Annotated in this window: 87 protein-coding genes, 2 tRNA genes and 3 rRNA genes; 44 read left to right on the forward strand and 48 right to left on the reverse strand. The window is 70.5% G+C overall.

Annotation, left to right across the window (positions count from 1 at the left end):
* From FFT10_RS23785 to pobA, 4 genes are all read right to left on the reverse strand, one after another.
* The coding region (locus FFT10_RS23785) for a magnesium chelatase subunit D (protein ID WP_228027279.1) at window positions 1-1,652 on the reverse strand (1,652 nt) is incomplete at its 3' end.
* A gap of 70 nt (window positions 1,653-1,722) precedes the next feature.
* Window positions 1,723-2,751: a magnesium chelatase ATPase subunit I gene (gene bchI / locus FFT10_RS23790; protein ID WP_137735382.1), complete on the reverse strand. Its 1,029-nt coding sequence runs from the start codon at window positions 2,749-2,751 to the stop codon at window positions 1,723-1,725.
* A gap of 36 nt (window positions 2,752-2,787) precedes the next feature.
* The gene (locus FFT10_RS23795; RefSeq protein ID WP_137735383.1) at window positions 2,788-4,143 is read right to left on the reverse strand and encodes a DUF3422 family protein; all 1,356 of its coding nucleotides are present in this window, start codon (window positions 4,141-4,143) and stop codon (window positions 2,788-2,790) included.
* A gap of 93 nt (window positions 4,144-4,236) precedes the next feature.
* The gene (gene pobA / locus FFT10_RS23800; protein WP_137735384.1) at window positions 4,237-5,412 is read right to left on the reverse strand and encodes a 4-hydroxybenzoate 3-monooxygenase; all 1,176 of its coding nucleotides are present in this window, start codon (window positions 5,410-5,412) and stop codon (window positions 4,237-4,239) included.
* Window positions 5,413-5,510: 98 nt separating this feature from the next.
* Here pobA and FFT10_RS23805 point away from each other — a divergent pair, with 98 nt between their 5' ends.
* The 13 genes from FFT10_RS23805 (at window position 5,511) to FFT10_RS23865 (ending at window position 18,823) form a co-directional block, all read left to right on the forward strand.
* On the forward strand, window positions 5,511-6,452 hold the full coding sequence (locus tag FFT10_RS23805) for a helix-turn-helix domain-containing protein (protein ID WP_137735385.1): 942 nt from the start codon (window positions 5,511-5,513) through the stop codon (window positions 6,450-6,452).
* Window positions 6,453-6,590: 138 nt separating this feature from the next.
* Complete coding sequence (locus FFT10_RS23810) at window positions 6,591-7,943, forward strand: cyclic di-GMP phosphodiesterase (RefSeq protein WP_137735386.1); 1,353 nt, start codon at window positions 6,591-6,593, stop codon at window positions 7,941-7,943.
* Between the two features lie 70 nt (window positions 7,944-8,013).
* A complete protein-coding gene (locus tag FFT10_RS23815; protein WP_228027280.1) occupies window positions 8,014-10,134 on the forward strand; it encodes a putative bifunctional diguanylate cyclase/phosphodiesterase in 2,121 nt (706 codons plus the stop codon).
* A 70-nt stretch (window positions 10,135-10,204) separates the two neighbouring features.
* Complete coding sequence (locus FFT10_RS23820) at window positions 10,205-10,528, forward strand: DUF1840 domain-containing protein (RefSeq protein ID WP_137735388.1); 324 nt, start codon at window positions 10,205-10,207, stop codon at window positions 10,526-10,528.
* Between the two features lie 21 nt (window positions 10,529-10,549).
* Entirely contained in the window at window positions 10,550-11,179 is a 630-nt protein-coding gene (locus FFT10_RS23825; protein WP_137735389.1) for a YbhB/YbcL family Raf kinase inhibitor-like protein, read from the forward strand.
* Window positions 11,176-11,817 (forward strand): histidine phosphatase family protein, encoded by a 642-nt coding sequence (locus FFT10_RS23830; RefSeq protein WP_137735390.1) that lies wholly within the window; start codon window positions 11,176-11,178, stop codon window positions 11,815-11,817. The genes FFT10_RS23825 and FFT10_RS23830 overlap by 4 nt, the downstream gene beginning before the upstream one ends.
* A gap of 148 nt (window positions 11,818-11,965) precedes the next feature.
* On the forward strand, window positions 11,966-12,502 hold the full coding sequence (locus FFT10_RS23835) for a GspH/FimT family pseudopilin (RefSeq protein WP_137735456.1): 537 nt from the start codon (window positions 11,966-11,968) through the stop codon (window positions 12,500-12,502).
* Complete coding sequence (pilV, locus tag FFT10_RS23840; protein ID WP_137735391.1) at window positions 12,499-13,017, forward strand: type IV pilus modification protein PilV; 519 nt, start codon at window positions 12,499-12,501, stop codon at window positions 13,015-13,017. The genes FFT10_RS23835 and pilV overlap by 4 nt, the downstream gene beginning before the upstream one ends.
* A complete protein-coding gene (locus FFT10_RS23845) occupies window positions 13,014-14,093 on the forward strand; it encodes a PilW family protein (RefSeq protein ID WP_137735392.1) in 1,080 nt (359 codons plus the stop codon). The genes pilV and FFT10_RS23845 overlap by 4 nt, the downstream gene beginning before the upstream one ends.
* The gene (locus FFT10_RS23850; RefSeq protein WP_137735393.1) at window positions 14,090-14,677 is read left to right on the forward strand and encodes a pilus assembly PilX family protein; all 588 of its coding nucleotides are present in this window, start codon (window positions 14,090-14,092) and stop codon (window positions 14,675-14,677) included. The genes FFT10_RS23845 and FFT10_RS23850 overlap by 4 nt, the downstream gene beginning before the upstream one ends.
* An 8-nt stretch (window positions 14,678-14,685) precedes the next feature.
* Entirely contained in the window at window positions 14,686-17,988 is a 3,303-nt protein-coding gene (locus FFT10_RS23855; protein ID WP_162520906.1) for a pilus assembly protein, read from the forward strand.
* A complete protein-coding gene (locus FFT10_RS23860; protein ID WP_137735395.1) occupies window positions 17,985-18,398 on the forward strand; it encodes a hypothetical protein in 414 nt (137 codons plus the stop codon). Before FFT10_RS23855 ends, FFT10_RS23860 begins: the two co-directional genes overlap by 4 nt.
* 2 nt (window positions 18,399-18,400) lie before the next feature.
* Window positions 18,401-18,823 carry a type IV pilin protein gene (locus FFT10_RS23865; RefSeq protein ID WP_137735396.1) on the forward strand — a complete coding sequence of 141 codons (423 nt, stop codon included), beginning with the start codon at window positions 18,401-18,403 and terminating at the stop codon, window positions 18,821-18,823.
* Between the two features lie 16 nt (window positions 18,824-18,839).
* Here the strand turns inward: FFT10_RS23865 and ruvB are convergent, their stop codons facing one another.
* From ruvB to FFT10_RS28670, 4 genes are read right to left on the reverse strand one after another with little or no spacing between them, the layout of a single operon-like run.
* On the reverse strand, window positions 18,840-19,907 hold the full coding sequence (ruvB, locus tag FFT10_RS23870) for a Holliday junction branch migration DNA helicase RuvB (RefSeq protein WP_137735397.1): 1,068 nt from the start codon (window positions 19,905-19,907) through the stop codon (window positions 18,840-18,842).
* A gap of 47 nt (window positions 19,908-19,954) precedes the next feature.
* Window positions 19,955-20,530, reverse strand: coding sequence for a Holliday junction branch migration protein RuvA (ruvA, locus tag FFT10_RS23875; RefSeq protein WP_137735398.1), 576 nt, complete (start codon window positions 20,528-20,530; stop codon window positions 19,955-19,957).
* A 16-nt stretch (window positions 20,531-20,546) separates the two neighbouring features.
* Window positions 20,547-21,194: a response regulator gene (locus FFT10_RS23880; protein ID WP_137735399.1), complete on the reverse strand. Its 648-nt coding sequence runs from the start codon at window positions 21,192-21,194 to the stop codon at window positions 20,547-20,549.
* 55 nt (window positions 21,195-21,249) lie between these two features.
* Window positions 21,250-23,133 carry a sensor histidine kinase gene (locus tag FFT10_RS28670; RefSeq protein ID WP_137735400.1) on the reverse strand — a complete coding sequence of 628 codons (1,884 nt, stop codon included), beginning with the start codon at window positions 23,131-23,133 and terminating at the stop codon, window positions 21,250-21,252.
* A 92-nt stretch (window positions 23,134-23,225) separates the two neighbouring features.
* On the opposite strand from FFT10_RS28670, the gene FFT10_RS23890 reads away from it, so the two are divergent.
* Entirely contained in the window at window positions 23,226-24,215 is a 990-nt protein-coding gene (locus FFT10_RS23890; protein ID WP_137735401.1) for a PhoH family protein, read from the forward strand.
* On the forward strand, window positions 24,215-24,658 hold the full coding sequence (ybeY, locus tag FFT10_RS23895) for an rRNA maturation RNase YbeY (RefSeq protein WP_137735457.1): 444 nt from the start codon (window positions 24,215-24,217) through the stop codon (window positions 24,656-24,658). Before FFT10_RS23890 ends, ybeY begins: the two co-directional genes overlap by 1 nt.
* Here ybeY and hemB read toward each other — a convergent pair whose 3' ends face one another.
* Entirely contained in the window at window positions 24,659-25,669 is a 1,011-nt protein-coding gene (gene hemB, locus FFT10_RS23900; protein WP_137735402.1) for a porphobilinogen synthase, read from the reverse strand.
* Between the two features lie 317 nt (window positions 25,670-25,986).
* Here hemB and FFT10_RS23905 point away from each other — a divergent pair, with 317 nt between their 5' ends.
* The 9 genes from FFT10_RS23905 to lipA all read left to right on the forward strand — a co-directional run bounded on the left by FFT10_RS23905 (window position 25,987) and on the right by lipA (window position 32,734).
* A complete protein-coding gene (locus tag FFT10_RS23905) occupies window positions 25,987-26,427 on the forward strand; it encodes a CopD family protein (RefSeq protein ID WP_137735403.1) in 441 nt (146 codons plus the stop codon).
* Between the two features lie 37 nt (window positions 26,428-26,464).
* Window positions 26,465-27,562, forward strand: coding sequence for a VanZ family protein (locus FFT10_RS23910; protein ID WP_228027281.1), 1,098 nt, complete (start codon window positions 26,465-26,467; stop codon window positions 27,560-27,562).
* 53 nt (window positions 27,563-27,615) lie between these two features.
* Window positions 27,616-27,942: a (2Fe-2S) ferredoxin domain-containing protein gene (locus FFT10_RS23915; RefSeq protein ID WP_137735405.1), complete on the forward strand. Its 327-nt coding sequence runs from the start codon at window positions 27,616-27,618 to the stop codon at window positions 27,940-27,942.
* 13 nt (window positions 27,943-27,955) lie between these two features.
* The gene (locus FFT10_RS23920; protein ID WP_137735406.1) at window positions 27,956-28,603 is read left to right on the forward strand and encodes an alpha/beta hydrolase; all 648 of its coding nucleotides are present in this window, start codon (window positions 27,956-27,958) and stop codon (window positions 28,601-28,603) included.
* Entirely contained in the window at window positions 28,603-29,766 is a 1,164-nt protein-coding gene (locus FFT10_RS23925; protein ID WP_137735407.1) for a D-alanyl-D-alanine carboxypeptidase family protein, read from the forward strand. Before FFT10_RS23920 ends, FFT10_RS23925 begins: the two co-directional genes overlap by 1 nt.
* 66 nt (window positions 29,767-29,832) lie before the next feature.
* Window positions 29,833-30,714 (forward strand): D-amino acid aminotransferase, encoded by an 882-nt coding sequence (locus FFT10_RS23930; protein WP_137735408.1) that lies wholly within the window; start codon window positions 29,833-29,835, stop codon window positions 30,712-30,714.
* A gap of 17 nt (window positions 30,715-30,731) precedes the next feature.
* A complete protein-coding gene (locus FFT10_RS23935; RefSeq protein WP_228027282.1) occupies window positions 30,732-31,019 on the forward strand; it encodes a DUF493 family protein in 288 nt (95 codons plus the stop codon).
* A gap of 23 nt (window positions 31,020-31,042) precedes the next feature.
* Window positions 31,043-31,711, forward strand: a complete 669-nt coding sequence (gene lipB, locus FFT10_RS23940; RefSeq protein WP_137735409.1) for a lipoyl(octanoyl) transferase LipB — start codon at window positions 31,043-31,045, stop codon at window positions 31,709-31,711.
* Between the two features lie 30 nt (window positions 31,712-31,741).
* The gene (lipA, locus tag FFT10_RS23945; RefSeq protein WP_137735410.1) at window positions 31,742-32,734 is read left to right on the forward strand and encodes a lipoyl synthase; all 993 of its coding nucleotides are present in this window, start codon (window positions 31,742-31,744) and stop codon (window positions 32,732-32,734) included.
* A gap of 22 nt (window positions 32,735-32,756) precedes the next feature.
* Here lipA and FFT10_RS23950 read toward each other — a convergent pair whose 3' ends face one another.
* Window positions 32,757-33,272: a TlpA disulfide reductase family protein gene (locus FFT10_RS23950; RefSeq protein ID WP_137735411.1), complete on the reverse strand. Its 516-nt coding sequence runs from the start codon at window positions 33,270-33,272 to the stop codon at window positions 32,757-32,759.
* A 13-nt stretch (window positions 33,273-33,285) separates the two neighbouring features.
* Between FFT10_RS23950 and FFT10_RS23955 the strand changes: the two genes are divergently transcribed.
* The gene (locus FFT10_RS23955; protein ID WP_137735412.1) at window positions 33,286-33,963 is read left to right on the forward strand and encodes a DUF4197 domain-containing protein; all 678 of its coding nucleotides are present in this window, start codon (window positions 33,286-33,288) and stop codon (window positions 33,961-33,963) included.
* A 6-nt stretch (window positions 33,964-33,969) separates the two neighbouring features.
* Here FFT10_RS23955 and FFT10_RS23960 read toward each other — a convergent pair whose 3' ends face one another.
* Window positions 33,970-35,097 carry a hypothetical protein gene (locus FFT10_RS23960; RefSeq protein WP_154694101.1) on the reverse strand — a complete coding sequence of 376 codons (1,128 nt, stop codon included), beginning with the start codon at window positions 35,095-35,097 and terminating at the stop codon, window positions 33,970-33,972.
* A 246-nt stretch (window positions 35,098-35,343) separates the two neighbouring features.
* Here FFT10_RS23960 and FFT10_RS23970 point away from each other — a divergent pair, with 246 nt between their 5' ends.
* From FFT10_RS23970 to rrf, 10 genes are all read left to right on the forward strand, one after another.
* Window positions 35,344-35,850 (forward strand): hypothetical protein, encoded by a 507-nt coding sequence (locus tag FFT10_RS23970; protein WP_137735415.1) that lies wholly within the window; start codon window positions 35,344-35,346, stop codon window positions 35,848-35,850.
* On the forward strand, window positions 35,847-37,097 hold the full coding sequence (locus tag FFT10_RS23975) for an MFS transporter (RefSeq protein WP_137735416.1): 1,251 nt from the start codon (window positions 35,847-35,849) through the stop codon (window positions 37,095-37,097). The genes FFT10_RS23970 and FFT10_RS23975 overlap by 4 nt, the downstream gene beginning before the upstream one ends.
* 28 nt (window positions 37,098-37,125) lie before the next feature.
* Entirely contained in the window at window positions 37,126-37,575 is a 450-nt protein-coding gene (locus tag FFT10_RS23980) for a PTS sugar transporter subunit IIA (RefSeq protein ID WP_137735417.1), read from the forward strand.
* Window positions 37,544-37,813, forward strand: coding sequence for an HPr family phosphocarrier protein (locus FFT10_RS23985; protein WP_137735418.1), 270 nt, complete (start codon window positions 37,544-37,546; stop codon window positions 37,811-37,813). The genes FFT10_RS23980 and FFT10_RS23985 overlap by 32 nt, the downstream gene beginning before the upstream one ends.
* Before the next feature lie 108 nt (window positions 37,814-37,921).
* Window positions 37,922-39,697, forward strand: a complete 1,776-nt coding sequence (ptsP, locus tag FFT10_RS23990; RefSeq protein WP_137735419.1) for a phosphoenolpyruvate--protein phosphotransferase — start codon at window positions 37,922-37,924, stop codon at window positions 39,695-39,697.
* Between the two features lie 557 nt (window positions 39,698-40,254).
* Window positions 40,255-41,783: ribosomal RNA gene (locus FFT10_RS23995) — 16S ribosomal RNA — on the forward strand.
* A gap of 159 nt (window positions 41,784-41,942) precedes the next feature.
* Window positions 41,943-42,019, forward strand: a tRNA-Ile gene (locus tag FFT10_RS24000).
* Window positions 42,020-42,040: 21 nt separating this feature from the next.
* Window positions 42,041-42,116 (forward strand) — tRNA-Ala (locus FFT10_RS24005).
* A 307-nt stretch (window positions 42,117-42,423) separates the two neighbouring features.
* Window positions 42,424-45,297 (forward strand): 23S ribosomal RNA (locus FFT10_RS24010).
* Between the two features lie 139 nt (window positions 45,298-45,436).
* Window positions 45,437-45,549, forward strand: a 5S ribosomal RNA gene (gene rrf, locus FFT10_RS24015).
* Together the 16S, 23S and 5S rRNA genes with 2 tRNA genes alongside form the textbook arrangement of a ribosomal RNA operon.
* 80 nt (window positions 45,550-45,629) lie before the next feature.
* On the opposite strand, the gene FFT10_RS24020 is transcribed toward rrf, so the two are convergent.
* Together FFT10_RS24020 and FFT10_RS24025 are read right to left on the reverse strand one after the other, a co-directional pair.
* Window positions 45,630-46,760 (reverse strand): anhydro-N-acetylmuramic acid kinase, encoded by a 1,131-nt coding sequence (locus FFT10_RS24020; RefSeq protein ID WP_137735420.1) that lies wholly within the window; start codon window positions 46,758-46,760, stop codon window positions 45,630-45,632.
* 49 nt (window positions 46,761-46,809) lie between these two features.
* Window positions 46,810-48,105 (reverse strand): peptidoglycan DD-metalloendopeptidase family protein, encoded by a 1,296-nt coding sequence (locus tag FFT10_RS24025; RefSeq protein ID WP_228027283.1) that lies wholly within the window; start codon window positions 48,103-48,105, stop codon window positions 46,810-46,812.
* Window positions 48,106-48,437: 332 nt separating this feature from the next.
* Here FFT10_RS24025 and tyrS point away from each other — a divergent pair, with 332 nt between their 5' ends.
* From tyrS to dtd, 3 genes are read left to right on the forward strand one after another with little or no spacing between them, the layout of a single operon-like run.
* Complete coding sequence (tyrS, locus tag FFT10_RS24030) at window positions 48,438-49,694, forward strand: tyrosine--tRNA ligase (protein WP_137735421.1); 1,257 nt, start codon at window positions 48,438-48,440, stop codon at window positions 49,692-49,694.
* Complete coding sequence (locus FFT10_RS24035) at window positions 49,694-50,584, forward strand: cation diffusion facilitator family transporter (protein ID WP_137735422.1); 891 nt, start codon at window positions 49,694-49,696, stop codon at window positions 50,582-50,584. The genes tyrS and FFT10_RS24035 overlap by 1 nt, the downstream gene beginning before the upstream one ends.
* A complete protein-coding gene (gene dtd, locus FFT10_RS24040) occupies window positions 50,581-51,021 on the forward strand; it encodes a D-aminoacyl-tRNA deacylase (protein ID WP_137735423.1) in 441 nt (146 codons plus the stop codon). Before FFT10_RS24035 ends, dtd begins: the two co-directional genes overlap by 4 nt.
* 60 nt (window positions 51,022-51,081) lie before the next feature.
* Here dtd and FFT10_RS24045 read toward each other — a convergent pair whose 3' ends face one another.
* From FFT10_RS24045 to FFT10_RS24085, 9 genes are all read right to left on the reverse strand, one after another.
* The gene (locus FFT10_RS24045; protein WP_137735424.1) at window positions 51,082-52,050 is read right to left on the reverse strand and encodes a tripartite tricarboxylate transporter substrate-binding protein; all 969 of its coding nucleotides are present in this window, start codon (window positions 52,048-52,050) and stop codon (window positions 51,082-51,084) included.
* Window positions 52,051-52,138: 88 nt separating this feature from the next.
* Window positions 52,139-53,401, reverse strand: coding sequence for a phenylacetate--CoA ligase family protein (locus FFT10_RS24050; RefSeq protein WP_137735425.1), 1,263 nt, complete (start codon window positions 53,399-53,401; stop codon window positions 52,139-52,141).
* A complete protein-coding gene (locus FFT10_RS24055; protein WP_137735426.1) occupies window positions 53,394-53,693 on the reverse strand; it encodes a hypothetical protein in 300 nt (99 codons plus the stop codon). The genes FFT10_RS24050 and FFT10_RS24055 overlap by 8 nt, the downstream gene beginning before the upstream one ends.
* 24 nt (window positions 53,694-53,717) lie before the next feature.
* Entirely contained in the window at window positions 53,718-54,524 is an 807-nt protein-coding gene (locus tag FFT10_RS24060; protein WP_137735427.1) for an ABC transporter ATP-binding protein, read from the reverse strand.
* Between the two features lie 188 nt (window positions 54,525-54,712).
* Complete coding sequence (locus FFT10_RS24065) at window positions 54,713-56,041, reverse strand: ABC transporter substrate-binding protein (RefSeq protein WP_137735428.1); 1,329 nt, start codon at window positions 56,039-56,041, stop codon at window positions 54,713-54,715.
* Window positions 56,042-56,164: 123 nt separating this feature from the next.
* Complete coding sequence (locus FFT10_RS24070) at window positions 56,165-57,229, reverse strand: branched-chain amino acid ABC transporter permease (RefSeq protein ID WP_137735429.1); 1,065 nt, start codon at window positions 57,227-57,229, stop codon at window positions 56,165-56,167.
* Window positions 57,230-57,250: 21 nt separating this feature from the next.
* Window positions 57,251-58,180 carry a branched-chain amino acid ABC transporter permease gene (locus FFT10_RS24075; protein ID WP_137735430.1) on the reverse strand — a complete coding sequence of 310 codons (930 nt, stop codon included), beginning with the start codon at window positions 58,178-58,180 and terminating at the stop codon, window positions 57,251-57,253.
* Between the two features lie 20 nt (window positions 58,181-58,200).
* Window positions 58,201-58,998 (reverse strand): ABC transporter ATP-binding protein, encoded by a 798-nt coding sequence (locus FFT10_RS24080; protein ID WP_137735431.1) that lies wholly within the window; start codon window positions 58,996-58,998, stop codon window positions 58,201-58,203.
* A gap of 1 nt (window position 58,999) precedes the next feature.
* Window positions 59,000-60,946, reverse strand: a complete 1,947-nt coding sequence (locus FFT10_RS24085; RefSeq protein WP_137735432.1) for an AMP-dependent synthetase/ligase — start codon at window positions 60,944-60,946, stop codon at window positions 59,000-59,002.
* 170 nt (window positions 60,947-61,116) lie between these two features.
* Here FFT10_RS24085 and FFT10_RS24090 point away from each other — a divergent pair, with 170 nt between their 5' ends.
* A complete protein-coding gene (locus FFT10_RS24090) occupies window positions 61,117-61,833 on the forward strand; it encodes a Crp/Fnr family transcriptional regulator (RefSeq protein ID WP_137735433.1) in 717 nt (238 codons plus the stop codon).
* 3 nt (window positions 61,834-61,836) lie between these two features.
* Here FFT10_RS24090 and FFT10_RS24095 read toward each other — a convergent pair whose 3' ends face one another.
* The 4 genes from FFT10_RS24095 to FFT10_RS24110 form a co-directional block, all read right to left on the reverse strand.
* The gene (locus FFT10_RS24095; RefSeq protein WP_137735434.1) at window positions 61,837-62,364 is read right to left on the reverse strand and encodes a PEP-CTERM sorting domain-containing protein; all 528 of its coding nucleotides are present in this window, start codon (window positions 62,362-62,364) and stop codon (window positions 61,837-61,839) included.
* 32 nt (window positions 62,365-62,396) lie between these two features.
* Window positions 62,397-64,721, reverse strand: a complete 2,325-nt coding sequence (locus tag FFT10_RS24100) for an ExeM/NucH family extracellular endonuclease (RefSeq protein WP_137735435.1) — start codon at window positions 64,719-64,721, stop codon at window positions 62,397-62,399.
* A gap of 25 nt (window positions 64,722-64,746) precedes the next feature.
* The gene (locus FFT10_RS24105) at window positions 64,747-65,472 is read right to left on the reverse strand and encodes a PEP-CTERM sorting domain-containing protein (RefSeq protein WP_228027284.1); all 726 of its coding nucleotides are present in this window, start codon (window positions 65,470-65,472) and stop codon (window positions 64,747-64,749) included.
* 131 nt (window positions 65,473-65,603) lie between these two features.
* On the reverse strand, window positions 65,604-66,536 hold the full coding sequence (locus tag FFT10_RS24110) for a 5'-nucleotidase (protein ID WP_137735436.1): 933 nt from the start codon (window positions 66,534-66,536) through the stop codon (window positions 65,604-65,606).
* A gap of 105 nt (window positions 66,537-66,641) precedes the next feature.
* Between FFT10_RS24110 and FFT10_RS24115 the strand changes: the two genes are divergently transcribed.
* Entirely contained in the window at window positions 66,642-68,402 is a 1,761-nt protein-coding gene (locus FFT10_RS24115; RefSeq protein WP_137735437.1) for a diguanylate cyclase, read from the forward strand.
* On the opposite strand, the gene FFT10_RS24120 is transcribed toward FFT10_RS24115, so the two are convergent.
* Window positions 68,392-69,411 carry an AAA family ATPase gene (locus tag FFT10_RS24120; RefSeq protein ID WP_174246145.1) on the reverse strand — a complete coding sequence of 340 codons (1,020 nt, stop codon included), beginning with the start codon at window positions 69,409-69,411 and terminating at the stop codon, window positions 68,392-68,394. The genes FFT10_RS24115 and FFT10_RS24120 overlap by 11 nt on opposite strands.
* A 277-nt stretch (window positions 69,412-69,688) precedes the next feature.
* Here FFT10_RS24120 and FFT10_RS24125 point away from each other — a divergent pair, with 277 nt between their 5' ends.
* Both FFT10_RS24125 and FFT10_RS24130 read left to right on the forward strand, forming a co-directional pair.
* The gene (locus FFT10_RS24125; protein ID WP_137735438.1) at window positions 69,689-70,489 is read left to right on the forward strand and encodes a head GIN domain-containing protein; all 801 of its coding nucleotides are present in this window, start codon (window positions 69,689-69,691) and stop codon (window positions 70,487-70,489) included.
* Between the two features lie 46 nt (window positions 70,490-70,535).
* Entirely contained in the window at window positions 70,536-72,155 is a 1,620-nt protein-coding gene (locus tag FFT10_RS24130; RefSeq protein ID WP_137735439.1) for an FAD/NAD(P)-binding protein, read from the forward strand.
* Here FFT10_RS24130 and gspF read toward each other — a convergent pair.
* The 11 genes from gspF to gspG all read right to left on the reverse strand — a co-directional run bounded on the left by gspF (window position 72,148) and on the right by gspG (window position 82,687).
* Window positions 72,148-73,362 (reverse strand): type II secretion system inner membrane protein GspF, encoded by a 1,215-nt coding sequence (gspF, locus tag FFT10_RS24135; RefSeq protein ID WP_137735440.1) that lies wholly within the window; start codon window positions 73,360-73,362, stop codon window positions 72,148-72,150. The genes FFT10_RS24130 and gspF overlap by 8 nt on opposite strands.
* A gap of 10 nt (window positions 73,363-73,372) precedes the next feature.
* Entirely contained in the window at window positions 73,373-74,803 is a 1,431-nt protein-coding gene (gene gspE / locus FFT10_RS24140) for a type II secretion system ATPase GspE (RefSeq protein ID WP_137735441.1), read from the reverse strand.
* Window positions 74,804-74,813: 10 nt separating this feature from the next.
* A complete protein-coding gene (gene gspD, locus FFT10_RS24145) occupies window positions 74,814-76,958 on the reverse strand; it encodes a type II secretion system secretin GspD (RefSeq protein WP_228027285.1) in 2,145 nt (714 codons plus the stop codon).
* Between the two features lie 5 nt (window positions 76,959-76,963).
* The gene (gene gspN / locus FFT10_RS24150; RefSeq protein ID WP_137735442.1) at window positions 76,964-77,851 is read right to left on the reverse strand and encodes a type II secretion system protein N; all 888 of its coding nucleotides are present in this window, start codon (window positions 77,849-77,851) and stop codon (window positions 76,964-76,966) included.
* Window positions 77,848-78,348: a type II secretion system protein GspM gene (gene gspM, locus FFT10_RS24155; RefSeq protein WP_137735443.1), complete on the reverse strand. Its 501-nt coding sequence runs from the start codon at window positions 78,346-78,348 to the stop codon at window positions 77,848-77,850. The genes gspN and gspM overlap by 4 nt, the downstream gene beginning before the upstream one ends.
* Window positions 78,345-79,625, reverse strand: coding sequence for a type II secretion system protein GspL (gene gspL / locus FFT10_RS24160; protein ID WP_137735444.1), 1,281 nt, complete (start codon window positions 79,623-79,625; stop codon window positions 78,345-78,347). The genes gspM and gspL overlap by 4 nt, the downstream gene beginning before the upstream one ends.
* Window positions 79,626-79,704: 79 nt before the next feature.
* The gene (gene gspK / locus FFT10_RS24165) at window positions 79,705-80,646 is read right to left on the reverse strand and encodes a type II secretion system minor pseudopilin GspK (protein WP_137735445.1); all 942 of its coding nucleotides are present in this window, start codon (window positions 80,644-80,646) and stop codon (window positions 79,705-79,707) included.
* Window positions 80,643-81,350, reverse strand: a complete 708-nt coding sequence (locus tag FFT10_RS24170; RefSeq protein ID WP_137735446.1) for a PulJ/GspJ family protein — start codon at window positions 81,348-81,350, stop codon at window positions 80,643-80,645. Before FFT10_RS24170 ends, gspK begins: the two co-directional genes overlap by 4 nt.
* The gene (gene gspI / locus FFT10_RS24175; protein WP_137735447.1) at window positions 81,350-81,709 is read right to left on the reverse strand and encodes a type II secretion system minor pseudopilin GspI; all 360 of its coding nucleotides are present in this window, start codon (window positions 81,707-81,709) and stop codon (window positions 81,350-81,352) included. Before gspI ends, FFT10_RS24170 begins: the two co-directional genes overlap by 1 nt.
* A complete protein-coding gene (locus tag FFT10_RS24180) occupies window positions 81,706-82,197 on the reverse strand; it encodes a prepilin-type N-terminal cleavage/methylation domain-containing protein (protein WP_228027286.1) in 492 nt (163 codons plus the stop codon). Before FFT10_RS24180 ends, gspI begins: the two co-directional genes overlap by 4 nt.
* A 31-nt stretch (window positions 82,198-82,228) precedes the next feature.
* On the reverse strand, window positions 82,229-82,687 hold the full coding sequence (gene gspG, locus FFT10_RS24185; protein WP_137735448.1) for a type II secretion system major pseudopilin GspG: 459 nt from the start codon (window positions 82,685-82,687) through the stop codon (window positions 82,229-82,231).
* A gap of 56 nt (window positions 82,688-82,743) precedes the next feature.
* Here gspG and FFT10_RS28045 point away from each other — a divergent pair, with 56 nt between their 5' ends.
* Window positions 82,744-83,418, forward strand: coding sequence for a hypothetical protein (locus FFT10_RS28045; protein WP_194150910.1), 675 nt, complete (start codon window positions 82,744-82,746; stop codon window positions 83,416-83,418).
* 23 nt (window positions 83,419-83,441) lie between these two features.
* On the opposite strand, the gene FFT10_RS24195 is transcribed toward FFT10_RS28045, so the two are convergent.
* Together FFT10_RS24195 and FFT10_RS24200 are read right to left on the reverse strand one after the other, a co-directional pair.
* Window positions 83,442-84,401 (reverse strand): MBL fold metallo-hydrolase, encoded by a 960-nt coding sequence (locus tag FFT10_RS24195; RefSeq protein WP_137735449.1) that lies wholly within the window; start codon window positions 84,399-84,401, stop codon window positions 83,442-83,444.
* A gap of 79 nt (window positions 84,402-84,480) precedes the next feature.
* A complete protein-coding gene (locus FFT10_RS24200; protein WP_194150911.1) occupies window positions 84,481-85,218 on the reverse strand; it encodes a DUF8198 family protein in 738 nt (245 codons plus the stop codon).
* Between the two features lie 71 nt (window positions 85,219-85,289).
* Here FFT10_RS24200 and FFT10_RS24205 point away from each other — a divergent pair, with 71 nt between their 5' ends.
* Complete coding sequence (locus FFT10_RS24205) at window positions 85,290-86,204, forward strand: esterase/lipase family protein (protein WP_137735450.1); 915 nt, start codon at window positions 85,290-85,292, stop codon at window positions 86,202-86,204.
* 9 nt (window positions 86,205-86,213) lie between these two features.
* Here FFT10_RS24205 and FFT10_RS24210 read toward each other — a convergent pair whose 3' ends face one another.
* The 8 genes from FFT10_RS24210 to FFT10_RS24240 all read right to left on the reverse strand — a co-directional run.
* Complete coding sequence (locus tag FFT10_RS24210) at window positions 86,214-87,098, reverse strand: HDOD domain-containing protein (protein WP_137735451.1); 885 nt, start codon at window positions 87,096-87,098, stop codon at window positions 86,214-86,216.
* 118 nt (window positions 87,099-87,216) lie between these two features.
* A complete protein-coding gene (locus FFT10_RS24215) occupies window positions 87,217-87,483 on the reverse strand; it encodes a hypothetical protein (RefSeq protein WP_228027287.1) in 267 nt (88 codons plus the stop codon).
* Between the two features lie 57 nt (window positions 87,484-87,540).
* Window positions 87,541-87,702 (reverse strand): hypothetical protein, encoded by a 162-nt coding sequence (locus tag FFT10_RS27970; protein WP_162854871.1) that lies wholly within the window; start codon window positions 87,700-87,702, stop codon window positions 87,541-87,543.
* Window positions 87,703-88,154: 452 nt separating this feature from the next.
* Window positions 88,155-88,763, reverse strand: coding sequence for a hypothetical protein (locus tag FFT10_RS24220; RefSeq protein ID WP_228027288.1), 609 nt, complete (start codon window positions 88,761-88,763; stop codon window positions 88,155-88,157).
* Between the two features lie 54 nt (window positions 88,764-88,817).
* Window positions 88,818-89,933 (reverse strand): alpha-hydroxy acid oxidase, encoded by a 1,116-nt coding sequence (locus tag FFT10_RS24225; protein WP_137735452.1) that lies wholly within the window; start codon window positions 89,931-89,933, stop codon window positions 88,818-88,820.
* Window positions 89,927-90,610 (reverse strand): Fe2+-dependent dioxygenase, encoded by a 684-nt coding sequence (locus FFT10_RS24230; protein ID WP_137735453.1) that lies wholly within the window; start codon window positions 90,608-90,610, stop codon window positions 89,927-89,929. The genes FFT10_RS24225 and FFT10_RS24230 overlap by 7 nt, the downstream gene beginning before the upstream one ends.
* Window positions 90,611-90,629: 19 nt before the next feature.
* A complete protein-coding gene (locus FFT10_RS24235) occupies window positions 90,630-92,945 on the reverse strand; it encodes a TonB-dependent receptor (RefSeq protein ID WP_137735454.1) in 2,316 nt (771 codons plus the stop codon).
* A gap of 123 nt (window positions 92,946-93,068) precedes the next feature.
* A partial coding sequence (locus FFT10_RS24240; protein WP_137735455.1) for an energy transducer TonB occupies window positions 93,069-93,265 on the reverse strand: 197 nt, incomplete at its 5' end.

The following is a 93,265-nucleotide window of genomic DNA, read 5'->3' on the forward strand; positions in this document are numbered from 1 at the left end:
AGGGTGGCGGCCAGCGCGGCGGCGGCGTCCAACGCCAGCGCCAGCGGCGTGCCGCCGCCGCCGGGCAGGCCGGCCAGCGCCCGCTTGGCCCGCACCAGCGAACGGGTGGGCGGCAGCACCAGCTCGGCACTGCTGCCGCGGAAGGCCAGCAGCGCCACCCGGTCGCGCCGCACATAGCAGTCGGCCAGCAGCAGCTCGACCGCGCCTTTGGCCTCGGCCAGCCGGTGCAGCGCCGCCGAGCCCGAGGCATCGACGACGAACAGCGTGGTGGTCTCGCGCCGCTGGGCGCGGCGGCTGATGTGGAAATCCTCCGGTTGCACCAGCACCCGGCGCGGCGGTGCGGCGGCATCGCTGCGCTGCAGCGCGCGCTGGCGCAGCCGCTGCCAGGGCGCGGCGGCACGCAGCGTGGCGATCAGGTCGAGCCGGGCGCCGGCGCGCAGCTCGCCGCGGCGCGCACCCAGCGGCCGGCCGCGCGGCCCGCCGGGCTGCAGCGCGCCCACCTTGCCGGCTGATTGCGCCGGGCTGCGCTGCGGCACACCGGCCTTCAGCTGGGCCAGCAGACCGGCGGGCATGGTGGCCAGCGCGGCTTCCAGCACCACCTCGTCCAGCGCATGGTCCAGGTCGGGCGGCGGGGTGTCGTCGGTGGGCGGGTCGGGCGGCGGCTCGGCGGTGGCATCGGCCTCGGGCGGCGGGGCCGGCGGCTCCGCGGGCGGATCGGCCGCAGGGTCGGCGGGCGGTGGCTCGGGTGGGGCCTGCTCCGGCGCCTCGGCCTCGGGCGGTGCGGGGAAGCGGGTGGCCCGCGGCCCCAGCACCAGGCGGGCGGCCAGCGCCGCATCGTCGGGCTCGACCGTGTCGTGGCCTTGCAGCGCGGCGGCGGCGCAGGCGGCACGCAGGGCCAGCCAGGGTGCGCGCAACGAATCGATGCCCAGCGCCGCGGCGGCGCGGCACAGCGCGGTGGCGGTGCCGGCGCCGCTGGCCACCTGGGGCAGGCGGGCGCGGGCGGCGGCCACCTCGGCGGCGCTGACGGCGAGCAGGGCATCCAGGCTGTCGGCGTCATGGTCGGCCGGCGCGGCGCTGCGCGGGCCGGGGCCGTGGCCGGGCAGGCCGTCGAGCACCAGGTGGAAGGCCAGCCGGTCGGCCAGCGCGGGCGAGGCGCATTCGTCGTCGTCCACGCCCTCGTCCAGCGCCACCAGGCCCAGCCGGGCGGGCTGCTGCAGCGTCAGGCCGTCGCGCTCCATGCGCACCTGGCCGGTGTCCAGCGCGGCGGCCAGGCGGGCCACGGTGCCGGCGCTCAGGCGCTCGGCCATCGCCAGTTCCAGCAAGCCGCCGTGTGCCTCGGCCAGCACGCCACGCTGGGCCACCGGGCGGCCGGCCTGCAGCGTGGCGGCCAGGTCCAGCCCGCCGAGCAGGCGGTCGTCGGCAATGCCCAGGGGCACGCGGCGCACCGGCACGCCGGGCGGCAGGCTGTGGCGCAGCGCCGCCAGCCACAGCGCGCGCTGCGGGCCGGCGCGGGCGCGCAGCAGGGCGCCGCCAAGGCCGACCGGATCCACTGCCAGCAGTGCGGCGGCGGTCAGGGCGTCGGCCCAGCGCAGGTCGGTGTCTGCCTCGGTGTGGGCCTCGGCCTCCGGGCCGGTGGCGGGGGCCACGGTCACGGGTGCACCCTGGGGCCTGCGGCCCGTCCCGCCGAGCGGGATGGAGCCCCTTCGGGCGGCCGGGCGGGGCTCATGCCGCGGGCAGATCCGCCAGCGCCCTCTCGACGCGCACGCTGGAGCCCGCATCGTCCAGCGGGTCGCGCCGCAGCCGGTGGCGCAGCGCCGGCGGGCCGACGCGCTTCACATGCGCCAGCGTCACCGCGTCATCGCCCTCGAACGCGGCCAGCGCGCGGGCGGCGCGCATCACCGTCAGCTCACCGCGCAGACCGTCGGTGCCCAGGGCCATGCACAGGCGGGCGGTGTGTTCCAGCACCGCGTCGCTGACCACCACGCGCGGCAGCAGGGCGCGGCCGGCGACGATGCGCTTGCGGATCTTGGCGTCTTCCTTGGCCCAGGCGGCGGTGAAGGCCACCGGATCGCGCTCGAAGGCATCCCGGCGCTTGACCACCTCGATGCGCGCCGGCAGGTCCTTCGGTGTGCTGACCTCCACGCTCAGGCCGAAGCGGTCGAGCAGCTGCGGCCGCAGCTCGCCTTCTTCCGGGTTGCCGCTGCCCACCAGCACGAAGCGGGCAGGGTGGCGCACGCTCAGGCCTTCACGCTCCACCACGTTCTCGCCCGAGGCGGCCACGTCGATCAGCAGGTCGACCAGGTGGTCTTCCAGCAGGTTGACCTCGTCGATGTAGAGAAAGCCGCGGTGGGCCCGGGCCAGCAGGCCGGGCTCGAAGGCCTTGACGCCATCGGCCAGCGCACGCTGCAGGTCGAGCGCGCCGACGACGCGGTCTTCGGTGGCGCCCAGCGGCAGGTCGACCACCGGCACCGGCACGCTGTGGCTCTTGACGGTGGCCTTGCCCGCCTTGAGCGTGGCGCACTGGTCGCAGGCGCCGGGCGCGGCGGCCGGGTCGCAGTTGTAGCGGCAGCCCACGGTGGCCTTCATCGGCGGCAGCATGGCGGCCAGGGCGCGCACCGCGGTGCTCTTGCCGGTGCCGCGGTCACCGAAGACCAGCACGCCGCCGATGCCGGGGTCGACCGCGGCCACCAGGATGGCGAGCTTCATCTCGTCCTGTCCGACGATGGCTGAGAAGGGAAAGGCGATCGCCATGCGGGGAAACTCCGGGAACGGATGCGGGAAAGCGGGTCAGTGGAAGCTGCGGCTGGCTTCGCCGTCGTCGGCCGCGATGCGGCGGTGCGCCCGCTGCAGCGCCAGCCAGGCGCCCAGCGCCAGCACCGGCACCGCGACGCCGGTGACCAGGTCGGGCGAGATGGGCAGGCCGGCGGCCTTCAGCGCCTTGGCGCCGTAGCCCACCAGGCCGGCCAGGTAGTAGACGATGGCGGCGACCGACAGGCCCTCCACCGTCTGCTGCAGCCGCAGCTGCATCTTGGCGCGGCGCGCGGTGGCGGCCAGCAGGGCCTGGTTCTGGCGCTCGCGGGCGATGTCGACCCGGGTGCTCAGCAGGTTGCTGGCCTGGGCCACACGCTCGCTCAGGTCATGCAGCCGCTGGCTGGCGGTGGCGCAGGTGGCCATGGCCGGGCTGAGGCGCCGGGTCATGAACTCGTCGATGGTCTGCAGGCCCCGGATGCGCACCTCGCGCAGCTCGCCGATGCGGGTGGTGACCAGCGCGTGGTAGGCCCGGCTGGCGCCGAAGCGGGCCTGGCTGGCCGACAGCGCGCTCTCGATCTCGGCCGCCAGGGCCATCAGGTCCTGCAGCAGCTGTTCATCCTGGCCGGGGCCGGCATTGGCGCCGGCGGCGATGCGCTCGGTCAGCGCGGCCAGGGTGCGCTCGATGGCCAGCAGCCGCGGCCACAGGCCGCGCGCCACCGGCAGCGCCAGCAGGGCCATCATGCGGTAGGCCTCGATCTCGAACAGCCGCTGCAGCATGCGGCCGGCCTGGCGCTCGGTCATCTCGCGGTCGAGCAGCAGGAAGCGGGCAAAGCCGTCGGCGTGGATGCTGAAGTCGGTGAAGGCCAGGCCGGCGCCGTCGCCGATGCCCGCGCCCACCACCACGTTGGCGCCGAAGTGCGCGGCCAGCTGGGCCGCCGACGGCGTGCCGCCCGGTCCGTCGCACAGCATGTCGGCCAGGGCCAGCTTGGCATGGGCGGCGAACACTGTCTGCCCCGGCACGCCGGCCAGCCAGCCCGGCGGCAGCAGGCCCACCACCGGCTCGGCAAACGGCTGGCCGCTCAGGCCGGCGGTGAAGAAGGTGTAGCTGGAGAACTCGCCGTGGCGCTCCCACTTAAAGCGCACCGGGCCGCGGTCGGTCGGCAGGTGGCCGGCCCACTGGGTGACGCCGGCGGCCGGCGGTGCCACGCCGCTGCGGCGGCACAGCGCCACGATGTGGTCCATCTCGGCGGCGCGGGCCTCGCCGTCGATGCGCACCGCCACGTAGGTGGCGCGGCTGGGCGCCTGCAGCGGCTCCGGCGGGCGGGCATGCACCTCGGCCGCCAGGATCGCGCGGTCGGGGTGGTCGGGGGGCAGCAGGGGGGTGTCGGGCATCGGCGGGGTGCCGGCAGGGCAGCACGGGCCAGCAGGCGGGAGCTTAAGCCACCACCCGGCCCGGCGCCGTCGCCGGATACCCCGAGTGTCGCGTCAGGTTGACACCAAGGGAAGCCCCACGTAGTTCTCGGCCAGCGCCGTCATCGCCGCCCGGCTGCTGAACAGGTACTCCATCTCGGCGATCTGCATCTTGTGGCCGAACGTGCCGTTCTCGGGGAAGCGGTGCATCAGCGAGGTCATCCACCAGCTGAAGCGCTCGGCCTTCCAGATGCGGGCCAGCGCGCGCTGGCTGTAGTGGTCGATCTCGCCGGCGCGGCCGGCGTAGAAGCCCTGCAGCGCCTGCCACAGGTAGCCCACGTCGCTGGCGGCCAGGTTCAGGCCCTTGGCGCCGGTGGGCGGCACGATGTGGCCGGCATCGCCCACCAGCATCAGCCGGCCGAAGCGCAGCGGCTCGGCCACGAAGCTGCGCAGCGGCGCGATGCTCTTCTCGATCGACGGGCCGGTGACCAGGTTGGCAGCGGTGTCGGCCGGCAGGCGGGCGCGCAACTCGTTCCAGAAGGCGTCGTCGGACCAGTGTTCGACCTTGTCGTCCAGGCTGCACTGCACGTAGTAGCGGCTGCGCACCTTGCTGCGCTGGCTGCACAGCGCGAAGCCGCGGTCGTGGTGCACGTAGATCAGCTCGTCGCTGACCGGCGGCACGTCGGCCAGCACGCCCAGCCAGCCGAAGGGATAGACCTTCTCATGCTGGGTGATGGCACCGGCCGGCACGCTGGCGCGGCAGACGCCGTGGAAGCCGTCGCAGCCGGCGATGAAGTCGGCCTGCACCTCGTGGCGCACGCCGTCCTTGAGGTAGGTGACGCTGGGGTGGGCGCTGTCGAAGCCGTGCACCGCCACCTCGTCCGCCTCGTAGACCGTGGGCAGGCCGGCGGCAGTGCGGGCGGCCATCAGGTCGCGGGTGACCTCGGTCTGGCCGTAGACCATCACCTGCTTGCCGGTGAGGCCGTGCAGGTCGATGCGGTGGCGCTGGCCGCCGAAGCACAACTCCACGCCATCGTGCGGCAGGCCTTCGGCATCCATGCGGCTGGCCACGCCGGCCTCGCGCAGCAGGTCCACCGTGGTCTGCTCCAGCACGCCGGCGCGGATGCGGCCCAGCACGTAGTCACCGCTGCGCTGCTCGATCACGATGTTGGCGATGCCCGACTTGGCGAGCAGCTGGCCGAGCAGCAGGCCCGAGGGGCCGGCGCCGACGATGGCGACCTGGGTTTTCATGCGGAGTCTCCGGGGAGGGTCTTGATGGGCATCAAGCTTAGGGCGGCGTGCACGCCGGCTCAAGGCACGCAGCGATCAAACACTTGCACAATTCGAACATGCGCGTTTCCACCAAGACGGCCGCTGCCATGCCTGCCGCCAGCCCGCTGCCCACGTCACTGCCCACCTATGCGCTGTACGGCGAGGCCGGTCGCACCCAGGCCACCGATTGGCTGCACTGCGAGCGCATCGCCGAGCGCAGCCAGCGCCATGACTGGGAGATCCGCCCACACCGGCATGCGGCGCTGCTTCAAATTCTGCACATCCACCGCGGCACCGCGCAGGCCTGGCTGGACGGCCGCACCCAGCCGCTGGCCGGCCCCTGCGTGCTGCTGCTGCCGGCCCTGGTGCCACATGGCTTCGTCTTCGCGCCCGACATCGACGGCACGGTGGTGACGGTGCTGGAGCAGCACCTGGCCCGCCTGCTGGCCGGCACGCCGGCGCTGGCGGCGCAGCTGGGCCAGGCGCGGCTGTGCCAGCTGGACGACAGCGCACCCGAGGCGGCGGCGCTGCAGGCCGCGGTGGCGCAGCTGCGCGGCGAATTCGGCGCCACCGGCGCCTGGCGCGAGCTGGCGCTGGACGCCGCCCTGCTGCAGCTGGTGGTGCAGCTGGGCCGCCTGCTGCCCGCCCAGGACGGCGATGGCGCCGATGCCGCGCCGACCCGCGCCGGCGCCCGCGCGCTGGACCATGTGCGCCGGTTGCGCACGCTGGTGGAGGCGCGCTTCCGCCAGCAGCCTGGTCTGGCGGCGCTGGCGGCGCAGCTGGGCATCACGCCCACCCAGCTCAACCGGGTGTGCCACCAGGTGCTGGGCCACTCGGCGCTGGGCGTGCTGCACGGCCGCTTGGTGCTGGAGGCCCAGCGCGACCTGGCCTACACCACGCTGTCGGTCAAGCAGATCGCGCTGGGCCTGGGCTTTGCCGATGCCGGCTACTTCAGCCGCTTCTTCCTGCGGCAGACCGGGCACACGCCCAGCGCCTGGCGGGCACTGGCCGCGCGCTAGCCCTGCGGGTGCCGCCGGCGCGTGCGGTCCGTCACGGACTGCGGCCACGGTTCAAGTTCCGGCCGCGGGCTGCCGAAAGTCCAGCCATGCGGGCAGCAGTCCGCCCCCATTGGATCCCTTGCCGGAAGACCACAGGCCATGTCGCAGACGGTTGTCATCGAAGAGTTGCAAGTCGGGATGTTCGTGCACCTCGATCTGGGCTGGTGGGCGCACCCGTTTGCGCTGTCGAGCTTCTTGATCACCAGCCCGGACCAGATCACCACCATCCGCGGCCTGGGCTTGAAGAAGCTGCGCTGGAGCCCCGAGAAGAGCCGCCTGGCCGCCGCGCCGCAGCCGCCGGGTGCGCCTGGCGATGCCGATGCCATCGTGGTGGTGCCGGCGCCGGTGGCCGTGGACGACGGCGCGCCGCCTGTGGCCGCCGATGCGGCACCCGCCGCGGCCGAGGCCACCGCGCCCGCGGCCGTGCCGGGCCCGCGGGCGTGGGCGCTGGATGCGCTGGCGGCGCAGACCGCAGCGCGCGAGCTGTGCGAGAAGCAGTACGGCGAGGCCGGCCGGGCCTGGCACGAGGCCCAGCGCCTGGTGCCGCGTGCACCCGACCAGGCGCGTGAGGTGACCGAGGGCCTGACCCGGTCATTGCTCGACAAGATGATGGTCGACCGCGAGATGTGCGTGCGGGTGATCAGCGACGCCGCCGGCGACCGCGTCTCCGGCCATGCGCTGAACGTGGCGGTGATCGCGCTGCTGATGGGCCGGGTGTTCGGCTTCTCCGAGGACGAGATGCTGGACCTGGGCGTGGGCGCGCTGCTGCATGACGTGGGCAAGCTGGAGCTGCCCGACCGCGTGCGCCATGGCGACCTGCCGCTGAACCCGCGCGAGCAGCAGGCCTACCGCGAGCATGTGACCCTGGGCGTGGCCCTGGGTCTGCGCATGGGCCTGCGCGACGGTGCGCTGCATGTGCTGGCACAGCACCATGAGATGGCCGACGGCAGCGGCTTCCCGGCGCGGCTGAACCTCGACCGCATGGCCATCGGCGCGCGCATCGTCTCGCTGATCAACCGCTACGACAACCTCTGCAACCCGGCCCAGGTGGCCGCGGCGCTGACACCGCACGAGGCGCTGTCGCAGATCTTCGCGCAGAGCCGCACCAAGTACGACGCGACCATGCTCAATGCCTTCATCCGCATGATGGGGGTGTACCCGCCGGGCTCGCTGGTGCAGCTGACCGACGACCGCTACGCCACCGTGGTGAGCTGCAACTCCAGCCGGCCGCTGAAGCCGCGGGTGCTGGTCTGCGACACCAAGGTGCCGGTGGAGGAGGCGCTGCTGCTGAACCTGGACGGCTGTGTCGACCTGGGCATCCGCCGCAGCCTGAAGGCCACCCAGCTGCCGGCCGCGGCCCGCGACTACCTGTCGCCGCGCCAGCGCATGGTGTATTTCTTCGAACCGGTGCTGGCCGATGCTGCCGACACCGTCGAGGCGATGGCCGCGTGAGCCCCGCCCGACCGCTCGAAGGGGCTCACTCCCGCTCGGCGGGACGGGCCGCAGGCCCCAGGGTGCATCAGTGAGCCTGCCCGCCGTCCAAGACGCCCTGACCGGCTGGCGCGCCCTGCTCGATGCGCTGGGCGAGCCGGCCTGGCTGGTCGACGCCCTCAGCCTGCAGGTGCTGGCCGTCAACGCCGAGGCCCTGGCCCTGCTGGGTCTTCCTGCGCCGGCGGTGCTGGGGCAGGGCGCCGACGGCCTGATCGGCACGCCCGAGGACCTGGCCTACTGGGACGAGGCCCGCGCCGCCGCCGCGCAGCCGGCCAGTGCCGGCCCCGGGCCGCTGCTGTCGGACACCGCGCTGGTCGATGCCGCCGGCCGCCTGGTGCAGGTGACCCGGCGCATCCGCGCGCTTGGGCCGGCCGACGGTGCGCCGCAGGCCTACCTGGTGGTGGTGCATGACCGCAGTGCCGCCCAGCGCGAGGCCGACGAGCGCGAGCTGCTGCTGTCGGAACTGCAGGCCACGCTGGAATCCACCGCCGACGGCATCCTGGTCACCGACCTGGCCGGCCGCATCCGCGCCTTCAACCGCCGCTTCGCGCAGATCTGGGGCCTGCCCGAGAGCCTGCTCACCGAGCGCCAGGACGATGCGGTCTACGACTGGATGCGCCGCAGCGTCGTCGATCCCGAGGCCTACACCCGCCGGCTGGCGCAGATCCACGAGGCCACGCTGCTGCAGGCCAGCGAGCGCATCACCCTGCACTCGGGCCAGGTGCTCGAGCGGGTGACCCAGCCGCAGCACAGCCGGGGCCGGCCCTGTGGCCGGGTGTGGTCGTTCCGCGACCACACCGACCTGGTCAGCGCCGGCCAGCGCATCGAGGCGCTGTCGAGCACCGACGCGCTGACCGGGCTGTTCAACCGGCGGCAGATGACCCTGGCCGTCAGCGACGCCATCCGCCAGGCACGGCGCAGCGCCGGCACCCTGGCCCTGCTGCTGCTGGACCTGGACCGCTTCAAGCAGATCAACGACAGCCTGGGCCACGAGGTGGGCGACCGGGTGCTGCTGGACTGCGCCGACCGGCTGAAGACCTGCCTGCGCCAGGGCGACGTGGTGGCCCGCGTCGGCGGCGACCAGTTCGCGCTGCTGGTGCACGAGGCCGACAGCCGCGGCGCCGAAGCCACCGCCCGCCGGGTGCTGGACGCGGTCTCGCATCCCTGCACGGTGGAGAGCCTGACCTTCACGCTGACCTGCAGCGTGGGCGTGGCGCTGTTCCCGGCCGACGGCAGCGATGCCGACATGCTGGTGCGCCACGCCGAATCGGCGATGCAGCGGGCCAAGCAGGGCGGCCGGGCCTGCTTCCGTTTTCACCAGGCCCACCAGGATGCCGACATGCGCCAGCGCATGCGGCTCGACCATGCCATGCGGCAGGCGCTGGCCAGCCAGCGCTTCCGCCTGCACTACCAGCCGCAGCTCGACCTGAAGACCGGTCAGGTGGTCGGTGCCGAGGCGCTGATCCGCTGGCGCGACCCGGAGCTGGGCGAGGTCTCGCCCGGCCAGTTCATCCCGGTGGCCGAGGAGAGCGGCTTCATCATCGCCATCGGCGACTGGGTGCTGGAGCAGGCGGTGCGCCAGGCTGCCCGCTGGCGCGATGCCGGCATGCCGATGCCGGTGTCGGTCAATGTCTCGGCGCTGCAGTTCCAGCAGGCCGACTTCAACGACCGCGTGGCCGCCGTGCTGGGCGAGCACCAGCTGGCCGGCGCGCTGCTGGAGCTGGAGCTGACCGAATCCATCCTGGTGCACGATGCCGACGAGGCGCTGGCCCGGCTGAGCCAGCTGTCGCAGCTGGGCGTGCGCCTGGCCATCGACGACTTCGGCACCGGCTATTCCAGCCTGTCTTACCTGAAGCGCTTCCCGATCGACCGGCTGAAGATCGACCGCAGCTTCGTCAAGGGCCTGCCGGCCGACGAGAGCGACGGCGCCATCGTGCGGGCCATCGTGCAGCTGGCCCAGGCCCTGGCGATGAAGGTGATCGCCGAGGGCGTGGAGACCGAGCCGCAGCGCGCCATGCTGCTGGCCATGGGCTGCGACGAGTTCCAGGGCTTCCTGTACGCGCCGGCGCTGGATGCCTTGAGCTTCGAGGAGCGGGTGCGGCCGCCGCGCAGCCGCCGCCACCGCGCGCGGCTGAGCCTGGTCGTCCGCTGAGTGCTGCCCCCTGGCGGGTGCTGGGTGCACAATCGCCGCTTGCCCTGGCCCGTCCGGGGACGAGGCAGCGATGATCTACAAGTTCAAGAGCAAGGCCAGCGGCGACATCATCATGATGGGCCCCACCGGTGATGCGCTGATGCGTGCCATCGGCCGGGCGCCGGCCCCCAAGGGCATCCTCGAGCCGGCCGACATGCCGGCGGCCATGCTGGCCATCGAGCAGGCGGTGCTGGCCGACGAGGCTGCCCGCGCCGAGGCCGAGCGCGAGGCCGCTGCCCGCGGCGAGCGCCTGGCCCCGCGCGAGGGCGTGGCCCTGCGCCAGCGCCTGTGGCCGATGCTGGACATGCTCAAGCGCGCCGCCGCTGCCGGCGAGCCGGTGGTCTGGGGCGTGTAGTTCCCCTGTTGGAAGTCCCTGATGAAACTCTGGAGCGATGCCTGGAGCAACGGCGAGTCCATCCCGCCGCGGTTCGCCGCCGGTTGCCTGACCGACACCGGCGTGGCCTTTTCGCAGAACCTCAGCCCGCCGCTGGCCTGGAGCGACCTGCCCGCCGGCACCCGCTCGCTGGTGCTGGTGTGCCATGACTTCGACGTGCCCAGCCGCGCCGACGACGTCAACCAGCCCGACCGGGAGGTGCCGGTCGACCTGCCGCGGGTGGACTTCTTCCACTGGCTGCTGGTCGACCTGCCGCCCACCGTCAGCGGCTTTGCCGAAGGCCAGTGGAGCCGCGGTTTCACCGCGCGTGGCAAGCCCGGCCCGGCCACCGACGGCCCTGCGCGCCAGGGCCTGAACGACTACACCGGCTGGTTTGCCGGCGACGCCGCGCACGCCGGCCGTTACTTCGGCTACGACGGCCCGTTCCCGCCGTTCAATGACTCGCTGGTGCACCACTACCTGTTCGCGCTGTATGCGCTCGACGTGCCGCGCCTGGCGGTGGAGGGCGACTTCACCGGCGCCCAGGTGCGCGAGGCGCTGGCCGGCCATGTGCTGGGCGCGGCCACGCTGTCGGGCACGTACACCCTGAACCGACGGCTGCGCACGCCTTGAGTGCGCTGACCCGGCTGGTCGTCATCCGCCACGGCGAGACGGCCTGGAATGCGGCGGGCCGCATGCAGGGCCACCAGGACATCCCGCTCAATGCGCTGGGCCTGCGCCAGGCCGCCGCGTTGGCCGGCGCCCTGGCCGGCGAGGGCCTGCACCGGGTGGTGGCCAGCGACCTGCAGCGCGCCTGGCAGACCGCGCAGGCCCTGGCCGGCCCACTCGGCCTGCCGCTGCAGGCCGAGCCCGGCCTGCGCGAGCGCTGCTTCGGCCTGCTGGAAGGCCACACCCATGCCGAGATCGAGGCGCGCTGGCCGGTGCAGGCGCGGCGCTGGCGCGAGCGCGACCCGCACTTCGCGCCCGAGGGCGGCGAGAGCCTGGTCAGCTTCCAGGCCCGCTGCCTGGCCGCGGTGGACCGGCTGGCCGCGGCCCATGCGGGTGAAACCATCGCCCTGGTCTGCCATGGCGGCGTGCTCGACGGCCTGTACCGCGCCGCCACCCATGTGGCGCTGGACCACCCGCGCAGCTGGCCGTTGGGCAATGCCAGCATCAACCGGCTGCTGCACACGGCGCAGGGCCTGGCCCTGGTGGGCTGGAACGACAGCGCCCACCTCGACGGCGTGGCCGCCGACGACAGCACGGCCTGAGCCCGCCCCGGCGGCGGGCGCCGCCGGAACTTGAGCGCCGCGCCGGCCCACCGGTGTGCAACTGCGCACAGTTGACGCAACCCGTTACCACGATGCGCCCTTGGGTTGCCTGGCGGACCTGCCGATAACAACGTTGTCGAGGTCCCCCATGCGCCACCTGAACCTGCTCCGTTCCCTGCCTGCCTTGCGGCGGCGTGGCTTCACGCTGGTCGAGCTGATGATCAGCCTCGCCGTCCTGGTGGTGGTGCTGGCGGTGGCCGTGCCGTCGATGCAGGAGTTCACCGCCAACAACCAGCTGGCGGCCACCAAGTCCAGCTTTGCGTCGGCGTTGGCGCTGGCGCGCACCGAGGCGGCCAAGCGCGGCCGCGTGGTGGTGCTGCAGGCGCTGGGCAGCGGGTCCACCGGCAACGAGTTCGCCAACGGCTGGGAGATCGCGGTCGACGACGACGGCAACGGCGACGTGGCCACCAGCGAGACCCGGGTGCGCAAGAGCGCCGTCACGCTGGAGAAGGTCAAGCTGGGCGGCGCGCCGGTGGTGTCGTTCCGCGCCACCGGTGCCCTGGTGGGCACCACCGCCCAGGTCTACACGCTGTGCCGGGCCAGCGGCGGCACGCGTGGCTTCACCGTCACCGTCACGCCCAGCGGCGCCACCGACGTGGTCGGCATCAACACCTGCACGCCATGATGCCGCGCCCGCCCGTGCCCGCCGCCCGCCCGCGCCGTTTCCGGCCGCGCGGCATCGCGCTGATGGAGGCGATGATCGCCATCCTGCTGCTGTCCATCGGCGCGCTGGGCTATGCGGCGCTGCAGATGAAGGGCTTGTCGGCCTCCAGCAGCGCCATGTGGCGCAGCAAGGCCAGCCACCTGGCCTACGAGATGGCCGACCGCATGCGGGCCAACCGGGCCGGCGTGGTGGCCGGCGCCTACAACGCGCTGGGCGCACCGGAGACGGTGACCGACTGCGGCGCCGCGGCCGACTGCTCCCCGGTGCGCATGGCCGTGCTGGACCATGGCCAGTGGAACGCCTCCCTGGCCAACGAGCTGCCCGGCGGCAGCGGCGTGGTCTGCCGCGATGCCACACCCGACGACGGCAGCGCCGAGGGCAGTGCCTGCGACGGCGGCGGCACCATGCTGGCGGTCAAGGTCTTCTGGACCGAGCGGGGCGTGACCTCGCGCCTGGTGCTGGCGGTGCGGCCATGATGCGGCGTGGCGCCGTGCGCGGCATGACCCTGGTCGAGCTGATGGTCGGCCTGGCCATCGGCCTGTTCCTGGTGACGGTGGTCAGCACCATGTACCTGGGCAGCCGCAACACCTTCGTCGCGCAGGAATCGGGTTCGCGGCTGCAGGAGAACGGCCGCTTCGCGATGGACACCATCGCCAACGACCTGCGCATGTCGGGCTTCCGCGGCTGCATGCCGGTGGTCCCCACCGGCAACAGCGCGGCACCGCTGGCCGTCGGGCCGATGGACAACACCCTGGTGACGCCGAACGCGCTGCTCTACAACTTCGGCGAGCCGATCTGGGGCTCGCGCAATGGCGGTGGCGGCTGGGCCCCGGCGCTGACCGCCCCGGCCACCAGCCTGGGCGCACTGGCCAGCGGCGACCTGCTGGTGGTGCGCCGTCCCACCGGCGTGGCCTGGTCCCTGGTGGCCGAGATGACCAACCGTGCCGCGGCGCTGACGATCACGCCCACCGCCAACTTCCTGCGTGGTGACCTGCTGATGGTGGCCGACTGTGCCGGCGCATCGATGCTGCAGGCCACCAACGTGGGGCCGGGCGCGGCTGGCTCGATCCAGCATGTGGCCGGCGCCGCCGGCGTGGTGCCCGGCGTGGCCACCAACAGCCTGGCCCGCACGTACTCGAACGACGCCCGCGTCTGGCGCATGCAGACGCGCATCTACTACCTGGCCGACAGTGCGCGCCGCAGCGGCGAGACGGCGCTGTGGCTGTACGTCAGCCCCACCTACGACGGCGAGCCGCAGACCAGCGAGCTGGTGTCGGGCGTGGAGCGCATGGCCGTGACCTACGGTGTCGACAACGACGGCCTGGACGGCGCCGGCAACCTGTCGGCCAACCGCTTCTTCAACGCCAGCCAGGTGACCGACTGGGGCCAGGTGGTCAGCGCCCGGGTGGAACTGGTGCTGGTGGGCGCCAGCGAGAGCCCGTCGACCGCACCGCAGCCCTATGTCTTCGCCGGGGTGACCATGACGCCGACCGACCGCAAGCTGCGCACCGTGGTCTCCACCCTGGTCTCGCTGCGCAACACCGTGCCATGAGCCGCCCCGTCCGCACCCCCCTCGGCAACGGCCCGGCGCAGGGTTTCTCGCTGATCGCCATCCTGCTGATGATGGTGGCGCTGGCCATGCTGGCGCTGGGCTCGATGAACAGCAGCATCCTGCAGGAGCGCATGGTGGGCAACGCACGCGACCGCCAGGTGGCGTTGCAGGCGGCCGAGGCCGCCATCCGCGACGCCGAGATCGACATCGAGCTGAACCTGAATGCCGCTGTCGGCTTTGCCGTGGGCTGCAACAACGGCCTGTGCATCTCGCCATCGGACACCGCCGACAGTCCGCTGTCCAAGCCCTTGTGGCAGGACATCGACTGGAAGACCACGCGCAGCTACGGCAGCCGCACCGGCGCGCCGGCGCTGCTGGGCCCGAACAACGAGGCACTGTCGGCGCAGCCGCGCTACTTCGTCGAGAACCTGCCCGTGCTGCCGCCCATGCCGGGCGAGAGCGCGGCCATCGGCGGCGGGGCCACCCCCGCGCCTCGTGCCCGGGCCTACCGCATCACGGTGCGGGCCTCCGGGATCCGGCCCACCACGGTCGTGATGCTTCAATCGGTCTACGTCAAGCAATGAAACAAGCCATGTCCAAGGTGGCGCTGCACGGCGCCCTGGTTGCCGCCGCCGGCGCCGCTGCGCTGCTGGCTTCACCGCCGGTGCTGGCCCAGGCGCTGAACTTTGCCCAGGCGCCGCTGTTCCTGGGCACCACGGTCAAGCCCAACGTGCTGGTGGTCTACGACAACTCGCAGTCGATGGACGGCACCATGGCCGGCCGGCTGATCGCCGGGGACGATGCCAACACCCGGGGCAACATCGCCCGCTCGGTGTTGCGCGACACCATCACCGCCTACCGCAGTGCGTTCCAGTGGGGGCTGTCCAGCTTCGCGCTGCGCAGCTCGGGGGTGTACACCACCTATGCCTACTACTTCGGCAGCGATGCTGAGGTGCGCTTCACCAACGACTGCGTCGGCGGCATCTCGGCCAGCAATGCCGGCCTGCGCTGCGTGGCCAACCCGCAGCCGGACAACGGCTTCAACTTCATCACCTACCGCCACAGCGGTGACGACCCGTCGATCAACGATGTGCTCTACACCGGCAACTGGGGCAACCAGCTGTACGGCATCGGCATCAACGGCAGCACCAGCTACCGGGTCTGGTCCAACCACCTGGCCGGCAGCGGCTGGACCAACGTCGACTTCAACAGCGGACCGAACGGCGCCACCTGGAGCTTCACGCCCACCGATGCCGGCTTCCTGCCGGCCACCCCGCCCAACAGCCGCATGTTCTGGCTGCGGCGGGCCTGGGGCTACTACGGCGACATCACCGGCGCCGGCGTGATCAACGAGCCGGTGGCGGCCGATTCCACCACCCACCACAACGCGATGATGGCCCTGTTGGCCACCGAGACCAACAACAACGCCACCACCGAGCTGAAGAACGCCGCCGTCTTCACGCCGCTGGCCGGCGCACTGGGCACGGCGCGCGACTACTTCGCCGGCGCCATCAGCGGCCGCCCGTCGCCGATCAGCCAGAGCTGCCAGAAGAACTTCGTGCTGCTGGCCACCGACGGCAACCCCACCGGACGCACCAACGGCAGCATGTACACGCTGGGCGAGATGGCCAACACCTTCAACGCGGCCACCGGCACCTGGACCTTCGGCACCGCGTCCAACGATGTGTTCACCCGCGTCAGCGCGCTCCGCAGCACCATGCTGGGTGCCACCAAGTACGACGTGCAGAGCTATGTCATCGGCCTGGGCGATTCGGTGGCCAATGCCAGCTCGGTGGCCACGCTCAACCGCATGGCCGAACTCGGCGGCACCAGCACCGCCTACCTGGCCAGCGACCGGGATGCCCTGGCCGAGGCCTTCCGCAAGATCAGCATCGACATCATCTCGCGCACCGCGGCGGCGTCGTCGGTGTCGCTGAATTCGGGGTCGCTGAGCAGTGGCACCAAGGTGTTCCAGGGCCGCTTCAGCAGCGCCGACTGGGCTGGCCAGCTGCTGGCCTTTCCGGTGGGTGGCAGCGGCGAGCCCGGTGACACCCCCGATTGGGACGCGGCCCAGAAGCTGAACGGGCAGCACTGGAGCACCGGCCGCCAGATCCTGACCTACAAGCCATCGGCCGGCCTGGGCAGCCGCGGCGTGCCCTTCCGCTGGCCGGCCAACCCGGCCGCGCCTGCCGCTGGCGAAATCGACGCCGGCATGGTCACTGCGCTGAACAAGAACGGCGCGGGCACGGTCGACAACTTCGGCGCGCAGCGGCTGGAGTTCCTGCGCGGCAACAGCGACCGCGAGGCGCGCAACTGCGCCGCCTGCAGCGCGCCGGTGTTCCGCAACCGTGCGGTGTCGGTGCTGGGCGACATCGTCAACTCGGCACCGGTCTATGTGGGCGGGCCCACCGGCGAGTACCGCGACACGATGGAGTCCACCCGCTACTCCAGCTACGCCAGCGGCCGCTCGGCGCTGACGCCGGTGATCTACGTCGGCGCCAACGACGGCATGCTCCACGCCTTCGACGCCAGCAGCGGCAACGAGCTCTTCGCCTACGTGCCCTGGGCGGTGCGCAACCGGCTGTCGGCGCTGACCACCAACCCCTATGTGCACCTGTTCACCGTCGACGGCTCGCCGTCGGTCGGTGATGTGCACGTGGGCGGCGGCTGGAAGACCATGCTGGTGGCCGGCATGAACGCCGGCGCGCCGGGCCTGTATGCGCTGGACATCTCCAACCCGTCGAACTTCACCGAGGCCAAGGCCAGCCAGGTGGTGCGCTGGGAGATCGGCAGCGAAGACGCCGACGTGGGCCACATCTTCGGCAAGCCCATCCTGGCCAAGATGCGCGATGGCCGCTGGCGTGCCATCGTCGGCAACGGCTACAACAGCAGCAACGGCCGCGCCGTGCTGTTGCTGGTGGACCTGGAGACCGGCGCGGTCAGCCGCATCGACACCAAGGCCGGCACCACCGCCGCTCCCAATGGCCTGTCGGCCGTGACCGTGGTGTCGACCAACGACAACGGCGTGGCCGATGTCATCTACGCCGGCGACCTGGCCGGCAACCTGTGGAAGTTCGACGTCGGCGACACCAGCCCCACCGCCTGGAAGGTGGCCTACGGCACTGTCGCGGCCCCGAAGCCGCTGTTCGCCTCCGCCAGCGGCCAGGCCATCACCGCGCGCCCCGATGTCACCCGCCACCCCAAGGGCGGCTTCATGGTGACGGTGGGCAGCGGCCGCTATGTCGACGTGAACGACAACGCCGCCGGCAGCACCCAGGCCATGTACGGCATCTGGGACAACGGCAGCGAGGTCGCCCTGTCCGACCTGCAGGTGCAGACCGTGGCGCGCACCGCCACCGCCACCAACGGCAAGACCTACCGGCTCAGCACCCACGCCGTGGGCAAGCCGGCCGACACCCTGCTGACCGGCGACGACGCCATCACCCTGTCCGCCTACTACGCCGGCAAGAAGGGCTGGCGCCTGGCGCTGCCCACCAGCGGCGAGCGGGTGGTGACCGAGGCCACGGTGCGCAACGGCCGGCTGGTCATCTCCACGCTGATCCCCAGCACGGCGGCCTGCTCCTTCGGCGGCGACGGCTGGATCATGGAGGTGCAGATCTTCACCGGCAACCGCGCCGCAGCGCTGGACCTGAACGACGACAACGTGGTCGACAGCGCCGACCTGCTGGAGGGCACCGTGCCCTCGGGCGTGCAGGTGGGCGCGGTGCCGGCGGCAGCCACCATCGTGCGCAAGCCGCCGCCGCCACCGGGCGCGGCTGCCGCGCCCTGTGCCGAGTACAAGCTGATCAACACCTCCGAAGGCAAGATCGTGCGGGTGGGCGGCTCCTGCGCCCGCGTGCCGTCGCGCCGCGCATCCTGGGAGCAACTGCAATGACCCCCCTCCATTGCGCGGCATGGGCCGCCGGCGCGCTGCTGGCGGCGCTGGCCGGCACGGCCCAGGCCGTGGTGGTGGCCGGCCCCGGCGGCACCGCCGAGCAGGGCCGCCGCCTCGTCGTGGCCGAGCCGGCGCCCGGCGCCGTGGCGCCGACCCTCGATCTGGTGAGCGCGCGGCTGGATGCGGTGGACCTGGCGGCCGGCAGCGTCACCGTGCGCGGCCAGCGGGTGCCGCTGCATGCCGAGCAGCTGCGCGTGCTGGGCAGCGGCGGCCAGAACCTGGGCCCGCGCGGCCTGCGTGCCGGCCAGGCCGTGCGCCTGGCGCTGGAACCGGCCATGCCGGCCGCCGCCGCATCGGCCGGCAGCCCGGCGCCGGCCCGGCGCATCGTGCTGATCTACATCGACGGCTGACCATGACCCGCCTGCACATCCGCAACCGTGGCTTCACCCTGGTGGAGCTGATGATCGCCCTGGCCGTGGTGGGCCTGCTCTCGGCCATCGCCTACCCCAGCTACCAGCAGCAGGTGGCCAAGGGCCGCCGCACCGACGCCAAGCAGTCGCTGCTGGAGCTGGCGCAGAAGATGGAGCGCTTCTACACCGAGCGCGGCACCTACGCCGGCGCCACGCTGGGCGGCACCGGCCTGTACCCCAACGTGAGCAGCGGCGGCTACTACAGCCTGACGATCGTGACGCAGACGGCCGACGGCTTCAGCGTGCAGGCCACGCCGCGCGGCACCCAGGTGGGCGATGCCTGCGCCAGCTTCCTCTACAACCAGGTCGGTGACCAGACCGTCAGCAGCGACGCCACGCTCAGCGCGGTGAAGTGCTGGCAGTGATGGCAGTGACGGCCGCTCAATCTTCGAACAGGCCGCCCGCTGCCTGCGGAGGTGCCACGCCCAGGTGGCGGTAGGCCGCCAGCGTGGCGATGCGCCCGCGCGGCGTGCGCTGCAGGAAGCCCTGCATGATCAGGTAGGGCTCGATCACGTCCTCGATGGTGCCGGCCTCCTCGCCGATGGCGGCGGCCACGTTGTCCAGCCCCACCGGGCCGCCGTCGAAGCGGTGCACCACGGCTTCCAGCAGCTTGCGGTCCATCAGATCGAAGCCCTCGGGGTCGACATCCAGCATCTGCAGCGCCAGGTCGGCGATGCGGCGGGTGATGACGCCATCTCCCTTGACCTCGGCATAGTCGCGCACCCGGCGCAGCAGGCGGTTGGCGATGCGGGGCGTGCCGCGGCTGCGGCGGGCGATCTCGAAGGCGCCCTCGGCCTGGATCGGCACATTCAGCAGCCCGGCCGAGCGGTACACGATGGTGCCCAGTTCGGCCGGCGTGTAGAACTCCAGCCGCGCCACGATGCCGAAGCGGTCGCGCAGCGGGTTGGTCAGCATGCCGGCGCGGGTGGTGGCGCCCACCAGGGTGAAGGGCTGCAGGTCGAGCTTGATGCTGCGCGCCGCCGGCCCTTCGCCGATCATGATGTCGATCTGGTAGTCCTCCAGCGCCGGGTACAGGATTTCCTCGACGATGGGGCTCAGGCGGTGGATCTCGTCGATGAACAGCACATCGTTCTTCTCGAGATTGGTCAGCAGCGCGGCCAGGTCCTTGGGCTTCTCCAGCACCGGGCCGCTGGTCTGGCGCAGGTTCACGCCCAGCTCGGCGGCGATGATGTGCGACAGCGTGGTCTTGCCCAGCCCCGGCGGGCCGAACAGCAGCACATGGTCCAGCGCCTCCTCGCGCTTGCGCGCCGCGCCGATGAAGATCTCCAGCTGCTCACGCGCCTTGGCCTGGCCGATGTAGTCGGCCAGCAGCTTGGGCCGCAGCGCGCGCTCCAGCGCCTCTTCCTGGGGTGATTGGCGGGCCGCGCTGACCACGCGCGGGCCGGTGGACCCGGGTGGGGCGGCGAAGTCGTCGGTCTGGATGCCCATCCAGTGATTGTGGCGCAGTTCGGCTCAGGCCGGCCTGCCGCCAGGGCTCACTTCGACAGCGCCTTCATCGCCAGCTTGATGCCGTCGGACACGCCCACCTCGGGCGGCAGCAGCTTCAGCGCGGCGGCGGCGTCCTTCTCGCTGTAGCCCAGCGCGATCAGCGCCTGCACGATGTCGGCCTGGGCGTCGCTGGTGATGGTGGCCCCGCCCAGCCCCAGGTCGGGGGCGAGCTTGCCCTTCAGTTCCAGCAGCAGGCGCTCGGCCGTCTTCTTGCCGATGCCCGGCACCTTGACCAGGCGCGCCGCCTGCTGCTGGGCCACGGCCTGCGTCAGCTCTTGCACCGACAGGCCCGACAGCACGCCCAGCGCCATGCGCGGCCCGATGCCGGAGATCTTGATCAGCTGGCGGAAGGTGTTGCGCTCGGCCGCGGTGAGGAAGCCGAACAGCTGCTGCGCGTCCTCGCGCACCACGAAGTGGGTCAGCAGCGTCACCCGCTCGCCCAGCGCGGGCAGGTTGTAGAAGCTGCTCATCGGCACGTCGACCTCGTAGCCGACGCCCTGCACATCGATGAGCACCTGGGGCGGAGTCTTCTCCGCGAGCACGCCTGTCAGCCGTCCGATCATGGACGGCGATTGTCCGCTACCGGCGGAACAGCCCCAGCCGCTGTGCTTCCAGCGCGGCCTCGGCGCGCGAGCTCACGTTGAGCTTGCGGTAGATCTGCTTCACGTAGTCGGCGATGGTGTGCCGGCTCAGGCCCAGCTGCACGCCGATCTCGGGCAGGGTGAAGCCCTTGGCCACGCGCAGCAGCACTTCGCTTTCGCGCTCGGTCAGCGACACGGCGGGCATCGCATTGGTCTGCGGCAGGTTCTGGCTGGCGAAGTACTTGATCACCTTGCGGGCGATCGACGGCGACAGCGGTGGTTCACCCTGGCTGATGCGCTGCAGCTGCTCGGTGATCAGCTCGCGCGACTGCTCCTTCAGGATGTAGCCGTAGGCGCCGGCCTGCAGCGCGGGGAACAGGTGCTCGTCGTCGTCGTGGATGGTGACCACCACGCTCTGCGCCTCGGGCTGCACATCGCGCAGCTTGGCCACCACGTCGGTGCCGCTGCCGTCGGGCAGGCCCAGGTCGCACAGGGCCAGGTCGAAGCGCAGGCTCTGCACCTGCAGCAGCGCATCCTGCACCCGCGAGCACTCGGTGATGCGGGCATGCGGGAAGACCTGCAGCACCAGGCTCTTGAGCCAGGCGCGGATCTCGGGCAGGTCTTCGAGCAGCAGGATGTTGTTCATGGCAAACCAGTCGATCGCGGCACGCAAGCCGCACCCGATCGATGCTAGCAGCGGGCTAGCGCGCCGTGGTGTGCTGTTCCAGCGGCAACGTGAGGCGTATCACGGTTCCATAGCCCGGGCCCGATTCGACCAGGCACTGGCCCTGCAGCTGCTTGGCGCGGCCCTTCATGCTGGCCATGCCGTGGCCCTTGTCCAGCCGGCCGTCCAGCTCGGTGGGGATGCCCTTGCCGTTGTCCTGCACCACCAGCTGGAAGTCGCCGTTGTCGATGGTGCACCGCACGCTGCACTGCGAGGCGCCGCTGTGCTTGATGATGTTGCTCACCGCCTCGCGCAGGATGCGGGTGGTCTGCACATAGGCGCGCGAGGACAGCGTCTGCGGCACCTCGTCGTCCGACGGCGCGCTCCACTCGCCCTGCACGCCTGACTGCTGCAGCCGCATCACCACCTCGGCGCGCCAGTCGCCCAGCGCGTCCAGCAGCTTCACCGGCTTGCCGGTGAGGCCGCGCACCGACAGCCGCATCTCCTCCAGCGCCTCGCGCGCGAGCGTGCTGATGCGCTCGTTGTCGCTGGTGTGCACGATGGTCAGCAGCTTGGCGCCGAGGTCGTCGTGCAGGTCGGCGGCAATGCGCTTGCGCTCGCGGTCGGTCACCTGCTCGACCTTCAGCTCCGACAGCTGGGCGAAGTTGCGCTCGATCTGCGCGGTGGCCTCGCGGATGCGCACTTCCAGCTCGGCGCGGGTCTGTTCGGCGGTCTGGAAGGCGCGGCCGTACTGCTGCACCAGGCGCAGGCCCAGCGCCAGGAAGCCCAGCGCGGGCAGCAACTGCGCCACATGCACCACCCGGTTGTCCAGCCGCCAGCCCAGCGCGATCAGCTCCACCAGCAGCGACACCGCCACCACGCCCAGCAGCGCGGCCATCGGCCACACCAGGCGGCTGCGCTGGCGCCTTGCCTGCACCAGGTAGAACACGGCTGCCGCCAGCGCCTGGGCCGACAGCGCCACGTACCAGACGCCCGAGGCCATGTGCAGCCGCTGCGGCCCCAGCGCCAGCAGCGTGGCCGGCATGAGCAGGCACTGCGCCGGCAGGGCCACGTCCAGCCAGCGCAGGCGGTGGCCGGCATAGCGCATCAGGAACTGTACCGTGGCCAGGGTGATGAAGGCCATCAGCGCGGCCAGCGCCAGCTCGGCCGTGCCGTTGGCCACCGGCAGGTCGCTGGCCCACAGCCGCGCCAGCAGCAGCGACCAGCCCACCATCAGCGCGCCGAAGTAGGCCAGGTAGCTCTGCGTCCGGTTGAACCAGCCCATCACGAACATGAAGCTGCCCATCAGCACCAGGGCGCCGCTCAGCACCTCGGGCAGGCGGATCGCGAACAGCAGCTGCCGCGCATGCCAGGCGGCCACGGTGTCGTAGGCGCCGAAGGCCACCGCCGACAGCCCGCCCGCCCGCTGGCGCGAGCTGACCTCGGCCAGCGGGTAGCCGCGGATGCGCAGCTCCAGCACATTGCCCTGCGGCTGCAGCAGGGCGGCCGGCACGGCCACCATCTGCGGCCGGTGGCACTGGCGGGACACCGGCTCGTCGAAGCGGCCGCCCTCGTGGATCATCTGGCCGTTCAGCCACACCGCCAGCACGCTGCAGGCCCGCTCGACCGCCAGGCCGTAGAGCTGCGCGCTGCCGCCCGCCGGCGCCGGCAGGTCCAGCCGGTAGGCCACCACGCCGTGGGCGGCCGGCCGGCTGGTGGCCCAGTCGTCGGGCAGCTGCACCGGCTGGGCCAGCTGCCAGTCGGGCGTGCCGGCAGTCAGCGGCAGCATGCGGGCCTGGGTCAGCCACTGCACCGGCGCCGCGCCGGCGGTGCCGGCCAGCAGCAACGCCAGGCCGATGGCCCACAGCATGGGCCGCAGCAGGGTCCAGGGCCGGCAGACGGGCAGGGAGGTCACGGGCATGGCGGACGATTGTGCGGGATGCACCGGCGGGCCAATCGGCGGAGAATCCGCGGCCCAGCCCTCCACACCCGCGCCTGCCGGCGGCCACCACCGTGATCCTGCGCCATGTCTTCGAACCCACCGACAACACCCGCCTGGCGCATCTGAGCGGCGCCTTCGATGCGCACCTGCGCAGCATCGAGGCGGCGCTGGCGGTGCGCATCAGCCGGCGCGAGTCGGCCTTCCGGGTCGAAGGCGGCCGCGCCGAGGCCACGCGGGCCCTGGCCCTGCTGCAGAGCCTGTACGAGCGGGCGGCCCGGCCGATCGCGCCCGAGACCCTGCAGCTGGCGCTGGTGGAGGCGCGCAGCGCGCTGGCCGCATCGCCCGCCGCAGCCGGTGCAGATGGCCCGCCGCTGCCGCCCGGCGCCGAGGCGATCAGCCTGCACACCCGGCGCACCGACCTGCGCGGCCGCACGCCCAACCAGGTGCAGTACCTGCACCACATCCTCAGCCACGACATCACCTTCGGCATCGGCCCGGCCGGCACCGGCAAGACCTACCTGGCGGTGGCCTGCGCGGTGGATGCGCTGGAGCGCAGCGGCGTGCAGCGCATCATCCTCACCCGCCCGGCGGTGGAGGCCGGCGAGCGGCTGGGCTTCCTGCCCGGCGACCTGTCGCAGAAGGTCGACCCCTACCTGCGGCCGCTGTACGACGCGCTCTATGACCTGATGGGCTTCGACCGGGTGCAGGCCGCCTTCGAGAAGGGCCTGCTGGAGATCGCGCCGCTGGCCTTCATGCGCGGGCGCACGCTCAACCATGCCTTCGTCATCCTCGACGAGGCGCAGAACACCACGCCGGAGCAGATGAAGATGTTCCTCACCCGCATCGGCTTCGGCAGCCGGGCGGTGGTGACGGGCGACGTGAGCCAGGTCGACCTGCCCAAGGGCAGCGCCAGCGGGCTGATCGACGCGGCAGCGGTGCTGCGGGGCGTGCGGGGCATCGCCTTCAGCCACTTCAGCTCGGCCGACGTGGTGCGCCACCCGCTGGTGGCGCGCATCGTCGAGGCCTATGACGCGGCGGGTGGTGCGGGGAAAAAGCCGTGATCCGCCGCGCCGATCTTCAACTGTCGTTGCAGTTTGCCGACCCCACGCTGCGCCCGCTGCTGCCGCGGCACAGCGTGCAGCGCTGGCTGTGCGCCGCGCTGGACGCGCCGGCCGAGATCACCGTGCGCTTCGTCGCCGACGAGGAAGGCCGGCAGCTGAACCACGACTTCCGTGCCAAGGACCACGCCACCAACGTGCTCACCTTCGACTACCAGCATGCGCCGGTGGTGGTGGCCGACCTGGTGCTGGCCACCGGCGTGCTGCAGCGCGAGGCGGCCGAGCTGGGCCTGCCCGTGGCCGACCATGCCGCCCACCTGCTGGTGCATGGCGCCCTGCATGCGCAGGGGTTGGACCATGAAGACGATGCCGAGGCCGAAGCGATGGAAGCCCGCGAGACCGCGATCTTGCTGGGCCTCGGACTGCACGACCCTTACGCCCGCTGATCAGCCCTGCTTGAGCTTGCGCGCTGCATCCAGCGCGAAGTAGGTCAGCACGCCGTCGGCGCCGGCGCGCTTGAAGGCCAGCAGGCTCTCCATCATCACCGCGTCGCCGTCCAGCCAGCCGTTGGCGGCGGCGGCCTTCAGCATCGCGTACTCGCCGCTCACCTGGTAAGCGAAGGTCGGCACGCGGAATTCATCCTTCACCCGGCGCACGATGTCCAGGTACGGCATGCCGGGCTTGACCATCACCATGTCGGCGCCTTCGGCGATGTCCAGGCCCACTTCGCGCAGTGCCTCGTCGCTGTTGCCGGGGTCCATCTGGTAGGCCTTCTTGTCGCTCTTGCCCAGGTTGGCGGCCGAGCCCACCGCATCGCGGAAGGGGCCGTAGAAGGCGCTGGCGTACTTGGCGCTGTAGGCCATGATGCGGGTGTGGATGTGGCCCGCGCCTTCCAGCGCGCCGCGGATGGCGCCGATGCGGCCGTCCATCATGTCGCTGGGCGCCACGATGTCCACGCCGGCATCGGCCTGCACCAGGGCCTGCTTGGTCAGCACCGCCACGGTGGCGTCGTTCAGGATGTAGCCGGTCTCGTCCAGCAGGCCGTCCTGGCCGTGGCTGGTGAATGGGTCGAGTGCCACGTCGCACAGCACGCCCAGTTGCGGGAAGTTGGCCTTCAGCGCGCGCACCGTGCGCGGCACCAGGCCGTCGGGGTTGGTGGCCTCGCGGCCGTCGGGTGTCTTCAGCGCGGAGTCGATCACCGGGAACAGCGCGATCACCGGCACGCCCAATTGCACGCACTGCTCGGCCAGGCCCATCAGGCGGTCGATCGACAGGCGCTGCACGCCGGGCATGCTGGGCACGTCCTGCACGCGGTCGTGGCCGTCGTGCACGAACACCGGCAGGATCAGGTCGCTGGCATGCAGGTGGTGCTCGCGCACCAGGGCGCGGGTGAAGGCGTCGCGGCGCAGGCGGCGCGGGCGGCTGGCCGGAAAGGCGGGCAGGGGGGGCAGGGCCATGGCGTCAACGCTCCTGTGACAGTGTCGGTTGTGTCATTCTCGGCTGACACGCGGGGGCAGCCGTCGCCAGCATGACACGCGGCGGGAGCGCAGCGCCGGTCCTGCTTGGCGCAGGAGGCCGATCTGCTAATATCGCTACGGGCGGTCGCCGCGAGGTGGCTGCTCCCTGCTTTTCCTCCCTGAGCAGGTGCCTTGGCGTGATGACAGCGACAAGGCTTGCCGCCCCAGCCCTCGTGGCTGGGGTTCTTTTTTGTCCTGCCGCTCAACGAGGCCGTTGGGTGGTCCGGGCCGGCGGCGGCCATCGTGATAATGCACGCATGAGCTCCGCCTACCTGTGGATCCAGGCCTTCCACATCGTCTTCGTCTCCAGCTGGTTCGCCGGGCTGTTCTACCTGCCGCGCATCCTGGTCAACCTGGCGATGGTGCCGCCCGACAGCCATGCCGAGCGGGAGCGCCTGCTGCTGATGGGCCGCAAGCTGTACCGGTTCGCGAACATCCTGATGCTGGTGGCGCTGGCCCTGGGCGCCTGGCTGTGGCTGGGCTACGGCGCCGGGCGCTTCGCCGGCAGCGGCTGGCTGCATGCCAAGCTGGCCCTGGTGGTGGTGGTGATCGGCTACCAGCATGTCTGCCGCGCCCACCTGCGCCGCTTCGAGCAATCGGCCAACCAGCGCAGCCACCGCTGGTTCCGGGTGTTCAACGAGGTGTCGGTGCTGCTGTTCATCGGCATCGTGGTGCTCGCTGTCGTCAAGCCGTTCTAGCGCGGAGCGCCCAGCATTGCGGGCCGCGTCATCCAGCGTGCGCAGTTCGGCCGTGCCGCTGGCCTGGGCCTGGGCCGGGCTGATCGTCTACGCCAGCCTGTTCCCGTTCGAGGGCTGGCGCTGGCCGCCGGGCATGCCGGTCTGGCAGCTGCCGCGCCTGCCCTGGCCGCAGTACTTCATCCCCTTCGACATCACCGGCAACCTGCTGGCCTACGCGCCGCTGGGCGCGCTGGGCACGCTGGCGCCGCTGCGCCACGGCCGCGGGCCGCTGGCGGCGCTGGCCCTGGGCGTGCTGCTGGGCGCCGGACTGTCGTATGCGATGGAGGTCACCCAGCAGATGCTGCCGCCGCGGGTGCCGTCGCTGCTGGACTGGGTGCTGAACACCGCCGGCGCCACGCTGGGCGCGCTGCTGGCCTGGGCCGCGCAGGCGCTGGGCGGGCTGCGGCGCTGGCAGGCCGCGCGCGACCGCTGGCTGGAGCACGGCAATGCCGGCGCGCTGGCGCTGCTGGTGCTGTGGCCAGTGGCGCTGCTGTTCCCCACCCCGGTGCCGCTGGGCCTGGGCCAGGTGGGTGAGGTGCTCCGCGATGGCCTGGCCGGCCTGCTGGCCGATGTGCCCTGGGCCCAGCCAGTGGCCGACTGGCTGGTGCCTTCGCTGGCCGCGCAGCCGGCGCTGTCGCCCCAGGCCGAGGCCATGGCGGTGATGCTGGGCCTGCTGTCGCCCTGCCTGCTGGCCTTTGCCGCGGCGCGGCCGGGCTGGCGGCGGCTGGGCCTGGCCCTGGGCGCGGCGGTGATGGCGGTGGGCGCCACGACGCTGTCGACGGTGCTGAACTTCGGCCCCGACCATGCGCTGGCCTGGCGCACCCCCGGCACGCTGGCGGCCATGGGCGTGGCGCTGATGCTGGCGCTGGCCGGCCTGTGGCTGCGGCCGCGCACGGCCGGCGCGCTGGCCCTGGTGGCGCTCAGCGGCCTGGTGGTGCTGGTGCATGGCGCACCCACCGATCCGTACTTTGCCGACAGCCTGCAGGGCTGGGAACAGGGCCGCTTCGTGCGCTTCCACGGCGTGGCGCAGTGGCTGGGCTGGCTGTGGCCGTATGCGGCCATGGTCTGGCTGCTGGCCCGCGCCGGGCGGCGCTGACCGGCCCCCGCCGGCCCAGGGTTTCCCCGCCCGCTCTCTACAATCCTGCTCCCATGAGCTATTACAAGCACCACATCTTCTTCTGCCTGAACCAGCGCAGCAAGGGCGACGCCTGCTGCGCCGACCATGCGGCGCAGGCCGGCTTCGACCACTGCAAGCAGACGGTCAAGGCCGCCGGGCTGGCCGGGGTGGGTGGGGTGCGGGTGAACAAGGCCGGTTGCCTGGACCGCTGTGCCGGCGGCCCGGTGGCCGTGGTCTACCCCGACGAGACCTGGTACACCTTCGTCGACAACACCGACATCGACGAGATCGTCGAATCCCACCTGAAGCAGGGCAAGCCGGTCGAGCGCCTGCGCCTGCCGCCCGACGTGGGCCGATGAGCGCACTGCCGGCATGAAGCAGGACACCGAGCGCAGCAGCATCGCCGGCCCCGCCGGCGCGCTGGAATGCGCCACCGATGGGCCCGCCGGCGCGCCGCGCGGCACGGTGGTGCTGTGCCATCCGCACCCGCAGTTCGGCGGCACGCTGGACAACAAGGTGGTGCAGACGCTGGCGCGCGCCTTCCTGCAACTGGGCTACCGCGCGGTGCGCTTCAACTTCCGCGGCGTCGGCGGCTCGGCCGGCGACTGGGACGAAGGCCGTGGCGAGATCGACGATGCGCTGGCCGTCATCGCCGCCGAGCGGGCCGCACATCCCGGCCTGCCGCTGGCCCTGGGCGGTTTCTCCTTCGGCGGCTTTGTCGCCGCCCAGGCGGCCGACCGCCTGCAGGCTGCCGGCACGCCGGTCGAGCGCCTGGTGCTGATCGCTCCGGCCACCAGCCGCTTTCCGATGCCGGCCGCGGTGGCGCCGGACACCGTGCTGGTGCACGGCGAGTCCGACGACGTGGTGCCGCTCGCGTCCACGCTGGACTGGGCCCGCCCGCAGGTGCTGCCGGTGGTGGTGCTGCCCGGCGTCGGCCATTTCTTCCACGGCCAACTGCCACTGCTGAAACAGCAGATCGTGCAGGCCTGGCACGCTCCCTCTCTCTCTTCCGGATCCTGATGAACCGACTGCTGCCGAAGTTGCTGGCCCTGTTGCTGGCCTGTGCCCCCTTGCTGCCCGCGCTGGCCCAGGCCCCCGTGCCGCCCGAGGTGGCCGCCAAGGCCTACCTGCTGCTGGATGTGCAGAGCGACCAGGTGCTGGCCGAGCGCCAGGCCGATGTGCAGGCCGACCCGGCCTCGCTGACCAAGCTGATGACCGCCTGGCTGGTGTTCGATGCGCTCAAGGCCAAGAAGCTGACGCTGGAGCAGACGCTGCCGGTGTCGGTGCGCGCCTGGTCCGAGCGCAAGGGCGGCGGCTCGCTGATGTTCATCGACCCGAAGATGACGCCGAAGGTGGATGAGCTGCTGCGCGGCATGATCGCCGTCTCCGGCAATGATGCGGCGGTGGCCCTGGCCGAGGGCGTGGGCGGCAGCCTGGACGGCTTCGTCGGCATGATGAACCGCCAGGCCCAGGCCTGGGGCCTGAAGAACACCCAGTTCAAGAACGTGACCGGCCTGACCGAGCCCGGCCACTACAGCAGCGCCCGGGATCTGGCGGTGATCGCCGCGCGCATCGTGCGTGACTTCCCCGAGTACTACGCCAGCTACTACGCGCTGCGCAACTACAGCTTCAACAGCATCAAGCAGGACAACCGCAACATGCTGCTGGGGCGCGATCCGGCCGTCGACGGCATGAAGACCGGCTACACCGAGGCCGCCGGGTACTGCCTGGTGGCCAGTGCGCAGCGCGAGTTTCCCAACGGCAAGCGCCGCCTGATCAGCGTGGTGATGGGCACCGCCTCGCGCGAGGCCCGCGCCGGCGAGAGCCAGAAGCTGCTGAACTGGGGCTACACCGCCTGGGACGCGGTGCGCCTGTTCGACGGCGGCAAGCCGGTGGCCAGCGTGCCGGTGTGGAAGGGCCAGGCGCCCACCGCCGCACTCGGTGCCCAGGCACCGCTGCTGGTCACCGTGCCGAAGGGCGAGGGCGACAAGCTCAAGACGGCGGTGGCCCGCACCGATCCGCTGGTGGCCCCGCTCACCCAGGGCCAGAAGGTCGGCACCATCGACGTGACCACCGCCACCGGCACCAAGCTGGCCAGCGTGCCGCTGGTGGTGCTGCAGGCGGTGCCCGAGGCCGGCCTGCTGGGCCGCGCCTGGGATTCGATCCGCCTGTGGATCAAGTGATCTGCATCGAGGCGGTCGCGGGCCGTTCCGCTAAGCTGGCAACGCCCGCATCCTGAAAGGCCCGCCATGCCCGCCCCCGTGCTGCCCGACGCCCTGTGCCACCTCAATGGCGAGCTGCTGCCGCTGCGCGAGGCCAAGATCTCGGTGCTGGACCGGGGCTTCATCTTCGGTGACGGCCTCTACGAGGTGATCCCGGTCTACGGCCGGCGCTGCTTCCGCTTCGCCGAGCACATGGCCCGGCTGGAGCGCGGCCTGGCCAAGCTGCGCATCCCCAACCCGCACAGCCGCGACGGCTGGCTGGCCCTGGCGCGTGAGCTGGTGGCCACCCAGCCGGCCGATGACCAGCTGGTCTACATCGAGATCACCCGCGGCGTGGCGCCGCGCGACCATGTCATGCCCGAGGGCCTGACGCCCACGGTCTTCGTCATGACCAACCCGATGAAGCCGCCGTCGGCCGAGCAGCGCCACCACGGCGTGGCCTGCGTCACCGCGCGGGATTTCCGCTGGGAGCGCGGCGACATCAAGAGCGTGTCGCTGCTGGGCAACGTGCTGGCGCGGCAGATCTCGGCCGACCAGGGCGCGGTGGAGACGGTGCTGTTCCGCGACGGCTGGCTGACCGAGGCCTCCAGCAGCAATGTCTGGGTGGTGCATGAAGGCGCGCTGTTGGGCACGCCCAAGAGCGGCCATGTGCTGGAGGGCATCCGCTACGACCTGCTGGCCGAGCTGTGCGCCGAGGTCGGCATCGCCTACAACCTGCGCCCCATCGCCGAGAGCGACGTGCGTGCGGCCGACGAGCTGATCCTCACCTCGGCCACCAAGGAGGTGCTGCCGATCACCCGGCTGGATGGCGAGCCGGTGGGCCACGGCGCACTGCGCGGCAAGCCCGGCCCGGTGTACGCGCGGTTGTACGAGGCCTACCAGCGCGCCAAGCTTGAACAGTCGGTCTGAGCCCCCAACTCTCCACCATGGCCACTGACCTGCCTCCCGTCCCGCCCGAGCAATCGCTGATCACCTACCCCAGCGCCTTCCCGATCAAGGTGATGGGCGCCCAGGTGCCCGGCTACCTGGAGGCGATGGTGGCGGTGGCCCGCCAGTTCGACCCGGGCTTCGACGCCGGCACGGTGGAGCAACGCCCCAGCAGCAGCGGCAAGTACCTGGGGCTGACGCTGACCGTCACCGCCACCAGCCGGGAGATGCTGGACGAGCTGTACCGCACGCTCAGCACCCACCCGATGGTCAAGGTGGTGCTGTAGCGCCACCACCAGCAGTCGGCGGCATGCTGATCCGCAACCTGGGCCGCCAGCCCTACGCGCCCACGGTGGACGCGATGCGCGCCTTCACCGAGGCACGCACCGACGCCACGCCCGACGAGCTGTGGCTGGTCGAACACGATCCGGTCTACACCCAGGGCCTGGCCGGCAAGGCCGAGCACCTGCTGGACGCCGGCGCCATTCCGGTGGTGCCCACCAACCGCGGCGGCCAGGTCACCTACCACGGCCCCGGCCAGGTGGTGGCCTACCCGCTGGTCGACCTGAAGCGGCTGGGCATCTACGTCAAGGAATACGTCTACCGGCTGGAGAATGCGGTGATCAAGGTGCTGGAAGCGCACCAGGTCACCGGCCACCGGGTGGCCGGCGCGCCCGGCATCTATGTGCGGCTGGCCGACCCCGGCAGCCACGCCCGGCTCACCGGCCCGGCGCCCGGCGGCGACGCTTTTGCCGGACTGGGCAAGGTGGCCGCGCTGGGCATCAAGGTCAGCCGGCACTGCACCTACCACGGTGTGGCGCTGAATGTCGACATGGATCTGACGCCCTTCGGCGGAATCAATCCGTGTGGTTACGCAGGGCTGCAGACAGTCGACCTCGCTAGACTCGGGGTTTCCACCGACTGGGCGACGGTGGCGCAGCAGCTGGGCAGCCGCCTGGCCGCGCAGCTCACGCCCTGACGCATCCAACGCCTGCGGGCCCGCATTGCCATGTCGACCGACAACACCACCCGCGAGGCCCAGCCCGCCGCCAGCTACGACGCCACCGCCAAGCAGAAGGCGCAGGCCAAGACCGCGCGCATCCCCATCAAGGTGGTGGCCGCCGAGACGCTGAAGAAGCCCGACTGGATCCGCGTCAAGGCCGGCAGCCCCAGCACCCGCTTCTACGAGATCAAGCAGATCCTGCGCGAGCACAAGCTGCACACCGTGTGCGAGGAAGCCAGCTGCCCGAACATCGGCGAATGCTTCGGCCACGGCACCGCCACCTTCATGATCATGGGTGACAAGTGCACCCGGCGCTGCCCGTTCTGCGACGTGGGCCACGGCCGGCCCGACCCGCTGGACGTGAACGAGCCGGCCAACCTGGCCAAGACCATCGCTGCGCTGAAGCTCAAGTACGTGGTCATCACCAGCGTCGACCGCGACGACCTGCGCGACGGCGGCGCCGGCCACTTCGTCGAATGCATCCGCCAGGTGCGTGAACAGTCGCCCGCCACCCGCATCGAGATCCTGGTGCCCGATTTCCGCGGCCGCGACGACCGCGCACTCGAGATCCTGAAGGCCGCGCCGCCCGATGTGATGAACCACAACCTGGAGACCGCGCCGCGCCTGTACAAGGAAGCGCGCCCCGGCAGCGACTACGCCTTCAGCCTGAACCTGCTGAAGAAGTTCAAGGCGCTGTTCCCGCACATCCCCACCAAGAGCGGCATCATGGTCGGCCTGGGCGAGACGGATGAGGAGATCCTGCAGGTGATGCGCGACATGCGTGCGCATGACATCGACATGCTCACCATCGGCCAGTACCTGGCCCCCAGCGGCCACCACCTGCCGGTGCGCCGCTACGTGCACCCCGACACCTTCAAGATGTTCGAGGCCGAGGCGCAGAAGATGGGCTTCAGCCACGCCGCCGTGGGCGCGATGGTGCGCAGCAGCTACCACGCCGACCAGCAGGCCGCCGGCGCGGGCGTGGCCGCCAGCGTGTGAGCGCCGGGCCGGCAGCAGCCGGTCAGGCCTTCTCGGCCAGCAGCTTTTCCACCAGCGTGTGCAGCGCCTCGAAATCCGGCGTGCCCACGTAACGCTTGACGATCTCGCCGCGCTTGTTGATCAGGAAGGTGGTGGGCGTCAGCTTGATGTCGCCGAAGCCCTTGGCGATGTCGCCGGTGTTGTCGATGGCCACGCCGAACGGCAGCTTGCGGGTCTGTGCGAAGTTCGACACATAGGCCGGCGGGTCGTAGGCCATGGCCACGGCCACCGTCTGGTAGCCCCGGCTCTTGTACTTCTCGTGGGTGGCCATGATCTCGGGCATCTCGGCCACGCAGGTGGTGCAGCTGGTGGCCCAGAAGTTCACCAGCACCACCTGGCCCTTGAGCGTGTCGGTGCTGAGCTTCTGGCCGTCCAGCAAGGTGTAGTTCACCTGCGGCGCCGGCTCGTGGGTGGCGCTGCGGCCGAAGGCGAGCCAGCCGGCGGCTGCGGCCGCGGCCAGCATCGCGGCAGTGGCAAGATGGCGGCGTGACAGGGACATGAGGGGACCTTCAATGCAACGCAGAGAGTTTACGTCCGGGGTGTTCTTCACCGGCGTGGTGTTGGTGGACCCGATCCGGGCCGCCGGGTTCAATGAATCCGATGCCGCGCTGGGCGTGCGCAGCGCGCTGGAGCGCGGGGCGAATGCCGCGGTCGATCTGCTCGGCCGCAGCGACGGCTTCCTCGGCAACCCCAAGGTGCGCATCCCGCTGCCCGGCTTCCTCAACGATGCCGCCAAGCTGCTGAAGGCCACCGGCGGCCAGAAGAAGGTCGACGAACTCGTCACCGCGATGAACCGCGCCGCCGAGGCAGCGGTGCCGCAGGCCCGCACCCTGCTGGTGAACACCGCCAAGTCGATGTCGGTGGACGACGCAGTGAAGATCGTGCGCGGCGGCGACACCTCGGTCACCGATTTCTTCGCCCGCAAGACACGCGCGCCGCTCGGTGAGCAGTTCCTGCCCATCGTCACCCGTGCCACCGAGAAGGTGGCGCTGGCCGAGAAGTTCAATGCCGTGGCAGGCAAGGCGGCCAAGCTGGGCCTGCTCAAGGGCGACGACGCCAACATCCAGCGCTATGTCACCGGCAAGAGCCTGGACGGCCTCTACCTGATCATCGGCGAAGAGGAACGCAAGATCCGCAAGGATCCGGTGGGCACCGGCAGCGCGATCCTCCGCAAGGTGTTCGGCGGCTGATCGGCCTCAGGCCGTGCCGCCGCGGCCCATCTCCAGCAACAGCACCGGCACCAGCATGTTGCGCAGGGCATCGATGCCCAGCCGGGTGACCGGGTTGGTGCCGGCTGCGCTCATCTCGCAGTCCTGTCCCTCGGGCAGCACTTCCACCAGCACCACGCTGGGCGCGTTGCGGCCCAGATCGGCCAGCAGCGCCGACAGGCCCTCGCCCTGGAAGGCGGATTCATAGAGCAGCGCATGCGGCGCGCCGTCCTGGCAGTACTGCGCGGCGTCGGCCACGGTGGAGACATGGTCGATCAGCAGGTCCTGGCCCTGCACGGCCTCGCGCAGGCGCTGGCGCGTCGGCCGCTGCGACGCCAGCACCAGCAGCTGGCAGCCGGCGATCGACGTGGCGCCGCTGTCAGCCGACGCCACCAGGTCCACGGCGGCCGCGCCTTCCATCGTGCCATTGACGGTGTTCAGGAACTCCAGCGTCAGCTGGGTGTGGCTGGGGCCGTCCTGCCGCTGCACCAGCACGCCGGCCAGGTGCGCGGTGTAGCGCATCAGCAGCCAGTCCAGCGTGTCCAGCGACAGGTCGGGCTCACCGGTGGGCGCCTGGCCGCTGACGTTGTCGGCCGGGCGGTGGGCAAAGCGGCACAGCACGCGCGCCCGCACCGGCCACGGCTTCACGTCGATGCGCCAGTCCACCTGGTTGCAGGCCAGGGCGCTGCTCCAGCTGGCAGCCGCGTCCAGCAGCGTGTGCAGCAGGCTGGCGTCGCACAGCACCTCGGCGCGGGTGGGCGCTGGCGGCACGGCGATGGCATCGCCGTTGCCGTGCAACGACTGGCCGGCCAGCACGCCGCGCAGGCTCTGCGCCAGGTCCAGACGTTCCACGCTCTGTCGCACCTCACCACCGGCCAGGCGCGCGATCTGCTGGCCGCGCAGGCCGACGCGGCGGGCGCCGTCGATCTCGGTGCGCAGCGCCTGCAGGCCGTGGCGGTCGATGCGGCCGGTGCTGGCCAGCGCGACCACCCGCTCCAGGGCCGTGGTCAGCGGTGCCGACACCTCGGCGCCGATGCGGGCGACCACCTCGCCAAGCGTGGGGGCGGCCGATGCCGGGGCAGCCGGCCGGGGCAGCGGAGATGGCGGGGTGGGCATGGTGATCCGTGTGTCCAGCAACATGGTGGGCGCGGCGCCGGTTGGCGGCGGTGGCGCGTGCCAGCATGTTGCCGTGCGCAATCCCCGCAACAAGCGGTCTGCGGACGGTCAGTTCGCCGCATGTGACAAGCATCACGGCACCCTTGCACGGTTCCGGCCGGGATAATTGCAGCGATGTCTCAAGTTCTCATGGGCTGCGGCCGAGGGAGGGTGCGCCAGGCCGGCGTGCGGTGGTGTGGCCGGCGCTTGGCCGGGTTGCTGGCCCTGGCGCTGCTGGGCGGCTGTTCGGCCGCGCTGGACTGGCGCCAGCTCCAGCCCGAAGGCTGGTCGTTGTCGGCGGCGCTGCCCTGCAAGCCCGCCAGCCAGCAGCGGCGGGTGTCGCTGGCCGGCCAGGCCCTGGTGCTGACCATGCTCGCCTGCACCACCGACGGCCACACCTTCGCGCTGGCCTCCGCCGACCTCGGTGACCCGGCTGCCGTGGGGGCGGTGCTGCAGGCACTGGGGCGCGCGGCGCAGGCCAACGTACAGGGCCAGGTGCTGGCCGAGCAGGCTGCGGCCGTGCCGGGCATGACGCCGAACCCCGGTGCCCGACGCTGGCGCCTGCAGGGCCGGCTGCCCGATGGCCAGGCAGTGGCCGAGCAGGTGCAGGTGTTTGCCCACGGCACCCGGGTCTTCCAGGCGGCGGTGATCGGGCCGCAGGCGGACGAGGCCCGGGCCGGCCCGTTCTTCGATGGCCTGAAGGTCTTGCCATGACCGGTGCGCCCGCGGGCCTGCGCCGCGCGCTGGCCATCTTCGGTGCCTTCGCGGTGGTGTACTTCTTCTCGGCGCTGCTGCGGGCGGTCACCGCCACGCTGGCGCCGGTGTTCAGCGCCGAACTCGGCCTGGCAGCCGGCCAGCTGGGCCTGCTGGCCGGTGCTTACTTCCTGGGCTTCGCGTTGATGCAGCTGCCGCTGGGCAGCGCGCTCGACCGCTGGGGGCCGCGCAGGGTGCTGCTGGCCTTTCTGGCCGTGGCGGTGTTGGGCTGTGCGGCCTTTGCGGCGGCCGGCACGTTGCCGCAGTTGCTGCTGGCCCGGCTGCTGATCGGCGTCGGCGTGTCGGCCTGCCTGATGGCGCCGCTGACCTGCTTTCGCCACCACTTTTCGGCCGGGGCGCAGTTGCGCGCCAATTCCTGGATGCTGATGACCGGCTCGCTGGGCATGCTGGCATCCACCGTTCCGGTGCAGTGGCTGCTGCCGGTGCTGGGCTGGCGCGGCCTGTTCGTTGCCGTGGCCATCTGCCTGGCGGTGGCCATGGCCGGCGTGGCGCTGCTGGTGCCACGCGATGCCCCGGCAGCCCAGGCCGCGGGCGGCGCGGGGCAGGCTGGAGGCTACCGCCAGGTGTTCAGCCACCCTGCCTTCCTGCGGGTGGCGCCGCTGGGCTTCTTCGCCTACGGCGGGCTGATCGCGCTGCAGTCGCTGTGGATCGGGCCCTGGCTCACCCAGGTGGGGGGCCGCACACCGGCCCAGGCGGCGCAGGGGCTGTTCCTGGTCAATCTGGCGATGCTGGCCGCCTTCTTCTGCTGGGGCCTGGTGATGCCCCGGCTCATCCGCGCCGGCTGGGCCGGCGAGCGGCTGATCGCCCGGGTGTGGCCGGTGGGCGTGCTGCTGCTGGGCGGCATCGTCTGGCTGGGCCCGCAGGCCGGTGCCGTGGCCTGGGCGCTGTGGTGCGTGTGCACCAGCGTGGTCTCGCTGTCGCAGCCGGCCGTGGCGCAGGTGTTCCCGGCGGCGCTGGCCGGCCGCGCGCTGTCGGCCTTCAACCTGGTGATCTTCAGCGGCGTGTTCGTGCTGCAGTGGGGCATTGGCCTGGGCATCGACGCGCTGCGGGCCGCCGGCTGGGGCGTGGTGCCGGCCTACCAGGCGGCGTTTGCCGGCTTCGCGGTGGCATGCCTGTTGTCGTTCCTGTGGCTGCACGCCTGCCGGCGGCGCCAGGCCGATGCGCCGGCCTGGCAGGCCGCACGCTGATAATGGCCCGCGCCATGCCCACCCTGCCATGACCGGCCTCTTCATCATCGCCCACGCACCGCTGGCCAGCGCGCTGCGCGCCGCCGCGCTGCACACCTTTCCCGAGGCGGCGCAGGCATTGGCTGTCTACGACGTGCCGCCGGCGGCCACAGCCGAGGACGCGCTGGCCGAAGCCACGCAGCGCCTGGCTGCCATGGGCGCCGCCGAAACCCTGATCCTCACCGACGTGTTCGGCGCCACGCCCTGCAACATCGCCCGCCAGTTGGCGGAGCAGCCCGGCGTGCGGGTGGTGGCCGGCGTCAACGTGCCGATGCTGTGGCGTGCGCTCAACTACCGCCAGAAGCCGCTGGACGACATGGTGGCCCTGGCGCTGGCCGGTGCCACCCAGGGCGTGATGCCGGTGGCTGTCACCCGACCCCAGAACCAGGCCCAGAAGCCCGCCAGCCATGATCCGAACGACCGTCACCATCAGCAATAAGCTGGGCCTGCATGCCCGCGCGTCGGCCAAGCTCACCAAGCTGGCCGGCAGTTTTGCCTGCGAGGTGCACATGGCCCGCAACGGCCGCCGCATCAACGCCAAGAGCATCATGGGCGTGATGATGCTGGCCGCCGGGCTGGGCAGCGAGGTCGAGCTGGAGACCGACGGCGCTGACGAGCAGGCGGCGATGGACGCCTTGCTGGCCTTGATCAACGACAAGTTCGGCGAGGGGCAGTAGCCCGTGACCCGCCACGTGCGGCCCGTCTGGCGGCAGTGGCATCAGGGTCTTCACGCCCCCTCGGGTTCGCACTGCGCGGCCGTGCAGGGGCACTGCTAAAGTCGCCGCATGAGCATCCAGATGTTCGGCCAACCGGTGTCGCGCGGTGTCGCCATCGGCCGTGCCGTGCTGGTGGCCTCCAGCCGGGTGGATGTGGCGCACTACTTCATCGACGCGGCCCATGCGCCCGCCGAGGTGGCGCGGCTGCGCCATGCACGCGACACCGTGGTGCAGGAGATCACCACGCTGAAGGCCGACCTGCCGCCCGAAGCGCCGCCCGAGCTGGCTGCGCTGCTGGACGTGCATCTGATGCTGCTCAACGATCCGATGCTGACCGATGCCACCCGGCACTGGATCGAGGTGCGCCACTACAACGCCGAGTGGGCCATGACCGCCCAGACCGATGTGCTGGTGCGGCAGTTCGATGAAATGGACGACGACTACCTGCGCGAGCGCAAGGCCGACATCGAGCAGGTGGCCGAGCGCGTGTTGCGGGCCCTGGCCAAGGAAGAGTCGCTGTTGCCGCAGGTCAGCCACAGCCGCGACCAGGACGGCGGCGACCCACTGGTGCTGGTGGCCAACGACATCGCGCCGGCCGACATGTTGCAGTTCAAGGGCAGCGTGTTCAAGGGCTTCGTCACCGATGTGGGTGGCCGCACCTCGCACACCGCCATCGTTGCCCGCAGCATGGACATCCCTGCGGTCGTGGGCGCCCGCGAAGCCAGCCGCCTGGTGCGCCAGGACGACTGGCTGATCATCGATGGCGATGCCGGCGTGGTCGTCGTCAACCCCACGCCCATCGTGCTGGAGGAGTACCGCTTCCGCCAGCGCCAGAGCGAACTGGAGCGTGCACGCCTGCACCGCCTGCGGCACATGCCCTCGGTCACGCTCGACGGCCAGCCCGTGGAATTGCTGGCCAACATCGAGCTGCCCGGTGATGCCGCAAACGCGTTGGAGGCCGGCGCTGTCGGCGTGGGGCTGTTTCGCAGCGAGTTCCTGTTCATGAACCGCAACGGCGAACTGCCAGACGAAGACGAACAGTTCGAGGCCTACCGCGCCGCGGTGCTGGCCATGTCGGGCCTGCCAGTGACGATCCGCACGGTGGACATCGGCGCCGACAAGCCGCTCGACCGCATGGCGGTGCATGAACTGCGGCACGAACACGCGCTGAATCCCGCATTGGGGTTGCGCGCCATTCGCTGGAGCTTGTCGGAGCCGGCGATGTTCCGGCAGCAGCTGCGCGCGATCCTGCGTGCCAGCGCCTACGGCAAGGTACGGGTGCTGATCCCGATGGTCGCCCACCGCAGCGAGATCCTGGCGACGCTGGATGCGCTGGAGCGCGCCCGCCAGCAGCTGCAGGATGCCGGCATCCCGTTCACCGATGTCGAGCTGGGCGCGATGATCGAGATCCCGGCCGCGGCGATGACCATGCCGCTGCTGCTGCAGCACTTCGACTTCGTCTCCATCGGCACCAACGATCTGATCCAGTACACGTTGGCCATCGACCGCGCAGACGAGGCTGTGGCCCACCTGTACGACCCGTGGCACCCGGCCGTGCTGCAGCTGATCGCCAATGTCATTGCCATGGCCAATGGTGCTGGCAAGTCCGTCAGCGTCTGCGGCGAGATGGCGGGTGACGTCGCCTTCACCGATCTCCTGCTCGGCATGGGGTTGCGCAGCCTGTCCATGCATCCAAGCCAGCTCTCCTCCGTCAAGCAGCGGGTGTTGCGCGCCGACACTGCACGGCTGGCCAAGGAGGTGGGTCCGGCGCTGGCGAGCGCCGACCCCGCCGCCACCTGGCTGGCCATGAACGAGCGCTGGGCTCAGCGCAGCCGAAGCGCCTGACCGGACGACTGCGGCTGGCGACTGCCTGACAGCCAGGCTGGCCGCCGCGCAGCAAGCGAGGCGGAGTGACCAGCGTGCTCCGGCATGGTGTGTGACAAGATCAACAACAGCGCAGCAGACAGCGATTGTTTCTGTGCTAAAAACGCGGGCTTCGCTGAACAGGCGCCGACGCGGGCCGCAAGATGGCAGATGAAGTCAACGTCGAGCGGGGGTTTACACGGTCAACAAGACGTGCCAGAATCGCAGGCTGCGCTGCAAACAGCCAAGCCAACTGGCAGACGCGACGAGCAGCAAGAGAGAAGCAAAAAGCAGTTGACAAGATCTTCGGATCGAATCAGAATTCCGCTTCTTTGTCGGCAACGCGAAAGCAAAGCAGACAAGTTCTTTAAAAATCAACAGCCGATAAGCGTGGGCGTTGGAAGGCGAGTGCCAAGACGAGTTGGGTACGCAGAGATGTGTGCTTGATGAGTCGAGGTCCTAGTGACTTTAAACGCTCACTGAATTGAATTTTCATGCAAGTGAAGTTCACTTCAATTCTTTGAGTAAATATCAAGATCGAACTGAAGAGTTTGATCCTGGCTCAGATTGAACGCTGGCGGCATGCCTTACACATGCAAGTCGAACGGTAACGCGGGGCAACCTGGCGACGAGTGGCGAACGGGTGAGTAATATATCGGAACGTGCCCAGTAGTGGGGGATAGCCCGGCGAAAGCCGGATTAATACCGCATGAGACCTGAGGGTGAAAGCGGGGGATCGCAAGACCTCGCGCTATTGGAGCGGCCGATATCAGATTAGGTAGTTGGTGGGGTAAAAGCCTACCAAGCCGACGATCTGTAGCTGGTCTGAGAGGACGACCAGCCACACTGGGACTGAGACACGGCCCAGACTCCTACGGGAGGCAGCAGTGGGGAATTTTGGACAATGGGCGCAAGCCTGATCCAGCCATGCCGCGTGCGGGAAGAAGGCCTTCGGGTTGTAAACCGCTTTTGTCAGGGAAGAAATCTTCTGGGTTAATACCTCGGGAGGATGACGGTACCTGAAGAATAAGCACCGGCTAACTACGTGCCAGCAGCCGCGGTAATACGTAGGGTGCGAGCGTTAATCGGAATTACTGGGCGTAAAGCGTGCGCAGGCGGTCTTGCAAGACAGGTGTGAAATCCCCGGGCTTAACCTGGGAACTGCACTTGTGACTGCAAGGCTGGAGTACGGCAGAGGGGGATGGAATTCCGCGTGTAGCAGTGAAATGCGTAGATATGCGGAGGAACACCGATGGCGAAGGCAATCCCCTGGGCCTGTACTGACGCTCATGCACGAAAGCGTGGGGAGCAAACAGGATTAGATACCCTGGTAGTCCACGCCCTAAACGATGTCAACTGGTTGTTGGACGGCTTGCTGTTCAGTAACGAAGCTAACGCGTGAAGTTGACCGCCTGGGGAGTACGGCCGCAAGGTTGAAACTCAAAGGAATTGACGGGGACCCGCACAAGCGGTGGATGATGTGGTTTAATTCGATGCAACGCGAAAAACCTTACCTACCCTTGACATGTCTGGAATCCTGAAGAGATTTGGGAGTGCTCGAAAGAGAGCCAGAACACAGGTGCTGCATGGCCGTCGTCAGCTCGTGTCGTGAGATGTTGGGTTAAGTCCCGCAACGAGCGCAACCCTTGTCATTAGTTGCTACGAAAGGGCACTCTAATGAGACTGCCGGTGACAAACCGGAGGAAGGTGGGGATGACGTCAGGTCCTCATGGCCCTTATGGGTAGGGCTACACACGTCATACAATGGCCGGTACAGAGGGCTGCCAACCCGCGAGGGGGAGCCAATCCCAGAAAACCGGTCGTAGTCCGGATCGCAGTCTGCAACTCGACTGCGTGAAGTCGGAATCGCTAGTAATCGCGGATCAGCTTGCCGCGGTGAATACGTTCCCGGGTCTTGTACACACCGCCCGTCACACCATGGGAGCGGGTTCTGCCAGAAGTAGTTAGCCTAACCGCAAGGAGGGCGATTACCACGGCAGGGTTCGTGACTGGGGTGAAGTCGTAACAAGGTAGCCGTATCGGAAGGTGCGGCTGGATCACCTCCTTTCTGGAAAATAGCACTCAAGTTTCTGCGCCCACACTTATCGGCTGTTGTTGACAACAGAAAAATTGCAGTGGAGCGTGAGCTTGGTGAGCGTCGGCGAACGATGGCGGAGCCAGCGTGCGCAAATGACGATCGGGCCTGGCGCTTCCATGACGAATGCGCGGGTCTGTAGCTCAGTCGGTTAGAGCACCGTCTTGATAAGGCGGGGGTCGTTGGTTCGAATCCAACCAGACCCACCAACCATTCGATGTCAGATCGTTGGGGGATTAGCTCAGCTGGGAGAGCACCTGCTTTGCAAGCAGGGGGTCGTCGGTTCGATCCCGTCATCCTCCACCACCACTTCAATTCTTTGTGATGCTGACCCAAGCGCCTGTCCAGGTGTTTGGGTCAGCCTTCGCGAGTTGGCTGTTGTTCTTTAACAATTCATAGAGTCGAAAATCAGCGTTGTCGACGGAAAGCGTGCAGTTCGTAAAGGGGCTGTGCGCACCGTGCCGTCGACAACATTTTGATTGCGTCAACAGATATTCAACTCGTTGCTGATGCGAATCAGCATTGAGCTTGAAGACGGCATAACGTAGATACTCAAAGACAGTCCTTGATGGATGTTTTGGTCGTGAACGCGGCCAAGACGTCAAAGTTATAGGGTCAAGTGACTAAGTGCATGTGGTGGATGCCTTGGCGATTACAGGCGATGAAGGACGTGATAGCCTGCGATAAGCTTCGGGGAGCTGGCAAATAAGCTTTGATCCGGAGATTTCCGAATGGGGAAACCCACCCGCAAGGGTATTGCACACTGAATACATAGGTGTGCAAGGCGAACCAGGGGAACTGAAACATCTCAGTACCTTGAGGAAAAGACATCAACCGAGATTCCGAAAGTAGTGGCGAGCGAAATCGGAACAGCCTGCGCATGATAGCCATCGACTTATCAGAACGGAATGGAAAGTCCGACCAAAGAGGGTGATAGTCCCGTATGGAAAAAGTCGGTGGTGGTACTAGGTGCGGAACAAGTAGGGCGGGGCACGTGAAACCTTGTCTGAATATGGGGGGACCATCCTCCAAGGCTAAATACTCGTAATCGACCGATAGTGAACAAGTACCGTGAGGGAAAGGCGAAAAGAACCCCGGGAGGGGAGTGAAATAGATCCTGAAACCGCATGCATACAAAAAGTCGGAGCCGCAAGGTGACGGCGTACCTTTTGTATAATGGGTCAGCGACTTACATTCAGTGGCAAGCTTAACCGAATAGGGAAGGCGCAGGGAAACCGAGTCCGAATAGGGCGTTCAGTCGCTGGGTGTAGACCCGAAACCAGGTGATCTATCCATGGCCAGGATGAAGGTGCGGTAACACGCACTGGAGGTCCGAACCGACTAGTGTTGCAAAACTAGCGGATGAGCTGTGGATAGGGGTGAAAGGCTAAACAAACCTGGAGATAGCTGGTTCTCTCCGAAAACTATTTAGGTAGTGCCTCAAGTATTACCATCGGGGGTAGAGCACTGTTATGGCTAGGGGGTCATGGCGACTTACCAAACCATTGCAAACTCCGAATACCGATGAGTACAGCTTGGGAGACAGTGCACCGGGTGCTAACGTCCGGACACAAGAGGGAAACAACCCAGACCGCCAGCTAAGGTCCCTAATATTGGCTAAGTGGGAAACGAAGTGGGAAGGCTAAAACAGTCAGGATGTTGGCTTAGAAGCAGCCATCATTTAAAGAAAGCGTAATAGCTCACTGATCGAGTCGTCCTGCGCGGAAGATGTAACGGGGCTAAGCCAGTAACCGAAGCTGCGGATTCACACGCAAGTGTGAGTGGTAGGAGAGCGTTCTGTACGCCTGTGAAGGTGGATCGTGAGGTCTGCTGGAGGTATCAGAAGTGCGAATGCTGACATGAGTAGCGTTAAAGGGGGTGAAAAGCCCCCTCGCCGTAAGCGCAAGGTTTCCTACGCAACGTTCATCGGCGTAGGGTGAGTCGGCCCCTAAGGCGAGGCAGAGATGCGTAGCTGATGGGAAACAGGTCAATATTCCTGTACCGATGTGTAGTGCGATGTGGGGACGGAGATGGTTAACTCAGCCGGGTGTTGGATGTCCCGGTTCAAGCCTGTAGTCGTGCCTGGTAGGCAAATCCGCCGGGCTTAGATGAGGGGTGATAACGAGGCGGCTTGCCGCCGAAGTGAGTGATACCCTGCTTCCAGGAAAAGCCACTAAGCTTCAGCTACACACGACCGTACCGCAAACCGACACTGGTGCGCGAGATGAGTATTCTAAGGCGCTTGAGAGAACTCTGGAGAAGGAACTCGGCAAATTGACACCGTAACTTCGGAAGAAGGTGTGCCTTTAGTAGGTGAACCAGTACATGGGGAGCCCAATGAGGCCGCAGAGAATCGGTGGCTGCAACTGTTTAATAAAAACACAGCACTCTGCAAAGACGAAAGTCGACGTATAGGGTGTGACGCCTGCCCGGTGCTGGAAGATTAAATGATGGGGTGCAAGCTCTTGATTGAAGTCCCAGTAAACGGCGGCCGTAACTATAACGGTCCTAAGGTAGCGAAATTCCTTGTCGGGTAAGTTCCGACCTGCACGAATGGCGTAATGATGGCCACACTGTCTCCTCCAGAGACTCAGCGAAGTTGAAATGTTTGTGATGATGCAATCTCCCCGCGGAAAGACGGAAAGACCCCATGAACCTTTACTGTAGCTTTACATTGGACTTTGAACAGATCTGTGTAGGATAGGTGGGAGGCTTTGAAGCGGTGCCGCTAGGTGTCGTGGAGCCAACGTTGAAATACCACCCTGGTGTGTTTGAGGTTCTAACCTTGGCCCGTGATCCGGGTTGGGGACAGTGTATGGTGGGCAGTTTGACTGGGGCGGTCTCCTCCCAAAGTGTAACGGAGGAGTTCGAAGGTACGCTAAATACGGTCGGAAATCGTGTTGATAGTGCATTGGCATAAGCGTGCTTGACTGCGAGACTGACAAGTCGAGCAGGTACGAAAGTAGGACAAAGTGATCCGGTGGTTCTGTATGGAAGGGCCATCGCTCAACGGATAAAAGGTACTCTGGGGATAACAGGCTGATACCGCCCAAGAGTTCATATCGACGGCGGTGTTTGGCACCTCGATGTCGGCTCATCTCATCCTGGGGCTGTAGCCGGTCCCAAGGGTATGGCTGTTCGCCATTTAAAGAGGTACGTGAGCTGGGTTTAAAACGTCGTGAGACAGTTTGGTCCCTATCTTCCGTGGGCGCTGCAAGATTGAGAGAGCCTGCTCCTAGTACGAGAGGACCGGAGTGGACGCACCTCTGGTGTATCGGTTGTCACGCCAGTGGCATTGCCGAGTAGCTAAGTGCGGAAGAGATAACCGCTGAAAGCATCTAAGCGGGAAACTCGTCTCAAGATGAGTCTTGCCGGGGCCTTGAGCCCCCTGAAGGGTCGTTCGAGACCAGGACGTTGATAGGCTGGGTGTGGAAGCGCAGTAATGCGTTAAGCTAACCAGTACTAATTGCCCGTGAGGCTTGACCCTATAATTTTGACGTGTCTCGATATTCAAGTTATACCGTCATCTGTAGACGCAATCAAAAAAGCTGATTGAATTCGACTCTGTGAATTGGTCGCCCTGACCTTGGATCCCAATGATCCAGTCCCGGCGGCAACAAGTTAAGCCTGATGACCATAGCGAGGTGGTCCCACTCCTTCCCATCCCGAACAGGACAGTGAAACGCCTCTGCGCCAATGATAGTGCGGGTTCCCGTGTGAAAGTAGGACATCGTCAGGCTAATATACGCAAAGGGCCCTCGATCATTCGAGGGCCCTTTTCCTTTTTGCGTGCACTGTCCGGGTTGCGTCCGGCCTCCATCAGGCCGGGTAGCTCGCCCCGAGTATCCGGGGGCCTCTGGCGCCCGTGACATCGATGCAGTTTCCGGCCTGGCCTGCATGGAACTGTCGAGCCAGCCATGCAAACGCAGCCGCTTCCACGTGGAAAGGGTCCATCCGGTAGACCGATTGGATCGGTGCCACCTCGACGCCACGGAGCCCCTGCTGCAGCGCTTGCATCAAGGCTGCGTTGCAGGCGCCGCCTCCACAGACGAGAACGCGGTTGGCGTCGGGCATTTCACGTCGCAAATCGGCGACGATGGACTGCGCGGTGAACTGTACGAGGGTTGCCTGCACATCCACGGGCCGCAACCCACCCATGCCGCCGGGTAGTGAAGCGAGCTCGGCATCCAGCCAGGATCCATGGAACAGATCGCGCCCGGTGCTTTTGGGCGGACGGCGGCTCAGGAACGGCTCCTGCATCAGGTGTTGCAGCAGCGCGCTGGACGGATGGCCCTGCATCGACCAACACCCATCCGCGTCATAAGTGCGGCCGGTGTGCCGATGGCACCAGAGGTCCAGCAACACATTGCCTGGTCCACAGTCATGGCCGGCCGTGCGGCCGTCGGCATGCAGCAGGGACAGGTTGGCGATGCCGCCAATGTTCAACACGGCCGTGGCCTGCCCTCTGACGCCAAACACCGCGCGGTGGAATGCCGGCACCAGCGGGGCGCCTTGACCGCCCGCCGCAACATCACGGCTTCGGAAGTCGCAAATGACGTTGATGCCGGAGAGCTCTGCCAGCAACGCCCCGTTCAACAACTGGCAGGTGTAGCCCCAGCGATCAAACTCACCTGGGCGGTGCCGCACGGTCTGGCCGTGGGCGCCAATGGCCGTGATCTGCTGTGCATCCACGCAGTGGCCATCGAGCAAGGCCCGCACCACCTCGGCGTAGGCCAACGCGATGCCGTTGCCGGCCAGCGCGGCCGCGTGCAGTTCGTCCGGGCCGCTGCTGTTCAACTGGAACAGGCTGTCGCGCAAAGCCGGTTCGAAAGGCCGGTGCACATGGCCCAGCACTTCGCAGGTGCCTGTGGCTGGCAACTCGACCAGCACGCCATCGATGCCGTCCATCGACGTGCCGGACATCAGGCCGATGAACAGGCCGCGGCTCATGCGGTTGTGACCCGACGCGCCTGCACTGGCGCACAGACCACGCGCTTGCTCACTCGGCGTTGCCGCGGAAGCCGATCATGGTTTCGGCGGCGTCCAACTGCTTCATCGCGACCTGCGCCAGCTGCTCGAAACGCGGCTTTGCGGCGGCGTCGATCTGGATGGTCTCGCTGGCGCGGGCGATGGTCAGTGGATCCTGGAATTGGCCGTTGACGCGGAATTCGAAGTGCAGATGCGGACCTGTGGCCCAGCCGGTGGCGCCCACCGCGCCGATCGACTGGCCTTGCTCGACCCGCTGGCCCTGCCGGACATCGATGCGGCTCAGGTGCGCGTACAGGGTGCTGCGGCCATTGGCATGCTGGACCTGCACCACGTTGCCGTAGCCGTTTTGCCGGCCCGCCAGATCGACGATGCCGTCACCCACCACCCGCACGGGCGTGCCCGTGGGGGCGCTGTAGTCGACGCCGTTGTGGGCGCGCCAGCTCTGCAGGATCGGATGGAACCGCTGGGCGAAGCCCGAGGTGATGCGCGAAAAGGCCAGCGGGCTGGCAAGGAAGGCGCGCTGCAGGCTTTTGCCATCCGGCGCGAAGTACGCGCCCTTGCCCTTGGCGGCGTCGTGGAACCAGACGGCCTGCAGTTCGCGGCCGTGGTTGACGAATTCGGCCGCCACGATGCGGCCGGTTGCGTCGTTCCAGGTGATGGGCTGGTCGTCGGCCGTCAGGGCTTCGAAGACCACGCTGAAGGTGTCGCCCCGGCGCAGCTCGCGATGGAAGTCGACATCACCACTGAAGATCTCGATCAGCTGGCTGGCAATCGCGTCGGGCAGTTGGGCGTCGTCCGCCGCGGCCCAGAGCGAGCTGCGGATCGTGCCGCTGCCCAGCCGGGTCTGCGGCATCAGCGGCGCGGTTTCCAGCAGTGTGCGGAAACCCGCGTCACTGCGGCTGATCGTCAGCCGGGTGAAGTGGGTCTTGGCGCGTTGGCTGTCCAACGCCGGGAAGCGCGCCACCAGTTCGATCAGGCTGCCATCCGCATCGGTGCGGGCCTGCACCATTTTGTTGCCCTGGCCGTCGATGATCCGCCGGGCATCGCGGTCGCGGCGCAGGTGGCTGGCCGCCAACGGATCGAGCACGCCGAGGCGGCGCAGCAGGCTGTCGGCGGTGTCGCCGGCGCGGGTCACGTCATGCCGGTCGAGCTGCAGGGGGTGCTGGGCCAGGGCATCCAGCTGCTCGGTGAGCCCTGCCACCTCGAGCTGCTCGACCACCACGCGCTTGGGCAGCGTGGCGGCATCCGGCGCCAGTGGGGCAATGCCGAAGGCGGTGACGGCGAAGCCGCCCAGGCTCAGCAACACAGCCGCTGTGATGCGCTTGGGGTGCCGCCGGGCGGCTGTCTGGGCTTGGACAAGCCAGTGCTGCAGGGGTTGGAGACGGGGTTGCAAGATCAGGGTTCCTCGCGCGGGGCGGCATGGCCTGGTGGGCCAGGTGCCCTGCGTGCAAGCAGGATGCCAACGGCATGGCACCGCTCGATATCGACAAGTCTTGCAGGCGGCGACAGCCTAGAATCCAAGGCTTTTCACCCGGGCGGGCGTGAATAAATCACACCCTCCGCACCCGCAAACAAAGGGTTGGAGTATACCCAGTGCATGGGCCTCCCCCACACAGGGCAAGTCCCGAGCTGCCGACCATGTCACACCCCGCGCCCACCACGCCGCCGGCCGCCGCGGCTGACCATCCCGTCACCGACCGGGTGCTGGAGGCGATGGCCGTCTCCCGCCGCCACTGCGATGAGCTGCTGCCAGAAGCCGACTGGCTGAAGAAGCTGGCCCGCTCCGAGGCCACCGGCCAGCCGCTGCGCATCAAGCTGGGCCTGGACCCGACCGCGCCCGACCTGCACCTGGGCCACACCGTGGTGCTCAACAAGATGCGCCAGCTGCAGGACCTGGGTCACCAGGTGATCTTCCTGGTGGGCGACTTCACCTCGATGATCGGCGACCCGTCGGGCCGCAACACCACCCGGCCGCCGTTGACGCGTGAGCAGATCGAGGCCAATGCCAAGACCTACTACGCCCAGGCCAGCCTGGTGCTGGATCCGGCCAAGACCGAGATCCGCTACAACAGCGAGTGGAGTGATCCGCTGGGCGCGCGCGGCATGATCCAGCTGGCCAGCCGCTACACCGTGGCGCGCATGATGGAGCGCAACGACTTCCATGCCCGCTTCCAGGCCGGCACGCCGATCAGCGTGCACGAGTTCCTGTACCCGCTGATGCAGGGCTATGACTCGGTGGCGCTGAAGAGCGACCTGGAGCTGGGCGGCACCGACCAGAAGTTCAACCTGCTGGTCGGCCGCCAGCTGCAGCAGGAATACGGCCAGGAGCCCCAGTGCATCCTGACCATGCCGCTGCTCGAAGGGCTGGACGGCATCGAGAAGATGTCCAAGAGCAAGGGCAACTACATCGGGATCACCGAGGACGCCAACAGCATGTTCGCCAAGACGCTGTCGATCAGCGATGTGCTGATGTGGCGCTGGTTCGACCTGCTGAGCTTCCGCCCCGCGGCGGAGGTGGCCGCGCTGAAGGCGGAGGTGGCTGGCGGTCGCAACCCCAAGGACGCCAAGGTGCAACTGGCGCGCGAGATCGTCACCCGCTTCCACAGCGCCGCGGCGGCCGATGCGGCCGAGGCCGACTTCAACAACCGCGCCCGCGGCGGCATCCCGGACGACATCCCCGATGTCGCCCTGGCTGGCGCGCCATTGGCCATCGGCGCACTGCTGAAGCAGGCGGGCCTGGTGCCGTCGACCAGCGAGGCGTTGCGCCTGGTCGAGCAGGGCGGCGTGCGCATCGATGGCGCAGTGGTCAGCGACAAGGGGCTGAAGCTGCCGGCTGGCACGGTGGTGGTGCAGGTGGGCAAGCGCAAGTTCGCGCGGGTCACGCTCGCGGCCTGATGCAGGTCAGCGCCTACCTGAAGCTGTCGGTCGCGGTGGCGCTCGCCACCATCGCGCTGAAGACCGGTGCCTGGTGGCTGACCGACTCGGTGGGCCTGCTGTCGGATGCGCTGGAGTCGCTGGTCAACCTGGCGGGCGCCATCTTCGCGCTGATGATGGTGACGGTGGCCGCCCAGCCGCCCGATGCCGACCATCCCTACGGCCACCACAAGGCCGAGTACTTCTCCAGCGGCTTCGAGGGCGTGCTGATCCTGGTGGCCGCGCTGGCCATCATGGCGGCAGCGGTGCACCGCTTCTTCAACCCGCAGCCGCTGGAACAGCTGGGTCTGGGCCTGGCGCTGTCGGTGATCAGCTCGGCGATGAACGGCGCGCTGGCCGTGGCCATGCTGCGCAAGGCGCGTGAGCACCGCTCGATGGCGCTGGAGGGCGATGCCCGCCACCTCTTCACCGATGTCTGGACCTCGGCTGGCGTGGTGGCCGGCCTGCTGGCGGTGCAGGCCACCGGCTGGCTGTGGCTGGACCCAGTGATCGCCATCGCGCTGGCCGCCAACATCGCGCGGGAAGGCGTGCTGCTGGTCTGGAAATCGGCCGACGGCCTGATGGACCAGGCGCTGGAGCCGGCGGTGCGCGCCCAGATCGATGCCACGCTGGCCGAGTTCGCGCTGCACACCATCCGCTTCGACCATGTGGTGACCCGCCGTGCCGGTGCGCGCCGATTCGTCGATCTGCACATGCACATGCCGGCCGGCTGGACGCTGGGCCGCGCCGCCGCGGTGCGCACGTCGGTCGAGCAGGCGCTGATGGCGGCCGTGCCCGGCCTGCGCGCCAGCATCCAGTTGCTGCCGATGGATGTGGAAGCGCACTTCGACGACCAGAAGGACCCGCTGTGATCGGCCTGCTGCAACGGGTGCGCGAGGCCAGTGTCACCGTGGACGGGGCGGTGGTCGGTGCCATCGGCCCGGGCCTGCTGCTGCTGGTGTGCGCCGAGCCGGCCGACACCGAGGCCACCGCCGCGCGGCTGGTGGAGAAGCTGCTGAAGCTGCGCATCTTCAGCGACGATGCCGGCAAGATGAACCGCAGCCTGGTCGACGTGGGCGGCGGCTTGCTGGTGGTCAGCCAGTTCACGCTGGCGGCCGATGTGCGCGGCGGCAACCGGCCCAGCTTCACCGGGGCCGCCGGGCCCGAGCAGGGCCGCACCCTCTACGAGGCGGTGCTGCGCCTCGCGCGGGATCGGCATCCGGTGGTGCAGGCCGGCATCTTCGGCGCCGACATGAAGGTGGCCCTGGTCAACGACGGCCCGGTGACGATCCCTCTGCGCATCGTCTGAATGACAAACGGCCCCGCTTGGGGCCGTTGCAGCACGGTCAGGCGCCCCTGGCGCCAAGACTCAATCAGCGTACTGGCCGGCGGCCTTGATGGCGGGGCCCCACTTGGCGATCTCGGCCTCGACGAACTTCTTGTGCTCGGCGCCACCGGTGCGCGCATCGGTCACCACCACCGCACCCAGGGCCTCCTGGCGCTTGATGAACTCCGGGTCTTTCATCGCCGTGCGCAGGGCGGCGTTCAGCTTGTCGACCACGGCCTTGGGCGTGGCCTTGGGGGCGTACATGCCATGCCAGATCGACACGTTGAAGCCCTTGAGGCCACTCTCGTCCAGCGTGGGCAGCTTGGCCAGTGCGGGCGACGTCAGCCGCTTGGGCGTGGTCACCGCGTAGGCCTTGATCTTGCCGCCCTCGATCTGCTGGGTGGTGTTGGTGGTCTGGTCGCACATCAGGTCGACCTGGCCGCCGAGCAGGTCGGTCATGGCCGGCGCGGTGCCCTTGTACGGCACGGTGGTCATGTCCACCTTCACCGCCTGCTGGAACAGCAGGCCGCACAGGTGCGATGCAGCACCCAGGCCGGCATTGGCCAGGTTGATCTTGCCCTTGTTGGCATCGATCCACTTCATCAGCTCGGGCATGGTGTTGGCCGGCAGCGTGCTGCGGCCCACCAGGGTCATCGGCACCTCGTTGACCATGCCGACGTATTCGAAATCGTTCAGCGTGTCGTAGGGCAGCTTGCGGTACAGCGCCGGCGAGGTGGCCATGCCGATGTGGTGCAGCAGCACGGTGTAGCCATCGGGGGCAGCCTTGGCCACCTTGGCCGCGCCCAGCGTGCCGCCGGCGCCGCCCACGTTCTCGATGATCACCGGCTGGTTCAGCTGCTTGCGCAGCACATCGCCGAGATCACGCGCCACCTTGTCGGTGGGACCGCCGGCCGCGAACGGCACGACGATGGTGACCGGCTTCTCGGGGTATTCGGCCAGTGCGGCACCGGCGACGGCGGCCAGCAGGGAGGTGATCAGAACCTGTTTCATGCGGTGTCTCCTGGTCGGAACTTGGGATGCGGGCATCCTAGATCCCGCCAGGGGCACGGAAGTTTCGGGAACTACCTAGGCGGGCTGTTCAGTTGTAGCTGCGTGCGTCTTCGATCACCTTGCCGTCGTTCGGCAGGCTGCCCGGCGCGGCCAGCTGCACGTCGGCGCGCAATTTGGTCACGTCGCGCACGCTGGCGGCCACCGCGGCGGCCAGGCCATCGGGGGCGCCGGCCACCTCCACCTTCAGTGTCATGCGGTCATTGGCCATCTCGCCTTCGACCACCAGCCGGGCACGCCCCAGCTCGGGGTGGCGTCGGGCGACCTCGGCCACCTGGCTGGGGTGCACGAACATGCCGCGCACCTTGGTGGTCTGGTCGGCGCGGCCGAGCCAGCCGCGGATGCGGGTGTTGCTGCGGCCTGTGGGGCACGGGCCGGGCAGCACCGCCGACAAGTCGCCAGTGCCGAAGCGCACCAGCGGGTAGCCCGGGTTCAGCACGGTGACGACCACCTCGCCCACCTCGCCGTCGGGCAGCACGTCGCCGGTGCCCGGCCGCACGATCTCGAGCAGGATGTGCTCGTCCAGCACCAGGCCCTCGCGGGCTGGGGTCTCGTAGGCGATGAGGCCGGCATCGGCGGTGGCATAGCTCTGGTAGGCGGCGATGCCACGGGCGGCCAGCCAGTCGCGCAGGCTGGGCGGAAAGGCTTCGCCGCCGACCATGGCCTTGGTGATGCTGCCGATCGGCGTGCCGGTGTCGGCCGCCTTCTCGACCAGGATCTTCAGGAAGCTGGGCGTGCCGATGTAGCCATGCGGTCGCAGCTCGGCCACGGCCTGCAGCTGCAGCTCGGTGTTGCCCACGCCGCCGGCAAAGGTGGTGCAGCCCACCGCATGGGCGCCGCTTTCCATCATCGACCCGGCGGGTGTCAGGTGGTAGCTGAAGCTGCAGTGCGCCAGGTCGCCGGCCCGGAAGCCGGCGGCGAAGATGGCGCGGGCCATGCGCCAGTAGTCCGGCCCATCGCCCTCGGGCTCGTAGATCGGGCCGGGCGACTGGAACACCCGCTTCGCGCCGCTGCCGGCACGCAGGCCGCGCCAGCCGATGGCCGCGTAGCCGCCGAACGGATCCTGCGCACGCAGGGCCTTCTGGCGTTCCAGCAGCGCGCTCTTGCGCAGCACAGGCAACTGCGCCAGCGCGTTGCGGCTGGTGATGGCGGCCGCATCCACGCCGGCCAGGGATTCGGCAAAGGCGCTGGTGGCCTGTTGGGCGCGGGCGATGTGGCCGGGCAGGGCCGCGAGCAGGGCCGCTTCGCGGGCCGCGGGGTCGCGGGCTTCCAGCGCGTCGTAGAAATCAGTCATCGCTGTCGCTCCAGAGCGCGAGTTGTTTCTTCAGGTCGGCCACGAAACTGCGCACGTCGGCGCTGTTCTTCAGTGGCTTGTCCAGCCATTCGGGGCTGTTGCGCGACGGGCGCTTCACCCGGGCCGCGCGCAGCACGGCGCCGTCCACCGCGGCCCGCGCGATGGCCGTGCCGCGCCGCTCGAACCGGCCGGCGCGTTCGGTCAGGCCCAGCGCACGCAGCTCACGCTGCAGGGTCAGCAATGCCTCATCGGGCTTGAACGGCGGCAAGGCAAAGCCGAAGTCATCCGACATGTCGCGCTCCTGCTGGCACCAGGCCTAGGCCAGCCACCGCTTGCGGCGCTTGTAGCTTTTCACGTCCTTGAAGCTCTTGCGGTCGCCGCCGCCCATGCCGAGGTAGAACTCCTTGACGTCCTCGTTCTCGCGCAGGGCCTTGGCTTCGCCGTCCATCACGATGCGGCCGTTCTCCAGGATGTAGCCGTAGTCGGCATAGCGCAGCGCGATGTTGGTGTTCTGCTCGGCCAGCAGGAAGGTGACCTGCTCCTTGGTGTTCAAGTCCTTCACGATCTCGAACACCTCTTCCACGATCTGCGGCGCCAGGCCCATGCTGGGTTCGTCGAGCAGCACCATCTTCGGGTTGGCCATCAGCGCGCGGCCGATGGCGCACATCTGCTGCTCGCCGCCCGAGGTGTAGGCCGCCAGGCTGGTGCGCCTTGTCTTGAGCCGGGGAAAGTAGTTGTAGACCTTCTCCAGCGTGGCATCGACCGCGGCCTTGCCATCCTTGCGGGTGTAGGCCCCGGTCATCAGGTTCTCTTCGATGGTGAGGTGGGCGAAGCAATGCCGCCCCTCCATCACCTGGATCACGCCGCGGTTGACCATGTCGGACGTGCTCAGCTGCTCGATGCGTTCGCCGCGCAGCGTGATCGAGCCTTTGGTCACCTCGCCCCGCTCGCCGGCCAGCAGGTTGCTGACCGCGCGCAGCGTGGTCGTCTTGCCCGCGCCATTGCCGCCCAGCAGGGCCACCACGCGACCCTCGGGCACCTCGAGCGAGACGCCCTTGAGCACCAGGATCACATGGTTGTAGATGACCTCGATGCCGTTGACTTGAAGAAGAGCATTCGACATGTGCAAGTCTCATTCGAACCCAGCGCACGCCGCGGAACCGGCTTGGCCGGGCCGCTGGCGTGGCCCCCTGGAGGGGGCGGCCGTCAGGCCGTAGGGGGTGGGGCCAGGACCCGCCGCGGATCCGGCTTGGCCGGGCCGCTGGCGTGGCCCCCTTGAGGGGGAGCGGCGCAGCCGCTTCGGGGGTGGGCTTAACTGGTGCAGTCCGCGTTGTCGCGCTTGGCCAGCTTCTTCTCGGCCAGGTACTTCTCGGCCGATTGCTTGACCAGCGGCTTCAGGATGGCGTCGTCGGCCTGGTACCAGTCGGAGCTGAAGCCCCACTTGGCGCCGTCCCAGGTGTGCAGGCGGGCCCAGCTGGAGCCCATGTGGTCGGCACACGAGGTGGACACCGGCCGCATCACGCCGGCGAAGCCCAGTGCGTCGAGCTTCTTCTGGTCGAGGTTCAGGTTCTCCAGGCCCCAGCGCACCTGCTCGCCGGTCATCACCTTGCCCTTGCCGTACTTCTCCTGCGCGCGCTTCACGCCTTCCACGGCCATCATCATCGAGATCAGCCCGCGCATGTACAGCACCTGGCCCACTTCATCCTTCGGGCCGGTGCCCTGGTTCTTGGCGTGCACTTCCTTCAGGATGTCCTGCACGATCTTCGCGTTCGGCTCGGCCCCGTGCTGCATCGCCAGGGCGTTGTAGCCCTTGGCGTTGGCGCCCACGTCCTTCACATCCGGCTCGGCGCCCGACCACCACACGCCGTACATCTTCTCGCGCGGGTAGCCGGTGGCCACGGCTTCCTTCAGGGCGGCCGAGTTCATCACGCCCCAGCCCCACAGCAGCAGGAAGTCGGGCCGGCTCTGGCGCACCTGCAGCCAGGTGGCCTTCTGCTCCACGCCCGGGTGGGCCACCGGCAGCAGCTGCAGGTCGAAGCCGTGCAGCTTGCTGCGCTCCTGCAGCAGGGCGATGGGCTCCTTGCCGAACGGGCTGTCGTGGTAGACCAGCGCGATCTTCTTGCCCTTGAGCTTGTCGAAGCCGCCTTCCTTCTTGGCCAGGTGCTGGATCAGGATGTCGGCCGCTGTCCAGTAGGTGCCCAGCAGCGGGAAGTTCCACTTGAACGACAGGCCGTCGACCGAGTCGGCCCGGCCGTAGCCGGCGGTGATCAGCGGGATCTTGTCGCCCGGGGCCTTGTCGGTCAGCGCGAAGGTGATGCCGGTGGACAGCGGCTGGAACACCGTGGCGCCCTTGCCCTTCAGGCGCTCGTAGCACTCCACGCCCTTGTCGGTGGCGTAGCCGGTCTCGCATTCCTCGAACGCCGCCTTGACGCCGTTGATGCCGCCCTTGGCGTTGATGTACTTCAGGTAGTCCTGCATGCCGTTGGCGAACGGCACGCCGTTGGGGGCGTAGGCGCCGGTGCGGTAGACCAGCAGCGGGAAGAACTGCTCCTTGGCCTGCGCCAGGGCCGGGGTGCTGACGGCCGCGCTGAGGGCGGCAGCCACGCACGCGGCGGTGAGAGCGATGGATTTGAATGTCATGTCTGCCTCCAGGGATGGGTGGGTGGTATCAAAGAGCAAGCGGACGCCGTGGAACCGGCTTTGCCGGGCCACTGGCGGCGCCCCCTTGAGGGGGAGCGCCGCAGGCGCTTCGGGGGTGGGACATCAGTGCGGGAAGGGCCACAGGCGCAGCTTTTCCTTGCCCACCGACCACAGCCGCGCCAGGCCGTGCGGCTCGACGATCAGGAAGAACACGATCAGCGAGCCGAAGATCATGAAGGTGAGGTGCGAGGCCAGCGCGGTGTCGATCGGCATGCCCAGCATGCGCGGCACGTTGTCCAGGAAGATCGGCAGCATCACGATGAACGCGGCGCCGAAGAAGCTGCCCATGATCGAGCCCAGCCCGCCGATGATCACCATGAACAGCAGATCGAACGAGCGGTTGATGTTGAAGGCCGCCGGCTCCCAGGAGCCCAGGTAGACGAAGGCCCACAGCGCCCCGGCCACGCCGACGATGAAGCTGCTGACCGCGAACGCGGTGAGCTTGGCGTACACCGGGCGGATGCCGATCACCGAGGCGGCCACGTCCATGTCGCGGATGGCCATCCACTCACGGCCGATGTGGCTGCGCACCAGGTTCTTGGCCAGCAGCGCGAACACCACCAGGAAGCCCAGGCAAAACAGGTACTTCTCGGCCGGGGAATCGATCTTCCAGCCCAGCACGTTCAGGCCCGCCACGCTGACCGAGCCCGACGAGGAGTCGTTGGTCAGCCACTTGATGCGCAGGAAGGCCCAGTCGCAGAAGAACTGCGCGGCCAGTGTGGCCACCGCCAGGTACATGCCCTTGATGCGCAGGCTGGGGATGCCGAACAGCACCCCGATGCCCATCGAGAACACGCCGCCCAGCAGGATGGCCACGATCAGCGGCATGCCATCGATGCGCACCAGCAGGTTGTAGGCCGCATACGCGCCCACCGCCATGAAGCCGCCGGTGCCCAGCGAGATCTGGCCGCAGTAGCCCACCAGGATGTTCAGCCCCAGCGCCGCCAGCGACAGGATCAGGAACGGGATCAGGATGGCGCGGAAGAAGTACTCGCTGGCCAGGAAGGGCACGGCGATGAAGGCGAAGGCCAGCAGGGCCAGGATCAGCACCCGGTCCTGGGTGATCGGGAAGATCTGCTGGTCGGCCCGGTAGCTGGTCTTGAACTGGCCGTTCTCACGGTAAAGCATGGTGGGTCCTCGTGCAGAAGGTCAGACGCGGTCGATGATCTTTTCGCCGAACAGCCCTTGCGGCCGCACCAGCAGGAACAGCAGCGCCAGCGCGTAGGCAAACCAGATCTCGATGCCGCCGCCCAGCATCGGGCCGATGAACACCTCGCTGAGCTTCTCGCCCACGCCGATGATCAGGCCGCCGATGATGGCGCCCGGCACGCTGGTCAGCCCGCCCAGGATCACCACCGGCAGCGCCTTCAGCGCCACCTGGGAGAGCGAGAACTGCACGCCCAGCTTGCTGCCCCAGATGATGCCGGCCACCAGCGCGACGAAGCCCGCCACGCTCCAGACGATCACCCAGATGCGCTTGAGCGGGATGCCGATGGACTGCGCCGCCTGGTGGTCATCGGCCACCGCGCGCAGCGCCCGGCCGGTGCTGGTGTACTGGAAGAACGCGGCCAGCACGGCCACCAGGCCGGCCGCCACCACCGCGGCCACCAGGTCTTCCTGGCCGACCAGGATGCCGCCTTCGAAGACCGTCTCGAACAGGAAGATCGGGTCCTTGGGCATGCCCACGTCGATCTTGTAGATGTCCGAGCCGAAGATGGTCTGGCCGAAGCCGTCGAGGAAATAGGTGATGCCCAGCGTGGCCATCAGCAGGGTGATGCCCTCCTGGTTGACCAGCTTGCCCAGCACCAGGCGCTCGATCAGCCAGGCGCTGGCGATCATCACGCCCATGGCGCCGATGAAGGCCAGCACGTTGACCAGCACCTTGTTGTCCAGGCCGGTCAGCTGCGGGATCCACTCCGCGAAGCGGGCCATCGCCAATGCGGCGAACAGCACCATCGCGCCCTGGGCGAAGTTGAACACCCCGCTGGCCTTGAAGATGAGCACGAAGCCCAGCGCCACCAGCGCATACAGCATGCCCGACATCAGGCCGCCGATCGTCGCTTCGATGAAGAATCCCATGGTGTGTCGCTCCGCTGTGCTCAGTGGCTGGTGCCGAGGTAGGCGCTGATCACGTCCTCGTTGGCACGCACCTCGTCGGGCGTGCCGTCGCCGATCTTCTTGCCGTAGTCCAGCACCACCACGCGGTCGCTGATGTCCATCACCACGCCCATGTCGTGCTCGATCAGCACGATGGTGGTGGCGAACTCCTCGTTGACATCCAGCACGAAGCGGCACATGTCCTGCTTCTCTTCCACGTTCATGCCGGCCATGGGCTCGTCCAGCAGCAGCACCTGCGGCTCCATGGCCAGCGCGCGGCCCAGGTCCACCCGCTTCTGCAGTCCGTAGGGCAGACGGCCCACCGGGGTCTTGCGGTAGGCCTGGATCTCGAGGAAGTCGATGATGTGCTCGACGAAGGCGCGGTGCTCCTCCTCCTCGCGCTGGGCGGCGCCCAGCCGGAACGCCTGCTGGAAGATGTTGGTCTTCATCTTCAGGTTGCGCCCGGTCATGATGTTGTCGATGACATTCATGCCCTTGAACAGCGCCAGGTTCTGGAAAGTGCGCGCCACGCCCATCTCGGCCACCTGGCGGCGGCTCATGTGGCTGAAGGTCTGGCCGCGGAAGGTGATGCTGCCCTGCTGCGGCTGGTAGACGCCGTTGATGCAGTTGAGCATGCTGCTCTTGCCGGCGCCGTTGGGGCCGATGATGGCGCGGATCTCGTGCTCGCGCACATCGAAGCTGATGTCGGTCAGCGCCTTCACCCCGCCGAAGGCCAGGCTGATGTTCTTGACCTCGAGGATCACGTCGCCGTGCTGGCGAGCGGTGTCGGTTGCAGCCATGTCAGGCAGCCTTCTTCATGGCGGGAAAGGTCTTGGCGTCGGCGATCTTCAGCGTGGCCGAGACACTGCCGCTGCGTCCGTCCTCGAAGGTGACGACGGTCTCGATGTACTGCTCGGTCTTGCCGCCGTAGAGCGCATCGACCAGCACGCCGTACTTGCCGGCGATGGCGCCGCGCTTGACCTTGCGGGTGCGCGTCATCTCGCCGTCGTCGGCGTCCAGCTCCTTGTGCAGGATCAGGAAGCGCGTCACCTGGCTGCCGGCCAGCAGCGCATCGTGCGCCAGGTCGGCATTGACCTTCTCCACGCAGTCGCGGATCAGGTCGTAGACCTCGGGCTTCTGGGCGATGTCGGCATAGCCGGCGTAGCCCAGGTTGCGGCGCTCGGCCCAGTTGCCCACGGCTTCCATGTCGATGTTGATGAAGGCGCAGACCCGGTCGCGCCGGTCGCCGAAGGCCACCGCCTCCTTGATGAACGGGAAGAACTTCAGCTTGTTCTCCACGTACTTGGGCGCAAACATGGCGCCGTCGTGGGCGCCACCCTGGAGCCGGCCCACGTCCTTGTGGCGGTCGATGATCTTCAGGTGGCCGCTGTCGTCGATGAAGCCGGCGTCGCCGGTGTGGTACCAGCCATCGGCCGTCAGCACCTCGGCCGTGGCTGCCGGGTTCTTGTAGTACTCCTTGAGCAGGCCCGGGCTCTTGACCATGATCTCGCCGTTGTCGGCGAGCTTGATCTCCACGCCTTGCACCGGCACGCCCACGGTGTCGGCGCGGGCTTCATGGTCGGGCTGCAGGCAGACGAACACGGCCGTCTCGGTGCTGCCGTACAGCTGCTTCAGGTTCACGCCGATGCTGCGGTAGAAGGTGAACAGGTCGGGCCCGATGGCCTCGCCGGCGGTGTAGGCCACCCGCACCCGGCTCAGGCCCAGGCTGTTGCGCAGCGGGCCGTAGATGGCCCAGTCGCCCAGCCTCCACTTCAGCTTGTCCATGGCCGACACCGGCTGGCCGTCCAGCAGCGCCGGGCCCACCCGCCGGGCCACCGCCATGCAGGCGTCGAACAGCTTGCGCTTGAGCGGGCTGGCGTCCTCCATGCGGATCATCACGCTGGTCAGCAGGCCCTCGAACACCCGCGGCGGCGCGAAGTAGTAGGTCGGGCCCACTTCCTTCAGGTCGATGGTGACAGTGGCGGCCGATTCAGGGCAGTTGACGATGTAGCCGCAGCACAGCCACTGGGCGTAGCTGAAGATGTTCTGGCCGATCCAGGCCGGCGGCATGTAGGCCAGCACTTCTTCCCGGTTCGTCAGCTTGTCGAAGGCCTGGCCAGCGGCGGCGCGGTCGAGCAGGCTGAAGTGGGTGTGCACCACGCCCTTGGGGTTGCCGGTGGTGCCACTGGTGAAGAACATCGCCGCCACGTCGTGCGGCTGGCAGCGCGCCACGGCGGCGTCGAAGAAGCCGGTGTCGCGCTGGTGGCGGGCGGCGCCGGCTTCGGCCAGCATGTCCAGCGCGGCGAGACCGGGTTCGTCGTACTTGCGCAGGCCGCGCGGGTCGTCGTACCAGATGCAGGCCAGCTGCGGGCACTGGGTGCGGATCTCCAGCAGCTTGTCCACCTGTTCCTGGTTCTCGACCACCGCGAAGCGCACCTCGGCGTTGTTGATCGGGAACACGAACTCCAGGCTGGCCGCATCCTGGTACAGCGGCACCGGCACGCCGCCCAGGGCCTGCACCGCCAGCATGCTGGCGTACAGCCGCGGCCGGTTGTCGCCCACCACCACCACATGGTCGCCGCGTTGCAGGCCGGCCTCGGCCAGGCCGCAGGCCAGCTGGCGCACCAGCGCGGCCAGTTGCGACCAGCTGGTCGTCTGCCAGATGCCAAAGCTCTTCTCGCGCAGGGCCGGCGCATCGGGCCGGGCCTGGGCATGGTCGAGCATCAATCGGGGAAAGGTCGTCTGCACCAGCCACTCCTTGCACTGCGGGCGGCGGCAGGGCCGCACCATCAGCGTTGGAGGCGGATGCTAGGGACTGGTTTGACGTCAGCTTGTCGGTCCAACGACAATCTCCGGGACATCCCCGGGGCGGACTTTCCCCAGGTGCCGGTGTCAGTCACCAGCAAGACAAGCGGCCTATGACACTTGCACCCACCCCCAGCCTGCGCCAGCGTGCGCGGCCGGCCACCGCCGACGAGCTGGCCGGCATTCCCTGGCTGGCCCTGCTGGGCGACGACGACCGGCGGGCTGCGGTCGATGCGCTGCAGGTGGGCGAGGCAGAACCGGGTGACCGGGTGTGCCGGCATGGCGCGCCCAGCACCTACTGGTTCGGCGTGGTCGACGGCCTGCTGAAGATGAGCAACGTCGGCGCCGACGGCCAGCCCATCACCTACACCGGCCTGCCGCCGGGCGCCTGGTTCGGCGAGGGCACGCTGCTCAAGCGCGAGGTCTACCGCTACAACATCGAGGCGCTGCGCAAGAGCACCGTCGCCGGCCTGCCGATCGCCATGTTCTGGCGCCTGCTGGAGCGCAGCATCCCGTTCAACCGCTTCGTGATGAACCAGCTCAACGAGCGGCTGGGCCAGTTCATCGCGGCGCGCGAGATCGACCGCACCAACCAGCCCGATGCGCGGGTGGCCCGCAGCCTGGCGTCGCTGTTCCACCCGGTGCTCTACCCCGGCGTGGGCCAGCTGCTGCGCATCACCCAGCAGGAGCTGGCCTGGCTGGTGGGCCTGTCGCGCCAGCGGGTCAACCAGGCGCTGGTCGCGCTGCAGGCTGCCGGCCTGATCCGCATCGAATACGGCGGCGTGCGGGTGATCGACCTCGACCGCCTGCGCAGCGCCCGGCTGGGCTGAGCCTCAGCGGCTGCGGCGGCCCGCCACGCCCACCAGGGCCAGGCCGCCCAGCAGCAGGGCCCACTGGCCCGGCTCGGGCACGGCGCTGATGCTGTAGCTGCCGAAGCCGCCCAGCCCGTCCGCGCCCTGGTAGGCCAGGTAGGCGTCCGCGAACTGGCCGGTCAGGCTGGGCACCAGCGACAGCCAGGGCCGCAGGCCGGCATCGGCGCTGTCGGCATCGGTGTAGTCCAGGCCGATGAACTGGCCGGCCTCGAACATCGCTGTGGCCGGTGCATCGGCGCTGGCCAGGTCGTAGGTCTGGCCGGCGAACTGCAGCTGGAAGGCCTGCAGCGCCACGCTGCCACTGAAGTCGCCGACGACCGGGCTGGCATCGTAGGCAAAGCTGCCACTGAACACGGTGCCGGCCAGGGGGCCGCTGTCGGTGCTGCCGGTCAGCTGGAACGGGCTGCTGGCCGCCTGGGCCAGGCCGCTGCCGAGCAGGGCGGCCAGGGCCAGGCCGGCGTAGATGGTGCGGGTGGACTGGGGGCGCATGGGGGGCCTTTGGCGGTCGGTTGGGCTGCGCATCACAGGCGCAGGTTGTCGGGCGTGGTCAGCGCGCTGCAGGCCACGCTGCGCAGCAGGGCCACCGGGCGGCTGCGCTGCGCGCCGGCGCTGCCGTCGGGGTCGACCGACACCAATGCGTCGCCCCCCTGGTTGCTGCACGCCAGGTGGCCGGTGGCCAGCGGCTGGGCGGGTGCCGACAGGCTGCGCAGCAGGCTGGTCAGCACCAGGCTGTCGCGACCTGGGCGGAAGCCCACGATGGTGTCGCCACCATCGAGCACGCTCTGGAAGATGAACTGGTTGCGGCCGCTGCCGGCATGCAGCACATCGCGGCCGGGGCCGCCGATCAGCACGGTGTCGGCTGCGCCGGCCACCAGCTGGTCGGCGCCGGCCGTGCCGCGCAGCAGCACCGGCGGCGTCAGCGCCAGCGCCACCACCGCCGGGTCGTGGTCGGAATTCCGGAACTCGTCGGCCGCAAAGAGGCTGGCCACCTGGCCGGCGCTCTTGAAATTGACGTTGTAGTCCAGCACGCTGGGCTCGTCGGCATTGATGTGCCAGTGCGCCGCGCCTGCCACCTGGCCCAGCGCCAGCGTGGGCGTGGCCAGCGCATGGTCCAGGTAGCCCCACTGGCCGTTGAACACATAGCCGTAGGCGGGGGCACCGCCGTGGTCCTGCATCAGGTCGCGCCAGCCTGCATTGGTGAAGGTGGTGACCGCGTCTTCCCGGGCATAGGCGTTCAGGTCGCCCAGGATCAGCACATCGGGCTCGGCCGTGCCGGTGGGGTCGCTGGCCAGCCAGGCGCGCAGCTGCAGCGCGGCCTGCAGGCGCACCGCGCTGCAGTTGCCCTGGCCGTCGCCGGCATCGGGCTGGTCGCAGGCGCTGCCCTTGCTCTTGAGGTGGTTGATCACCGTGATGAAGCGGGCCCCGTCGGGCTGCTCCCAAGCCTGGGCCAGGGCGGGCCGGCTGCGCGGGCTGCCATCGCCGCCGTTGACGAAGGCCAGGCTGTTGAGCACTGCGGTGCGACCCACCGGACGCAGCCGCTGCGGCTGGTGGATGAAGGCCACCTTGATCGCGTCGCTGCCCAGCGCGTTGGTCTGGCCGGTGCGGGCGTCGGCGTCGATCAGGGCATAGCGGCCGGGTGCCGTGGCGGTGTTCAGCGCGTCGACCAGGGCCTGCAGTGCGCTGCCGGGGCCGTGGCCGTCGTTCTCGATCTCCACCAGGCCCACCACGGCGGCATCCAGCTTCAGCAGGGCGGCCACGGTCTTGGCCAGCTGCCGCGGGTACTCCACCGCGAACTGCGCTGCCTGGTTGGCCGCGCCGTTGATGTCGGAGCCGGCGCCGCGGCAATCTGTGGCCGGCGCGCCCACGCCGCCGGTGCAGCCGGCCACGTTGTTGAAGAAGTTCAGCACATTGAAGCCGGCCACGCGCAGCGCGGCACCGGGCAGCGGCGCCTGTGCGGGCCGCGGGTTGGCAGCCTCGAAGGCCGGCACCGTGCCGCCCAGCGCGCCCAGCGGCCGCACCCGCCAGGCATTGCCGCTGGCGGCATTGCCGGCCCAGGTGAAGGTCATCACGCCGACGATGCCGCGGGTGGTGTCGCCGCCGCGCAGGGTGTTGCTGGCCGACAGCGGCTGGCCGCCGCGGCCCCAGACGATCGGATCCGGGTTCTGCGACTGCAGGCTGTCGTCCAGGATGATGCGGCCGCGCTGGTTGGCGGCCTCCAGCGCCACGGCCGCCGGGCCAGGCGGCAGCAGGTGGGTGGGCTGCACCTGGCGGCCGTTGACCGACAGCACCACCTGGCCGAAGCGGCCGAGCTGGAAGTGCTCGGTCACCGACAGCGTCTGCGGCAGCCGCACCAGCATGCCTTCGTAGCGCTCTGCCGCGGCGGTGTCGGCAAAGGGCAGCAGCACATCGGTGGGCGCCACGCTGCCATTGCCGCAGGCCACGATGGTGGCGGTGCTGGTCGGCGTGATCTGCGTCTGGCCCTGGAACTCGCTGACCAGGCCGGTCACCCGCACCACCTGGCCCACCGACACGCTGTTGTTGCTGCCGTTGAAGACGAACACGCCTTCGGACGTGGCCGGGTCGCCATCGTCCAGCTGGCTCTGCAGGTAGAAGCCGCGCAGCGCCGGGCTGGCGCCTTCAAAGTCACCCACCACCACGCCCTGCACGGTGACGGTGCTGCCGGCCAGCGGCGAGGTGTCGCCGGTGCCCTGCACCTGGCCGATGGCCGTGGCGGGCTGGCTGCAGGCGGCGGGCAGGGTCTGGGCCTGGGCCTGGGCTGGCCACTGCAGCAGCAGCAGGGTGGCAGCGGCCAGGGCGGTGGCGCGGATCGGCGGGCGTGGGGTCATCGTGCTTCCGGCGGTGGAGGGGGCGTCAGGCCTGGCGGCGGCGGGCCAGCATGCCGACGGCGGCCAGACCGGCCAGCATCAGCGCATAGGTCTCGGGCTCGGGCACGGCGGTGACGCTGAAGGCGGTGGTGTCGGGCAGCACCGAGGTGCCGTTGCCGCCCACATTGATGGCCCAGTTGCCGGGCGCGTTCACCAACGGCGCGTAGGCGGCGAACGTGGCTTCACCAGCGCGGGTGCCGGTGTAGCCGGCGAAGTCGGTGCTGCTCGTCAGCTTGATGGCGTTGACGCCGGCAGTCAGGCCGACGGTGGTCAGCGCGTTGGTGTTCGACTCGGTCGACACCGCTGTCAGCATGGTGGTGACCGATGTGGCGCTGCTGCCGAGAAAGGCGTAGATGGTTTCTGCGGTGGCACTCAAGCCCAGGTTGCCACTGTTGACCACCGCCAGGCTGCCGGCCGACGCGGCGCGCCCGTCCGCATCGATGGCCGAGAAGCGCACCACCGTGCCGGCTGCGATCACGTTGGCGCCAGTGTTCCAGCTGAACGACGACTCCGTCGTGCCGATGGTGGTCGCACTGCTGGCGGTGCCATCGGAGAAGAACACCTGCGTGCCGGCCGCGATGTCGACGAAGGTCACCAGCGACCAGCCGTCTTCGTCGGCGTTGAAGGCGGTGAAGGCGAGATCGCCGGTGGTCAGGGCATGGGCGGGGGCCACGGCGGCGGCGATGGCGGCCAGGGCGAACAGCGTCTTCATGGGGCAGCTCCAGGGTCTGTGAACAATTGCACGGACCGACCGGTCCGGCGCTGCCCACGACCATAGAAGCCGAAGATGAATCTGCCGTGACGGTGGCGCCGCATCTCGGCCCATGCGGCCTGGCGGCCGGTTCAGCGGTTGTTCACGCCGTGCGGCACATGGCCGGCCGGCGCATGGCCGGCTGCACCGGCGACATGGCGCGGGTGGTCGTCGAAGAAGAAGTCGGGTTGGAAGGCCCGCAGGAAGCCGCCCTTGGGCAGGCCGCCCAGGAACATCGCCTCGTCGACCTCGATCTCCCAGTCGATCAGCGTGCGGATCGCCCGCTCATGGGCGGGGGCGCTGCGTGCCGTCACCAGCGCGGTGCGCACCCGCATGCCCGAGGCGCCGCCGGCCCGGTGCAGCTGCTGCAGCGCCGACAGCAGGGGTTTGAACGGCCCCGCCCCCAGCGGCGTGCCGGCCTGGGCCTGCTCATGCCGCTGGAAGGCGGCCAGGCCGTCGCGCTGGTAGACCTGCTCGGCTTCGTCGGAGAACAGCACTGCATCACCGTCGAAGGCGATGCGCAGTTCCTGCGGATGGCCCTGCTCGGCCAGCGGCGGCTGCGGCACCACCCGTGCCGCCGGCACGCCGGCGGCCAGCGCGGCGCGCACGTCGGTCTCGTTGGCTGACAGGAACAACTGCGCGCCCAGCGCCGGCAGGTAGCGCCAGGGCGGTGCACCGCGGGTGAACACGCCACGCTCCACCGCCAGGCCGTAGTGCTTGCAGGAGCGGAACACCCGCAGGCCGGAGGCCGGATCGTTGCGCGACAGGATCACCACCTCCACCCGGGGTGGCGCTCCGGCCGCCGCACCGGCATTGAAGGCCAGCAGCTTGCGCGCCAGGCCGAAGGCCACGCCCGGCTGTGCCGGCGTCTCCAGCCGCTCCAGCTGCAGCTGCATGTAGGCATGGTCGTCGCCGGCCTCGAAGACCTGGTTCTCGGCCTCGAAATCAAACAGCGCGCGGGAGGCCAGCGCCACCACCAGTGGCGCGGCGTGCTCCGTTGCCGCGGCGGCGGGGCTGCTGTGCATGCGGCCGATGATAGGCGCGGCCCACCTGGCGGCGCAGGGCTTCAGTCGGCGCGCCGGCGGCCGATATGGCGGTGACTGCCGGCTCCCTGCTGGCCGGTCCACGCCATGCACCACCTGCTCCACACCCTGCTGCGTTGTCTGCTCGCGCTGACGCTCGTCGCCATGGTGGGCCAGGCGCGTGCCGATGCACCGGCGCCGCTGCTGCTGGACAGCGCCGACGGCGAGGTCGACGCCTGGCCGGCAGTGCGCCTGCTGTCCGACCCCGGTGGCGCGCTGCAGCTGGAGGCGGTGCGCCAGCAACTGGACCGCTTCACGCCGCCCGCCGGGCCGCATGCCAACCTGGGCCCGCGGCGCGATGTGGTGTGGCTGCACCTGCCGCTGCAGGCCACCGGCGGCGATGGCCGCTGGGTGCTGGACATCGCCTACCCGGTGCTCAACCAGGCCGATGTCTATCTGCTGCGCGGCGGCGAGGTGGTGCAGCAGGCGCGGCTGGGCGCGCTGCTGCCGTTCGCGCAGCGGCCGCTGCCGTCGCGCACCCACACCCTGGGGCTGGCGCTGGCGCCGGGCGAGCGCCATGACCTGCTGCTGCGGGTGCGCACCGAGAGCGCCATGGTGCTGCCGATCAGCCTGCGCCAACCCCAGGTGCAGCAGGCGCTGGAGGGCCGCCAGCTGGTGGTCCAGGGCCTGATGATGGGCGTGGCGCTGGCGCTGCTGGCCTACAGCCTGGCGCACTGGCTGAGCCTGCGCGATCCGCTGTTCCTGATGTACGCATTGATGGTGCTGGGCACCAGCACCTTCCTGGTCGACTTCACCGGCCTGGGCCAGCAGCTGCTGTGGTCCGAGCGCACCGGCCTGCTGGCCAAGATCTCGCCGATGTCGGTGCTGCTGGCGCTGGCCGCCGGCTCGCGCTTCGTCGCCTTGTCGCTGCAGACACAGCAGCACAGTCCGCGGGTGCACCGGGGGCTGATCCTGGTGGGCAACCTGGCGGCGCTGGGCCTGGCGCTCTCGCTGGTCGGCGTGCTGGACTACCGCGGCAGCCAGCTGGTGGCGGTGGTGCTGGGTCCGATGGCGCCGATGCTGGCCATCCCTGCGGCCTGGCAGCTGGCGCGCCAGGGCCACCGGGCCGCCCGCTACATGCTGGTGGGCTGGTGCACCTACACGCTGGGCGCCGTCAACATGGCCTGCGTGCTGCGCGGCTGGCTGCCGGCCAACGGATGGACGCTGCACTTCTTCCAGTGGACCTCGCTGGTGGAGATGCTGGTGTGGCTGCGGGTGCTGGGCCTGCACATCGAGGCGGTGCGCCGCCATGCCGAGCGCACCGAGCTGGAGCGGGCCGCCCTGGTCTCGCTGGCCCACACCGACGCGCTGACCGGCCTGCCCAACCGCCGCGGCCTGCAGCAGGCGCTGCAGGCGGCGCTGCCGTCGTGCACCGGTGGCCGCGCGCTGGCCGTCTTCCTGCTCGACCTGGACGGCTTCAAGCCGGTGAACGACCGCCTGGGCCACGATGCCGGTGACGACCTGCTGGTGCAGGTGGGCCAGCGGCTGCGCGCCCAGGTGCGCGGCGGCGACGTGGTGGCCCGGCTGGGCGGCGACGAGTTCGTCATCATGGCCCCCGGCATCCCCGGCGAGGCCGAGGCCCTGGTGCTGGGCCGCAAGCTGCTGGATGCCTTCAACCAGCCGTTCGAGGTGTCGGGCCAGGTCTGCCGGGTGGGCCTGACCATCGGTTTTGCACTGGCCCCGCACGACGGCATCCATGCCGACGACCTGCTCAAGCGCGCCGATGCCGCGATGTACGCCGGCAAGCAGGCCGGCCGCCACACGGTGCGCCGCGGCGGCGCGTCGCCGGGGCTGACCTTCAGTTCATGAAGCCCAGCGGGCCGCGCTTGCCGCCGTGGCCGGCGGCGGGCAGGTCGGCCAGGGCGATGCTGCCGCGGTCGTCGAGCCGGGCATTGCCGAAGGCCGTCATCCAGGCGCGGCGCATCTCGCGCGGGGCGAGGTCGGCCATGCGGTCGAGCACGTCGTCACCGGGATCGGGGTCGAAGCGCTGGCCCCAGTCATGCTGGCTGCGGATGCTGGCATACAGCCGCCGCGCGATGGTGCGCGCCGCATCGCGGTCGGGCATGTCGACCTGGTAGACATTCACCCGGTTCAGGATCGGCTCGGGGATGCAGCGCTCGTCGTTGGCGGTGGCCACCCAGATCAGCTGGCTGGCATCGACCGCCACCTCGGCGAACTCATCGACGAAGGCGCCGGCGGTGTCGTGCTCCAGCAGGCTGTACAGCGCGCCCAGCGGGTCGTAGGCATGCTCGCCGCGGGCCTTGTCGATCTCGTCGACCACCATCACCGGGTTGGCGTACTGGCCGTCGACCAGGGTCTCGAACACCTTGCCCGGCCGCGCACCCTTCCACTGGCTGCTGGCGCCCGACAGCACCCAGCCGGCCGTCAGCGAGCTCATCGAGATGAAGCCCATGCCGGTGCCCAGCAGCTTGGCCACCTCGCGGGCGAAGTGGGTCTTGCCCACGCCCGGCGGGCCCAGCAACAGCATCGGCGTGATTTCCAGCGCGTCGCGGCTGTCGTGGCACAGCGCCAGCTGCCGGCGGATGTCGTCGAGCACGGCATGGAAGTTCGGCAGCTCGTCGTACAGGTGCTCCATCGCCGGCAGCCCGCTGGGCTTGACCTGGAACCGCTCCGGCCCCTTCTCCAGCATGCGCTCGTAGGTGCCGCGCAGGTGCTCGTGCTCCTTGGGCGGCAGCTTCTGCAGCCGCCGTTCCACTTCGTCACAGCGGTAGACGCTGCGCATCTGGGCCACCGAGAACGCGCTGCCGCGTCGGGCGGCGGGCGCCATGGCCACCAGGTCGGTTGACGGACTGCTCATCCACGCACCTCCGAAGGAACTTGCACCACCATTGAAGCGCCGCTGGCAGCGGACGACGGGCAGAACAGCCGGACCATCACCCGCTTGTTGGCGGCGTCCAAATCCTAGCAAGAGCCAGGCCGTTGCGCTGCGGCCGGGTGTCCCCCTGCGTCGCGGGGATGCGGCGCATCGCCCGGCACCGCAGTTCAAGCCTGCCGGACGGCACTTCATCGCAGCCGGGCTGCCGGCGACCGCGCCGGCGGGCAGGATGGCGACATCGCTGCCAGGATCCGCCACCATGCAAGCCACCACCGCCCCAGCCACCCGCCGCCCCATCCACCGCCTGGCCGCGCGCCTGCTGCGCTGGCTGGACCCGGTCTTCGCCGTGACCCTGACCGCCGCCCTGGCGATGGTGATGCTGACCGCCTGGCCCGGCCTGGCCCAGGGCGCCGAGACCGTCAGCGAGGCCCGCAGCGTCGGCAGCTTCGATGCGGTGCAGACCCTGGGCCCGACCGTGAAGGTGCGCCAGGGTGCCAGCGCCGGCGTCACCGTGGCGGCCGAGCGCGATCTGCTGCCGCGGCTGGAGACGGTGGTGGAAGACACCCGCCTGGGCAAGACCCTGGTGGTGCGCTGGAAGCGCGGCCACGCCACCGTCAACTTCTGGACCAAGGGCAGCGAGCCGGTGGTCACCATCACCACGCCGCGGCTGACCGGGTTGCTGGTCAGCGGCTCGGGCGACATCCAGGCCGACGGCCTGAGCGTGCCCGCGCTGTCGGCCCAGGTGGAAGGCTCGGGCGACATCCGCCTGACCGGCCTGGCCACCGACGCGCTGACGCTGGCAGTGGCCGGCTCGGGCGACATCAGCGCCAGCGGCCGCAGCGCGCGGCTGCAGGTCAGCGTGGCGGGCAGCGGCGACATCCGTGCCGACAGCCTGGCCGCCGACACGGTGGATGTCAGCATCGCCGGCAGCGGCGATGTGAAGGTGCAGGCCGACAAGACCCTGGCCGTCAACATCGCCGGCTCGGGCGACGTGGTCTACAGCGGCAACGCCGTGGTGCGCAAGTCCATCATCGGCAGCGGCGCGGTCACCCGGCGCTGACGCTGGCGCTGCGCACAATCGCCCCCGGGTGCAACACGGGGGCGGCATGGCAACACAGACAGACACAGCGGCGGGGCCGGCGCACCTGGCCATCGTCGGCTGCGGCTTCACCGGCACCTCGGCCCTGCTGCAACTGGTCGACCGCTGCCCGGTGCAGCGCATCACCGTGTTCGAGGCCAGCGGCGACTTCGGCCCCGGCTTCCCCTACCGGCGCGACGACAGCCCCGCCTACCTGCTGAACAACACCACCGACACCCTGTGCCTGCTGCCGCACAACCGGCAGGCCTTCATCGCCTGGCTGCGCGGCCAGGGCGAGGCGGTGGAGCCCAAGGGCCACCTGCCGCGCCGGCGCTATGGCGACTTCCTGGCCGATGCGGTGGCCGCGGTGGCCACGCTGGCCGCCGCCAAGGGCATCACGCTGGAACGCATCCCCGCCGAGGTGACGGCGCTGGACGAGCCCGCCGAGGCCGACGGCGGCGGCGTGCGCCTGCACTGGGCCGGCGGCACGCTGCGGGCCGATGCGGTGCTGCTGGCCACCGGCCGCTGCCCGGGGCGCGACCCGATCGGCCCGCCGCCGGCCGGCAGCGGCGCGCTGCTGGTGGCCGACCCTGTGCGCGACCGCACGCTGGATGCGCTGCCGCCGGACGCCACGGTGCATGTGCTGGGCGCCTCGCTGTCGGCCTACGACGTGGTCAACCGGCTGTTTGCGCCCGGGACGGGCTGTCGTTTCGAGCGTGGCGCCGACGGTGCGCTGCAGTTCATTCCCGGCCCGAACCGGCGGCGGGTGCTGCTGTGCTCGCGCAGCGGCCGCCTCAAGCACCTGCAGAGCCGCCAGCCCATGGCGCTGCAGCGGCGCCACTTCACGCGGCCGGCACTGCAGGCCCTGGCCGCCGATGGCGCGCTGACGCTGGCGGCGCTGCGCCGCCTGGTCGATGCCGAGGCCCGGGCGCATGGCGTGGCGCTGGACTGGCCGGCGCTGCTGCAGCCCCATGCCGGTTGCGCCGATGCGGCCGCAGTGAACGCGCGCGCCGCCGCGCTGCTGGACGCGGCCATCGCCGACTGCGTGCAGGGCCGCAACTTCCTGGTCGACCTGGGCGGCGACCTGCAGACCCTGCTGTGGGACCTGTTCGCCCAGCGCCTGCTGCCCCCGGACGAAGAGCGGCGTTACCGCCAGTCGGTCGAGTCGGCGGTGCTCGGCTGGACGGCACCCTGCCCGCTGCCCACCGCCGAGCGGCTGCGCGCGCTGATGCGGGCCGGCGCACTGCAGGTGCGCCACGGCGTGCACGGCGTGCAGTGGTCGGATGCCGACGCCGGCTGGCGCATCGCCTGCGCCTTCGGGGACGAGGTGGCGCGGGTGCTGGTCAACACCACCGGCGCGCTCGACCGCCGCGTCGACAGCCCGGCGCAGCCGCCGCTGGTGCGCAACCTGGCTGCGCAGGGCCTGCTGCAGGCCTACCGCTGCGGCGGCGCCGTGGCCGATGGCGCCGCGGTCGACCTGGCCACCGGCCGCGCCACCGGCAGCCGCCATGTGTACCTGGCCGGCATGTGGCTGTGGGGGCCGGGCTTCTTCACCAGCTCGGCCTTCATGATGGCCCGGGCGGTGCAGACCGTGCTGGCCGGGCTGTACCCCGGCCAGGTGCAGCCGCCTGCCACGCCCGCTACTTGACCCAGGTGTTGAGCTGGATGATCGGCAGCAGCACCGCCAGCACGATCAGCATCACCACGCCGCCCATCGCCACGATCAGCAGCGGCTCCAGGATGGTGGCCAGCGCCATCGCCCGGCGCTGCACCTCGCCGGTGAGCTGGCGGGCGGCGCGGTCCAGCATCTGGGGCAGCTGGCCGGTCTGCTCGCCCAGGCGGGCGAACATCGCCAGCAGGCCGGGGAAGCGCTTCTTGGCCGCCAGCGCGGCGGCCAGCGGCGCGCCTTCGCGCACCTGCACCAGGGCGTCCAGCGCATCGGCGCGCAGGGCGCGGTTGTTCAGCGTCTCGGCCGCGGCCTGCAGCGCCTTCAGGATGGGCACGCCGGCATTGGCCAGCATGGCCAGCGTGCCGGCGAAGCGCGCCGCGTTGTAGCCGCGCGCCACCCGGCCGATCAGCGGCAGGGTGAGGAAGCCGGCATCGAAGCGCTGGCGGAAGGCCTCGCCGCGCAGCGCCAGGCCCAGCAGCACGCCGCCGACCGCAGCGGCCAGCAGCACCGCCCAGCCCCAGCTGCGCACGAAGGCGCTGAGCCCCAGCATCGCGGTGGTCAGCCAGGGCAGCGCCCGCTGGTTGCTGGTGAACACGCTGGCCACCTGCGGCACCACATAGGTGACCAGGAAGACCACGATCAGGAAGGCGATGGCTGAGACGATGGCCGGGTACAGCGCCGCACCCAGCAGCTTGCTGCGCAGGGCCTGGCGTTCCTCCAGGTCGTCGGCCAGGCGTTCGAGCACGCCGCCCAGCGCGCCGCTCTGCTCGCCGGCGGCCACCACCGCGCGGTAGACGTCGTCAAACTCGCGCGGCGCGCTGGCCAGCGCGCGGGCGAAGGGCGAGCCGGCATTCACCTCGGCGCGCAGGTGGGCCACCAGGTCGCGCTGGGCGGGCTGGTCGGCCTCGTCGGCCAGGGCGGTCAGCGCCCGCTCCAGCGGCAGGCCGGCGCCCACCAGGCCGGCCAGCTGGCGTGTCCACACCGCCAGGCCGGTGCTGCCGAACACCCGCCGGCGCCAGCGCGCCGCGCCGGCGCTCTGCACGCTGGCAGCCAGCGCGGCCACGCTCAGCGGCACCAGGCCTTGCGTGCGTAGTTGGCTGCGGGCGGCCTTGGCGTTCTCGGCCTCCACCACGCCGGTGCGTGGCTTGCCGGCGTCGTCGAGGGCTTCGTAGGTGTAGGCCGGCATGCTCAGTCGCTCAGTCGCGCGTCACCCGCAGCACTTCTTCCAGGGCGGTGATGCCCTCGGCCACCAGGCGCTCGCCGTCCTCGCGCATCGGCACGAAGCCGTGTGCCCGGGCGGCGGTCAGCAGTTCGCTTTCGGCGGCGCGGTTGTGGATCAGCGCGCGCAGGTCGTCGTTGACCACCATCAGCTCGTAGACGCCGGTGCGGCCCTTGTAGCCGGTGTGGCTGCATTCGGTGCAGCCCACCGGGTGCCAGTGGCCTTGCGCATCCTGCCGCTTGCAGTGCGGGCACAGCTTGCGCACCAGGCGCTGGGCCTGGGCGCCCAGCAGGCTGCTGCTGAGCAGGTAGGGCTCGACGCCCATGTCGATCAGCCGGGTGATGGCGCTGGGCGCGTCATTGGTGTGCAGCGTGGCCAGCACCAGGTGGCCGGTCAGGCTGGCCTGGATGGCGATCTGCGCGGTCTCGAAATCGCGGATCTCGCCGATCATGATCACGTCCGGGTCCTGCCGCAGGATGGCGCGCAGGGCCTTGCCGAAGGTGAGGTCGATCTTGGCGTTGACCTGGGTCTGGCCGATGCCCGGCAGCTCGTATTCGACCGGATCTTCCACCGTCAGGATGTTGGTGCCGGCGGTGTCGATGCGGCCCAGGCTGGCGTACAGCGTGGTGGTCTTGCCCGAGCCGGTGGGCCCGGTGACCAGCACGATGCCGTGCGGCTGGTGCACCAGGCGGTCGAAGGCGGTGAGCGTGGCGCCGCTCATGCCCAGTGCCTCCAGCGTGAACTTGGATTCGCTCTTGTCCAGCAGGCGCAGCACCGCCCGCTCGCCATGGGCGCTGGGCAGGGTGGACACGCGCACGTCGATGGCGCGGCCGCCGATGCGCAGCGAGATGCGGCCGTCCTGCGGCAGCCGCTTCTCGGCGATGTCGAGCTCGGCCATGATCTTCAGCCGGCTGATCAGCGCCGCATGCAGCGCGCGGTTGGGCTGCACCACCTCGCGCAGCGTGCCGTCCACCCGGAAGCGCACGCTGCTGGAGCGTTCATACGGCTCGATGTGGATGTCCGACGCGCCGTCCTTCGCGGCCTGCGTCAGCAGCGCGTTGAGCATGCGGATGATGGGCGCGTCATTCGCTGCTTCCAGCAGGTCTTCCACCGCCGGCAGGTCCTGCAGCAGGCGGCTCAGGTCGACCGCGCTTTCCACCTCGCCCACCACGGCGGCGGCGCTGCTTTCGCCGCCGGCATAGGCCGCGGCGATGCGCTCGGCCAGAACGGCGGGCTGCTCGCGCTCCAGCCGGTCGACCAAGTGCAGGCGCATCACCTCGCCCAGTGCGGCCATGCTGGCGGCGGGGCCGCCGTCGGCGGCCCACAGCACCCGCTCGTGGCCGAAGTCCTCCAGCAGCAGGGTGTGGGCCTTGGCGAAGCCGTAGGGCAGGGGGTGGCGGGCGGCCATGGCGCGGGCCTCAGTTCTTCGGCGTGGCCGGCGCGGTGGGCGTGGCCTGGCCCTTGGGCGGCACGGCCGGCAGCACCGGAGATTCATTGATCGGCATCAGCATCTTCTGCGTCGGCTGCTCGGCCGCCTGTTGCGCGCGGATGGCCTCGTAGCGGTCGAGCGAGAGCATGCTGGCCGCCGCCGCGTCGCGGATCACCACCGGCCGCAGGAACACCAGCATCACGCTCTTGCTGCGCTCGCGGCTGCTGTTCTTGAACAGGTTGCCCACGCCGGGCACGTCGCCCAGCACCGGCACCTTGTTCTCGCCGTCGGTGTAGCTCTCCTTCATCTGGCCGCCCAGCACCATGATCTGGCCGTCGTCGGCCACGATGGTGGTCTCCAGCGAGTTCTTGTTGGTGGTGGGACCGTTCTGGTTGGTCAGCGTGGTGCCCACCACGCTGCTGTTCTCCTGGAACACCGTCATCCGGATCACGCCGCCCTCGCCGATCTGCGGCTTGATCTTCAGCGTCAGGCCCACGTCCTTGCGCTCCACCGTCTGGAACGGGTTGACGGTGGACCCGCTGGTGCCGGTGTTGGTGAAGCTGCCGGTGACGAAGGGCACGTTCTGGCCGACGACGATCTTGGCTTCCTCGTTGTCCAAGGCCACCAGGTTGGGCGTGGACAGGATGTTGGTGCCGCTGACGTTCTCCAGGAAGCGCGCCAGCGCACCCAGGGTGTAGGTGCCGTTCACCCGCTGCAGCAGGCCCAGGTTCAGGCCAGTGCCGGGGGCCACGGTGGTGCTGCCGCTGGCGCCGGCCACCGACAGGTTCAGGATGTTGTTGCCGCCGCTGCTGAAGTTGGTGCCGGCCAGCAGGCCGAAGCGGTTGCCGTTGTTGCCCAGCAGGCCCTGCCACTGGAAGCCCAGCTCGGCGGCCTTGTTGGCATCCATCTCGACGATCATCGATTCGACGAACACCTGGGCGCGGCGGCCATCGAGCTGGTCGATCACGCTGCGGATCTGGCGGTACAGCGGCTCGGCCGCGGTGATCACCAGCGAATTGGTGGCCGGGTCGGCCTGGATGAAGCCGCCGGTCGACGGCTGGGCCGACTGCGACACCGGCGTGGTGGCCACCGTGGCGCCGGCGCTGCCCGCCGCGCCGGTCTGGGCCATGCCGGTGCCGGTCGACGAACTGCCGAAGCTGCCGCCGCCACTGCTGCCGCCACCGCCACCGAAGGCCGCGCGCAGCACCGATGCCAGCTTGGTGGCATCGGCGTTCTTCAGGTAGACCACGTTGATCTGGCCCGCCGGCCCGCCCACGCCCGGGCGGTCCAGCCGCTCGACCAGGCTGCGCACGCTGGCCAGCCTGGCGGCGTTGGCGGCGCGGATGATCAGGCTGTTGCTGCGCGCATCGGCCAGCACCGAGACGGTGTTGCCCGCCACCGGCAGGCCGGGCACCGCCGCCGCGGGGCCGCCCTCGCCCAGCTTCTGCACCAGGGTGGCCAGGTCGCTGGCGATGGCGTGCTTCAGCGGGATCACCTCCACATCGGTGGCCGAGGGCTGGTCCAGCGCGGCGATGATCTTGCCGATGCGCGCCAGGTTGTCGGCGTAGTCGGTGATCACCAGGGTGTTGTTGCCCGGGTTGGCGTTGATGGTGTTGTTGGGGCTGATCAGCGGGCGCAGCACCGCGACCAGGTTGTTCGGGTTCTCGTTGCTGAGCCGGAAGATCTGGGTGATGACCTGGTCGCCGCGGGCGCCGACCTCGCCCACGCTCACCGTGCCGGCCTGCAGCTTGGCATCGGGTTCGGGCAGCACCTTCAGCAGGCCGGCGGTCTCCACCACGGTGAAGCCCAGGCCGCGCAGCGCCGACAGGTACTGCAGCCAGGCGTCGCGCACCGGGATGGGCTGCTCGCTGTAGACGGTGATCACGCCCTTGACCCGCGGGTCGACCAGGATCTGCCGGTCCAGCATGGCCGCCATCGCGCGGGTCACCGCCTCCAGGTCGGCGTTGACGAAGTTCACCGTCACCGGCGTGCCGCCCGACATGCCGCTGCCGCGCTTGGCCGGCGCCGGCTTGGGCACGTCCTGCGCCTGCAGCGGCGTGACGGGCAGCATCAACAGCGCCACCAGCAGCGGCAGCAGGCGGGGCGGTGCGGAGCGTGGCGATCGCGCAGTCATGGGGGTCATCCGATCGAAATGACGGACAGCGCGCCCTGGCGCCGGCCGATGATGTTGAGCAGGTTGGCCAGCGCATCGTCCTGGCCGTCGGTGGCCTGGGCGGTGCCGCGGAAGCGCAGCCGCGCGCCGGTCCACTGGCCCTCGCCGTTCAGCCGCAGCGGGCCGTCCTGGCTGGTCAGACGCAGCTGGGTGGGGCTGTCGGCCTGGCCGCTGCCCTGCAGCAGCAGCTGGTAGCTGCCCAGCGTGGGCAGCACCGACAGCCGTGACGACGCGCCGCGCAGCTGCAGCAGCAGATCGCCTTGCAGCCGCAGCTGGCCGGCGGCCGATTGCAGGCGCAGGCCGGCGCTGGACAGCTGCAGCTGGCCGCCCAGCTGCAGCGTGTTCCAGGGCGTGCCCAGGCCGGCCAGCCAGCTGGCCGGCCACTGGCCCAGCGGGCGTGGCGCGGCGGGCAGGGCTGCCGGGCTGGCTGCGCCCGGCGGCGGCGCCGGCCCGTCCAGCGCCAGGCTGAAACCGCCCCAGCCGGGCTGCAGCTGCAGCCGCAGGCCGTCGGGCAGGCAGCAGGCCTGCTGCGCCGTCAGCTGCAGGCCGTTCCAGCCCGGCCGCAGCTGCCACTGCAGGCGGCCCGGCAGGGCGGCCGCATCACGGCTGCCGGCGCCGCCGGTCAGCACCAGCACGGCGCTGCCGTTCCACAGGCTGCCGCGGGCCTCGGCCAGCAGCAGGCGGCCGCCGGTGGCGTTCTGCAGGCCGTCGGCCAGCCACTGCGCCGGCGCCTGCGTCACCAGGCCGGCGCCCAGGCCCAGCACCGCACCCCACACCGCCCAGCGGCGGCCGGCGCGCAGGGCGCGCTGCCAGCGGCTGGTGTCGGCCGGGGTGCCGCGCGGGGCGCGTGTCACCGGCTGCCTCCCACGGCCAGCGTCAGGCTGCCGTCGTACAGGCCGGGGGTGGTCTGGTTCAGGCTGGCTTCGACCACGCGGGCGCGGGCGCCGGCGCGGGCTTCGGCCAGCCAGGCGCCCAGCTGCTCGCCGCTGATGCCCTTGAGCGCGACCACCGCCCGCTCACCCTGCAGGCTGAGCTTGGCCGCCTCGCCCAGGCGGCCGGTGGCGGTGGTCAGCGCGGCCTGGGCCTGGGCCATCGGCACCGGGGCCACGGCGCGCAGGCTGGTGGCCTCGCGGGCCAGGGCCTGCATCTGCTGGGCCTGGGCCTCGGCGGCGGCCAGCTGCGCCGGTGCCGTGGCCAGCGTGCGCCAGGCCGGCGCCAGGCCCACGACCCACAGCAGGCCGGCACCCAGCACCAGGGCGGCCACCAGCACCAGGCGGCGTTCACGCGCAGCCAGCGCGGCCCAGCGGGCGCGCAGCTGGGCGCGGGCGGTGGTCAGGGCGGGCGTGTTCATGGGCGGGTCGGGGTGGTGCTGGCGGTCTGCACGGCGGCGGCAGCGGGCGCGGGGCCGGCCTTGCTGATGACCAGCCGGCCGTCGCTCTGCGCCAGGCCCCAGCCCAGCGCGGCCAGGCGCTGGCGCAGCGCGTCGATCTGCGGCGGCGCCCAGCCGGCGCCGGGCAGGCTGAGGCGCCCGGGCTCGAAGCGCAGCTGCGCCGCCGGCGGCTGGCCCTCGGGCCAGGCGGCCGCGGTGGCCTGCAGCAGGGTCTCGAAATCATCATCGCCAGGCACGCCGGCGGCGCTGCGCAGGGCGGCGGTCTCGCGCTGCATCTGCAGCGGGGCGTCCAGCACGGCGCGCACCTGCGGGTGGGCCTGGCGCAGCAAGGCCAGCTGGGCTGCCCGCTGCTGTTCCAGCGCGTTGCGTTGCTGCCAGGCCAGCAGGTTCAGCCCGACCACCTGCACCACGACCAGGGCGGCCAGGCCCCAGCGGGCCGGCGCCCAGGCCGGGCCCATCAGCGTGCGCCACAGGTTGCCGGCGGCCAGGCTGCCGCGGTGGCGCGGCGCCAGGTCGAACTGCAGCAGGTTCCAGGGCGCGCGCACGGCGGCCAGGGCCTGGTCGGCATCGTTGCGCACGGCCACCGGTGCACCCAGCCAGCGCTCGGCTGGCGCAGCGGCGGCGGGGGTGGCCGTCCAGGTGGTGCCGCGGGCCTGCCAGTCGGCCAGCAGGGCGCGGGCCAGGCCGCCGGCCAGCGGCAGGTTGGCGGCGCTGTCTGCATCGCACCAGGCCAGGTGCAGGCTGGCGTCGGTGTCGATCTCGGCGGGGCCGTGGAAGTGGCCGGTGGGCGGCGCGCCGGCCTCCAGCTGCGGCGCCAGCGCGGGCACCAGCCGGTCGACCACGCGGCCGGCGGCGGCCAGGCGCTCGAGCTGGCTGCGCAGCCAGGGCTTGTGCAGCGCGGCCACCCACACCGGCGTGCCGGCCACCGGCTTGGGTGCCAGGGCCAGGTGCACATCCTCGTCGTCGGTGAGCAGCTGGTCTTCCAGCACGCCGCCCAGTGCGGCGCGCAGCCGGTTGGCCGGTGCCTTGGGCAGGGTGGGGCGGTGCCAGGCCACCGCCTCGGCCGGGGCCACCGCCACCACGGTGTCGGCCGCCGGCAGGGCGCTGGCGGCGCTGCTGCCGCGCTGGGCCACGGCCAGGCCGTCGGGGCTGAGCAGCCAGGCCAGGGGCGCGGGCTCGGCGGCGGGCGGTGCGTCGGCACGCAGCGGCGCGGGCAGCAGGATCACGAGCAGCGTCATGGGGGCGGTGTGCGGGGCGTCTGGCAGGGCGACCCGACATTGTGGGGCAGCCCTGTGAACGCTGATTCGGTGAACTGGCTCACTGGGCCGCCGGATTCAGGCTGGCCTGCTGCTGGCGCTGGATGGCCAGCACCTGCAGGCCGCTGCGCCGTTCCACCAGGCTGCGGCTCTCCAGCACGCGGTTCTCCAGCCGCAGCCGGCCCTGCACCTCGAAGTAGGCGGACTTCACGTCGACATCGCGCTCCTGCAGCTTGGGCCCGGCGCCGACGATGGCCACCGCATCGGCCACGCTGCGCAGCGGCGTGCGCACGCGGGCCTGCACCAGCCGGTCGGCGCTGCCCAGGTCGAGCCCGCTGACCACGCCGGCCAGCACCTCGCGCGAGGCGGTGTTCAGGTTCACCGGCGTGGCCACCGGCAGCAGCACCACCACGCTGGCCAGCCGCTCCAGCGCGGTGGCATCCAGGCCCAGCCAGGCCAGGTCGGCCAGCTGCTGCGGTGGCAGCGGCGCGTTGTCGGCGCTGGCCTGCTGCGCAGCCAGCAGGCCGTCGGCGACCAGGCTGGCGGTGTCGGGCCCCAGGCCCACCGTGGTGCACAGCCGCTGCAGGATGGCCAGCTGCAGCGGGTCGACCTTGTTGTCGACCAGCAGGTTGCGCAGGTTGTAGCGGGCCTGGGCATCGCTGATGCGGCCGGACAGGAAGGCCTCGGGCCCGCTGTCGGCGTTGTTCTCGCGGTCGGCGGCCAGGAAGCTGGACAGCCGCGCCTCGGCCAGCGGCGTGGCCCAGGGCTCGTTCAGGCTGGTGGGCTTGCCGCTGCGGGCATCCTCGCGCAGGATCAGCCGGCCCCAGTCCAGCGCGCCGACCAGCATCCAGGCGCTCTGCACCCGGCTGCGCTCGGCCGTCTCCACCTGCACCGCCCGCCACTGCTGCCACACCATGCCGGCGGCCAGCGTGGCCACCACGCTGAGCAGCACCATGGCCACCAGCAGGGCGGCGCCGCGGGCGGGGCGGGGGCGGCGCGTCATGGCGTGGGCGGCAGCATCACGTCGCGGGTGATGCGGCCCTCCGGCAGGTCGAGCTGCAGGCGCACGCCGGTGGGCAGCAGGCTGCGGGTGCGGGTTGTGGCGGTGGGTGCGGGCGCCGGCGCGCTGGCTGCCTCGCCCGGGGCGCTGGCTGCCGCGCCCGGGGCGCTGGCGCCACTGGCCGGCGGCGATGGGTTGGCAGCCGGCTCGTTGACGGCGACCTCGTCGCCACTGGACTGGGCATTGCTCCAGCCCTGGCCGCGCCAGAAGTACAACTGCCAGCCGGTCACGCCCGCCAGCACCGTCAGCTGCCCGGGCTCCACGCCGGCCAGCAGCTGGCTTTCCACCCAGGCTTCACGCAGCGCGGTGTTGCGCTGCACCACGGCGCCCGGCCAGCGCTGCCAGCGGCCATCGCGCACCGCCCACACCACCACCTGCACGCCGTTGTCGCTGCGGCGCACCAGACGCAGCGCGGTGCCGTCGAACTGGATGCCGGGCACCACGCTGCTGTCGTAGATGGCGCCCAGGTCCTGTTCCCACTGGCCCAGCACCGCCGACAGCCGCAGCGTGCGGCCGCTGGCCTCGGCGCCGACCTCGCGCGCCTTGACCATGCCCGACACGCCCTGCCAGCCCATGGCGGCGATGACGGCCATGATCAGCACGGCCACCAGCACTTCGACCAGGGTGAAGCCGCGTCGGGCCGTCATCAGTAGCGCCCCAGCACGGTGGACAGGGTCACCAGCACCTGGCCCTGGCCGTCCTGCACCACCGCGTCGACACGGCGGAAGTTGGGGTTGGGCGTGGTGGTGGTGCGCAGCGTGCCGCGGTAGTCGCGCCCGAGCTGGCTGCAGGCGAAGTCGGCATCGCCGGTGCCAGGGAACTGCTGCGCCAGCCGCAGGCCGGTCAGCGCGTTGTCGGCGCACCAGTGGGCGGCGGTCACGTCGCCCAGGCGCTGGGCGTTGTCGGTCAGCGCGCCGGCGGCCTTCAGTCCGGCGCCCAGCGCCAGCGCGGTGATGGCCAGGGCCACCAGCACCTCGACCAGGGTGAAGCCGTTCTGCCGGCTCATGGCGGGGCGGAGGCCGCGTCGGCCACGGCGGGATCGGCCACGGCAAACGGCGCCAGGCCGTCGGTGGCCAGCACCCGCTGCTGGCCGTCGAGGCTGAGGGTGATGCGCTGTGCGCCGATCAGCGGCTCAGGGCCCAGGCGCAGCGCGCCGGCGTTGTCGATGCGGGCGGTCACCGCCGGGTCCAGCCACTGGCCGGGCCGGGTGCCGCTGCCGGGCAGGCTGCCTGGCAGCAGGCCGACGAAGCGGAAGCGGGCATCGCCGTCGGCCGTGCGCTCGCCGGGCGGCACCAGCTCGAAGCGCACCGCCACGCCGCTGGCGCGCGCCTCGGCGCGGCCGGCTTCCAGCAGCGCGGCCAGGCGCTCGGCCTCGCGTTCCAGGCTGGCCTGGCCGCCGTCGCGCAGCGACAGGCTCACCAGGCCGGAGGCCATGGCGATCAGCAGCAGCACCAGCAGCAGCTCGATCAGCGTGAAGCCGCGCGGCCCGGCCACGCGCCGCAGGCCGCGCTGACCGCTGCGCGGCCTACTGCCAGGAGCCGATGTCGGCGTTCTTGCCGTCACCGCCGGCCTGACCGTCGGCGCCCAGGCTGAAGATGTCGACCTCGCCCTTCACGCCCGGAAAGATGTACTGGTACGGCCGGCCCCAGGGGTCGGCCGGCAGCTTGTCGAGGTAGCGGCGCCAGTTCGGCGGCACGTTGCCGGCCGTGGGCTTGTTGACCAGCGCCTCCAGCCCCTGCTCGGCGCTGGGGTAGCGCTGGTTGTCTAGCTTGTAGAGCTTGAGCGCCTGCACCAGGTTGTTGATGTCGGCCTTGGCGGCGGTGGCGCGGGCGTCGTCGGTGCGGTCCAGCACGTTGGGCACGATCAGCGCGGCCAGCACGCCGATGATGACCAGCACCACCATCAGCTCGATCAGCGTGAAACCCCGGCGCAACACATGCGCGACAGTCTGCGCGGGGCGCCTGGAAGCGAGGGCAAGGGTCATGGGCGGGGCTTGATCAGGCGATGGGTGACACAGCCCGGGGATCATAATCCCCGGCCATGACCGCTCGTCTCACCACCTTGCTGATCTGGGCCGCCGTGCTGGTGGGTGCGGTGGCCTGGGGCATGCCATTGTTCACGCGCAGCACGCCGGTGCCGCCCGGCGCCAGCCTGGCCACCCCGGCGCCGCCGACCGGTGCCCATCTGGCGCGGCTGCTGGGCCAGCCGCCGGCGGAGCCGGTGGAGGCCGCGCCGGTGGTGGCGACCGACAGCCGCTTCGTGCTGCTGGGCGTGGTGGCGCCGCGCCCCGGCCAGGCCCGCGGACTGGCGCTGATCTCGGTGGACGGCAAGCCGGCCCGGGCGTTCGGCGTGGGCCGCGAGCTGGAACCGGGCCTGCGCCTGCTGACCGTCAACCACCGCCAGGCCGAGCTGGGTCCCGCCGCCGGCACCACCCAGGTCACGCTGACGCTGCCGCCCCTGGCCGAGGCCCAGCGTGGCCGCCCTGGCGAGCTGCCGGGCGTGGCGATGCCCGGCCAGCCGATGGTGCCGGGCGCGGTGTTCAACGGCGTGCCGGGCGCGATGCGCATGCTGCCGCCGCCCCAGCCGCAGACCCTGCCGCCGGTGCCGGTGCCGCAGGGTGTGCCGACAGCCCAGGCCGGCATGCCGGGCAGCCTGCCCTACCAGCCCGATGGCGGCCCGGGCGGCGGCGACGCCGACGCCGCCAGGCTGCGCTGAGCCGGCGCCGGCCGGCCGCCGCGTCAGTCGTCCGCCATCTGCACCTGGTCGATGCCGTCGGCCTGGCTGGCCGTCAGCACGCCGTCGGCCAGCAGCCGCGCCACCGTGGCCTCTGCCGCCCGCTGGGCGCGGTCCGGGTCGCCGACGCACTGCAGCGCCTTCAGGAAGATCGGCGTGCTGGCGATCCAGTCGACCAGGGCCTGGCGCGGCCGGCGGCGGTGCTCGAGCATGTTGTAGACCACCAGGGACCGCGCCGCATGGGCGCGGTGCTTCAGCGGTGCGGCCTGGAAGGCCGCCAGCCGCTGGCGCGAGGCGGCCAGCGCCGCCGCCACGTCGGTGAAGGGCTCGCCATGGCCGGGCAGCACCAGGCGCGGCTGCAGGGCTTCGATGCGGTCGAGCACCCGGGCCGCGTCGTCGAAGCCGGGCGTGTCGTCCAGCTCGGGAAAGATGATCGCCAGCCGCTGCTGCCACAGCGCGTCGCCGCTGATCAGGGTGGCGGTCTCGGGCTCGAACAGCAGCACCGCATCCGGGTCGTGGCCGGGTGCGGCATGCACCTGCCAGGGCCGGCCGCCCAGCTGCAGCATGTCGCCGTCGGCCAGGAAGGCCTGCGGCACGAAGGGCGGGCAGCGCTGGCCGGTCTCGCGGTAGCTGAGCTGGCCGTCGTCCCAGGGCAGCAGCTTGCTGCGCGAGGCCGCCGGCACGGTGATGCGCAGTCCCGGCCAGCGCGCGGCCAGCGCGGCATTGCCGCCGCAGTGGTCGCTGTGCAGGTGGGTGTTGACCACCTCGGCCAGCGGCCGGCCGGCCAGCGCGTGGTCGACCAGGACCAGGGTCTGGTCCGCATGGCTGACGTAGCCGGTGTCCACCAGCTGGCCCTGGCCGTCCTGGTGGAACACGATGTTGTTGGCCGACAACCAGCCGCGCACCAGCACGCGGGCCTGCAGGTGGTCGAGCGTAGCGGCGATGGCGGGCTGGAAGGTGGTCATCCGGGAGGCAGACAGCGGCAACCTGTCGATTGCAGCATGCCTGCCGTGCCGCCGCTGCCGCCACCGTGACCTGGCGCCGTCAGGGCAGCAGATCCAGCGGTGGCGGGCGCTCGGGCGCCGGCAGGGCCGCGGCCTGCACCGCGCCGGGGGCGAACAGCGCGGCCGCCAGCGCCCGCTCGCGCTGCGCCACCAGTCCGAGGAACTCGCCGGCGCCCTTCATCGCGCCGAAGGCGTCAAAGCCCGATTCCAGGAACTTCTGCAGCGCGCTGAGGCCGGCGGCCTGGGCCGGGCCGCGCATCAGCTTCAGCGTGGAGCGCATCAGCCGGTTGCGGGTGTAGCGGTCCAGCGCGGTGCCGATGGCCAGCGTCAGGCGGATCTGGTCCTCGCGCGCCGGGGCGCGGCCGGTGCCCTGCCAGGCGCGGGCATAGGCCTCGGCGGTGCAGGGCAGGCCGGGCAGCTGGCGGGCGGCGGCATCGTCCAGCGCCTCGGTCAGCGCATGCAGCTGGCCCAGCTGCTCGACCGTGGCCACCAGCTCGCCGGGGAACAGCCGCACCAGCGCCGGCACCACGCGGCCGAACTGGGCGTCGCGCTGGCTGAATTCCTGCGGACCGTACAGCTCGTCCAGGAAGAAGCGCGCCGCCGCGCCATAGCGCGGGTGGGCCAGCAGATCGGCATAGCTGCGGGCGAAGCGGGCGGCCTGGTAGGCCTTGAGCGCGTGCACCCGCGCGGCCAGGTCGGGGTCGGCGTCCCGCAGCGCGCGCATGCGCGCCACGGTGCCCAGGTGCTCGGTGATGCGGTCGGCCAGTGGGGTGCTCATCACCCGGCAGGGTAGCGCGCCCGCGGTCCAGCCGCCAGCCGGTGGCGCACGGCAGTGCGAGACTGCGGGCCATGCTCGCCCGCCTGCAACGTCTGCTGCTCGCCGCCACCGTGCTGGCGGCGCTGGCCTGGCTGGCCTGGGCCGTGCCGTCTGGCCTGTCGGCCTGGGCGGTGGCCGCCGGCCTGCTGCTGGCCTTGCTGCCCACCGCGCCGGTGCTGGCGCTGGAATTCATGCTGCTGGCCGCCTGCGGCCGCGACCCGGCGGTGCCCCGCGCCAGCGCGGCGGATCTGCTGCGCGCCTGGGCCGGCGAGGTGGCGGCCGCCTGGCGGGTGTTCAGCCGCGACCAGCCGCTGTTCGCCGATGCCGAGCCCGATGTGCCGGCGGTGCCCGGCCGCACCGGCGTGCTGCTGGTGCACGGCTACTTCTGCAACCGCGGCGTCTGGCGGCCCTGGCTGCCGCGCCTGCGGGCGCTGGGCGTGCCCTGCACCGCGCTGACGCTGGAGCCGGCCTTCGGCCGCATCGACGACTGGGTGCCGGTGATCGACCGCGCGGTGGCCGATCTGCAGCAGCGCACCGGCCGGCCGCCGCTGGTGGTGGCCCACAGCATGGGCGGCCTGGCCACCCGCGCCTGGCTGGCGGCCCAGCCCGACGCGGCTGAAGCGGATGCCAGAGTGCGGCATGTCATCACCATCGGCACGCCGCACCGCGGCACCTGGATGGCGCGCTTCGGCCACACCGCCAATGCGCGGCAGATGCGCCTGGGCAGCCCCTGGCTGGCGGCGCTGGCGGCCAACGAGACACCACGGCGCCATGCCCGCTTCACCTGCGTCCACGGCCATGCCGACAACATCGTCTTCCCGGCCAGCACCGCCACGCTGCCGGGCGCCGAGAACATCCACCTGCCCGCCGTCGCCCATGTGGCCATGGTGCAACACCCGGCGGTGTGGGCCGCGGTGCTGGACCGGTTGAAGCGGGCCGACGGCTGACCTGCGGGGTCAGTTGTCGAGGTCGTGGAGCAGGGTGAGGGTGGGCGTGGTGCCCAGGTTCAGCAGGTCGGCCACCGCGTCCACATCGTCGGGCAGGGCGGGGTTGTCCCAGCCGCGGCTGCTGTGGCGCGCCACCCGCATCGCCAGCTGCACATTGCGCACCTGCGGATGGTGGCTGGCATGGTCGTCGGTGATCTTCACCAGCAGCTCGGGCAGCCGCCAGGCCTTCATCAGCGCCTGCTGCACATCGGCCAGCGGCGCGTTCAGCACCACCTGCTGGGCGTCGACCGAGCGCAGCGCCGGGTCGGCCTGCTGGCGGTGGGCGATGTCCAGCGCCAGCGCGGGCGCATGGGCCCACAGCAGCAGTTCGGCGAAGTCGTGCAGCAGCGCGGCCTCGTGGATCAGCATGGCGTCGTGGTCGCCGCGGTGCACCGCAAAGCCCAGCGCGAAGCGGGCGGCGCGGTGGGCGCGGCGCAGCACCTGGCGCAGGCCCAGCAGCGCGCCGTGCTGGCCGGCGAGCCGGTCCTCCACGGTGGGCTGGGGCCCGAAGTCGCGGAAGAACGGCGTGATGCCCAGCATCACCAGCGCCTCGGTGGCGGTCTCGGCATCGGCCTGGTCGCGGTCGCGGCCCCGGTCGCGGCGCAGCAGGGCCACATGGCGCAGCAGCTTCAGCGTCATCAGCGGGTCGGCCTGCATGCTGTCGGCCAGCAGGTGGGCATCCACCGCGTCCTCGTTGCAGCGCAGGTCTTCCAGCGTGTGGGCGGTGGCGGCCAGCACCGGGATCTCGCGGGCATCGAAGGCGGTCACCCAGGCCGGCACATGGGGCAGCGGCGCGGTGATGAACGGCGCGGCCAGCGGTGGCGGCGCAGCGGCAAGGGGGGCGGCCTGGTCCATGGCGTGTCTCCGGCGTGGGTCTGTCCAGGGAACATCGGCAGGCCGGGTGGGAACTTGATGGGACCGCAGGGCCCGCCCGCCGGTGCCGGCGGGCGGGGTGCGGTCGGTCACGGCCGGCTCACAGCCGGTTGATGCCGGGGATGTACCCGACGAGCTCGCCGTCGAGGTACAGCGCGCCCTCGGGCGCGCCGGCCTCGGCGTAGAACTCCAGCTCGGGCGCGCGGCGCGCGCGGGCCAGGCTGCGCCGCATGGCGATCTGGCGGGCCAGCCGGGCCAGCCAGCGGCTGGACTGGCGCAGGGCCCGTGCGGCCAGCTGGCGCGCGGGGCTGAGTGCGGGCTGGGGCGCGGCGAGGGGGCCGTCGAAGCCGTAGAGGCTCTTGTGCATGGTGTGCTCCTGCTGCGGCGTGCCGGCCCGCTCGCTGCGGGCCCCACGCCGGTCGGTTCAGATGTCGGGATGTCGTTCGTGCTGCAGTTCGCGGCGCAGGGCCAGCGCGGCGCGCTGGCGCTGGGCACTGGTGTTGCGACGGTGGGCGCCGGCCAGGCGTCGGTGGGCAGCGGCCACCAGCGGGTTGCGGGGCTTGGCGAGAGAGATCGCGATCTTCATGGGGTGCTCCTCGGCACGCTGGCGTGCCATGTGACGGGACCAATCCGGGCCTGGAATGCAGACGGCCCGGACGCTGGGGGCGTCCGGGCCGTCGAGGGGCAGCGCGCGGAGGCGGGCTATCCCGGGGCGGCACCGGACGGTGCGGCTTGGTGCGAACCAGCAGCGCTGTGCACGGTCGATCGCGCGGCCTGCAGCACGGCCAGGGCGGTGGCTGCCGGCAGGCGGCGCACCAGGCGTGCAGTGGTCAGGGCGGGATCGAACATGGACAAGGCGGACAGCTCGGCAAGGGGTGGATCGGCGGGTATCGCCTCAGGTCTTGCAGTGGGTGCAGCACCTGAAGCTTGCGCTCATGATAAACAGAAATTTATCTTGCGCAAGTGGTTTTTGCAGGCAGGCCGGGGCCGCCGCGTGGCGGCATCCACAAGCTGTGGGACGGCGCGCAGCGCCGGGGCCTAACGCTTGGGCTTCAGCGGCGCCACGCGGGCCTGTGCCTGGGCCCACAGCGCGCGGTCGTCGACCACCGGCGTGGCGGCCGGGCGGCTGGCGGCGCGCACCACGCCGGGCGCAGCGGGCGGGCGCGGCGGCGGCGGTGCCGGCACGGGCTCGGCCGCGGGCGGCGTCAGCACCTCGCCCAGCAGGTCGAGCAGCCGGGTGCGGGCGCGCTGCGGATGGCGGCGGTAGTAGGTGAGCACCAGGCCGACGATGAAGCGCTCGTCGTCGTCCTGCGGCTGGCTGGGCGAGGGCGCAACCGCGGTGGCAGCCAGGGGCGCCGGGGCGGCGGCCATCGCGGTGGCCGGTCCGTCATGCGGCAGGTCCATCCAGCCCACCGGCTTGCGGCACAGCTGCTCGAACTGCCGCGCCAGCCGCTCGCCGATCTGCCGGGAGCGGCTCTTGATCTGGCTCCAGTAGCTGGGCTGGATCTGCAGCCGTTCGGCGAAACGGCGCTCGAGGCCGCGCAGGGTGGCGGCGTCGGGCTGCTTGACGGCCGCCTGCACGAATTCATCGAACAGCCGCATGGCGTTGTCCAGGCGGATGCGCGCCACGTCGTGCACAGGAGTCATGCCTGGATGATAAATCCGCGTTGCCCAGCCTGTCGGCGGCAGGGCCGGCCGTGGTCAGGGCGCCAGCAGGCCGGGGTGGATGTCGGCCAGCGTGGCGCAGCCGGTCAGGGCCATCGCGGCTTCCAGCTCGTCGCGCAGCAGGCGCAGCACATGGGCCACGCCCTGCGCACCACCCGCGGCCAGGCCATGCAGCGCCGGACGGCCGATCAGCACCGCCTGGGCGCCCAGGGCCAGGGCCTTCAGCACGTCGGTGCCGCGGCGGATGCCGCCGTCGACCAGCAGCGCCGGCGCCTGGCCCGGCGCCGCGGCCAGGGCCTCGGCGATGCGCGGCAGGGCGTCGGCGGTGGCGGGCGTGGTGTCCAGCACCCGGCCGCCGTGGTTGCTGACGACCAGGCCATCGACCTGCAGCGCCGCGGCCTGGCGGGCGTCGTCGGGGTGCAGCACGCCCTTGAGCAGCAGCGGCAGCCGGGTGTGCGCGCGCAACCAGGCGATGTCGTCCCAGGTCGCGGCATGGTGCAGCAGGCCGTCGAACAGCTGGCTGCCGCCGCGTGGCACGGCGATCGGCAGGGGCCGGTGGCCTTGCAGGTGGGCGGCGGCCACGCCGGCGGGCAGCTGGAAGCCGGCGCGGCGTTCGGCATCGCGCACGCCCTGGCAGGGCGCGTCCACGGTCAGCACGATGGCCTCGCAGCCGGCGGCCTCGGCGCGCTGCAGCAGGTCCAGCACCAACGCGCGGTCGGGCTGCAGGTAGAGCTGGAACCACAGCGGGCCGCGCTGCACCTCGGGCAGGAAGCAGCGCGCCACGGTCTCCACCGGCAGGCTGGACAGCGTGCTCAGCACATAGCCGGCGCCCAGCACGCCGGCGGCCAGCGCGCTGGCCGCCTCGGCGTCGGGGTGGGCCAGGCGGTGGAAGGCGGTGGGTGCCAGCAGCAGCGGGCTGGGCCAGGTGTGGCCCAGCAGGCTGCAGCGGGTGTGGCCGCCGGCCAGCGGGCGCAGCACCCGGGGCCAGAGCTTCAGGCGCTGCCAGGCGGCCTGGTTGTCGGCGCGGGTCAGGCCGTCGGCGGCATCGCCGTCCAGGTAGGCCCAGCTGGACGGCGGCAGCGTCTCGCGTGCCAGTGCGGCGTAGTCGGCCAGGTTGACCGGGCCGGGCGCGTTGGGTGGCGGGCTCAGCATGCGATCCACATCCGCAGCAGGTTGTGGTATGCGCCGGTGAGGCCGACGATGGCCGGATCGGCTTCGCCGTGCTGGCTGCGCAGGCGCATCAGGTGCTGGTCCATGTCGAACAGCAGGCGGCGCTGCTGGTCGCTGCGCACCATGCTCTGCACCCAGAAGAAGCTGGCCAGGCGCTGGCCGCGGGTGACCGGCTCGACGCGGTGCACGCTGTGCGCCGGGTACAGCACCAGGTCGCCGGCGGGCAGCTTGACGCGGTGGGCGCCGTAGGTGTCCTCCACCACCAGCTCGCCGCCGTCGTAGCTGGCTGGATCGGCCAGGAACAGGGTGCAGGAGATGTCGCTGCGCACCAGGCCGCCATCGGGCAGGTGGCGCACCGCGCTGTCGACATGGTTGCCGAAGGCATTGGCCGCACCGGCATAGCGGTTGAACATCGGCGGCGCGATGCGCTGCGGCAGCGCGGCCGAGAAGAACAGCGGATGCCGCGCCAGGGCGTCGAGCACCTGCTGCTGCAGCGCCGGCAAGCCGGGCCAGCGCTCGGGCAGCTGCTGGTTGTGCTTGGCCTGCGCGGCCTGGGCGCCGGCCGTGGCGCGGCCGTCGGCCCAGGGCGCGTCGGCCAGCTGCTGCTGGATGCCGGCCAGCGCCTCGGTGCTCAGCAGCTGGGGCAGGTGCAGCAGCATGGTCGCCTCGCGCCGCGGGTCAGAACTTCAGGCCGACGGTGGCCTTCAGCGACCGGGCCTCGCCCGGCGTGTAGAAGCCGGGATAGAGCTGGTCGCCATAGACCTTGTCGGTGAGGTTGACGGCATTGAGCTGCAGGTAGGCGTCTTCGCTGATGGTGTACTCGAGCATCGCGTCGTAGGCCACGTAGCCGGGGGCGCGGGCGGTCTTGGACGCCGCGGCGGTGCCGCCGATCAACGGCCGGTTCTCCGATGCGCCGCGGATGCCGCCAGCCACGCGCCACTTCGGCGTCAGCTGGTAGCTGGCCCACAGCGCACCGGTGTTCTTCGGCGTCAGGCCCACCGGTGCGCCGATGTAGGTCGTGTAGCCGGTGGTCGTCCCCGGCACCACGGCCGTGCCCACCTTGTCGATCACCGCCCGGAACACATGGCTGAACGACAGGTAGACCTCGAGCGCCGGCGTCAGCTTGCCGACCACGTCGACCTCCAGGCCCTGGGTGTGGCGCTGGCCCGACAGCACCGGGAAGGTGCCGGCGAAGTCGGAATCGGTGGTGCGCTCGTTGTACTTCTCGCTGCGGTAGAGGGCCATGCGGGTCGACAACGCGCCCTCCAGCCAGTCCAGCTTGGCGCCCAGCTCCAGGTTGCGGCTCTTCTCGGCGCCGACGCTGGCGGTCTGCTGGGTGGTGTACTGGTAGGTGTCGGCCGAGGTGTTGAAGCTGGTGCCGTAGCTCAGGTGGAACGACTGGAACGGGCCCGGCTGGTACAGGACGCCGAAGCGGCGGCTCCACAGCCCCGGGTACGACAGCTCGGAGGCGGTGGTGCTGGTCGGCGTGGTGGGCGTGGCGGTGTTGGCATAGGCCAGGCTGTGCATCGTGGCCTTCACCCGGTCGTAGCGCAGGCCGGCCAGCAGCTTCCATTCGGGCGTCAGCGCCACCAGATCCTGGGCGTAGACGCCCACCGCGCTGCCGCTGTAGTCGCTGCCCTTGCGGTAGGTGGGGGCGGCTGCCAGCTGGCGGCTGTCGTCGGGCGTGCCCACCGTGGTGCCGCCCTTGTTGTAGTTGGTGCCCACCGCGCCGTAGGCGGTGTAGCGGTCGGCCGCCTCGTGCGACCAGTCCACCCCGGCCAGCAGCTCATGCCGCAGGCCCAGGGCCTGGAACTTCCTGCTGTAGTCGCTCTGCAGGTAGCTGCCGGTGATGGTGTCGCTGCGCGGCGCCAGGCCGCTGCGGGTGAGCGCGGTGTTGCCGTTGAGCGTGGCCGCCGTCACGGCCGCGGTGCCGGCGGGGCAGGTGGCGTTGACGGTGAGCGCCGCGCCGCAGTAGCCGGCCGTGGTGCCCCAGGTGGAGCGTTTGTAGGTGCCGCTGCGCAGCTGGGTCTTCAGCGTGCTGCCGTCGCCGAACTTGTGGGTCCAGCTGGCGGTGCCGTAGGTGGCCTCGCCGCGCAGGTAGTCGCTGTCGGTGCCGTAGAAGTTCTTCGCCGGGATCTGCGACGCCACGCTGCCGCCCAGGTAGCGCAGGTTGGCCATCGGCACGTTGTCCACGTTCAGGTGGAACAGGCCGACGGTGATCTCGTCGCGGGTGCCCAGACCCAGGCCCAGGGTGGGCGCGAAGCCCTGCTTGGAGACCCTGGCGCCGTGGTTGTCGGCCTCCTGCGCCATGGCGTTGATGCGCAGCGCGGCGTCTTCGCCCAGGCGCTGGTGGATGTCGCCGGTCAGCCGCACATGGCCGCCGGTGCCCAGGGTGGTGACGACCTCGTTGCGGCCGTACAGCGCCGGCTTCTTGTTGACCTGGTTGATCACGCCGCCGGTGGAGCCGCGGCCGAACAGCATCGACGCCGAGCCGCGCATCACCTCGATGCGGTCGTAGTTGAAGCTGTCGCGGTCGTACTGCGACGGGTCCTTCATGCCGTCGATCAGCAGATCACCGGTGGTGGCCACCGGGAAGCCGCGCATGCGGATGTCCTGGTCGGTGCCGTTCTCGGTGGCGGCGAAGGTGATGCCGGCGGTGTAGTGCAGGGCCTGGCGCAGGGTGTCGAGCTTGGCATCGTCGATCAGCCGCTCGGTCATCACCGTCACCGATTGCGGGATGTCGCGCAGGTCCTGCGTGCCCTTGCCCAGGTTGGTCTGGTTGGTCTGCAGCGTCTGCTTGGTGGTGGGCTCGGCAGCGGCGCGGGCGCGCACCACCGGCAGGGTGGTGGTGCCGGCGGTGTCGTCGGCGGCGCTGGCGGCAGCGGGCGGCGTGGCGGCAGGCGCTGCGGCCTGCGCCCAGGCCGGGGCGTGCAGGCCGAAGCCGGCAGCCAGGGCGCCGAGCAGGGGCAGGGTGGTGTCGAGCGGGCGGGTCATGGTGCGAGGGTGTCTCCAGGGTCAAGGGCAGGGGGGCGGGCGGCCATGCGGCGGCCCGGGCTGCAGCGCGGCTGCAGCGCGATGGGGTTCGGTGGGGTGGCTTGGAGCGGCGGGCGCCGGCGGTCAGTCGATGTCGTACTGCAGCGGCGCGATCACCACCCACTCGATGGCGTTGCCGTTGTCGTTCACCGCCTGGAAGCGGGCCTGGCGCATCGCGGCCAGGGCCTGTTCATCCAGCCGGGCGAAGCCGGACGACTTGTGCAGGCTGATCTGCTTGGGCAGGCCCTGGGCGTCGACCAGCACCCGCAGCAGCACGGTGC

Origin of the sequence: Pseudaquabacterium pictum, assembly GCF_005403045.1 — a bacterium.
Lineage (GTDB): Bacteria > Pseudomonadota > Gammaproteobacteria > Burkholderiales > Burkholderiaceae_C > Pseudaquabacterium > Pseudaquabacterium pictum.

Coding starts and splice junctions, on each gene's coding strand:
- FFT10_RS24060 (WP_137735427.1), bottom strand. CDS start 54,524: ATGTCGAATGCTCTTCTTCAAGTCAACGGCATCGAGGTCATCTACAAC.
- FFT10_RS24130 (WP_137735439.1), top strand. CDS start 70,536: ATGGCAACACAGACAGACACAGCGGCGGGGCCGGCGCACCTGGCCATC.
- gspM (WP_137735443.1), bottom strand. CDS start 78,348: ATGAACACGCCCGCCCTGACCACCGCCCGCGCCCAGCTGCGCGCCCGC.
- gspE (WP_137735441.1), bottom strand. CDS start 74,803: ATGGCCGCCCGCCACCCCCTGCCCTACGGCTTCGCCAAGGCCCACACC.
- FFT10_RS24200 (WP_194150911.1), bottom strand. CDS start 85,218: ATGAGCACCCCACTGGCCGACCGCATCACCGAGCACCTGGGCACCGTG.
- FFT10_RS23810 (WP_137735386.1), top strand. CDS start 6,591: ATGTCGCAGACGGTTGTCATCGAAGAGTTGCAAGTCGGGATGTTCGTG.
- FFT10_RS23825 (WP_137735389.1), top strand. CDS start 10,550: ATGAAACTCTGGAGCGATGCCTGGAGCAACGGCGAGTCCATCCCGCCG.
- FFT10_RS24095 (WP_137735434.1), bottom strand. CDS start 62,364: ATGCGCCCCCAGTCCACCCGCACCATCTACGCCGGCCTGGCCCTGGCC.
- FFT10_RS24225 (WP_137735452.1), bottom strand. CDS start 89,933: ATGCTGAGCCCGCCACCCAACGCGCCCGGCCCGGTCAACCTGGCCGAC.
- FFT10_RS24050 (WP_137735425.1), bottom strand. CDS start 53,401: ATGACTGATTTCTACGACGCGCTGGAAGCCCGCGACCCCGCGGCCCGC.
- FFT10_RS24220 (WP_228027288.1), bottom strand. CDS start 88,763: ATGACTCCTGTGCACGACGTGGCGCGCATCCGCCTGGACAACGCCATG.
- pobA (WP_137735384.1), bottom strand. CDS start 5,412: ATGAAAACCCAGGTCGCCATCGTCGGCGCCGGCCCCTCGGGCCTGCTG.
- FFT10_RS27970 (WP_162854871.1), bottom strand. CDS start 87,702: ATGAAGATCGCGATCTCTCTCGCCAAGCCCCGCAACCCGCTGGTGGCC.
- FFT10_RS24020 (WP_137735420.1), bottom strand. CDS start 46,760: ATGAGCCGCGGCCTGTTCATCGGCCTGATGTCCGGCACGTCGATGGAC.
- FFT10_RS23880 (WP_137735399.1), bottom strand. CDS start 21,194: ATGAACAACATCCTGCTGCTCGAAGACCTGCCCGAGATCCGCGCCTGG.
- bchI (WP_137735382.1), bottom strand. CDS start 2,751: ATGGCGATCGCCTTTCCCTTCTCAGCCATCGTCGGACAGGACGAGATG.
- gspF (WP_137735440.1), bottom strand. CDS start 73,362: ATGCCGGCCTACACCTACGAAGCCCTCGACGACGCCGGCAAGCCACGC.
- FFT10_RS24195 (WP_137735449.1), bottom strand. CDS start 84,401: ATGACCACCTTCCAGCCCGCCATCGCCGCTACGCTCGACCACCTGCAG.
- FFT10_RS24090 (WP_137735433.1), top strand. CDS start 61,117: ATGACACTTGCACCCACCCCCAGCCTGCGCCAGCGTGCGCGGCCGGCC.
- FFT10_RS24120 (WP_174246145.1), bottom strand. CDS start 69,411: ATGAGCAGTCCGTCAACCGACCTGGTGGCCATGGCGCCCGCCGCCCGA.
- FFT10_RS23795 (WP_137735383.1), bottom strand. CDS start 4,143: ATGCCCGACACCCCCCTGCTGCCCCCCGACCACCCCGACCGCGCGATC.
- FFT10_RS24035 (WP_137735422.1), top strand. CDS start 49,694: ATGCAGGTCAGCGCCTACCTGAAGCTGTCGGTCGCGGTGGCGCTCGCC.
- gspG (WP_137735448.1), bottom strand. CDS start 82,687: ATGACCCTTGCCCTCGCTTCCAGGCGCCCCGCGCAGACTGTCGCGCAT.
- gspL (WP_137735444.1), bottom strand. CDS start 79,625: ATGACGCTGCTCGTGATCCTGCTGCCCGCGCCGCTGCGTGCCGACGCA.
- FFT10_RS23855 (WP_162520906.1), top strand. CDS start 14,686: ATGTCCAAGGTGGCGCTGCACGGCGCCCTGGTTGCCGCCGCCGGCGCC.
- FFT10_RS23820 (WP_137735388.1), top strand. CDS start 10,205: ATGATCTACAAGTTCAAGAGCAAGGCCAGCGGCGACATCATCATGATG.
- FFT10_RS24235 (WP_137735454.1), bottom strand. CDS start 92,945: ATGACCCGCCCGCTCGACACCACCCTGCCCCTGCTCGGCGCCCTGGCT.
- FFT10_RS23845 (WP_137735392.1), top strand. CDS start 13,014: ATGATGCGGCGTGGCGCCGTGCGCGGCATGACCCTGGTCGAGCTGATG.
- FFT10_RS24215 (WP_228027287.1), bottom strand. CDS start 87,483: ATGCACAAGAGCCTCTACGGCTTCGACGGCCCCCTCGCCGCGCCCCAG.
- FFT10_RS23835 (WP_137735456.1), top strand. CDS start 11,966: ATGCGCCACCTGAACCTGCTCCGTTCCCTGCCTGCCTTGCGGCGGCGT.
- FFT10_RS24205 (WP_137735450.1), top strand. CDS start 85,290: ATGCTCGCCCGCCTGCAACGTCTGCTGCTCGCCGCCACCGTGCTGGCG.
- FFT10_RS23805 (WP_137735385.1), top strand. CDS start 5,511: ATGCGCGTTTCCACCAAGACGGCCGCTGCCATGCCTGCCGCCAGCCCG.
- tyrS (WP_137735421.1), top strand. CDS start 48,438: ATGTCACACCCCGCGCCCACCACGCCGCCGGCCGCCGCGGCTGACCAT.
- FFT10_RS23850 (WP_137735393.1), top strand. CDS start 14,090: ATGAGCCGCCCCGTCCGCACCCCCCTCGGCAACGGCCCGGCGCAGGGT.
- FFT10_RS24110 (WP_137735436.1), bottom strand. CDS start 66,536: ATGCACAGCAGCCCCGCCGCCGCGGCAACGGAGCACGCCGCGCCACTG.
- gspD (WP_228027285.1), bottom strand. CDS start 76,958: ATGACTGCGCGATCGCCACGCTCCGCACCGCCCCGCCTGCTGCCGCTG.
- FFT10_RS23980 (WP_137735417.1), top strand. CDS start 37,126: ATGACCGGCCTCTTCATCATCGCCCACGCACCGCTGGCCAGCGCGCTG.
- FFT10_RS24230 (WP_137735453.1), bottom strand. CDS start 90,610: ATGCTGCTGCACCTGCCCCAGCTGCTGAGCACCGAGGCGCTGGCCGGC.
- FFT10_RS23975 (WP_137735416.1), top strand. CDS start 35,847: ATGACCGGTGCGCCCGCGGGCCTGCGCCGCGCGCTGGCCATCTTCGGT.
- FFT10_RS23960 (WP_154694101.1), bottom strand. CDS start 35,097: ATGCCCACCCCGCCATCTCCGCTGCCCCGGCCGGCTGCCCCGGCATCG.
- FFT10_RS24055 (WP_137735426.1), bottom strand. CDS start 53,693: ATGTCGGATGACTTCGGCTTTGCCTTGCCGCCGTTCAAGCCCGATGAG.
- FFT10_RS23950 (WP_137735411.1), bottom strand. CDS start 33,272: ATGTCCCTGTCACGCCGCCATCTTGCCACTGCCGCGATGCTGGCCGCG.
- lipB (WP_137735409.1), top strand. CDS start 31,043: ATGCTGATCCGCAACCTGGGCCGCCAGCCCTACGCGCCCACGGTGGAC.
- FFT10_RS23865 (WP_137735396.1), top strand. CDS start 18,401: ATGACCCGCCTGCACATCCGCAACCGTGGCTTCACCCTGGTGGAGCTG.
- FFT10_RS24080 (WP_137735431.1), bottom strand. CDS start 58,998: ATGGCTGCAACCGACACCGCTCGCCAGCACGGCGACGTGATCCTCGAG.
- FFT10_RS23905 (WP_137735403.1), top strand. CDS start 25,987: ATGAGCTCCGCCTACCTGTGGATCCAGGCCTTCCACATCGTCTTCGTC.
- FFT10_RS23860 (WP_137735395.1), top strand. CDS start 17,985: ATGACCCCCCTCCATTGCGCGGCATGGGCCGCCGGCGCGCTGCTGGCG.
- FFT10_RS28045 (WP_194150910.1), top strand. CDS start 82,744: ATGACCGCTCGTCTCACCACCTTGCTGATCTGGGCCGCCGTGCTGGTG.
- FFT10_RS23955 (WP_137735412.1), top strand. CDS start 33,286: ATGCAACGCAGAGAGTTTACGTCCGGGGTGTTCTTCACCGGCGTGGTG.
- ruvA (WP_137735398.1), bottom strand. CDS start 20,530: ATGATCGGACGGCTGACAGGCGTGCTCGCGGAGAAGACTCCGCCCCAG.
- ptsP (WP_137735419.1), top strand. CDS start 37,922: ATGAGCATCCAGATGTTCGGCCAACCGGTGTCGCGCGGTGTCGCCATC.
- FFT10_RS24125 (WP_137735438.1), top strand. CDS start 69,689: ATGCAAGCCACCACCGCCCCAGCCACCCGCCGCCCCATCCACCGCCTG.
- lipA (WP_137735410.1), top strand. CDS start 31,742: ATGTCGACCGACAACACCACCCGCGAGGCCCAGCCCGCCGCCAGCTAC.
- gspI (WP_137735447.1), bottom strand. CDS start 81,709: ATGAGCCGGCAGAACGGCTTCACCCTGGTCGAGGTGCTGGTGGCCCTG.
- FFT10_RS28670 (WP_137735400.1), bottom strand. CDS start 23,133: ATGCCCGTGACCTCCCTGCCCGTCTGCCGGCCCTGGACCCTGCTGCGG.
- hemB (WP_137735402.1), bottom strand. CDS start 25,669: ATGGCCCTGCCCCCCCTGCCCGCCTTTCCGGCCAGCCGCCCGCGCCGC.
- FFT10_RS23930 (WP_137735408.1), top strand. CDS start 29,833: ATGCCCGCCCCCGTGCTGCCCGACGCCCTGTGCCACCTCAATGGCGAG.
- FFT10_RS24170 (WP_137735446.1), bottom strand. CDS start 81,350: ATGACGGCCCGACGCGGCTTCACCCTGGTCGAAGTGCTGGTGGCCGTG.
- FFT10_RS24210 (WP_137735451.1), bottom strand. CDS start 87,098: ATGGACCAGGCCGCCCCCCTTGCCGCTGCGCCGCCACCGCTGGCCGCG.
- FFT10_RS23915 (WP_137735405.1), top strand. CDS start 27,616: ATGAGCTATTACAAGCACCACATCTTCTTCTGCCTGAACCAGCGCAGC.
- FFT10_RS23935 (WP_228027282.1), top strand. CDS start 30,732: ATGGCCACTGACCTGCCTCCCGTCCCGCCCGAGCAATCGCTGATCACC.
- FFT10_RS24115 (WP_137735437.1), top strand. CDS start 66,642: ATGCACCACCTGCTCCACACCCTGCTGCGTTGTCTGCTCGCGCTGACG.
- gspK (WP_137735445.1), bottom strand. CDS start 80,646: ATGACGCGCCGCCCCCGCCCCGCCCGCGGCGCCGCCCTGCTGGTGGCC.
- pilV (WP_137735391.1), top strand. CDS start 12,499: ATGATGCCGCGCCCGCCCGTGCCCGCCGCCCGCCCGCGCCGTTTCCGG.
- FFT10_RS23985 (WP_137735418.1), top strand. CDS start 37,544: ATGATCCGAACGACCGTCACCATCAGCAATAAGCTGGGCCTGCATGCC.
- FFT10_RS24065 (WP_137735428.1), bottom strand. CDS start 56,041: ATGACATTCAAATCCATCGCTCTCACCGCCGCGTGCGTGGCTGCCGCC.
- FFT10_RS24105 (WP_228027284.1), bottom strand. CDS start 65,472: ATGAAGACGCTGTTCGCCCTGGCCGCCATCGCCGCCGCCGTGGCCCCC.
- FFT10_RS23925 (WP_137735407.1), top strand. CDS start 28,603: ATGAACCGACTGCTGCCGAAGTTGCTGGCCCTGTTGCTGGCCTGTGCC.
- FFT10_RS24045 (WP_137735424.1), bottom strand. CDS start 52,050: ATGAAACAGGTTCTGATCACCTCCCTGCTGGCCGCCGTCGCCGGTGCC.
- FFT10_RS24075 (WP_137735430.1), bottom strand. CDS start 58,180: ATGGGATTCTTCATCGAAGCGACGATCGGCGGCCTGATGTCGGGCATG.
- FFT10_RS24100 (WP_137735435.1), bottom strand. CDS start 64,721: ATGACCCCACGCCCGCCGATCCGCGCCACCGCCCTGGCCGCTGCCACC.
- ruvB (WP_137735397.1), bottom strand. CDS start 19,907: ATGGGCATCCAGACCGACGACTTCGCCGCCCCACCCGGGTCCACCGGC.
- FFT10_RS24070 (WP_137735429.1), bottom strand. CDS start 57,229: ATGCTTTACCGTGAGAACGGCCAGTTCAAGACCAGCTACCGGGCCGAC.
- FFT10_RS23920 (WP_137735406.1), top strand. CDS start 27,956: ATGAAGCAGGACACCGAGCGCAGCAGCATCGCCGGCCCCGCCGGCGCG.